The organism is Devriesea agamarum (assembly GCF_900070355.1).
In the GTDB taxonomy this organism is placed as follows: domain Bacteria; phylum Actinomycetota; class Actinomycetes; order Actinomycetales; family Dermabacteraceae; genus Devriesea; species Devriesea agamarum.
Window position 1 is genome coordinate 865,072 of sequence record NZ_LN849456.1, and the last position, 115,343, is coordinate 980,414.

Sequence of the window (115,343 nt, forward strand, 5' to 3'; positions counted from 1 at the left end):
GAACCACCAAGCAGCTATTCCCGGCACGGGCGCCACCGCACTCATGTCCGAGGACGGTAAAGGCGTCGTTCGCACCGCGTCCGGTCAATTCCTCCGCCTACAGACACCACCGGCGGACCTCATCGCCACACTCACCAACCCCACCGACCACACCGCAACCGAGCCTGAGGCCGATGAGCCCACCCGCGCTCACGCCACCCGGCTACAACACGAAATCGCCGCCAGAGAAATTCGCGAGGCTGACAACCGCTGGCCACAGACCCGACGCAACGTGGCCATCACAGGAACCGGCGATATCCCCGAAAAGCTCGCCGCAGCGCTCCTAGACTGGGGAATCACCGCGCACTGCATTCCCACCGCGTCCGACCTCGATTTAACCGACACCCACTGGGACCTCGTCATCGGGTACGCCACCGGCCCCTCCGAACGCGAAGCATGGTCACGGCTTGACCAGTTACCGCGAAACGGCACCGCCTGGCTACGGGCATACCGCGAAGGTCACGTCTGCTACGTCGACCCCATCGCCATCACCGAGCACGACCCCACCAGCACCCAGGTCACCAAACGCAGGCTAGCTGCCAGCCCAGTCCCCGCCGAACTCGCCGCGTGGCAGCGCACCGCGCCCGACGAACCCAATCCGCTGCCGCTCACCGCGCACACCTGGCTACTCGGACATATCCTCACCGTAGCCCTCAGCTGGGCACAAAACGCCCCAGATTGTGAGCGCTACCGCTACACGCTGTGGAAACACGTGCCAGCCGCAGGCACCACCGATGAACATACGATCATTGCCTACCCGGCCCCGTTTCAGCCATCTCCACAGGGCGCCACGGGATGACACCGCAAACCGGTAACCCCCAGCCCCAACAGGTCCGCGCCAGCCGGGCTCACACCTGTCAGACGGACGATGGCGTCCATCTGCGTGGCCTTCTATGGCAATGCCCCACCGCGCGAGCCATTGCCATTATCCGCACCCCCTATAACGCCGTCGAGCACGCCTCTACCGCCCTCGCACTCAACAGCCGCGGCTTCCATTGCCTGGTCCAAGATGTTCGCGGGCGATACCAATCCGATGGCCACTGGCATCCTTACCACCACGAAGCCGCCGACGGACTCGCAACCCTGCAAGCCATAGCCGCGCAGTACCCACACTTACCAATTGTCCTCTTCGGATCCTCCTATGCCGCGCACACAGCCCTCGAAACGGCATACGCAGCGAGCGCATCACCACGCACGTCCCCACCCGCCGCGATCATGACACTTGTTCCAGCGCTCGGCTTGGCAGAAACCGCCTGGGATCAGCACGGCGCCCCAGAGATCAGGAACCGCATCGGCTGGTGGCACCAGCATGGACGGACTCGACAAGCTCAGATAGCTCTGTCACCAGCTGAGTTGTCACAGCGTGAAGCCGATGTCGCCGAGCTCGGCATGGTCGAGGCAGCCAGGTCATGGGGCTGGGACGACAACTGCATCGACGCCTGGGCACAGCTATGGACCGCCGACCATCTCGACCTCAACGCGCGATATGCGCACTTGCACATGCCTTTGCTCGTGCTCAGCGGAACCGAAGACTTCTTTGACCATCACGCTCGACGCCTGGCATCAGCCTGGGCCGGCCAGAGCCATTTCGCGACGGGTCCCTGGGGGCATCAGCTCGTGGCTGGCGTCCCTGATCCCGCAGTGCGCCACGCAATTCAAGCCGAAGGCGGACCGGGACATCTCATGGACCTGTGGCTCGCCGCCCATGGTTTCTCCAATAGCCCCACACCTTTATCCGAGATCATATCCACCTATCGGCAAACCCAATCCTGGTTCGATCTCTCCGATGCGACCTGGCATTTTGGTCCACTGACAACACCTCCACCACCGCTCCCGCGACTGCAGCTCGACGCCGTGCCTGGTCTGCATCATCCACCTAACCGTGTGGCAACCGAACCTGTTTCATATTCCCGTACACCCAGCAGCGAACTGGAAACCTTGCGATGACCTCAACTTCTCCTACCCACTGCGACACCACCAACGCGGGGTCGGCAACGCAGGCTCCACCACTACCTGAGCTTCCCGTCGATGCACTCGTCGATAAAGAATGCGGGATCATCCGAAGCGTCAGAGAAGTTCCCCACCCGCCCGGAGCACCCCGTGCGTATCTAGCTCTCACAGCAGCTGTTGCCGATGCGCGACAACTCGGCGAATGGCCAGCAGACCGAGTATCGCTGGGAACCTCATTTGCAGATCCAGCCCAAGCCCGCATTGCCGCTATCGCCGAAGGAGTCGAACGATACTGCGGAAACTGGCTACCTCCTGAGCTTCCCACCCATGACCTGCGCATTGGCACGCATCGGGAGCTGACAGCTGAGGGGTTAAACCCGATTAACCTTGACGACCTCCCGACCTTCGCCGACTGGCAGTATGCGCGTAATGCTTTTCCCTACACCCGGTTGACCGACACCACCCCGACTCTATGGACCGAGTGTTCAGATCTATCCGGCACCCCGGTATGGATGCCCGCCTCCCTGATATACCTCAACTGGCGACAGTCACGGTTTCGCCACCTGCCGCGCATCCACCACCTCAATTACGCGGGAATCGCCACCGGCCAAGGTGCAGACGATGCCCGTGACCGCGGGGTCCTCGAAATCATCGAACGTGACGCCCTCGAACTGTGGTGGCATCTCGACGGTCCTACAGCGGGCATCGATCCCGCCAGCGTGCCTGGGCTGAGCGAGGACCTTCGCGGCAGTAACCTCGAGGTTTCCCTCGTCTCCATGCCCTCTGAGTTCGCTCCCGCCATCGGAGCGTTGGTATACGACCCCGACCGTCAGCTATATGCGGCTGGATTTTCCGCCGCTTTGGATCCGGTGCGAGCCGCACGCAAAGCCGTCCTGGAGGCGGTCCACACCTGGGTCTACACCCAGGGATGCACCGATCACGACGGTTGGGTTTTTCGCGCCGTTGAGCAGGGGTTAATGGCTAAAGGGCTTTACCTCGACTATCGCGCCGACGCCCGCTATCTCGACGCCGCCGGACCACAGTGCGAACACGTGGTCGATCTCGGGGCCCATGTCCAGGTGTGGTTAGATCCCCGAGTCCATCACGAGGCTCGCCGCTTCACCGACCCTGCTCACGGCATCATCTCTGTTGCGGACATCCCTGCTACCACCATGGCTGAGGTCTACCACAAGCTGGCTGATGCTGGTCACCGCGTTATCACCCGGGACGTGACCACCGACGATATCCGGCGAACACCTTTGCGCGTGGTCCGCAGTTTTGTGACCGGTCTCATCCCTAATGCACCGGCTGCGTTCACTTACGCGGGAATGAGCCGGTTCCCCCGCGCAGCAAAAGAACGGGGATGGCGCACCTCGTGGAGCAACACGCCCGCTGATCTATCGCTGATCCCAGCACCCCACATGTAGGCCCTATGACGCAACCAGCCATATACGCGGGCCCCGCCTTAGCTTCTGATGCCGTTGTTCCTCAGCCACCGGCAATAGCGTCTTTGCCCCATATACTCGCTCATTCCCTGGGACCGCAAAAACCCGGGCCGCCTCGACCTCCCGGCCCTAAAGTAAACCCCTGGGACGCATCAGCGACCTGGCGGATGGCCGTCCTCCCATCGCAGATCAACTCCCTGCTCACCGGCCTGTGGGGCAGCCGCGGCTACCATTGCGGCGCTGATGGCCGACCCACACGGATTCGTCAACGCCCGATCCCCTCAGCTGGCGGAACCTACGCGGTGCAGACGCATCTTGCGATCGGATATCCCGGTGCATACGGCCTTGAACCTGGCCGATACGTCCTCGACCATGAACGTGATCTCCTCCTGCGCAGACGCGATAGTTCAAGACCTCTGCCGACCGGGGCATGGCTCATCTTTTCTGTTCAACCAGGACGCAGCTTTGGCCGATACCAGCATCGTTCTTGGCCTCTATGGATCGCCGATACCGCATATGCACTGGTTGCTACCCAATTCCTGCTCAACCAGCCCCTGCCGCCTCTCCTCGGACCCTCCGATCAGCTGCGCGAACTCTCCGCTGTAGCCCGTGGTTCCGATACCTCATGGTGGGTACAGCGCGGACTGGCACCGGAAATACCATTAGCTGCTGTGCGGTTACCGGGCAAGCTGCGAGTATGCCGCGACCGCAGCACTGCCCTAGCGCTTCGGCGTTCGCCGTCTCACGCGTCTTTTGCCTCCAACCTCGAGGGGGCGCGGAACAACCACGCCCGAGAACTAGCCGTGCGATCAGGGCAATCCTGGGTTGCCGGCGCAGACAGGGTCGAAGCCTGGAGCGTCCGTCTCAATTCGCCATCCCAATCCATTTTTCAGATGCTGTGGACCGCCCATCAAAGAGCTGCCCGCCTGACCTATGACAGCGCGCTCTCCGGTATTTGGCGGTGCCGACCAATCTCCGGTTTTCCCGCTACCTCAACATCGTGGATCGTCCATGCCCTTGCCATGCTCCGAGTAAGAGATACGGAGACCCTGTCATGATGATCGTGCGTGAGCTGTGGCGGGAGGCCATGCGATTTCCCGCAGCTCTTTCCGCCAGCGTCTTTTTTCTCCTGCTGGTATTCGGCACCTATATAGCGCAAGCCATCGGTACCGCGTGGGCCATGTCGGCGGTTATTGGCCGTCACACAGATCAGATCTGGGCCGCGTTATTGCTGATCGCGGGCGTGGCTCTGCTCCGATTAGTGCTATCGGTAGCACAGACAGCCTCGGCAAACCGCCTGGGTGGGCAGGTGAGACAAACCCTCCGGGTTCGTTCTCTCACCCGTACTTTGCGGGCACAGCGCCTTCACGATACGGCAGCTCGCGACGGCAGCCTCAGCGCGACGCTCGGAGACGGAATCGACGGCACCGACGCGTACGTTTCAAAATACATTCCCGTCATTACGCAGGTGTTCATTGCCTGCCCGGTGATTGTGGTTGTGCTGTTTATCTTGCAGCCGTGGGCTGGAGCCGCGGTCTGTCTTGGCGTGATCCTCTCCCTGCTTGGACCCCTGATATGGAAGCGGCTCATGTCGCGCCGGGGAATGGACCACTGGGACAGTTACGAAGCCCTCAGCGCCGACCTCTTGGAGTCGCTGCGCGGGATGGCGACGTTGCGCATCCTCGGCGATGTTCCTGGAACGCGACAGCGTTTACATTTTCGGTCAGAGGGGCTGCGGCGCGCCACAGAACGAGTGATGCGAGTGTCGCTGGCCGAGACCGGGATCACCGATTTCGCGGTGCAGGCAGGGGTTGTGGCGGCAGCCGGGGCAGCAATTTTTCATGCTGTCACTGGTCAGGCACCCGCTATGGAGGTGTATCTCATTTTGCTGCTGTCGTCTGAGGCATTCCGACCGATTCGGGAGTTGTCTCGGCACTGGCATGCCGGTTTTCTGGGGCTCACAGCGATTCCCGGTCTCCGACAACTCGGGGCTTTTTCTTCATCAAACGCCGCTGATGGGCTAAGTCACCCCGACTCAGGGCATGCCCTCGAGACAGGGCACGTTCCCAACACAGGTCATGCGCCCCGCCCACGTGATGTGCCCGGGCCAGGTGATGCAACCGGCACAGGTGCTGAGCCAGGGCCACATGAGGGGCCCGACACAGGCGACGGGCCCAGGACAGGCGATGGGCCCGGGACAGGCAAGGTATTACGCCTTACTGACCTGTGGTTCCAATATCCCGATGCTACGGAACCCGTTCTTCACGGCATAAATTTCACCGCGCGCAGAGGTGGACTCAGCGCGGTGGTAGGCCCATCCGGAGCCGGTAAATCCACTCTCTTTGATCTACTCCTCGGCTTCCTGGCCCCAGACTCTGGCACCATCACATTGGATGGGCACAGTCTTCGCCGGCCTGATATCGCCGTGGTTTCCCAGCGACCGGTGCTTTTCGCCGACACCATCCGAGCCAACCTGTGCTTGGGCACCGCTCGGTCTGACGTAGACCTCGCCGCTGCCTGTCGCGCAGCTGGTATCTGGCACGATATCGAGGCTCTGCCCGACGGGTTGGATACCGAAGTCACCGAAGCTGGTAGCAGCCTTTCTGGTGGGCAACGGCAGCGCCTCGCGCTAGCCCGGGCTTTGCTCGCGGACCGGCCCGTGCTCCTGGTTGATGAACCAACTAGCGCCCTAGATCCCGCTCGCGCGCACGACATTATTTCGACTTTGCATCAGGTTGCTGCCGAACGCATTGTCATCATGATTACTCACCGTCCAGAAAGCCTCGTCGGAATCTCACAGATCCTTTCCCTCAACGCCCAGCATCTCTCCCGGGAGCCGCGATGAAAAGCACCGATACCTCCCGTCCTTTCCGCGCCTTGCTCCCAGCGCTACGGCCCGAATGGCCGGGAATGATCAATAGCTACATCGTCGGCACCATCAGCGCGTTGAGTTTGGTCGCATTAACGGTGTTGTCGGCGTGGGGTGTCGGCCACGCGGTCATTGAGCGCACGCTTCCGCAGCTGTGGTGGTGGCTTACCCTGATCGGCCTGGTGATTGCACGAACTATTCTCACCTGGCGAGAAATGGATGTATCCCACTCGGTGGCTTACCGGGTCCTTGCCCGGCTGAGAATGACTCTTTTCGACTCGTACGCTCGCAGCATCCCCGGCAAGAACCGGACACACTCCGGACACTCCGCGAGCGTCGCCATGGATGACATTGAAAAGCTTGAGTTTTTTTACGCACATACCGTTGCGCAGATCGCCACGTCTATCACCGTATTCCTCGCATCGGCGATTACCGCGTTCACAATGCTTCCCGCTGCTGCTGGAGCCGTGGTCCTGGGAGGAGCAGCCATCGCCACCAGCGCCACCTTCTGGGCTCGCACCACCCGACGTTTAGGCGCCGATGAGCAGCACGAACGAGCCGACATAGCGGTGAGCATCGTTGACGCCCTAGGAGCTCTGCGTGAAGTCCTCACCTACGGACTAGCGCCCCAGATCACCGAGAGCATCCGCAAGCGCACGGTGCGTGTCACCAACATATTGCGCCGAAGAGAGATCCTCGCCCAGGTTGTAACCTCAGCGCGCGAATTAATCGTGGCGATAGTGGTCATCGGCGTAGTCGCTGCCAGCACACTCACCTCGCAGGAACTATCTCCTGCGCTACTTCCGCCACTGATCGCACTCGCGATCGCCGGAATTTCAGCGCTGACAGACGCGACCGCCACCGCTACCCAATTGCACCCCCTCACGGCGAGCGCCCAGCGGGTGAGCACAGAGATTCATCGCCCACCGGTGGTTCAGCCTGTCACCACCCAGCACAGCCTGCCAACCGGGCCCCTTGGACTGCGTTTTTGCGACGTGACCTTTGGCTATGAAAATCGTGAGGCGACATTGAGATCGTTCAACCTCGACGTCGCCCCTGGCAGCCAGGTCGGCCTGTCCGGACCATCAGGGTCGGGAAAAAGCACTCTGGTATCACTGGCATCGCGGCTTTGGGATCCAGATCAGGGTGAGGTCAAAATCTACGGAACCGACGGTTCTGCTCTTCCTCTGACGCATATCCCCGATGACCAGCTGCGCCAAGCCGTAGCTGTCGTCGACCAAGATGCAACACTGTTTCACGGCACTGTCCGCGAAAATCTTCTACGTGGCGCTCCTGAGCGCTCGGATCAGGAACTTCGTGACGTTCTCGACCAGGTTGGCGCCACCGGATGGATCACTCTCGATGATCACGTCGGCCAGCACGGGGTGCGGTTATCAGGAGGTCAACAAGCCCGGTTATGCCTCGCACGGGCACTGATCCGCTCACCGCGGATTCTATTGGTTGACGAAGTAACCGCGAACCTCGATCCTGTGACCGAACAGGCCATATCGCGCATCATCGCGGCTTATCAGGGCACGGTTTTGATGGTGTCGCACCGTGAAGACACCTTGGCACATATGGGCAGGCTCGTGGACCTTCACAATGTGGAAAAGCCGTCAACGAATTCTGGGAGCTGACGTCCGGGTGGGGCTGTCGGTGCACGAACAATGCGTGGCGCGAACAGTCTTTTGATGATGCCCAACCTTGGCACTAGATGGCTGGGAATTTGGCACTAGGTGGCTGGCAAGAAGGCCAGTTATGCCCTTTAGGACTACTGAAGCATGCACACCGCTATTTCCGATCACCGAATGAGTAAACTAAGGCAGCGCCGCTGTCGAGATCGTATTTTGCACACATCACGCGCCTCAGCATGCAACAAAAAGTCTCGTGCAATCTATTCCTGCAATAGATGTCGCTGGAATCTATGCCTGACGCTCAGGCAACCAGCTCAACCCCGAGTTCGATACCACAGGCCAAGGCCTCTCCCCCGCCGAAGCCATTTTTCCACACTCATCAATTAAACCGTGAAACTGTTGCGCCTCATCCAACGAGAAGTGACCGTCCTCGAATCGAACACCCAATATAGCGTCAGCAGCCTGGTAGCTTTTAAACCAGCAACCGTAGACTTGCCCCACCATACGACGCGCATACGCATCAGAGATAAACATAGGCCTGTCGAACACATAAAGCATCAAAACATCAGCCGTCTCGAAACCCACGCCCGGAAGTTTTAAGAGCTTTGCACGCAGCTCGATGTCATCGGTTTCACCTTGATCGAAATTCTGTACATACCACTGCGACAAGGCGCGGACCGCGCGGAACTTTGCATTATGAAAACCGCACGGCCAGATGCAGTTCAAAAGCACCTTGTCGTCTGCTTGCGATGCAGCTTCCGGGTCAAGCAATTCATAATCGCGAAACCTGGATATTGCACGTTCTACATTTTGCCAGCGCGTGTTCTGCACGAGGATCGCACCGAGCGCAATTTCAAACCGCGACTCACCAGGCCACCAGTCAACCCGACCGAGACCCTTTTGCAGAACGGTATACAGCTCTCGCAGGTCGATCGTCACGTTCATTCTATTTCCATCCCACACCACCGTTAGCACTCCTAGGCTATGCGACGATGAGCACCTGAGACAGCGGCATCGCTAGTGCCGTATCCCAAGCTCGCACCCTGATACCACCGCGACATGGATGACAGCACCGTACGGAACAGCGGGAGGGAGTCTCCAAGCCCGATGACCCGATCAATGCGGCATGTGCGGTTCGCAGGGAGTGGGCAGGTGAGAAGTGCACAGAGGAATTACGGGCGACCTCAGCCAGAAGCTCACCCAGGATGGCGAGCCGATGTTTTGTCGCTCACAGTACCCACTCTCGATTTCGCATTGAGCCGCGATCCATGTAAAGTCTTACCTGTTCGCGCCATTAGCTCAGTTGGTTAGAGCAGCTGACTCTTAATCAGCGGGTCCGGGGTTCGAGTCCCTGATGGCGCACCCGCGAAAGAGCCTCCACCGAATCCCGGTGGAGGCTCTTTGCGTTGCCGCCAAAGAGGCCCAAGCCGTTGAAGATGTCGTCGGTAGAGACATCGAAGTAGCGGGCGAGAGCGCCAACCTCGGATGCTTTCCACGGGGCAGTTCCGTTGAGTTTGTTGAAAACTGACGCCCTGTTGATGCCGAGGATCGGAGCTAACTCAGCGTTCCTCACCCCTCGCCCGGCAGCCAAAGCTCGAATCGATGCCGAGATAAGTTCATCATCAGTGGGGGTCGCGTGGTTGGCGTCGGCAGATTCGACCGTAGGGGGAGTATTTCTTCTCATGAAGCTGAATCTATATGAGAAGGTGTATGGAAATCCATATTGATCCACTGTAGTGCTTGTGCAGTCTAAAAAAAACGACTAACGTCGTTTTCATGAGCGATAAGGCGAGACTGGCAGACCTGCTCCTGCGTACATCCGGACATGGAGGCCTGTGGGAGTGGGCAATGGATGAACGTCGATGTGTTCAGCCTCCCAACTGGAATGAAGTGTCTGCGCGTCTGACCGTCGCTACCGACGGTCAGGTCGCAGTCTCCGGTGAGGTTCTGCGTAAGTGGCTTCTCGCTGCTGAAGCTCAACGGGCCAAGGAGGTGGCCTGATGAGTGCGGAGGCTCAGGAGCCTGTGCTGTCGCGGGAGCATGCGCAGGAGCTTGTGGATCAGATCCGGGAGTGGTCAACCACGGTCTTAGACGGTATGGCGATGGTGGACCAGCTGGTGATGACCGCCTATCAAGGGCGGGCGTGGCTGGCATTGGGGTATGAGTCCTGGGATGAGCTATGTTCGGTCGAGTTTGCTCAAGCGCGGATGTGGGCCACGATCGAGGAACGGCGTGACCGGGTCCAGGCGCTCACTCAGGCTGGCCTCTCCACCCGAGCCATCGGAGCCGTGCTGGGTATTGGTAAGGACACAGCGCATCGCGATGCTTTAGCAGGTGTCTCATCTGAGACACCTGCTAAAGATGCGATGGGCCCGGATGCTTTAGCAACTGTCTCATCTGAGACAGTTGCTAAAGGTCTAGAGGGTGCTGACGTTTTAGCAACTGATGCAAATGCATCAGTTGCTAAGCCTGTGACCAGTGGTGATGCTGGACGGGTGGCTGAGATCGTCGAGAAGTCCTCGTTGGGGAACGCGGTGGTGCAGGGCCTGGACGGGCGTGCGTACCCGGGTAAACGGGGTACGGCGGTCTCGAAAGTAGAGCGCCAGTTAGAGACGGTGCATCTACGTTCCCAGGGGCTGACTCAGCAGCAGATTGCTGAACAGTTGGGTGTTTCTCAACGCACGATCTCCTCGGATTTGGGAGAGATTGAAGCGATTATCGCCCCGGTTCCGGATTTGAGGGAGCGGGCTGCGCAGGGCAAGGCCACTGTCCAGGATCTTATTGAGCAGGCGGGGCTTGTGGTTGAGGAGATCCCCCCGGACCAGCTGGTCCGGGATGCCGAATACTCCTTGCGGGATCTTCAGTCGGTGATGTCGTATCTCGCGGAAGAGGTGATCTGGTCGGATGAGTTCGTGACCGTGAAAGGCGCGAAAGATGCTGTGTGTCAAGCAATTGGGCCGGGGCTTCTCGAATTGATTGCGGATCTGTTAGCGCTGTTGTATGAGCTGCCGCTGACGTCGTTGCCGGCAGAGATGATCCGGGATGTGCTCAAGCCGCATTGGACCGCGTTCGCGATGATGATCCAAAAATTTGGTGGTATGGACGCAGAGTTGACTGCTGCCGCTGCTGGGGATGTGTCATGACGAAAAGGGGGTCGGCCCCTGCGCTACACAGGGAGCCGACCCAAATGATCACTGCACATGTCAGGGGGTGCCGATCAGTCACCAGCCTACGAGAAAGCACCCCGACCTGTCTAGAGAATGAGCCACGACAGCAAGGAAGCGATAGTGGGATGGATAAAGACACGATAGACCGTCTGGTGGTGGATGCGGTGCAAGACCAGCGTCCTTTAGTGCTGAGCGTGTTGAAACACGCGGGGATGCTGGATTTGTATGACGATGCGATGAACACGATCGCTTGTGATCTGATCGCACATCTGGATTTGTGGGTGACCAGGGATGATGCATCCAGTATCCGCCGGTGGGCGTGCGGACGAGCCTATTTCGAGATCAAAAAGTTTGTGCGCAGTCAACGGGTCAGCGACGGGTTGGGGGTCCTCACCCGGGTGGAGTGGGAGGACGAGGTGATCGAGGCTCTGCCTGCGGTGGAACAGACACCGGACAGACCGCACCAATATCTGGGGGTGATGCATCGGGTGCGGGCGCTGATCATCGCTCAGCCGGGTGGGGTGGCCCGGTGGGAGGAGATTAGAAGTCTCGCGGAACAACCTGTGCGCGGACGTGAATTAAGAGAGGAACTTCGGACCTTGATGAGTGAGGTTTCGGGGCTTCCCCGGGAGTGTTTTAGCGCCGAGCATGAGGAAGCAAGGAGATCACGATGATGGAAATGGAGCTGGTGCTGGCTCATTCGCAGGCGACGGGGTTAACCCGGTTGGTGGCGTTGATCTTGGCCAACAGTTACGTGATTGATTGGGACTGTACTTCGACGACGTTGGAGTCGATTTGTCGTTGGGCTAATTGCAGCCCTGCGGAGGCTGACCGGGCGTTATATGAGTTGATCGCGTTGGGAGAGTGGCAGCAGGTCGGTGCGTGTTTGGATGGGAAGATTATGATGCGCCTGCTGGTGAGGTGCCCTGTCACGTGTGATCGTAGTGTGCAGCACCTGGTGGGTTAACTGGGGTGAGTATCCAAGCGGGTGCGAAAGTTCTCGCACACTCGCAGGCTAAAGGAACGGCTCGCCTGGTGGCTGTCGCGTTAGCTAATCACTACAACACCGATGAACGCTTGTCCTGGCCGGGGGCGTTTTGGATTGCTGAAGAAGCATCGTGTTCGTTGACCTCAGTCAGTCGCGGGTTAAAAGAACTCGTCACGCTCGGTGAGTGGTCACCAGCCATTGGTCCGGGTGGGTGTCGGGCGTGGGTGATGCATCTGGAGTGTCCGGGGGATTGTGATGGCACGAAGATGCACATCACCCCGGATAAAGCACGGCGTTTTGAAGAGTACCGGTCGTGGCAGCGGGATAAACAGCGGGCGCGTCGGGGTAAGGCTCCTAGTGGTCAGAAGGTTCTTAGCTTAAGGATGCAGACCGCTACTAGCGAGTCTGAGGTCTCGCCACCTGTACCTGCGGCAGGTGGAGCATCTGCCTCTAAGCCGGCGGCCACCGCGGCCACAACACCGAACCCCCAGGTTGCATCTTCTGAGCCCACCAGACGAATAAAACCGGTGACGCCGGTGGCATCCCATGCTCGCACGGACCGACATCCTGGTGGTGAACAGAGTGCCCCTGGGCCCGTAGATGGACCGGGTCTATCGGCGGAGCCGGGTCGGGCACCTCGTGTGCGTCGATGTCCGCGCCGGGTTGGCCGGACACGGCCAAGGATTCGCAGACGATCTGCGCGGGGCAGAATGCACCCGGTTCAGAAGGTTCTACGTCTAGAACCTTCTATGTACCCGTCATCTGGTGCGTTTGTACCCGTCAATTTGACAACAGAACCAATAAGAAACCCGAAGGGTTTCTATCCCTCCTTCGGAGGTCTAGAAACCCCAACCAACCAACACCACCGGCTAGAACCTTCTCGTACCCCTCGGGGTGGAAGGGACATAGAAGATTCTGGTGGGGCGCATAGCGCTCTGGTGGTGGATGCGAGACAGGTTCGGGGAGTTGTGCGTGCGCTACGCGCCGCACTGCCCTCGTCGGTTTCGGCTGCGTTGGCCTCTGGTCCGCTAGAACGCGAAGTGTCCCAGACGATTGCTCGGGGGATTGGGGTAGAAGATCTGAGGGTGTGGGTGGGGGCGCGGTCGTGGATAGGTGCGGGGCCAGGTGCGGTGATCACGTGGCTTCGCCGGCTAGAACCAGAAATACTACCGGTGCCTGCTCATGCTGATCGGTGTGAGCGGCACCCAGATCAGCGGGCGGACTCGTGCTGGATGTGTCGTCGTGACCAGCGAGAGCAGGAACGACAACAGGCACAGCAGCGGCGTGAAGCTGGGGCCAGGGTCCCTAGGCGGGCTGCGGGTGAATCGGTACGTGAATGGTGCGCACGAATACAGAGAGCATGTGGTGATGATAATGGATAAGAAAACCCGAACTGAGCAGGTCAAAGCCAGGATCAGAGAGTTTGTTCGAGAAATGCGGGTGCCGTCCGCAGTGCAGATCTGTGCTTTGACGATGGCATCAATCCCAGGACGTAATCACAGCATCAATTTGGTGACCGTGCTGTCTAGGGGTGGCCAGTGTATAGAGGTGGAATTTAGGTGGCAGCCACTGTATGACGGTAAGTACACCCCGATCTCGCAAGTCATTGAGGCTGAGAAGGATCTGTTCACGAGGCTGCGGGCAAAACTTTTCTTAAGCGTAGAGGATGCACAGGCGCTGACCACGTGGATTGTGATGTGTGTGCAAGTGGGTGAGCTGGTGGATGCAATGGACCCTGAAGGTGGGGTTGAGGTATTTGCCCGAGAACTTAACCACCGATTTGCAGTTGCCCAGGGCCGCTAACGTAGGCCAAGGCAACAATACCTCTCATACTTTTATGGCTTCTAGCTGACCCGAACTAGTGTTCACAGACCTTCGCGAGCTCGATGAACGTCACATTGACGGCGCTATTGCACATTTAAGTTAATAGCTTCTCCACATTGGGAATACCCCAATATGTATCACTACTGATATCGCTGTGCATGTTCGGCGCCGATATTTTCCACGACATCAGCAGCGAAAGACGACCTTACAAAACTCCTTCCTCTCCCCTGTTCGACAAACCGAGGCAAAAACCCATGACTACCTCTGCATGCGAGACCGCCAAACACTCTTAGACTCAAACCTCGATCTGCTCACCCGAGCTAGTCCGAAGACCGCTCGGACACAGAACCCCAGGGTGACGCTCGCTGCCATCCATAAGGTCACTCAGCACCTAAGCCTCGTACAGTCCTCGACGCGGGAAAGAATCCCAGCGGAAACCGAACACGCACACACAGACTCACTCACAGCCCCCATCACTCCACCTCACCATACGAAAACCACAAAACCAGGAAACCTCAAAACCATAAAACCACACAACCTAAAAACCATCAGAGTGCAGTCGTAGGCCGTTCTCCAAGCTCGTGGACGTGAACGAGTATGAGCATTCAGATCTACACCCGCCCTCACTGTGGCCCGTGCCTATTCACCAAACGTCGTTTTGATAACTCAGGTCTTGCCTATACCGAACATGACCTGGCAACCATCCCACCGGATCAGATTGATAAACTACGCGCCGCTGGGCACCGTCAAGCCCCGGTAGTGATCACCGAGACCGAGCAGTGGTCTGGCCTGAACATCGCGAAAATTGAGGCCACCATCAAGAGCCATACCAGCCAAACCAACGCACACTCTGCTCCGCCTATCCCTAAGCCTGCCGCCCCAGCGCCAAACCCCACCCCCTCTTTAACCCCGTAACCATCCGTTTAGAGCAGGCATACTCACAATATTGTCGAAAAGGGGTGGGCACGTAGGTGCCGTACCCGACTAGCGCCTCCCGCACCAAACAGATCCCCTCCTTAACCAGCGTGGGCACGGGCTTGTGGTCCCGTTCTATACAGGATCCATGACAGAACGTTCACCTTGTCCATCGGGAGAGTTTTCTACGGGATCACACGAGCGATACCCACAAACTGCGGGCCAGATAACCGCGCGGGACTAACCCGGGTTCGCCCCGCGGACTCGGACGCTTCCAGCATCTTGCCGCCACCAAGATAAATCCCGACGTGGGAGACCACCCCGCGCTGAAGCCGATTCCCCCACGCCTCAAAAATCAGATCACCCGGGCGAATATCTGCCACTTGAACCTGGTTACTGCGCAACCTAGCCCACTGAGCACGCGCAGAGCGCGGCAACGTGACACCGACCTTGGCATAAGAGAATGAGGTCAGCCCCGAGCAGTCCTGAGCCCCGCTGGTAGGGCCCGATGGTCCCCCTGCCCCAAGCAGATATCGCACCCCGATCGTGGACTGCCCAGCCTGGATCGCACCGGCAACAGTCCCGGAGACACCGCTGAGATCCACCCCACTACCAGGTTTCGTACCAGCACACACGGCCGACCCGGGCTGCGTGGGATCCACCTGAACATTCACCCCCGACAGGGCGCTCATGATCGCTCGAGCTTTCGCCTCGTGTTTGGCATAGGCCTCCGGGTAGGCCGAACGTTGGACCCGTTGCGCGGCCACCGTCAACGGCATCCTCTCCCACCCGGGGATATCACTCAGCCCAGGAATATGGTGCCCAGTTGCGATACCGGACCCGTTTTTCTCTAAGACCCCTTTGTAAAACGTTTTCGCAGCCCACGACACATTATTAACCTCCGCTAGGGTCCCATAGGCCCCCGAGACACCAGGCGTGATCACTCGCTGTTGAAATGGACCCGCATCATGATCAGCATTAGGCACCCGCGAACTCGCGCTATCACCCAAAGTAGATTCTTGCATCGCGGTCATCACCGCGATCAACTGCCCCCGAAAAGGGACCCCCAGATCACGACCCACCCGCATGATCACAGCAGCCCGCCCCATCGCGTCACGAGAATACGGTGTAATCGGATCAACACCCTGAACATCCGCACTTAACGCCTCACCGCCCTCTGGTCCACAGGCCGCTGCATCGGCAGAGCCTTGAGTACTGGTCACCAGCCCCACCATCAAGATGGCCACCACCAACACGATCGAAATGAGGATCATCGCTTTACCCAGCATCTTCCCCAGACCAAAGCTCATCGCATACTCTCCTGCGGTGGCGTGATCGCCGAGGTGAGCCACGGATCACTCGGCTGATCACGCACGAGCGTGACCTCATACACCCCCGCATCGGTGTGCACATCAAGATCGGCCGTGACCGCACTGACCGAGACCACACGCGCTTGGTGGACTTGAGAGGCGGGAATCTTCGAGGGCAGGGTGTAACGCCACACCTGCTGCGCCGGGGGCGTCAGATGCGGGGCTAAGCCTTCCCACCATTGCGCATCCGTGGACGGGTGCGCTGTAAATGCCTGCATAGTAGCCATCGCAGCCGCGATCGCCTCCGCCTGGTCTTTCGCCGATGCAGCTGGCGGACCAAGATCGGTAGGCCCGTCCAAGGTCGGGGTGGCCCACGGTGCCATCGGAGTCTTTGGTGTAGAAGACGCGGCCACCGAAGCGGTCTGTGGCGGAGCTACAGAGGACACCTGAGGCGGTGGGGACGGGTCCGGGCGAGAACATCCCGTCATCGTGCACGCAGCCAGCAGCGCTAGACCCCCAAATACTCTCAATCCTCGCGCCATCACAATCTCCCCTTACTCGTTGTGCTCGTGCACCCTCTCACGCCCCACGCCCTGACCCATCACCACAAATTTCTAGAACCACCCGGCACTTCCTGGCGCCCACCACCGTGGATGGTTACAACCACAAAACCTAAAAACCACAAAACCACGAACGGTTTTGTGGTTAAAACCCAAGGAGAACACCATGACATCACCCCTCTCACCAGACCCGGCTCCCGGGGTGAGGATCACCGTGGCCAGCAGTAAAGGCGGCACCGGGAAAACCACCACCGCAGTGATGCTGGCCTGTTCGTTTCAAGCTGGCGGATACCGAGTACAGGTTCTGGATGCGGACCCGCAAGGTGATGCCACCGAGTGGGCTGATGATGCGGCCGATAACGGGGATCCCTTGCCCTTTGACGTGGTGCCGGTAAATCTTCGAGCGCTGCGCAGGCCACTCCCTGCCACCGTGGATTTCCAGATCGTTGATACTGGTCCGCACTCTCCTGACGTGGCGCAGGTGGCCATTGACACCGCAACGTATGTCGTGATTCCCACGACCGCCTCGCCCCTTGATCTGCGCCGTATGTGGCGCAGCTTGGATACCACCGCACACCGGCGCACACGGGTGCTGCTGACCCGGGCTGAGCCGCGGACCACGGCCTACCGTCATACTGTGGCCGCGCTCATTGATGAAGGCGCCCCGCATTTTGAGACACCGATCCTGGCGCGCACCGCGATCAAAGCCGAAACCGTTCGCTGTCCCACCTATTTCTTTGGCTATGACGCCATCGCAGCCCAGATCATGCTGGATTTAGCCGAGATCTACGAGGACGAAAACTTCATGGAACCGATGCTGGCCCAGCAGACCTCCCTGATCGGACAGTGAGCATGACTAACCCCTACGCACGCAAACCAAAGCGTCCCCGCCCGACCCCGGTCGCCCAGACCTTTCGCCGCCCCGAGAATCTAGAGTCTCCGCCGCGGAAAAACACCAGTGTGTGGCTGGACGTCGAGCTTCACCGCCACGCCAAAATGCTCGCGGTCCAGCGCGGGATCAGCATCAGCGACCTGGTCAATGAGGGGCTGCGCCTAGCCCTTGCCACATACGAGAACACGACGATCTAGCCGACAGGACGAGACAATGACGATCTATGCCGATGTCACCTTGCACGCTGATGGAAGCGGGGAACTGACCATTGCTGGGAAGCCGATGCCGCTGCTTGAGAAGGATCTGATTGCGGCACGTACCGCAGCGATCAGCTACCTTAGCCAGGCCGCGATGATGCGCGGTGAAGCAATCCACGCGATGGCCCGAGATGACCAAGGCCAGTGGCCCCTGGTGATCTACCCCGATGGCACGGTCCACGACTCCACGACACCTCCCCTAGGCCCCTACCAGCCGGCATCACCTAAACCATCCTTGGCCACCGCGCCGCCCGATGAGCCGGTCCCCGTGCTCGCAACGTCCACACCAACACCCCCTGAGATACCAGCCGGCCTGGTCGCGGCTGAGCCTGCGCGTCCGCGCACCCGTATGGAGATGCGCGCCCAGGCGCGGGAAACCTTTTTGATGAACGAGCCGGTTGAAGAACCAGCCACGCAAGGGTGGCGCGGGACCCTGACCCGGCTAGGGATCCGTACCGCACCTTCCCAGGAGGAGCGGGCCGAGCGCGCCGATGTCCAAGCGGTCTCCCAGCATTGGCCTGGCCCGCGCACTATCGCCGTGGTCAACGGCAAAGGCGGCGCGGGGAAAACCCCAACCACGGTTTTTCTCTCGGCGATCTTCGCCCGCTATGGTGGCGCCGGGGTTTTAGCGTGGGATCATAATCAAACTCGCGGCACGTTAGGGTGGAGAACGGAAAAAGGCCCCCATGACGCGACCGTGCTGGATCTTCTTCCCGAAGCCGAACGTTTATTGGGCACCGGAGCTCAATCTGCGGACCTTGCCCACTACGTCCATCATCAAACCCGGGATCGTTTTGATGTGTTGCGTTCCCAGCCCCTGGCCTTAGCCCATGAGCAACGAATTTCCCCATCTGATGTGGACCGTATTCACGCAGTGGCGGCCAAGTTTTACCGCGTGATCATTATGGACTCAGGAAATGATGAAAGTGACCCGATGTGGCAACGCATGATTGAGCACGCTGATCAAATTGTCGTTGCCACCACGACCCGGGCTGATCATGCTGAAGCCGGCGCGCTTCTTTTAGATGCTCTTCACGACCGTGGAGGGCACGCAGCCCAGCTGGCTGAGAATGCGATCGCGATCATTTCTCAGGCTGATCCGCGCGCCACCACCCAAGATATTCAACGCATCGTCCACGGCTATCAAAGCGTGACCCGCGATGTGATTACCATTCCCCATGACCCGTCCATTGTTGATGGGGTTTTACATCACGCGGCGCTGCAAAACGCGACCCAACGTGCATGGTTGCATGCCGCGGCTGCGGTCGCCCGGGGACTCTAACCCACACACTATAAGAGGGGGAGACAGATATTCTGTCTCCCCCTTAATGATTTACCACAAGGGTATTTGTCGCCGATCAGCATCAGAGATCCCTTCCGCGAGAACAGCAGTAAGATCGCGTCCCTCCCTTACTGCTTGACGGATCGCTATTGCCCGCCCGTGTGCGCCGCGCACATCCCGTAGCGGGGAGCCGATCGTATCGCGCCGGTGCACCCAGTCCATCGCGTTCTCGCGCGGGCTGCTGGCTACCAAATGGTCAGGGTTTTGACAGATCGGGTTATCACACCGGTGCGCAATCATCGCGGGCGGTATCTGGTCATGGGTTAGAGCCCACGCATACCTGTGAGCGATCACCACCCATCCCTGCCCTACCCAGAACCGGCCGTGGCCACGCCCGGAGATCGCCCCGGTCCACACCACACACCCCGACCCCAGATCCGGCACACACCGCGCCCAAAACCGCCGCCGGATCCGCGGATTGCGCACCGCCCCATGCCAGTTCCGAACACCATCATCGACATACTCCACACACCTCCACCCACACCACACCATCAAGACCCCACCACCTACTACCCAGCACCTAACACCACCACCCCAATCACCTTAGAAATTAGAAGAAAAACCGCTCACGGACCTCTGGCACCAATGCGTCGTACCTACGACAGAAGCTCACTGATTTTCCTGGCGTCTGGACGTGGTTAAGTGTGACTCCTAGACAATGCGCCACGTGTTTTGCCCCGCTTCCCAAGGGCCGGGTGCGGTATTGCTCGACCCGTTGTGCCCGCACGATGCAGCAACGACGACGTCGGGCGAAAGCCCGCGGGCGACACCTCGCCGAAACCGAAGTGCCTCGACTGCCTGCGGCGCGAGCTGACCTCGTGCGGGACCTCACGCGCGCGCATCGTCGTGCCCTGCAGGTGGCGGTACACCGCGATGAGATAAGCACGATGCGTGATGGGGTGATCGCGCGGCTGCGTGAGGATCTTGATCATGCGGTCAGGGCCCGCGAGCAGGCCGAGCGTGAGCTTGCTCGGGTGCGCTCTGACGCACGGATGCTGGCTGTTTTCCTGGCGGAAGTGGTGCGGGCGATGGGCTCCACACAGCATCTGCCCCCGCCGGTCGTAGAGCGGATCAGCCTTTACCAGGATGGCCTGCAATGAGTATGAATATCACGAAGATCAGCTCGACAGAATATTTACAGCGCACGGTCACAACGGGTGATATAGACCGAGGTACCACGGTGGGCGAAGGAAAACTCACCGCATATTACACGGCCTCTGGTAACCCTCCCGGACAATGGGTAGGAAGTGGCGCTAGATATGCGAATCTAAACGGGGATATTAGTGCTTCAGCAGCCGTCGCGCTTTACCAGAAGTTTGTTCACCCTGTCACCGGGGAGGTGTTAGGAAAACGTCCGGGTAGACAGGCTGAGAATCAGTTGGCTGAGTCCACGAAACAAACGAGTACAGATGTTTCCGGATTTGATTTAACGTTTACTGTCCCCAAGAGCGTGAGTGTGTTGTGGGCGTTATCTTCGCCAGATATTCAAGCACGGATAGCGGATTGTCATGATCGAGCTGTTAGTCAAGCTATTGAGTATCTTGAACGGCGCGTCGTACAATCTCGCGCAGGGCATGGCGGGGTAGCGTCAGTTCCCGTTCACGGAGTGATTGCGGGAAGGTGGCGTCATTGGGATAACCGTGAGGGGGAGCCTCATTTGCATTCCCATGTGGTGGTTTCTAATCGTGTGCAACGTACCCACGATGATAAATGGGTGACGTTAGACTCGCGGGCTTTATATAAGGGGGCAGTGGCGGCCTCCGAACACCATTTAAATCTTTTGTTAGATGAGTTGCATCGCGAGCTGGGGTTAACGTTTACGGTGCGTGATGGTGAGGGCAAAGCGATCATTCCCGATGTTGAGGGGTTGGATCCACGGCTGACGGAATTGTTTTCGCAGCGGGCCCGCAAGAAAATGCAGCTGTATGACACCTATCGGGCGCAGGCTATTGCCCAGGGGATGCGGATGACCCCGAGACTGGAGGCGAAACTGCGCCAGGACGCCTGGCGAGATTCGCGACAACCAAAGGAAAAAACAGTCACCCCACTCTCGATCAAATGCGCCACATGGCGGGAAGCTGCTAAGGAGGCGGGGATCAGCGCGGATGAGGCAATCGGCCAGGTTCTGCACCCAGAGGTGGCACCGGCGCCCACACTCAATGTCTCCAGCCCCCAAGACCCGGTCCTGATGAGGTATCTCGGGGCCCTGGTTCTAGATGGTAAACCCGTTAGTGACCCTCAAGATCTCCTGGAGCAGGTTGGCGCCCAGATCGCACGCCAGGCGGGTTTATCGAAAACGACCTGGTCTAGGGCTAACCTGCGTGCGGATGTTGAACGACTGCTGCGTGGGGTGCATGCCACCACGCACCAGGTGCGTGATCGCATCATCGAAACTGTGGTGGATGCGGCGATTGGGCATTGTGTGACGCTGCGCGGCCGCCAGTACGCCCTGACCCCGCCACTGGCCGCTGATACCCGGTTGATGATCCGTGAAGCCACAATCTTTGATGAGGATTCTCGGCATATCTTTACTCATCGTGTGGTGTTGGATGCAGAGCAAGCGCTTCTGGATGCAGCCCAGCATCCTGGGCCAGGCAGCAGCCATACCGATGCTCACCGCGTCCTGGACCGGATTGATCGTGACCAGGTCCGTCAGAGCGGGCATGGCCTGGCTAAAGATCAACGCGCCGCGGCCGACGGGGTACTCACGGATCAAAGGGGGATCTCGGTGATTATCGGACCGGCTGGATCGGGAAAAACCACCACCATGTCGGCTCTGGCCACGGGATGGGATCAACTGCATGGTCATGGCCAGGTGATGGGGCTGTGCACCTCAGCCCAAGCCGCCTCGGTGCTGGCCCGAGAGATTAACGCTGAGGCCCTCACGGTCGCGAAATGGCTGTATGAGACCACTGGGGAGGGCTACCAGCGTCGCCAGGATGAGGCCATACAGGCACGCATGACACTCGCGGATGAGAACCGCCGCGGCGAGCATCCGGGTGCACGCAGAATACTCGCCCGCACCCACAGCGCCGCTGCCCGCTGGCGGATGCGCCCTGGCCAGCTCGTAATCATTGATGAAGCCTCGATGGTCTCCACACACGATCTGGCTGCGCTGTCTCGCCAAGCTACTGAGGTTGGAGCGAAGGTGGTGATGGTGGGGGATCCCCACCAACTCGATGCGATCCACACCGGAGGCGGACTTGATCTGCTGGCCAAGACCGAAACCACTGCGTGCTATCAGCTGACCAACCTGTTTCGATTTCGTTACTCGTGGGAAAAGAATGCCTCCCTGTGCCTGCGCACAGCACAGTCGTTGGATGATGCCAAAGCGGTCGTGGGTATCTACGAGGCTCATGATCGCCTACGCACGGGCGAGGATGAGGCCATGCTGGAGGCCGCGTTTCGTGCAGCCCGCGAGGATCAGACCGCTGGACGCTCCTGTGCCCTCATTGCCTCTACCAACGCACTGGTTAGCGATCTTAATGAGCGATTCATGCATGAACGGCGCGTTGCCGGTGAGGTCGATGCGCGTATGACGGTTCCTATCCGCGGCGATTTAAATGCCGGGATCGGAGACTGGGTGATCGCGCGTCAGATCGACCGGAAGCTGCGTGATACCACCGGCGAGTACATCCGAAACGGATCCCGTCTCACGGTGGCAAAGATTCATCCGGATGGGTCAGCAACGTGTCGGCGGGAAGACAACGATGCGCTCATCCGCCTTCCCGCCACCTGGATGGCCAAGCACATTGAGCTTGGCTACGCAGTGACCGCGCACCGCGCCCAAGGCATCACTGTTGATCACGGGTATTTCGTGATGCCGACCGATTCCACGATCCCCCATGAGCTGGTCTATGTGGCCTTAACCCGCGGGCGAGAAACCAATATCGCCTTTATTGGCGAGGACTCCGAAGCCCGTGACGAGAACCAACCGCAGTCCTCTCAGGGCAGTGTGATCGCCGCTGTTGATCACCCTCTGGGTGCGGATCGTTTGGCCAGCGCGATCGCGATCACCGCGGCCCCGGTTGCTGCCACGTTAGCCCGTGAGCGTCTTGCCGAGGAGGATCACAGTCTAAAAACCCTCATTGCCCGGTATGAATATGTAGCCTCGTGCACCAGTAGTAGGGATCTCGAACAGCTTCTTGGGCACCGTCGATGTGAAGCCCTGACCCAATCTTCGGCCTGGACATCTTTGCGGGCTGCGTGGCGTACCGCGATGATTCTTGACCCCCATTCCGCCACCGATTCTTTGGTACGGCCCGTGACTGCTGAGGTTAAGGATGAGGCTGCGCTGCTTGCCTCTCGTCTGCGGAAGGTTGCGGCGCCGTATGACCTGATGGATCATCCCGCGTTTCTTCTTGGCCAGACCCCGCGTCTAAGCGCAGAGGTGGATCCTGCGGTCATGGATCTAGCCTCCCAGGTGGAAAACCACATCCACATGCGGCACAAAGAACTCAAACAGCGTGCAGCTCACACTCACCAGCCCTGGGCCAACCAGGTACCACCTGGCCGGTTACGAGACCTGGTGATGATCTACCGCGATATGTTCGACGTCCACGATGACACCCTGCCCCTAGGCCCTAGCCCTGACCCACGCGATACCCGTCGTCAAACCGTCTATAACCAGCTAGAGCGGGCATTGGTACAAGCCTGCCCGCCTCCACCCACGCCAGCACGACCAGCAGTAGATCTGGGGCGTAGGCCAGGAATGTGAGCACCTACCCCATCCGAGACAGGTCCACGTGATCGTCTGTATGGGAGGCGTCCGCGTGGGTGTCGCAAAACTATAAAGTCACGTGGTTTGTGTTTAGAACTTCACCCGTTTGCATCTTGCCTCGGCGGTGGATAGAGGAGTCCAAATAAACCAGGCGCATCTGACACCAGCTTGCCGCACGGTCCATGGCTAGCCTGGCCGCTGTTCCCGCCAAGGAGAGAACTGATGTCCACGGATTTTGTCAGTAGTAGCGAGGCGTATCGCGCAGCGCGTGAGCGGGCTAGCGTGGCGATCACGATGGAAGCAGACATACTCCATATGGCGATCCTCAATGCGAAATATGCAGGACTGTCTATACGACAGACCGCCAGAGCGCTCTGTATTTCACAATTCACGGTCATCCGCCACCGGTGGGGATGCGGCGTTAAGAGTCCTGTCCCCTGGTGGGGTTCTGCACAAGCGTGGCAGGACGCCCATGACGCGATCTGGGCACGCGATCCCTGCGAACAGGCTGATGTGTTCATCCCCTACGAGTGGATAGACCAGGGACAATATCGGATCGTGCGTCAACGGCATCTCGGCGTGGCCTGCTTAGGGAAGCGGTCACAATGAGTTTCTATGACCTGGTGCTCTACCTCTGGATTATATCTTTATTTATGTTCGGCACTTTCTATACATATAGATATGTACTACGTCCACGTATGCCTAGAAGAAAAGCTGCACGTTTTTTATTTAAAATATATGTGGCGATAATAGGTTTCTGCTTTGCCATGGGAGTCCTTATTATCGCAAGTGTCTTCCTAGTTAACTCACTGCCTCCATGGCTGTGCGCTTGATTCTTAAAGTGGGATTCCTTCTTTTCCCACGAGTGCGCACGACCTATCGGCGGACAGGATTTGGCCCAGAAGAGGGCTGCGCCGAGCTAAGAGAAGTAGAAGGATCTTTCACCGGCATATCCGATCGATCCCACGGCGCATTCACTGCCATCACTTCGCCGTTCTCAGCCGCCGCATCGCTACCATCTGGTAAAGGCGAAGCACTAGAGGCATCAACCCACTCTCCCTCAGGTGTGCGCACCTGTGTCTGCTTAGCCTGACCCAGCTCATACTGTGTGGTGATCTCGGCGTTACCCTCAGGACTCATAAACGTCCACGCCCCATCGGGGTGGCCATCGCGATAATCCCCCGCGCTCGTCACCTGGCCGTGATGATCCATCCACACGGATGGGGCCGCTGGTTGTGGTTGTGGCGTGCCGGAGTGGTCAACCCAGATCGCTGCCCTCTGCTCGTCGGGGCCCTGTGCCTGAGCTAAAGAGAGTTCCCGACCCTGTGGCCCCATCTGCTGCCACGTATGAAAATCCTCCGTCAAAACGCCTGAACTCAGATCCTGCTGAAGCTGTGCTCCAACGCCGTCGCTGGGAGCCTCAATGATCGTGTGGCCATCAGGATCTTGCGTGACATCGACCAGGTCGCTCCGGCCATAGACCTGGTCGATAAACTCTCGGGCCTGGTGAAGATTCTCCCCATCAAACACTGTGGCCTCGTGGCGATGCAGCGTATGCACGACACCATCTGCGGCTACCACCCCCACCGCGCCAGCGGCCAGCATCCACCGGCCCCGCGCATCAACACCCCGGGCACCAGGATCAGAGACCAGCGCTTGGGTCTGGGCATCCCTCGGTGCGGCTGCACCGTCCTGGCGCATCGTCGCACACGCTCTGGCCACCGCGTCGCGGTCAGCGGCTACCCATGCCCGCTGCTGATCATTAAGCTCACGCTGAGCGGTCTGCGCCTCCTGGCGCATCACCATCTCTTCACCGTCGACAACCCAGCCCTGACGGCGCAAGGTCTCCCGGTCATCCGCATCCACTAACTGCACAGGCTTTCGTACTTCCACCAGCACCTGCCCATCCAGACCCGTCAGCACACTGCCTACACCATGTGCATGCTCTATCTGCCCCACCACCTGCTGCTGACCTCGCGACGGGTTCGGGCCCGGGTATGAGCCGGCGCGCATCGCCTCCGCTCGCATGTGAGCCCTGCGAGCGGCCATGCGTGCTGTCACCCGGCCAGCACGCATGACCAGCATCATCGCGATCAGTCCCGCCTCGACCCCGCTAGAGAGCAGCGGCTCACTGTAGGTCTCCTGATCCGCGGCCATCTCACATTCCCGCCGTCGGGCCCGCCGATCCCGGTTGCCGCACTGTCACATCAGACCAGTCTGCGGCCATTTTTTCTCTTGCTTGTAACGACTCTGACGGGGAGTTCTCTACTGCGGGGGACCTATTCAGCTGCACATCTACCATGTGTAGGTCCGGGGCTACCAGGTCGGCCTTGATCACCTGACGCGTTTGGATTGCCGGTTGCCCCGCCGCATCTGCCACCATGCGCGACTGCTCAGATAACTCCCCCGAGACCACCACCGGATCTCCCCCGTGCAGCGAGGCTACAGCATGACGGGCAAGCGCCCCGTAGCAGGCAACGTGGTAAAAATCTGTGCCCGCATCATGCCACTGCCCCTGCTCATTACGAGCCCGGCGCGTGACCGCCAGATCGAAATTCGCCCAGTCCATACCCTTGGCGGTTTGTCCCGTGGCGATTCCTTTCTTGGTGAGGTTTCCCTGAATACCCTCGGCCCGACGAATAATGCCCATGACGACTCTCCTTGGACGATGCACGGCACTTCCCCAATAAAGCACCTCTCCTATCCACCCCCAGCACCCGGGATCACTCATCCCGCGTTCTAACCACCTCACACCCAACGCTGTGGTTTTGCGGTTTTGCGGTTTCATGGTTTTGTGGTTTCACAGTGAACACCACGGTCTTTACAGTGGCGATCACGCATCTCACCAATCACACCTGCGTACGGCTGTCACACCATCGAGCTTCAGCCTTATACGTCTACTCAGGAGCCACGTTGGCTAGCCCTTTTATGCTCGTCCCTTGCGCTCTTGTTGAGTTTGTTCCTCCCGCGCCACCGCATCACGCGCCGCGATATACGCCAGGAAATCCCGTTCCCACCGTGGCATCACCTGCTCAGAGGAATGCCGACCTTTCCCCTGCACCCCCACAGCCCCACCCGCTACATTCACCGCATCATGATGTCGCGGTTTTATGGTGTCGCGGTTTTGTGGTTTTATGGTTTCCTGATCCTCCATGCGAAGCCAAGGATTAGACGTACTCACAATAATTCCTTTTGTTTAATCAGTAACGAAACATAATCCTCTGCAACCGGATGATGATCATATGCAAAGTATTGATAATGATCAGGTTTCGTTGCGTCACGGCGAGGCCACACGCGTTGATATAAGCCGCGATAGAAAAGTAGCCAATCAGTCGTTTCCTCGAATACTTGATAACGGGGTAAACTCCTCCAGTTTGGATCCTCATCCCATGCCATATATATAAATGAAAGACACCAGCAACACACCAGCCTCAGATCCTCATCACGCTCCCGCGCCCGCCACCTACCACCCCGACACGACACACCTGCATAGTGCCGGTGATATACCTCCACCGTCTCTGGCCAACGCCGCTGGCTACAACATGCACACCGCAACATACCGTCCACGCTCACACTGTCACGTAAAAATCGTTGACGCCTGCCGCGCCAGGCCGGTGAGGACAAATATGATTGCCGATCCTGGATCCCCATCTTGGCGCGTTCAGCCCGAGCAACATCTGCCCGACGCATCCGACCAGACATCGGTTTCTTAGGGGAAAGCGCGAGATACGCCTTATAGATGACGTCACCGTCGGGATGAATGTCTGCACACACATGACTTTGATGAATGTCAAACGCTGGCGAATCCGATGCATACAGTTTCACCTGCTGCTTTACCGTCTTCAGGCTGTCTTCGATCACCTGGCGCCGAGAACGACACCCGACCCGGCCCTGGCGCATCCAGTCCATATGGATCAACGTTAAACACCAGCGACACACCAGGATCAGATCCTCATCACGCTCTCGCGCCTGCCACCTACCACCCCGGCAGGACACGCGCTGATAGGACAGGTGCAGCACCACAACCGTCCCTGGCCACCGCTGCTCCTCACAGCATGCGCACCGCGCCCCACCATCAGGCATCACCCGACCCGAAAGAAATCGCTCCGTGCGGCCGCGCCACGCAGACGAGGATAAATACACCCTGCGATCCCCCACCCCTTTCGTCGCGATAGCCCCTGGATGTGCTCCACCTCGCCGAACCTGACTCATGAGGACTCTCCTTAGCCACGATCAGGTACCTCCCCGATAAAGCACCTTCATCTATCCACCGCGCCACCCGGGATCTCACTCCTCAGGTTCTAAACACCCCTACATCCCCGCGATGTCACGATTTCATGATTTTATGGTTTTGCGGTTTTATGGTTTTGTGGTTCATCCCAGTCGCTCAGGGACACAACATCCCGCCCCTGATCAGGTGTGCTCTCAAACAGGGGCCACCCACCCCGCCATATCTCCACATCAGCGAGTTTCACCTGTCTATGCACCGGTAGACGTGGCCCCGCAGGCTGCGCATGATCACGCGCTGTGCACGCGCCGTGACGATGCACCATGCGCATCCGCGCCAGCTCTAAATGCTCATGCCACAGCACCGGCCCCATCCCCGTATCCTCCGCACTCCACGCTGCGCGATAAGACCACATGAGCGCCACCACCTCAGCCCACACTTGAGGATGAAGCGCCCAGCACGGCAACAACTCGGTCGGGAGATACACCTGCCGCAGCCACTCCCCGTAATCCAACACCTCCGGGACAATCTGGCCGACCTGAACCCGGCTTGCCCGCCACAATGGCAGCACCGTACCTGAACCCGACGCACTCACCAATGCTTTCGCCTGATCAAGCACCTCCCCCACCCCCGGCTCCTGATCCTCGACCGAGACACCCGGAACCGGTTCTTTGACCCCCTCAACCACGGGTAAGGTCGCAAAACCCTCAGACTCTAGGACCTTACGAAACCCGCTCACATCAGGTAAGCCTCTGGCCGCTTCATCTAAATCCCAGGTCACAGCATTCCCCCGGTCACTTTCGTGGCCGCAACCAGCAAACTCCGGCGGATCGTGGAGATGCTGCGCTGTGTCGCCTCCCGACGATCAAGCAACGACCAGCCTGGATCTCGATCCCACATCGCATGCAGATACCGATGACACCAGGTACACAGCACTACCAGGTCCTCATCCCTCTCCATCGCCAACCACTGGCCATCGTGATACGACACCCCCGCATAGTCCTGATGGTGCAGGTGAACGTCCTGCGGGTCACACCGATCCTCACAACATTCACACCACAAAGAGCCTTCCGGCCCCATCCGCTCCGTTAAAAACCGTCGCCTGCGAGCACGCCACGCCGGTGAGGCTAAATACCCCTCCCGATACGCGTGCGCCGCCCCGGGACGTTTACGCCGCAGTGACATCATCCACCCCCTCCACCGGAACCACCTCACCCAACGGACCAGAACGACCCGCCCGGCCAGGGTGGGCTTGATGCCATGCTTTGGATTGCTGAACCAACGTCGCGATCGGGCGCTGAGTCCACGCCGTTAAATCAACAGCCATCGCCCGGGCACGACCAGCCACCAGCAACACCATGCCCTTCGGCAGGCGTCGCAGCTCATCCACCGTGATCCCAGGACGATAGGACTCATCATCACTAAAGGACTCATCCCGATTCCCCCAGGATGAGCGCACCTGACGCTCACGACGCTCCCCCACCAACGCCACACACTCCTCTAAATCCTTCTTAGATGAGCCCGAACCCAAAATCAGCTTGCGGGTACACGACTCCCAGATCTCTCCAGCCTCCTCAACACCCCATTTCGCCCGAAACTGAGACAACGACTGCCCCACCACCACCGTATCTACACCCTCACCCGACCCTGCCGAACAGACCGCCGGAAGATTCGGCCACGGATACACATTCGCGATCTCATCCAATACCAACGCCAACGGCGGATCTAAACGCCCCTCTGGTGAGCGCATCGCCAACGTGTGCGCAGCCTGCACAATGTCATCCAAAATCATCCCTAACAACACCCCTGCACCTGGCCCCGCCTTTTTCGAGACCGGTTTACCAATCAAATACAGGGTCCCTGAGGCTTTCAAAAACTCTTCCGCATCAAACTGCTCACAAGCCGGTGGATCAAAAAGCTCCCGCACGTCCGGCACATCCACCGGCGTCAAGGCCGAAGACACACCAAACCACACATTTTGACGTTTATCCACCGGAAGATTTATCGTCGCCTCTAACAAATCCTCCCACCCAAACGATGACCTGGTACGTAAAATCTCCACCGCTTGAACCGCCCGATCAGGGTTTTTCGTCCATAAATACAACGTCGATAACGAGACCCCACCCACCGCAGCCGCATGCAACAACGCCTGCAGAATCTCAATCGCCTTGGTCGCAAACTCCATATTGTTAGCCGAGTCCCCACCCCCAAGTCCCGTGCCCATCACCAACGCTGTCGCCCGATCCTTAGCCACCGTTCCGTCCTCGCACCCATGAATAGGGGACCAGCGCATCGTCGAAGCCCGCCCCAACACGCACTCCGGATCAAACACATACACCGGCCCCGTCTTCGCCCGGGCCAAAATCGTGGCCTCCATATTGTCTCCACGCGTTGACGTCGTCACCACCGGCCCCGGCGCCTCCGCAATCAACGACGTTAAAATCCCAAACCCCTTACCCGAGCGAGGCGGACCGATCAACAACACCGGATCCTCCATCGACATCCACACCTTGACCCCATGCGAGGTCCCCAAAAACCACGCCGACTGCTGAGGCAACGCAGATCGCACCATCTTCGTGGACGGACGCACCCGACGGCCTTTGTCCACCGTGACCGCCTCCCCCTGAGTCGCCTTGACCTCACCGGATCCGGCAATCACCTCGGTCCGCTTTAACAACGTCCTACGCAACGCCGCCGGACTTAACTGAAACCGCTCAACTCGCACCAGCACCATCACCACCACCACGATCACCAGCATGAACCCGATCACCACCGTAGAAAGCGGCCAGGCCGGTGATGGCACACACCCCGGCACCGACCCCAATACCCGCTTTAATGGCACCCCCATCAGGTACGAAAGAGGCCCCAGCAAATAAGTGGGCGCGTCCCCACCGCGAGTTGGCCACGCTCCACATGCGATCGCCACCCCCACCTGACCACACACCATCACCCCACTCATCAGGAGAATCCCTCCCCCAACCAACACCAGCACCAGGCGTTGCGACCCAGTAAATGTTCCCTTACCCATCACGACGTCCTTTGTTCTATAAAGAGGCCTTACCCGGCCCGGTTTTCGTTGGTTTCAATGACTTCCCACTCCGCGCGAGTAATACGCGTGGTGATCACCATCGACCGACTCCCGATCTTCCACAACGCTTGCCCAGGCACAAGCTCTTGAATCGCTGCACACTCTGATGCAGTCAGATCAAGGGACTCCCGCAGCAGCGGAAGATCATCATTGACCGGCCGGTGGATGATTTTGATCTGGGCCTTAGCCAAAAGGCCACGAGCCTGATTACGCTCGGGGGAATCAGGCAGCCCCACCATCTCTAAATCCTTGATCGAATGCATGATCAACACGGGGGCGGTTCCATCTTCACCCGCTAAACGTTGACGTTCATCCCGGTTGGCCACCGTACGCGCTGAACGCAGCGCAGCCCATCCCTCCTCATCCACCAACATCCAAAACTGGCCCTGTTGAGCCCGCACAATCTGATCCAGCCAGGTCGAGGTAATCATCGAGGTTGCAGCCACCACCGCCGGATCCCGGCCCCGCAACGCCGAGGTATCAAAGACCACCATCCGCGAGTTCTCATCCAGCCTCACCGTAGACGGACCGTTAAACATGCTCCCGTAATGCCCCGTGAGCAGCCGCAACAACGGATACCGCAGACGCGTCATCGCCGCCCGCAACTCAGAATCGGTAGCTTTTGGTAACTCACGATCCAAATAATCAAGCACATGCGGTAACACCGGAACCCGCTGCGAGGAGGAATACCGCACCGCCTCATCAATCACAAACCAGTGAATGTCCTCTAACCCACCTGTATTTGTCAGCGCAGCCATCACCGACTGGGTCATCTCCACCCGACGCGCAAACGCCAACGAATCCCATTCGACCGTCGACATACCGGTAGGGCGTGCCCCCGCATCCATGCAATTCACCACATGGGCTTCCCCCGGTCCAATCCGAAGACACTGCGCACCCGGGACCACCTGCGCCGCTTTCGTCCACTCACTTTTCGGATCCGAGGACACCCCCACCCGCCGACCCAAGTCATACAGACCCAGCGCCCACTTCTTGATCGTGGCGGATTTCCCCTGACCCACGTGCCCAAACACGACCGTCGAGTTTCCACTCACCCAGCCCTGGTTAAAACACTCCCACGGATCCAGATACGCTCGACCCCCACCCTCCACATCACCGATAAACGCGCCCCGCGCACCCGTTCCAGTGGGTGCCACAAACGGAATCGCATGCCCCAACCGTTTCGTAGACACCCTGATCGCTGGCACCCCCACCCGCCCACTGCGCCCCATCCCAAGACTTCGGCGAGGCCCAGGAAGTGTCTCTAAATGAGCTTGTAACTCCACCTCCGGCGCAAATACCTCACTCGGCTGCTCACGACGCCGCTGACGAGCCTGACGCCGCTTCTCCCCAGGCAAACGCACCTCAACCTGCATCCGGTTCATCGCCCAAGCCCCCACCCCAACGGCAACGCAGCCGCACAAAACGCCGCCCACTGCTGACGCTCTAACAACATGATGTCCAAATGCCCCACCAGGCCCCGTAACTTCTCCGAGTTCGATCGACACTCCGCCTCACTGGCCCCCGAGACCACGATGTACCCCACCAGCCGCACATCCGCATACCCCTCCGCCAACTCAAGCTCACGATCATGCACATCCTGATCCGACAAGTCATCTGCGACCCGGCGCGGTCGCCCGAAAAACTCCTTCACCCGATCCCGCGACGTTGACGACATCCGAGCATCATCAATCTGACGCAACGCCTTCGCCGCCGAAACTGTGTGCCACACCTGGCAGACACAGTGCGGAAACGGCGCCGTAATCACCTTGTACAAAAACCCAGCCGCCACCTTCGTTCGCGGCCACTCCTGAATCCAAAACACCTGGTGATAACCCCCGCCCGTCCACACAATGTCCTCACGTTCTTCCACCAACACTGGGGTAGCCCCCGAAAACTCGCGCGCATCCCGCTCCCCCGAAGCGTGCTGAGCCGCGATCATGCTCATCGCCTCCAGATCAGTAGCCTCCCGCAATACATCCGCCACCTCTGTCGGGGTCAACCAATGCCCCAACATCACCCCCAAGCTGCCAAGACCATCCTGGATACGACGCACCTCCTCCCCCAGTGCATAACTCATCCCCCGTATACCGCCACCATGCTGAGCAATCACCCGCTGCGCTTTCGAGGCATCCAGCGTGATCGCCACCAACGCATCCGAGCGCAACGCCCCACTGACCGCCCCCACACTGGCCAGAGGCTCCCCCTTAGCCGTCACAAACTCACCCCGCATCGTGGCCGCATGCACACCCTCAGCCCACGCCGAGCCTGTCACACCTCGCTCCTCCTGCGTGCGAGACCGATACCGATCCGCCGCCCCCACCTCATCCACCAGCGACCTGGCAATAATCTGGATCCGGCTCAGCGCAGGGTGATGCTGAATAGAGCGTGCAAACACCCCGTACGCGCGAGCTCGATCAGCTTTATCGCTCTCAGAGGCCAAAGCCCACCCGGCCATTTCACACCGCACTACCGCCGTTGCACACTGAGACTTCGCATCCCACAAAATCGCGCCATCGCCCCACGCCGATGCAAATACGCTCATCCGGGCCCCCACTGCCCCAGGCCATTGAATCTGCCCCACCTGGACAGGAGCCTCCGGCTTCACCGTCCATTCACGATGCCCAGCCACAGACCGCCCCAGCCACCGGCTACGCACCAGCAAATAATCCACCAGTGGACGCTGACGAAAACGCACCAACGCCAGACACCACAACGGCACCGATACACACAGCAGCACCAAAATCACGACGGGAAAACCCCACACCACCGCGCCGATAACAAACACGACAGCCCCAAGGCACACCGTCACGAACTGGGGAACATCCATCCCCCACATAAACCCGGCACGCTCGACCCGAGGAAACACCACCATCGATGCCTGTGAACTCTCATCCATCAGATAAACCTCTCCTTACATTCTGCTGGCAGCAGTCGACGCCACACGGGTCCCTGCCTGCGCCGTCTTATTCACCGGTGTCGCTGCGTGCGACCCCATCGCCCCCGCAATTGCGCCCCCAGCAAAACCCACTAGGCGTAACGAGACCACTGGGGCAAGCGAAGCCAACGCCAACCCCACCGTGGCCATCAACCATTGCCCCACCGACGTTGACGAGCCCAGCAACTGCACACACAAAATCAAAATCCCCGCAGCAAGTGGTTTCGCTAAAATCAAAGCAATCACCGTTTGAGCCCAGGTACGCAACCACGAACGCAGCACCGCCGTAGGCATCGCCATAAACGCCAACGGAGCAAAACCCACCAACACCAGCAGCGCAAAGTTTCTAAACATCATCGAAAACGCCAACACCAACCCAGCCGCAAAGGTAAGAAACGCGAAAACAAACAACACCAGGCCCTTACTCGCCCACCCATCCACCGGGTTTATATGCGTGCCCTCCACCCCCTGAAAAACCGGGTCCATAATCCGCGTCATCACACTGGGACCCTTCCCTTTCACATCGTTTAACATCACCACGACCAGGGAATCCATCGCAGCCGTAGACCTGATCGTGAACCAGATCGCGGTCATCGTGGTCGGCCAGGCCAACAGCGCGAAAATCAACGTCTGCAAAATGTCTTTCGGCCGCCGTTGAATCATCGCGATCATGATCTGTATCGCCGCTAACCCGATCACCACGATCAGCAAAAACAGGCCCCACCGGTTACTCATCGAGACCGCAACCGACCATGTACCAGTCCCCATCTGCGAGACCGGTCCCACAAATGCAGATCGGATCAACACCTCGGCAAACGCCCCCAGATCGCCCGCCCAGCTCGTGAAATAACAGTCGATATCGCCCGGCATACAGATCATGAGTGATCACTTCCCTCCCGGAAGAAACACCTGGTTTAAAAAAGTTTCAGACCCGACGCCCACGCCACGAGACCACTTGCAGAACCCACGACCGCCGCCCCGAGTAACGTCCACCCCAAAATCGTGGTCGAAACATTCGCCACCTTCTGCGAGTTCGATAACTTTGCGACCGCTAACATCACGCCTGAAATGGCGAATGTAGCCACACTAGCGATAATCAAAATAAACAAAAGACCACCGACACTTTGCTGAAAGATCTTGGTGAACGGCCAAAACCCAGAATCAATTTTTACACCTGGGTCAACAGCCAAAAGAATCTCGAACATCACGGCGGCCTTTCACAATCGATACGTGTCACCCCATCCACGTCTCAACCGCCCTACAACCATCCCAGCTTCTGAAACCCCACGACCCCATCGCCGTGGACAAGACAACCATCCGCATCACTCGAACCAACTGACCAGCGGCGATTCCACGCAGCATCAATCCTGACCGGCTCGTCTACGACATCTGAGACGGCCAGTCACCCATCCATATCCCGCGCCGCAGTGACCCCTCACAACGATTTTTTCGATGATCTGAGCCGACCTGTGAGCATCATCGGCAACCACAGCCACCCGACAGCAAAGCATGTGCGAGAGCGCCCAGTCAGATAGGCGAACATCGATCGAATCGCACTACAAACTCGTCCCCGCGAAGGACATCGCCGTAGCCGGTCTCCAAGGACATGACCTGCCTGTCAACCAAACGAGACATAGGAGCAATAGCCCTAGAAAATGCTCATCCACGCGACAGATCGACTGAGAAGAAGTAACCAACGCCGAATAAGACCAACCTCAGTGGAGCACGGTCGAAACCACAGGTTGAACAGCCACCTCGAATGTAGAGTGCACGTCCTCCAAGTCTGCTGGCTGTCTGGCTAGTCTCGGCAGGCTCCTGTCCGGATATCCCGTGCATGACACGTGGACGGACTGGTTTTCTCCGGTGCTGGTGGCATTTCCGTAGGAGGCTTCGGCTTCGCTGACTTCTTCGCACCGGGATCATCCAGGCACAAGCCGCTGCGTGAGTTGTAGTTTTTACAGCCCGTGGCCGGTTGTACCGTCGGTAACGGTTTTAACTTCGCTTTCCATGCGTTCGGGTCCCCTAGATCTACCTTCGCAGGTTCAGGAACCACCAGGCCAGGCGGTGTTGCTAACGTTGACGCCCACGCTACCCCTCCCGTGATAGAGCCCAGTACCACCGCGCCCGAAGCAACCCCCACCAGGGTGCCAGTCGTGACCCGAGCCGCCCATGATGCCGGCCTAACTTTCCCCCAGACCACGATCACTGCGCACACTGCGATCGCCGCGACCGCGATCACTAGGCCAATAAACAGTAAGCCGCCTGAAGCGTCACGGAAAAACCCGAACCCATTCGACCAGGTCGTATCGATACCAAAATGAATCGTTGAATTGTCTGCCGGGATCATCAGGGGCCTCCACCGTGGGGTTCTCTGCCCGTCCACGTCGAGGCTCGCCCATAACGAGCGAAGGTTCTACACGTCCTTGAGCAGCGTCAATAGGGTGACTAAGACCACATTCTACCCCTTTAATGCGAACTGGTGGGTCCAACTGCTACACACGATGCAGGCCGTTTCGCACTGTTTTATATCGGCGAAAATCTACACATATCGGCGCCCATAATGAACAGCCATCTGATGCCACCCGGTATCCAGCCGATCTCACCCCAGCAGCCCAACACCCGGCATACCACAACGTCACAGCTAGGCCTATTAGACCCGAAATGCCTCAGATACCTTGGATTTGAATCGCGCACAGCAATGCATGTCTCACCCACGCTCACCTGGGCCTGCCCGATCCGCCGACACCGTTTTCGCAGTTGTGATGGGTTGTGAGGTCTCGCGGCGGTGAATGGGCCGCTCCCAGGTCATGGGAGCGGCCTAGTTTTCGCAATGTGTTAGGGACTGAGAGAGATCCGCGCGATCACCTCTGCTGCACTGTGGGTATCTAAGGCAATATATCCCGCGGTGGTCTCGGGCTTTGCATGGCCCATGAGCTGCTGGACCAATAACAGGTCGTGACAGGTTTGATAGGTGACGGTCGCAAACCGGTGGCGCAATGAATGACAGGTCCACGGTGAGGGGAGGGCTTCGGAGACGAGTTCACCCACGCGGATAGCACCGATGGGGCCGGGTAGGGTCGGGCTGGGGAAGAGCCATCCGGTGATGTGGGCGTCGTGGATGTGGTCTTGGAGGGCATGGTAGAGCCTGTCGCTAATGGGGATGACTCGGTCGCGTCGGCCTTTGCCGGTGATGTGGAGGTTACGGGAGGTGGCATCAAGGTTTCGTATGTGGATGCGAGCGATTTCGGCGCGTCGTAACCCAGCTTCTGCGGCTAGGAGGAGCATGAGCCGGGTGCGAGGCGGGGAGGATAGGACGGCCTGGAGAATGATGTCATCTGGGGCGGGGTGGGGGATGTGTCGCGGTGGTGGAGCGGGTAGGAGTGTGCGGGTTGGATCGGTGGGAATGTGTCCGTTGGTGTGGGCCCAGTGGAAGAACTGGCGTATGGAGGCGCGGTAGCTGCGTCGCGTACTGGGTGCCCATGGATAGCTGGCGAGAAACGCGGCGATATCACTGGCGGTGACGTCGTGGGGGCGCTCGGTGTTGAGGTCGTTGATGAGGCGACTGAGGTGGTAGCGGCGAAGGCGTACGGTTTCGGGGCTGCGGTCTGCGGCGATCAGCCAGGTTGTCCAGGTGTCGAGAAGGCCGCGCCAGTGCGGTGTATATGTGAACATCCTTTTGATTTACCGTAAAAACTCTGTGAGAGCGATTTATGGGGATGGATCATGGTTAACGAGACTCGTAGTGCTTGGTTTGGTAAGGAGGTGCACCGTAGGCTCTAGGTGTGAGGGAGGTGCGATGGTTAAGATTTTGAGCGTGGGTGAGTTGTTAGAGCAGTCGTATGCTGCCTCCCTGCGTGAGCAGCAGAGAGGGCCTGTCGGAAGCGTCAGGCACACGGCCGCTATGAACGCGGTGGAGTGTCAGCGGATTATCGAGCAGCGTAAACCAGATACAGACTGTTGGCGGTTTGGAATACTCCAGACGCTTGATGACTACACATCGGCCCAGCGCCGAGGCGTCGATGCCCGTGCGGTCTTTGGTGAGGCACCAGGTCCTACGGGGAGCCGACGGGTTGATGTGGCTTTTGCTGCGTTAGCGGATTATGTGGCTGAGCGGGATGGATGGGAAGCCCCAGGTTGGGCACGTAGGCCGGGCATGGTTTTGGATGGTCAGGATGCGTGGTTCCCGGATGTTCCGGCCATGTTTAGGGGGCAAGCAGTGATGGAGAGTCCTCGTGCGTTTCGTGAACGAGGAATTTTTATTACTGGACGGTCGCTGTGGCGCGCATGAACAGGACGGGTGGATCGCTAGGCGCTGGAGAGCTTCGTGAGTTGTTGACTGCACTGTCAGAGCGCCTTGCTGAGCGCGGTGTCCAGGCGCAGTTGTTTGTTGTTGGTGGTGCTGCGATGGCTTTGGCCTACGACAACACTCGGTTAACTCGTGATGTGGATGCTCTGTTTGTGCCCACGCCTGAAGTTCGTGAGGTGGCGGCTGATCTTGGCGTAGAGCGCGGGCTGGATGAGGATTGGCTAAACGATGCGGCTAAGGGGTTCATGCCTGGCAGTGACAGCGCGCCAAAGACAGTTTTCAGGTCAGACTCGCTGGTGATTCAGGTTCCCTCACCGGAGTACCTGCTTGCGATGAAACTGTATGCGTCCCGGGGTGACCGAGACATTGACGATGCTGCTCGATTATTTAACTTAGCTGGGTACACCGAGGCGGATGAAGCGGTGGCACTGCTTGGGCGAATGTATCCGTCTTCCATGCTCCTTCCCCGGCATCGGTACATCACTGAGGAAGTGGCTAGTCGGGCTGCTCAGATTCGACCTGCAGCGCAGGCTTCGACTCCTCGTGCTGATCTTGATGTGGTATCGCCGGTTTCTCCACCGTCGCCTTCAACGGATGGCCCGAGAATGTAATGGCTGCGGGCCGGTATCCGTGTGCGGGCTGAGAAGTCGATGACGATGATGTTGTTATCCGTGTTTCCGGCTTTTAACCAGCGGGTCCGGGGTTCGAGTCCCTGATGGCGCACCCGCGAAAGAGCCTCCACCGAATCCCGGTGGGGGCTCTTTGCGTTGCCGCCGAAGAGGCCCAAGCCGTTGAAGATGTCGTCGGTAGAGACATCGAAGTAGCGCTCGATCGCGTCGACCAGGGTCTTAGACGGTATGGCTGTGGTGGGCCAGCTGGTCATGACCGGCTATCAGGGATAGCCATGGCTGGCGTTGGGGTATGAGCGGTGGGGTGAGTTGTGTTTGGTCGAATTCGCTCAAGCGCGAGTGTGGGCCACGATCGAGGTGCGACGCGATCGGGTTCAGGTACTCACTCATGCTGGTGTATACACCCGCGATATCGGCGCTGTCTTCGATGTCACTCAGTCCACGGTTTTTCGTGAGCGTGCATCTTTAGCAGTTGCTATGGCCTGTGACCAGTAATGATGCTGATCAGTTGGCTAAGATCATCGAAAAAACTTCCCTGGATACTGCGGCCGAGAAACAGGACCACCGGGTTCAGCACACACTTGCCACCCGCCTGGTCAACGAGTTAGTTGAAGCTGCTGATGAGAAAGCGCTGGCGAAGGCCACCGCCCGCTACGGGCGCGTGGATTTGTTGATCATTGACGAGCTCGGGTACATGGAATTCGACCGTCGCGGTGTCGGGCCCCTCTTCCAAGTCCTGACGGAACGGGACAAGTCCTGACTGAACGAGAAGAGAAAACAGTATCGCGATCGCGTCAGACCAATCATTCTCAGGCTGGACAGACACGTTCACCGATCCAAGACTATGTGCCGCGATCATCGACCGACTCAACCACCACGGCACGATCATTGAAACGGTCACACATTTATGCCCACTCGGCCATAGCAAAATGGTTCGATAGATTCCAAACCCTTACTTTTCCTGACCAAACCGCAGTAAGACAAGATCCACTGTCTCAGCCACGATAGCTTCAGGTATAGCGGCAACTCCGCGAAGGAACGCAGTGCTCAGTATCGGGCCAGTGAGTACCTCACACACCCATTCCACGTCGACGTCAGCCGTAATCTCACCTCGCTGTATGCCTCGTTCGACAGCGGAGGCAACGCTGAGTCGACGTGGCTTCACAAAGCCGTGCACCCACGAATCCAGTGCGGCTGGATCGGAACGGATATCGACCAAGACTCCAGGCAGGGCTTCTTGGAAAGCGCGATCGGTGTAAAGGCGAACCTGCGATTGCTGAAGTGCAAGTAAATCTTCTCTTACCCCTCCCGTGTCAGGAACAGGATCTATCCCGTATTTGTCGATTAGCGCGTTGACAACAAGTGCGACTTTGCTGTTTGCGCGACGATAGACGGTAGGCCGGGTCACTTTAGCTTGAGTAGCCACTCGGTGAAAAGTTAGCCCCGCGTAACCACTCTTAGCCAGAAGAGCGAGCACAGCGTCATTAATCGATGCGTCAGTCGCCGGCTTTCGGGGCCGGCCTACACGCGCGTTCTGCTGCTTCTGTGTTTCGCCCACCATGCTCACTGTTCGTTCTGGTAACCACGCGCTAAACCGAGGCTGTCTTCATGCATTTCATATCGTTGAATCAAGCCCTCTTCGACCGTGAACACGATGACGAAGACGCCTGAATAGGATCCTTTCGTGCGCGGAAAGGTGTAGGAAAATTCCCCACGGACGAAAACTAAGTTGCCGTGCCCAACGACAGGTCCCAGGTTCAGTTCTTCGGCGATGGATTCCGCTTCGAGTTGAGCATAGAAGCTACGAATTTCTTGACGCCCCCTATGCGTGCCGGCCCAAGGGAGTAGATCTGCATCTCCGGGAATGAGCCAGACTGCGTCATCACTGATCAAGGAAAGTGCCTTATCTACGTCACCAGTGTTGAGGTGGTCAAAAAATGACGTAACAACGGCGCGGGCTGAGCGTGCTACTGGAAGGCCGCCACCTGCCTCGGTGATTGATTCGCGAACTACTTCAAGAGCTCGAAGAGCGGCGGGAAATCCAGCAAAGGTAGCTACTTGTGTAGCTACTTCGGCGAGTTCTTCCGGCGACGCGCCCGCTCTAAGCGCTGCATCAGCATGCACGGCGAGATATTCTCTCTCGCTACCTAAAGCCGCGAGCATTGCGACAGCCAAGAGCTCGCGGGTGCGGGAGTCGAGATCAGGGCGGCCCAGCACGCCACCTAAAGCGTTGTTAACCAGTAGTTGAGCCAAGTTCGGGCTGGTTGAAGCCACAGTTTGAACCAGCTGTTGAGAACCAAGTCTCTCGATCTGTTCCTGGCCTTGAGTGGAGTAGACGGGTTCGGGCGAGGCGGCTCTAGACATACCAATTACGTTACATGTCGTAAACTAATTGGTCAAGGATAGTCACGCAGGGCCACGTCAAAGCCCCCAGCGCGGGCCACGTCTAGTGACATAGCTATAGGGTCCGTACCACCCGGCTCGGTAGCTGGCGACACGGAAAAACACCAGTGTGTGCCTGGATGTCTAGCTTCACCGCCACGCCGCCCCAAAAGCCGTGCCCCTGTGAACACTACGGCCCCACAGACATCCCACCTGTTCCGAGATCGGACACCCCAGCAGCCCTGTCTGCAATCTTCTCAGCTATGCGGCCTACAACGTCGTCGAGAAAACATAGTCTCGGATGGCATCCACATTGCCGACTTCGATGGTGGAATTTTTCTGAGTCGCTCAACTAGATGCGGGACGAGGTGGGAATTCTTATCCCCGGATCGTAAACGTTAAATCGACGAACGATGAGCAACCAGGTCCCTGCTTATTCCAGCTCAATGCGCCAGTTTCTCTCCTTTCAGGTTGCCATGTTCATAAATTGTCGTCGCCGCCACTAGAGAACTCGTACGCTTTGGGCCATGAGCGGTAATTCTGCTTCTTCTTGCAGTTCTCGTTGAAGAGCTACGGAGACAGATTCGCCTCGCTCTAGATGTCCACCCGGGGCGAACCACCAGTCACGACGGCGATGTCGTACCAACAGTAGTCGACCATGAGAATCGTGGATCATCCCTCGGGCAAGAACTTCGGGTGCTCCATCATTTATCGTGGAGTTGAAACCGTTTGCTGAGCTACTTACGTTCATTTGATCCCCTTGAACATCTTTATCTGAAATTCATTTCATACCGATCAAAAGCATATCGGGCTACCTGTCGGCGTTTCCCAAAAGGGAGTGCCTCCAGGAAGTCGTGGACGTCGCCGCCGGCTATCGAGCGAGGCTTTGTCGCGGCGAGCAGGCCAAGTTCTGCGCTTATGCGCTTGTCCTCGGGTTGTTGCACCTCGACCTCACGGGGATAGGTGCCGCTGAATCCACGGCCGTCCATCTTCTTGATCTCGCTGATCAGAGCCGGCACCTTGGAGGCAGTGAACCGGTCCCTCGGCGCACACGGTCGCACGAGAGGCATTGAGCTCGAGGGTGGCGGTCATTGGGGATCTCCTCTTCATCGGCGATCACCCCTACATCACAGAGCCGAACCCCAGTTTATGACAGCACCCTCCAACTTTTTCTTATCCCCGCATCACCCTAAAACGCGTGCCTCTGGCCTGGATGTATGTCAGGAGAAAAACTGCGTTGTTCTCGCGCCCCAGGGGGTAACATCCAGGGCCACAGCTCCTCGCACGCTGTCAGTTCGCGACCAACAACCGGGTCCTGCACATGCTGTTCTCCCGGCTCGACGACCCCAGGCCCGTCGGCTGCTGCTGCAAGCGATGCGGCCGACACTGTGCTCTGTGCCCCTCAAGCACTTCCACGCACATATGCTGCCGATGAGCACTGCGGATGCGTTCTGTACCGTCGTCGACGTGTTCTACGACGCTCATCACGACGTTCTCAACCGTCCCCACATCCATGCTCGGACTCAGCGAGTTGCCGTTCGGATTGTCAGCCATGTCAGTGACAAGCTCAAGCGTCCCTCTCCACTCGTCTTCCAGCGCAGCACCGATTCTTGGGACAACCTAGACGTGCTTGGGAGCGCAATGCATTCCAAACAGTCCCATGCGCCCGAAATGAAGACCACTCACCAAAGCCAGCTCAACCTCTAGGAAGGTCTCGCCTAGGCCTATGACCCGGAAGTGATCACATTCAAGGAAGACCGACTCCTCATCTCGGCGTATTTACCGGACACGGTCCTGAAGGAGATCAGGAACCACGGTCCCGTGACAGTCCACCAGCGCGCCCATGACACAGCCAAGACCTGCCGCAGCCCCTGCGACGACTGTGCGGAGGCGCAACCCAGGGGGCGCAGCAGAGCTTGGCACAGATGCCGAGACAAATTCGTCAGCGATGAGTTTTGTCTAATTGGTGCAGTAGATTCGACCGAAGACGCGGCGTTTCTTTTCATAAAACATGAATCCACTTAGCCGGAGAACATAAATCTATATTTATCTCATAAACCAATTATTTAGTTGAGAATTATTTATTAATACTGCTTTCCTAAGTGTTAAGGCGAGAGTGGCAAACCTGCTCCTGCGAACGTCTGGACGTGGAGGTTTATGGGGTGGGCAATGGACAAACGACGGATATGTTCAGCCTCCCGAACTTGAATGAAATGTGTGCGTGTCTGACCACCGCTACTGACGGCGAACTCGCCGTCTCCGGCGAAGTGCTACGTAAGTGGGTGTTGGCAGGCGTGGCTGGCGTTAGGTATGAGGCATGGGATGAGCTGTGTGTAGTCGAGTTCGCTCGAGCGCGGATGTTGGACACTCATTGCACGGCTTCTCGGAGTTTTTCGAGTCGTGAAACGACTGGCTCGATGCACTTATTGGGCAGAGAGAAGGGGATCCGCAGGTGGCGGTGGAAGGCTCCGGTGGGACTGAACCGGGGTCCTGCAGTGAGTGCGAGCCCGAATTCCTGAGCCCGGGTGGCCATACCGGCTGCTACGGGTTCTTGGAGCTGGAGCCAAAGCGATAAGCCGCCGGCTGGGCGCTCCAGGGTGCAGATATCGAGGGTCGAGGTGATGAGTGCGCGGCGCATGCGGTCGCATCGCTGGGTGCGCTGCCGGGATGCCTGGACGTCGAGCGCATGTCCTGCGTCGAGCAGGTCGGCGACGGCGAGTTGGTCAAGGACCGAGTTGCCCAGATCGGAGGCGGATCAGCGCTAGGCGGGCCGGATGATGATCTTCTCGGAAGCCCGCAGCCATCCGATCCGCAGACCGCCCCATAAATTCTTCGATACCGACCCGATGGTGATGGCCTTGGGATGGGAGCAGCCCATGGGCGGGGCATCTGGCAAGCAGGCGCCGCCGAGAACGAGCGCCACCATGGACTCATCCACGACCAGCAGGTTGCGGGATTGAAGAGTCGGGCGGAGGTCTGCCGGCACACTGATACCCGTAGGGTTGTGGAAGTCAGCGATGAGATAGCTCAAGTCTGCGTGATGCAGTGCGGACTGCCATATGTCGAGGTCTGCCCTACTGCGCACCGGGAGCAGCGCGGTGATGCGAGCGCCGATGTGGCTAAACAGTTCCAGCGCGTTGGGATACGTGGGGTGCTCCAGAGCAACTGTAGGGCGGGGCGCCAAGGGCGACGCTGAAGTTAAGTCGATCACGTCACCCTCAACGGAAGCGGTAACGGGCAGGGCGCGGGAGAACGGTCAGGGAGTGGGTCCAGCCAATGCGTTCGGCGATGACGGTAGCCGGTCGGTGTTCACGATCGCGATCACGCATCTCACCGACGACACCTGCGTGTGACTGCCGCACCACTAAGTCTCAGCCTTATGCATCTACCCAGCCGTCGTGCTGGCTAGCCCGTTTATGCTCGCCCCTCGCGCTCTTGCTGGGCTCGTTATCTACCCAGCACCAACTCGCGCACGATCTAACACTTGGCATTCATTCCGTCATCTGACATAGCTAGATTTTCGAGAAAGAGCGTCCCATGCTGGCGGTGGCGATTCAGCGAGTCAACTCGCTTTGATCGCTTAGAGTGATGGAGGAATAAGATGTGGTGTCCATTCCCGAGACGTCAGGAGGCACAGTGAGGATCGCCGTCACGGGAGCGACCGGGGTCTTAGGTCAGGAAGCTGTGGCTGCTCTGGTTGCTGCAGGCCATACGGTCACTGGGATCACCCGTCGAGAACGAGGGGTTCCAGTCATTGAAGGACGCGGTGCGCAGGGGGTTGTCGCTGACGTCTTCGACGTTGAAAACCTCGCCCGTGCTTTACGCGGCCATGAGGTCATCATCAACACACTCGCCAAAATTCCGGTCGGCATGACGGCAATGAGGCCGCTGGCATGGCGAGAGGATGATCGTCTTCATCTGGAGGCATCGGTAGCGATTGCGGACGCTGCCAAACGGGCTGGTGCTCGCAAGCTCATTCAAGAGTCCTCGATCTTCATGTATCCCGATAATGGGAAAGACTGGATCGGAGAGGACATGCCTCTGGCGGTCCGGAACTCGGCGTTTCGTCCGCGTGTTCGCGAGATGCGGGCGGCCGTGGATTTTGCCAGCGAAGGGCGCAGCGCGGTTATCCTCCGGCTGGGTCAGTTGTATGGGCGGGATCCCTTGACGACCCACACGTTGCGCAAAGTTCGTGAGCGTCACCCTGTTTTGCTGGGGCGGTCGGAGGGCTACATCACCCTTTTGCATCACCTGGATGCCGGTCGCGCGTTTGTGTCGGCTCTGAGGGCACATAGCGGCTTCTACAACGTCGGCGGCGAACCGATCACGCGTGGACGCTGGGCGAAGGATTTAGGGCGTGAGGCTGGGATTGACGGACCGGCGAGGTTCTTTCCAGATATCACGCAGGCTGTGGTTGGCCCCCGATTGGATGTTCAGCGGCGTTCACTGCGTATTTCATCGGTGCGGTTCTTGCAGGAGACGGGGTGGCGCCCTCAGATCGGACCGTCAACGCCCGGCTGGTCTCGTATGTGACGAGTTTGGGGTTTTAGTGTTACTCGTGTCCGGTGCCGTTGCTTAGGCACGTCGCCAAGGGCTCAGATGATATGCGTCGAGCCCCGACGATCTTTTCCGGCAACGCTCCAGTTCACCTATGCTTCTTGACCTATTCGCTAACCTTCCGACGCCCTTCCCATAGGTGCTCTATTCAGATGCTTATAAGCGGGCACACCGGAAACTCTCTAGTTACGCTTATAGGGTGCAGGCCATGAACTACTTCTATTAAGCATCGCTTGCATAGAGTGCCCCGCTCCTCCCAGGCGCCCTCGCAGTATGTCCTGTGCACAGCAGCACGAGCGGTCACTCAAGATCGCCGACATACCTATTCGCCTCACTTTTTACGCAGGAGACTTCACCATGCCGCAATCACCATCGCCACGCCCAGTACTCGGAGAAAAAATCGCATTGAGCGAGGAACACGCGGCCACGGTACGCGCCACGCTCCCCCTGGTTGGCGCAAAGATCCACGATATTGCGCCCTGTTTTTACGGCAAGATGTTCACGGCACACCCGGAACTGCTGCGCAATCTTTTTAACAGGGGCAATCAAGCGGGAGGAATGCAACCGGTTGCCCTCGCCGCGTCGGTAGCCGCCTTCGCCACGATACTGGTGGACCCCAGCTCTCCCGATCCTGATGCTATGTTGCGACGCATAGTCGCCAAACATGTCTCCTTGGGTATCCGCGAGGACCAGTACCAGATTGTGCATGACAATCTTTTCGCCGCCATCGTGGAGATCTTGGGAGATGCGGTCACGCCACCGGTTGCAGAGGCTTGGGACGAGGTTTATTGGTTGATGGCTCGCACCCTCATCAACGCGGAATCCTCAACCTACACTGAGCTCAACGTCGCACCCGGTGATGTTTTCCGCACCGCTGTCATCGCTCAGCGACACGATATAAGTGACGATGTTGTCGCGTTCGACCTGGTTGGTGAACCAGCGCGCGAGCTTCCCACTTTCGCACCGGGTCAATACACCTCGGTCGGTGTCCATCTACCCGATGGGGCTCGGCAGCTGCGACAGTACAGCCTGTGCTCAGCTCCGACAGACACAGCGTGGCGTATCTACGTCAAGCGTGTGCATGATGGCGGACGTCCGGATGGCGAGGTATCGAATTTCCTGCATAAAAATTTTCAGGTCGGGGACCTACTAGAGGTCACCCTTCCAGTCGGAGCCATCGACGTTCCCGCAGACGAATACAACCCGGTGGTGTTAATTTCAGCGGGGATCGGGTGCACCCCCATGCTCGGGCTTCTGCGCGCATTTGCTGACGGTTCGCTCGCACACCGACCCGTCTACGTCGCGCATGTATCCAAGGCGGGGGTCGGCAATGCGCTTCAGGATGAATTAGCGCAAGCAGCAGCCCAGCTACCGCAGTGCGAGACTCGTTTTTGGGTCACCGGCGATGCCCAGCAGGGTCGTGAGGGCACCATTGCAGGTCGCATGACCTTTGACGATGTTCCACGTCCGAAACAGGCCGACTTCTACGTGTGTGGACCCGAAGGTTTTTCCGAAGATGTTCACAGCACCCTGGTTGGGCATGGGATCGACGAATCCAGGATTCACATCGAATTGTTCACCCCAAACATGCACCTGCTGCCGGCCTGAGGCGTCACGGCCAGAAATCCACCCAGCTAGCGACGGATCCTAGGTGGGCACCTGCCCATTCGACCCACATGTTATATATGCGCGCGGGGGCGACCGAAAATGGTCGCACCCCGCACGCTTGTCATGCATAAAGTGGCGTCTAGCCGTGAGGGTCAGTCATGACCGACCGAATCGAGGCCGGGAGGATCAGCGGGCCTCGTAGGATAGGCAATCTGCGTCATGGCCACCCGCACCCACACGGATGCTGTCGGCGGCGCATGCGAGATCTTCGTTGTGCGTGCAGGAGGTGCGCTGGCAGGCTCCCACCTGGGAGACGACCTTGTTGAGGCCGCCCTTCACATTGAGCGGAATAAAGGTTGCGCAGTGGGCGTCCTGCCCTACGGTCACGGCGAATGCGTGGCAACCATCGTGGTTGTAGGAGCATCCGGATACGGTGCATTCGGAGACGCGCGGCATGTCGATGACAGTCATGATGTCCCTCTCTCGACTAGGTTCGATAGCTTTTGAGACACGCTTGTCACGAAGCATTGATCTCACTGTTGAGAGTAAACCTCTTTCCCACGATTCTCTAGCAAGGAATCCCTGACGAAAATAGGCAACACAGTTTGTTTATTAATCCCAGCGCTCCAAAGATAAACTGTTTCCACAATTAGCAACACGGTCGTGCCAATAAAACTATAGTTGCAGGGACATCCGCCCTCAGGGGCCACATTGGCGTCAACCCAAGCTGGGCATAACCAGACTGACAGTAGGACTTTGCACCCCGACGATCTAGGGCAAGGGCAACGACAGTGGAGCTCACAGCGCCGGCGAACCTCCACAAGACCGCCCTACACCGCAGATCTGCGCTACAGCAGAAGGCGGGAGCCTTGCCTATGTGCCCATATCATCCCGGATGCAGCACAGCATAATTCCGATGATGCCCCGCACCTTCCGGAGAGGCCGCTTGCCTCATCCGCTACAGATACAGGCCAGTCCCGTCAGAACTGTCACCCTCAGTGTGTACAGCGTGAAGGTCCCTCTCACGCAGCAGCACATAGTCGTGGCCTTGGATTTCCACCTCGGCCCGATCAGCTGGATCAAAGAGAACCCGATCAGACACCTTTACCTGCCGAACACTTACCCCAGCTGCGACCACTTTGGCCCACGACAATCGTTTCCCCATCGAGGCGGTTGCAGGAATCAAAATTCCCGCGGATGAACGGCGCTCCCCCGGTTCATTTTCGAGATCAACCAGGATCCGGTCATGCAGCATGCGGACAGGAAGATGAGGCGCGCTGACAGCGCCTTCTGAAAGAGTGCTCACTTCTCTCGCATTCGCTTGTTTTTCAACGCCACTGTGCCAGCAATCAAAACCACACCGCCGATAACGCCACCTGCCACCGCAGCAACCCGCGAAGCAGATGCCTTCCCGTCATCGGCGACGAAAAAACCCTTGACGCTCGCCACCGCTTCGTTTTTCCACCGAACGGCAGCGTTCTTCGGGTTCAGACGATCAAGCAGTTCATCGATATCGCGCGCGAGGTTGTCCTGCCGACGTGTCGCCTCACGATCCATCTCTTCCAGGCTCGCGCCCTTATCCTTGGCCACTGATTCGCCTCCTGGCTGGGGTCTACGGACAGGTTCGATCTTACCGCGCCGCAGCACAGGGTATGATGGTCTGGCTCGCGCGAGTGGCGGAATTGGTAGACGCGCCAGATTTAGGTTCTGGTGTCCGTAGGACGTAAGGGTTCAAGTCCCTTCTCGCGCACCAGACATCCATCAGCGAGCTGGATCATCTATCCAGCTCACACCCTTAGGTGTTTCACGACCCCCATGCTCGTATTCACCCGTCGATGCATGCAACGCCCGTTCCGCCCAAACACTGAGCTTTCATGGCCGACATAGCAGCGGAGGCTGAACCGGGACACTGTCTCCCTTGAACACATGCATCCTTAACGGACTGCGCTCAGGACGCCCGTCCCCTAAGACCCCTTATCGACCAGATCTCGCCCCAGTGAACCCATCCAATCCAAAATAAAACCCTTTTGCCACTCATTAGGTGATATAAGATCAGGTCAACATCATAATTGCAGGCAAATGTTTTGAATTACCTATAGTGAAATCTATTTAACAATTCAACCTTTACTGTCAAGCAAACATCAACATCAAGTCCGATCGTCTGGAGTAAACGGCACATATCTTATGTTGCCCTCTGAAATAACCCTTTTGTTCTCATGGCTATAACTTTCCGGCACAAAGGTAGTAGATCCTGTTTTGCCAGAGAGACGTGAGAATTCTGCATTCAGCGCATCTAACACATATTTTCCTCAAGATATTTCGCGCGATATCGCACAGCCAGCCTTATCCGTTGGACACAATAGACATTCATGCTATTGTCCAGTCACATCTAGTTTCTGCATGCCGTCATGGCGCCCAAACTTCCATCTAGTGCCCCGAGGAAAGCTATGAACGATAAAATATCCCGCCGGTCAATCGCCAAAGGGGTCGCATGGTCAGTCCCGACGGCAATCGCCATCTCGACAGCGCCCGCACATGCGGCATCAAATGTCCCAATTACCGTAGACATGGCTACGACCGTGAGCTGGAATATGCGGTTTACCACCCGCGAGATCGATGACCAGCTGAAACTTCGGGTATGGACCTCGAAAACGCCAACCGATCCCACCCCAATGGGAAGCTTGTGCTTCACGAACACGAAGCCAACGACAAAGCTCACAAACATTAAAGTCGTGTACTGGATTCCGGTCGACAATGTCATTTTTAGACGAATCAACGCAAGTACCACAGCTTGGACAATGCTCAGCGAGGACTACGCTCTTAAGCCTCAGTACCTCGATGGCATCAAATTTACGGCCTACACGACACGTTTCCAGGGCACAATAACCGCCCGCACTGGCACTACCTGTTTCCCACCATTCGCCTATGAGTCAGTCCAGGACGTCACCTCAAAGCCTCCATATGCGGCATTCGAACTCTACGCCACGATCGACGGCCAAAATGGACACTGGGGCCCGGTGGAGTTCGCGATCCCCTGATTCTAAGCACAGCGCCCATCACCCTGCACCTAGCAATGTAGCGCCGAGGACATCCTCGACATCTCAAAGCGGCGACAATAGCGGCGAGATATCGAGGATGTTTCTATATTCAACTTCCGTATCCCTACATTTTATCATCGTGAGATAGACCGCTACGATTGTCGATTACCGCGGTGCCAAACGCTGCTATTTTAGTGCGGTGCTTTCATTTTTCCGCTGGCTTCTCCCCCCGTCGCTTCCCACATCGCAGCTCTTCCGGTATCAATTAATTACTAAATTACTTACGCTTATCCTGCTGGGCGGAGGCAGTGTCGGCGCCTACGCTCTAGCCAGTCACGAGGGAGCGATTACGAATGCGACTCTCCTCAAATTCCTTACTACTCCACAAGGAATACTCTTCACTCTTGGACTACTTACCGTCGTAGTCATTGCAGCGATTGCTGAGCTGGGCGGCTTCCTAGTGATCTCTGCACGCTCACTGCACGACCAACCTGAAAGTACGTACCGCGCACTTCTCTCCTATGGCATCCACCAAGTCCCACGCCTGCTTGGCCCCGGTTCACTCGTTGTCGCACTGTACCTGGCGATACTGGTCCCCCTAACGCAAGTCGGGGCCACTCTCAGCATTTTTGAGAATATTAAAATACCGAACTTTATTACTGCGGTCATTAAAGACAATCCCGCATATTTGGCGGGGTACATAGTAGTTTTAATTGTGTGCGCGACAGCTAGTTTCGCCCTCATATTCACATTTCCTTTTATTATCTTAGGTAATATGCCCGTTGGGCAGGCCATTCTTGCAAGTTTACGTCTGGTCAAAACATCGTGGACGACCATCCTCAGCGCCGTCATACTACGCATGCTCGCGCTCGGATCGATTATTACCCTCACCGTCTTCGTATGGTTTGGAGCTGTTTTCACCCTCATTGAGATTCTTCCCGATGAAGCAGCCTGGGCCCGCATTCTGATCGTTGCCCTATGGCTCGTTCAGCAAACTGTCGTTGTCCTCGCCGTCATGCTCATCGCACCGTGGACGATATATCTCGTAACCCATGCCTACTATCGGGCACTCAGCACCGATCACCGCTACGAACAGTACGTCTCAGCTGTACCGCACCTAACCCCTAAAAAACATCGGTCTTTCTTAGATCAACTTCTTGCCCATCGATATTTGACGGCAGGGATCCTCCTTATCGGCCTCATCGCCCCATCGGTCCCGCTTGGCCTCGCCTTCGACTCAGTGTTCACACCTCCTCGCGACATTAAGGTGGTTGGACATCGCGCCGGAGGTTTCGCAGCTCCCGAAAACTCTCTAGCGGGGCTTCGCTACGCGATCGATCACCGGGTTCCCTACGTCGAGATCGATATTCAGCGCACCGCCGACCACCATTATGTGCTCAACCACGACGCAACCTTTTCTCGGGTTGCCCACGACGCTCGCACCCCACAGAGCATGACTCTCAAACAGATCAAGCAGTTAGACATCTCATCTGCCCGCGATGGATCTGAACGAGTTCCCACACTCGAGGAATTCTTATCTGCTGCCCGCGGGAAAACTAAAGTCATGATTGAGCTCAAAGGGGCCACCGCCGATCAGCAGATGGCCCAGGATGCGATTCAAATCGCGGAGCGCATGGAGATGTTGGATCAGGTCGTGATTATCTCCCTTGACTACAAGCTCATCCAGTACGTTGAGGCAATCCGACCCGACGTCGACACCGGGTTCCTGTACTTCCTGGCCATTGGAGATGCGGCTGCTTTAACCGGCGATTTCATAATCCTCGAAGAAGGGGATGCCACAGATCTGCGGCTGCTCCAACTTCAGATCGCAGGTAAACGACCAATCGTCTGGACCGTCAACACTGTGGCTTCACAGCAAAAGTTCGCGAGGAAAAATGTGTTTGGCCTGATCACAGACAATATCCAGTCACTTAATACGGTGCTCAACGAGCAGCTGGCCGAAGGCACAAAAGACAGAATGCGCCGACTCTTCGTGGAGGATCTTTGGCGATGAAAACCTACGGCCTTCTGCGCACCGTCTAGGTCGAGACCTAGGGCTCTACATCGCCCGGTTCAACGCGCCGGCAATCACGCCTTTATCACACCCGCTGAGACCCGATGAGATCCCCGTGCCGACGCTACACCTTTAGACTGCTGCTATGACCCTATTTGGCCTGGTCCGGCACGGACAAACGGACTACAACGCGAACAACCTGTTTCAGGGATCGTCAGATATTCCCTTGAACACAGCGGGAATCGCTCAGGCCCACCGAGCGCTGGAACAGGTGCCCGATCTGTCGTGGGACATCGTGGTGTCCTCACCACTCTCCCGGGCTGAACAAACCGCCCGAATTATCGCCGACGACCACAGCATTCCGTTTACCGGAACGGATCCGAGGTTGCGCGAAATTGACTGGGGACTGGCTGAAGGTCAACCCGTCAGCACCATGCTGGCGACCTACCCCAACCGGAATTTCCCGGGAGTGGAGGACTCACAGGCCGTTGCTGACCGTGGATTTGAGGCGTTATCTGAACTCGCCAGTCGTTTCCCTGATAGCAAGGTGCTGGTGGTTGCACATGGAACGCTAATCCGATTCCTGATCTCCGGAATTATCGGGCATGGCTTACCATCGCTACCTAACTGCGCACTGTCGCAGATCGCCGTCAACGATCGCACCTGGAGCGTCACCATGATCGCAGGCACGCCATGGAACCACACCGTGTGTATTCCCGCCGAGGCCGATTCCGTGCGCTTCACAATCTTGCCGTCCTTTATTCACCCAGCCAACTCCATGCCATCGCCGCCAGTAACCAGTGACTAGTAGCCAGTAACCGTACACACTGACGCGGTAGTCTGCCCCCAGTCAGATGACTTGTCATCTCTAGCCCGTGAATCCTGACGAGGAGTTCTGCCATGAGCCGCACTGCAATCGACGCCCAGGGATCGTGGTTCGAGCCTGAGGAGATTGACCACCTGCGCACGCTTTTGCCCATGCTCTACGTGGATATCGTGCCCGTGCGCACTGATACCGACGGGACTCTAACCGAGGTCGGGTTGCTCCTGAGAGCCTCTGGCGATGGCCGAATTGTGCGATCCATCGTGTCAGGTCGTGTACTTGTCCACGAATCGCTGCGCGAAGCGATTGATCGCCACATCGAAAAAGATCTCGGACCCATGGCGCTGCCCTCACTGCCAGTGTCCCCGATGCCCTTCACGATCGCTGAGTACTTCCCCACCCCAGGTCGCTCTCCATTTACTGATACGCGTCAGCATGCGGTGTCACTGGCCTACATCGTGCCAATCGCCGGGGACTGCGGTCCGCAAGAAGATGCCCTGGAAATCGCGTGGTTCCGGGTGCCTGATCTGCTGGCCTCCGACGTCCTATTGGAAATGGAAGGTGGACACGACGTCATCGTACAGCGGGCTCTCTCGCACGCAGGCGTGGCCTAGGTCAGCTCGCTGGCTCAGATCCCCTACACAGGGCCCTGCATTACGACGCCGAGACCCAGCAAACAATACCGGCGAATAAGGCAACAACACCCCGCCCCCAACACCGACGAGTTAAAGCCCGGGTCCTTCCCGCAGAGCAGACACCACGATGCCGACAAGCGCCCGCAGCGCTCGTCCGCGATGAGAAATCTGGTCTTTCTCCTGCGGCGTGAGCTCCGCGCAGGTACGACCCTCCGCGCTGGGATCCTCCGGAACAAACAAGGGATCATAACCGAACCCGCCTGCGCCACGAGGAGCCGAGAGCAAAGTGCCGCGCATTTCCCCGATCTCCACGTGGGCGCGCCCATCGGGCCATGCCAAAGCCGCCGCGCACATAAAGCGGGCACCTCGATGCTCCGGCGCTATATCTGCCAGTTGGGCAAGCAAGAGCGCATTATTCGCAGTATCGTCACCATGCCTGCCTGCCCACCGAGCAGAAAGAATACCGGGGGCTGCGCCGAGCACATCCACGATTAAACCGGAGTCATCAGCCACGGCCAACAATCCGCTGTGGTGCGCGGCAGCGCGAGCTTTTAAGACCGCGTTATCAGCGAACGTTAACCCATCCTCGACAACATCCGGCAGGGCTAAGTCGGCTGATGACACCACCAGGCCTCTGGCCTCATCACCTAAGTGTTCGGCTAAGACACGTTCCAGTTCACGCAATTTTTTAGCGTTGTGGGTGGCTAGAACGATACGGGGGGAACGAGGCCCAGTGCATCCTCGGCGTGAACCGAGCTGACTGGTGTGTGCGTCATTCATAGAGCAGTCGCCAAGGCATCTCGCTGAATATCGGCTAGCCTCCGGCATCCGCTGACCGCTAGATCAAGCAGCTGGTCTAGCTCAGCCTTAGAAAAAGGCGCGCCTTCCGCAGTTCCCTGCACCTCAACAAAACCGCCTGAACCGGTGACCACCACATTCATGTCTGTGCCAGCGGCGACATCCTCACGGTACTCGAGGTCAAGAACACACCGGCCATCCACAACTCCCACGCTGACGGCACTCACCGAATCCGTCAGGACCTCGCGGGCAGCGGGAACGGAGCTGTGGCGTTTACCCCAGGAAATAGCGTCCGCCAACGCCACATAAGCCCCGGTAATCGCCGCGGTGCGCGTGCCACCGTCGGCCTGAAGCACATCGCAATCCAATTGGATAGTGTTCTCACCCAACGCTTTAAGATCGACGACCGCTCGCAGAGAGCGGCCAATCAGACGCGAGATCTCGTGAGTGCGTCCGCCGATTTTCCCGCGCACCGACTCGCGATCGCCGCGAGTGTTGGTTGCGCGCGGAAGCATCGCGTATTCGGCTGTCACCCACCCGGTACCGCTCCCCTTTTTCCAGCGCGGCACGCCCTCGGTGAAGGACGCGGCGCACAGCACCCGCGTGCGCCCAAATTCCACGAGCACACTGCCTTCAGCGTGATCGAGCCATCCGCGGGTAATGCGCACCTGACGCAGATCGCCGGCCATGCGTCCATCAATCCGCGGAGCAGAACTGGCAGTGGTAGTCATGAAGTATTCCTCCGTGGTGGCAGACAGCTAAGAGTCAGGATGTAATTCAGCGCCTGAGACTGCCAACTCTAATGGCCCGTCATAGACAGCTGCAGCTTCGCGCCGCGTCAACTCCGGATCGGTCCACGCAGGGATGTGGGTAAGCACAAGGCGTTTGGCTCCTGCGGCCTGGGCTGCCTGGCCCGCGCGCCGTCCGGTCAGATGCACGTTGGAAATGGCATCATCGCGCCCTTCTAGGTATCCGGCTTCGCACAGGAAGAGATCGACATCCCTGGCGAGATCCACTAATGCAGGACACGAGTCGGTGTCGCCCGAATAGGCAACGCATGCGAAACCGTCACCCGGCTGATCCGTCTCGACCCGGAATCCGTAGGCCTCCACCGGATGATTCACACGGCGTACCGTCAGCCTGAACGGACCAATGTGTAGCTGCTGGCCTTCGGCAAGAGGGTTAAACGCAAACGGGGCGCTACGAGCACCAACCGGGCAATCACTGTCGTTCCCGGTCACCGCTAAGAAACGCTGTCGCAGGTCAGAGGGGGCATACACCGGCAGCTGAGGCATCACACGGCCCGGATAATAGGCCCGGAACACTTCCAGCCCCGCTAAGTCCAGGAAATGATCGGGGTGAAGATGCGAAATCACGACCGCATCCAGTGCGCCCGGATCCAGCACCCGTTGCAACGTGCCTAAGGCACCGTTGCCGATGTCGAACAACACGTTCCATTTCTTGCCAGCCGCGTCGCGGTGATGGAAAAGATAGCTGGAAGCCGGGGAGTGCGGGCCCGCATAACTGCCCGCGCAGCCAATAATGGTGACTCTCATCCGGGCCTGCCTTGCGATGCACAGTCACCGTCAATCGCTGCCGCAATCGTCGTATCAGCCTGCGGATCAATCACGGGAAAGGTGGCGGTCATCGTGACCTCCGGCCCCAGAAAACGACGTGAAAGATGGGCGAACATCGTCGGATCATCACTTTCGCGGTCGCTCGCGGTTTCGGTGAAGACGTGCCGGGCAGGCCCAGCAGCCGGATCCCGCTCCATATTGAGCTGGCGCAGAACGCGGTAAACATCGAGAGCTGTTTCCTCCGAGGAAGACACGAGCGTCACATCGGGCCCCATCACATAGGAAATCGGGCCTTTAAGCATCGGATAATGCGTGCATCCGAGTACCAGCGTGTCCACACCCGCAGCATGCATCGGCGCCAAGTACTCCCGCGCCACCTCCACGACCTCGTCTCCGCTGGTTTCACCGCGCTCGACGAACTCGACAAATCGCGGACAGGCCACAGAGGTGATGGTCAGATCCGGAGCCGCAGCAAACGCATCCTCATAGGCGCGAGAAGCAATGGTTGCCCTGGTACCGATGACGCCAATGCGCTTATTGCGGGTGGTGACCACCGCGCGCCGAGCCGCGGGCAAAATCACTTCGATCACCGGCACGCTGTAGCGCTCCCGGGCATCGCGTAACACTGCCGCCGTCGCCGTGTTGCAGGCGATCACCAGCATTTTGACCCCGCGGTCCACCAACGCATCCATAACCGACAGAGCCAAGGTGCGGACCTGCGCGATGGGACGAGGTCCGTACGGGGTGTGGGCGGTGTCGCCGATATAGACCAACTCCTCATGCGGAAGCTGGTCCAAGATTGCGCGCGCGACGGTCAGACCGCCGACACCGGAATCGAAGATTCCAATCGGGGCGTTGTTCATTGTTTACAGGCTAGAAGTAAAGGAGGACTTAGCGTCACCTCGGCGCGCCTTTGAAACGGACATCACATGCTCGGCCTGCCGCCACGGATATCCGGTCGCGGCTACCGTGCAGCTCCTCCGCGGTCATCACCTGTGCTGGACGAAGGATCCTGCTCAGGCTCGGACGGCATAGTGCCAAGCAGCACCGAGACCAACGATTCCTGGAGCCACGATAGGAACTCATAGACGCTGGCCAAATAGTCAATCCCTACCTCAGGATCCTCCTGTGAGGCCGGGGGCTCAATCTGGTTAACCCGCAAGAGCTGCAAGGCTTCAAAATCGGCGTCACTGCGCAGACCTATTCGATCTGCGATCACAAGCCGCATATCAGTCAGGGCCCGAACCCACAGCTGTGCCGTCCGCTGACCCAACACAATTTCTCCTGCCCCCGGCCCGGAGGCGTCGATAATCTGCGATACGGCAGCTAGCGCCTTGAGCTTCTCATCGGCCAGATGGCTCTGAGAAAGCCGACGAAACTCCTCACTGATCGCGCTATCTCCCGCACCCGCGTCGGGGAAAAGACGTTTTGTTGCGGAGTCGTGCGGCATCCGAGGTCCGATACTCGCAAACTCGGCTTCCAGCCGGGCGAGAGGATCTTCCGACGACGCGGCCTCTCGTACGGGCGCAGGAAGGTCATCCTCACCGAGGCCAAGATCAGACCTCACCAGTTCAGCGACCTCTTGAGCGACCTGAGCCGTCACTGATTTTTCTTCGCTTTCAAGACGGCACACGAACGTATTGACGGCGGTGAAGACAAATGCATGAGCCATGGTCAGTCCTGCCCCGCGAGTTCAAGAGTGGCGTGCAAACCATAAGAGTGCATGGCAAACACGTCCGCTTCGGCTTGTTCTCGGGAACCGCGCGCCACCACTGCGCGCCCCTTTTCATGGACCTCACGCATGAGACGCTCTGCTTTAGCCAAGGGGTAGCCGAAATGCCGACGAAAAACGTAGACGACGTACGACATCAAATTGATCGGGTCGTTCCACACCACCGTGACCCATTCCCGTTCCTGGAGTGACGTCGCGCCGGGCGCGGTGCAACCGCGAGATTCCGGACTAGACGTCATGATGGTCATCTCCTCTTCAACGGTCGTATTCCTATCGTAGACACCCCGGTCATATCCTAGGCTGTTCCCGTGACTACCTCACTGTTCACCGACCATTACGAACTCACGATGGTTCAGGCCGCCCGCCGCGCGGGAACCGATCAACGGCGTTGCGTGTTTGAAGTCTTCACCCGGCGTCTGCCTGAGGGGCGTCGCTACGGCGTTCTCGCTGGTACTGGCCGTTTTTTGGAAGCGCTGAAAGAATTTCGTTTCAACGATGCTGAACTGAAGTTTTTACGTGACCGAGGGATTGTAGATTCCCCCACGCTCCAGGCACTCGAGTCCTACCGGTTCGGTGGACATATCTACGGCTACGAAGAAGGCGAACTATTTTTCCCTCATTCTCCCGTTCTGCGAGTGGAAGGCACTTTCGCTGACGCGGTGGTGTTGGAGACTCTCTTGCTGTCCATGCTGAATTACGACAGCTCCGTGGCATCGGTCGGCTCCAGAATGACCTGGGCCGCGGGAGAACGACCCTGTATCGAAATGGGATCGCGCCGGGTTCACGAAGAAGCTGGGGTTGCGGCCGCCCGCGCAGCAGCCATTGCTGGATTCTCCTCCACCTCAAACCTAGAGGCGGGACGACGTTACGGGATTCCAACCGGGGGCACCGCCGCCCACGCCTTCACGTTGCTTTTTGATTCTGAGGCCGACGCGTTCACCGCTCAAGTCGAATCGCTCGGGCGGAGCACCACGCTCCTCGTGGACACTTACGATGTCATGGCCGCTGTGCGCAAAGCCGTGGAGATCGCAGGACCTCAGCTCGGTGCTGTCCGACTCGACTCCGGTAACCTACAGCGCACTGCGCAGGAAGTCCGCGACCTCTTGGATTCATTAGGCGCCCACGCGACCCGGATCGTCGCAACCAGCGACCTCGACGAATTTAAGATCGTTCAGTTTGGATCGGCCCCCATTGATGTCTTTGGGATCGGCACCAATCTGGTCACAGGCGGAGGATATCCGGCCGCCGGGTTCGTTTATAAGCTCGTCGAGCATGAGGCTCCTGACGGCACCATGATCCCGGTGGCAAAAAAGAGCGCGGAGAAAACCGGAACCGGTGGACGCAAGCTCGCTGTACGAGTGCAGCACTCAGCTGGGGATAGTCACCGCGCTGTCTGCGAAGCCGTCATCGCCGGTAAACAACATTTGTTGGACGACTACGCGCGGCGCCTGACGGGACGTGCCTTGCAGGTTCCACTGGTGCTCGACGGCGAGATGACCTCGTCTGCCACGCCCGCAGAACGTGTTCAGCAAGCTCGGCAGCGTCATGCTGAATCCCTCGCTGAACTCAATCTCGATGGCAGTCTCGGCACCATAGGTAGCACCATGGACAGCGTTGGGTCGATGTCAACCGCCACCGGGCAGTCCGACACCCGAACCCAGGCGGATCGGGACTCTAAGGCGCCGCTGTATCAGCGGGCGGGACGCGAAGCTATGGAGCATGCGCTCAACGCGGGACCAGCCATCCCCACGGTGATGCTCGATCACGAACGCCTCACCTTTCAGGAATGCTGAGCACCGTTTTTAGCGGCGTCCCACAAACCATCCACGCACCACACCGATCCGCTCTTTGATCTGCTGTGCGCTGGCCTGCGGCACCGCGGGGCCTCCGCACCGGCTGCGCAGAGTGTTGTGTACCTGCCCGTGCGGAACACCTGATTTTTTTGCCCAGGCCGACACCAAGGTCGAGAGTTCTTTGCGTAGCGCCATGAGCTGCCGATGATCGACCACCTGAGAGTCTTCAGCGGTATCGCCCTGAGCAGACCGGGAACCACGGCCTTTACGCGCAACCTGACGCGCCTGGTGTTCACGCAGAAGCGTCGACACCTGGTCGGGATCCAGCAAACCCGGGATACCGAGGAAGTCTTGCTCATCTTCGCTCCCGACGATCCCCCCGGTTCCGTACTCACCGCCGTCAAACAGCACCCGGTCAAAGGATGCCTCCGACTGCAGCGCCTCGAACTCGAATCCAAGTTGTTGACCTGAAGCTTTTTCCTCGCGGTTTGCCTCAGCGAGGGCCTGCTCGTCCAGACCCGTTTCCGCATCACCTTGGTCCTCGCGTTTATCCAACACATGGTCGCGTTCGGCTTCCATCTGGCCGGCGAGTGCCATCAGAATCGGGACGCTGGGAAGAAAAACGCTGGCGGTTTCCCCGCGTCGGCGTGAGCGCACGAATCGCCCCACAGCCTGTGCAAAGAACATGGGGGTTGAGGTTGATGTCGCGTAAACACCGACGGCGAGCCGAGGAACATCCACCCCCTCGGAGACCATCCGCACGGCTACCATCCACCGCTTGCCGTTTTGTGCAAACTCTTCGATCTTTCGGCCCGCCCCAGCATCATCAGACAGCACCACCGTGGCGGTTTCTCCGGTGAGTTCGAGCAGCTGACGCGCATAGGCACGAGCGGACGCCTGATCGGTTGCGATCACCAAACCACCCGCGTCCGGCACTCCTCGCCGCACCTCGGTCAGTCGTTGATCTGCCGCACGCAAAACGGCCGGTATCCACTCACCTTTGGGATCCAGAGCGGTTCGCCAGGCCTGAGCCGTAATGTCTTTGGTCTCTACACCACCGAGCTGCGCGCTGATTTCTTCACCCTGACGATTGCGCCAATGCATTCGCCCCGAGTAACTCAGAAAGATGACCGGTCGCACCACGTGGTCGCGCAAAGCGTCGCTGTAGCCGTAGGTGTAATCGGCTCGAGAGCGCAAAAACCCGTCGCCGTCTTCCTCATACACAACAAAAGGGATCTGAGCCGAGTCCGAACGAAATGGTGTACCGGTCAGCGCTAGCCGTCTGGTCGCCGGATCAAACGCTTCGCGCACCCCATCCCCCCAGGTCAACGCATCACCCGCGTGGTGGATTTCGTCGAGGATGACCAGGGTGCGTTCTGCTTCCGTGCGTGCCCGATGCAAACGTGGATTCATCCCGACCTGGGCGTAGGTGACCGCAACACCTTGGTATCCCGCGCCGTGCATACCTTGCGCATTAGTGAAGTTAGGGTCGAGCGATATACCGACTCGAGCCGCGGAGTCCGCCCACTGGGATTTCAGGTGTTCAGTCGGAGCCACGACGGTGACCCGACGGACCAGGCCCTCGCCCAGCAACATCGCGGCAATCTGCAGAGCAAAAGTGGTTTTGCCCGCACCCGGGGTCGCGACGGCGAGGAATTCTCGCGGCGCGCTCTCCCGGTACTTTGCGAGCGCTTCAGCCTGCCAGGCACGCAGTTTCGGGGCAGTGCCCCATGGGGCCCTTCCGGGAAAGGCCGGAGGAAGATTTTGAGCTGCTGCCGGCGATGGGTGCGCGGGTGCAGGAACGGATCCCGATGATGCGGGCTGACGCTGGGGGCGAGAAGAACTGAGATTCACGGCGTCATCCAGGGTACAGCGCCGGGTAAGCGGCTTCGCTCAGGTGAGAGTGTGCCAAATATGACGTGGGCTCGGCACGTCACAACATGCCGAGCCCAAACGGTCAGGATCGATACGACCGCAAGGCCGCTTTAGCGTCCGCCGCCAAACAAACCGCGCCAGCCGCGTCCGCTTGAGCCACCAGATGCACCCTCGTCGCCTCCATCTGCGGGATCGCGTAGACCGTCATAGATCTCTTTGCACTCGGGACACACTGGGTATTTCTGCGGGTCACGGCCGGGCACCCACACCTTCCCGCACAGCGCGATCACCGGAGTCCCCCCGAGGGCAGACTTCATGATCTTGTCTTTGCGCACGTAGTGGGCGAAACGATCGTGGTCGCCGGGTTCAGCAGACTGCTCTTGTGCTTTGCGGTCCAAGACCGCCGTCGCACCAGGGCCTGCAGGCTCACGATACGGGTCCGTACGATTCGGGTCCGAAATCTCACTCATATCGTTCCTCCTGCTCAAAATGAGGTCGACACGATCATGCCATGCCATGGCGATGGGGTTACAACCAGATTCCACTGGTCTTGAGCGCGGGTATTGCTCCCGTGATGGTATCCACGGTGCCTGCCTTTTCCCGAGCGACATGTTCAACCGCCGCCGCAACGGTTTTGGTGACGCCTTCGTTGAACACGCTCGGCACGATATAGGTGGGGTTCAGCTCCTCATCCGTGACCACCGCTGCAAGCGCCGATGCGGCTGCCAATAGCATCGCATCATCGACGTCTTTAGCGTGGGCATCGAGCAGCCCCCGAAACACACCCGGGAAGGCGAGCACATTATTAATTTGGTTGGCGAAATCGCTGCGCCCGGTCGCCACCACTTTGGCATGCTTCGCTGCTTCAGCGGGATCAATTTCGGGGCTCGGATTAGCCATCGCGAACACGATGGCGTCTTTGGCCATCGTCGCGACATCATCGGCAGTCATAATGTTCCCCGCCGACACCCCAATAAACACGTCAGCGTCTTTGAGTGCGTCATGAAGAGTTCCAGAAATTCCTCGCGGGTTTGTCACCTCAGCGATCCACGGGAGCCGACCCGACAGACCCGGACGGTCGATGTGCACAATGCCGTCGATATCGGTGACGACCACGTCCTTGGCTCCTGCGGCGCGCAGAAGACGCAAGATAGCGGTGCCTGCGGCCCCCGCTCCTGAAAGCACAATGCGCACCTCACCGAGTTTCTTACCGACCACTCGCAGTGCATTTTTCAGTGCTGCCACCACAACGATGGCAGTGCCGTGCTGATCGTCGTGGAAGACGGGAATATCGAGTTCAGCGCGCAGCCGATCCTCAATTTCAAAGCATCGCGGAGCCGAAATATCTTCTAAATTAATTCCAGCAAACACGGGCGCGATCGCCTTGACATGGGCGACGATGTCATCAACCTCATGGGCATCCAAGCAAATCGGGAACGCGTCGATCCCAGCGAATCGTTTGAACAGCGCGGCTTTACCTTCCATCACCGGCATCGCGGCCAAAGGGCCAAGGTCTCCCAGTCCGAGAATTGCTGAGCCATCAGTCACTACCGCAACCGTGTTGCGTTTGATCGTCAGCCGGCGGGCATCCTCGGGATTTTCAGCGATGGCTTCGACCACCCGCGCCACCCCGGGTGTGTAAACCATCGATAGATCGTCACGATGCCGGATCGGAACTTTAGACTCCACGGTCAACTTGCCCCCGAGGTGGGCGAGGAAGGTCCGGTCCGACACCCGGCCAACATCAATCCCGTCGAGTTGGCGCAGCGCGTTCACAACCTCGGCGGCGTGGTCGTTGCCGGAGGTTAAACAGGTGATGTCAGCGCGCAACCGCTCCGGGCCCGACGCAGACACGTCCAGCGCGGTCACCGTGCCACCGTGCTTCTCAATGCAACTGGTGATGTCACTGACCGCGGCGGTATGAGCCGCAAATTCAAGTCGGATGGTAATTGAATAACTCACAGAAGGTGCCGGTGCCATGAAGCTATCCTGGCACAGTTACAGTGATAGCGGGCTGGGTATGAATCCGCCCGATCACGCTTTTGAAACTCGCGGGTATTCTCTTTAAAGTGCCGCGATGGCCTTGCGAATACGTTGATCGGAGACAGTGAACTTGGTGCCGAGTGTCTGGGCGAACAGGGAGACTCGAAACTCTTCAAGCATCCACGGTATGGCAAGTGCATCCGGTTCCTGCCTGCGCAGCGGGGACATCTTGCCGCGGGCATCGAGCCATAGTCTGGTCACGTCCTCTAACTGCCATGCCAGCTGGGCATCCCGCTTCGGGTTCTCCTGCATTTTGTCCAGCCGTACACAGGATGCGCGCAGATAGCGGTCAAGATCAGGCAGGTGATCAACCCCGGTCGCACTAATGAACCCGTCCTGCACCAGCGACGCGGCGTGGTCGCGAATCTGAGTGAGTTGAGTGAGCACCGACAGCGAAGTCACCCGTTTGAGTTCACGTTGCAGGCGGTGATGAGCCGCCAGTGCACTCGCAGCGTCTTTGACTGCCTGTGCGGCGATCTGACGATGCGATGCCGCCACCGCTGTCTCGAGCTCCTCAAACGAATCTCGGTCCCACACCAGGTCCTGCCCCACGAGGTGGCACGTCGCCGCCCGCGATGCATCCGCCAGCAGGTGTGTGGTCGAAGCATAGGGCCCGCTAGCCACGGCTAACTTCGTGGGGTTTGGCAGCGATGCGAGCACATCAGCCAAGCTCGTCCCCACATGTCGATCAACCAGCGCAATGAGTCCCTCGCGATGAGCTAGTTTCTGTTCATCGGCTGTGGGAAGCACCGCGAGGTCTATGCGAGGGGTCCCGTCAGATCGGCGTCCCCGGACTGTAAGCGCCGGATACCCGGTGACTTTTAAACCGTCCGATCTGCGGTCGTAGGTGGCGGGAATCCTATCCAGCGGGAAATCTTCGATATCGTTCCGAGCGAAGGAGTCCGCATACTGCTCCAAACTCACTTTCACTCGCTTCTTCAAACGCTGCTGCAATTCCGCCAGATCATCGCCTCTTCCAATTTCACGCCCTTTTGCATCTACCACGCGAAAATGCATTCGTAAATGGGCAGGCAATGTCCCAGGATTAAACTCTGGACCGTATAGCGGGAGATCATCTGGCACTCCAGGCAAGGCCACCAGCTCATCGGCTACCGCTTCACAAAAGGTTTCCCCGTCCTGCGGTCCGTCGTCTAGGAGAGCAGCTGCCACCGCTTTGGCTCGCTCAGGTGCCGGCACCAGATGCCGCCGGATTGGTTTAGGCAGTGTCCGGATCAGTTCGGTAATTAGTTCCTGACGCATTCCCGGAACCAGCCAGTCAAAGCCCTGTGGTTTCAGCCTGTTCAGCACGGCGAGTGGCACCGTCGCCGTCACCCCGTCATGAGGCGACGGTTTGGTATGGGTGCCGGGGTTGTAGGAATAGGTGAGCGGGATCGTGATGTCACCCTGTGTCCAGGTGCTCGGAAAATCTTGCTCGATGCGCCGCGCAGCCTCCTCGGCCTCATCTCCGAGCAGAACGTCTTCGGTAAGGGTGAGCAGGTCGGGCTGATTGCGGCGGGTTTTCTTCCACCAGGAATCAAAATGCCGTCCCGAGACGACACTCTGCGGAATCCGCGCATCGTAAAAATCGAACAGAGCAGCATCGTCGGCAATCAGCCCACGACGTCGAGTTTTATGTTCGAGCTCTTCCATGCGCTCCAAAAGCCGAGCGTTATCGCGCACAAAATGATGGCGAGTATTCCACTCACCGTCGATCAAAGCATGCCTGATAAAGAGATCCCGCGAGACCTCCGGGTCAATCGCACCGTAGGAGACCACCCGATCGGCAACAATCGGCACGCCGAACAGCGTGACCTTTTCATGGGCCATTGCCGACGCCCGAGAGCTCGACCAATGCGGCTGACTGTAACTGCGTTTCACCACGTGGGAGCCGGCTCGCTCAATCCATGCAGGATCAATCCGTGCGACCGACCGAGCCCATAGCCGGGACGTCTCCACCAGCTCCGCCGCCATCACATAATCAGGACGTTTTTTCGCCAGCGCAGATCCGGGCCAGATTGCGAATTTGGCCCCTCGCGCTCCGTGATACTCCCGGTAACGCTCCTCATACAGCCCAACGTGGCTAAGCAATCCAGACAGAAGCGCCTGGTGAATCGCATCCGGCCCTGCCGGGTGTTCATTGGCGCGTAACCCAGCGTCAGCTGCCATCTCTTTAAGCTGGGCGTGCAGATCCCACCACTCCCGGATCCGCAAGTAGTGCAGATACTCTTCACGCAGTTCGCGCTTGAGCGCCGAATTCGACAGTATCCGTCGCCGTTCCCGCACGTGGTTCCACAAATTCAGGTAGGCGAGAAAATCGCTGGCCTCATCTGAGAACCGGGCATGCAGCTGTTTAGCGCGCTCCGGCGCATCCAGCGGACGTTCACGCGGATCCTGAATCGCAAGGCCCGCCACGATAATGAGCACTTCACGCAAGCATCCAAGTCGTTCAGCCTCAATCAGCATGCGCGCCATGCGCACGTCCAGCGGGAATCTCGCTAACAACTGGCCACTGTCGGTCAGACGCCGACCACCAGGGGCGACGCGGTCATCCACGATGGCCCCGAGCTCATGCAAAACCCGCAGACCGTCGGCCACCGCCCGCTTATCCGGGGACTCAACAAACGGGAACCGGTCGATATCCCCGAGACCGAGCGCCGTCATCTGCAAAACAACGGATGCTAGTGAGGTGCGCAGAATTTCTGGTTCGGTAAACTCCGGCCGGGAATTGAAGTCTTCTTCGGAATAGAGTCGAATCGCGATACCCGCCTCGGTACGACCGCATCGCCCTGACCGTTGATTGGCGCTGGCTTGCGAAATCGGTTCAATGGGTAACCGTTGCACCTTGGTGCGTTGGGAGTACCGAGAAATGCGCGCGAGCCCAGAATCAATCACGTAGGTGATGCCCGGCACGGTTAACGACGTCTCAGCCACGTTGGTCGCCAGCACAATGCGCCGATTGACGGCACCCGGTTTAGGGCTAAAGATTTTCTCTTGGTCTGCGGCGGATAACCGCCCGAACAGAGGCAGAATCTCAACCGCCGAAGCGCGTTGCCTACCTTGCAGATGATCACCTAGGGCATCGGCAATTTCCCGAATCTCGCGCTCCCCCGGTAAAAACACGAGGATATCGCCGGGCCCCTCGGCTGCGAGTTCATCAACGGCATCGCACACGGCCTGCGTTTCGTCTCGCTCAACCGACAACACATCCTCAACCGCGGGATCAGAGGTCTCCAGCTGGTCCAGTTGAGCATCAACAACCAGCGGTCGGTAGCGCACCTCGACCGGATAGGTTCGACCCGACACTTCGATAATTGGGGCGGGTATCGCCGTCCCGTCTGCCCCTGGCACAGCGAAATGGCGAGAAAACCGCTCCGGATCAATGGTGGCAGAGGTGACGATGACCTTGAGGTCGGGCCGTTTAGGCAGGATCCGGCGCAGATATCCGAGGATCACGTCGATGTTTAAGCTTCGTTCGTGGGCCTCATCGATGATCAGCGTGTCATACCGGCGCAACAGTCGATCATGCGCAATCTCCGCTAGCAGGATTCCATCTGTCATCAGCTTTAGCCGCGCGCCCTTAGCCACCTGCCGGGTAAACCTCACTTGGTATCCGACGTTGGCGTCACCGAGCTTTTCACCGAGCTCTGCGGAAATACGCTGAGCGACCGACCGTGCAGCGATCCGACGCGGCTGAGTGTGTCCGATGAGTTTTCCGTGCGACCCTCGCCCGAGTTCAAGGCACATCTTGGGCAGCTGGGTGGTTTTTCCTGATCCGGTTTCACCCGCGATCACCACCACCTGGTGGTCGCGGATCGCCTGCATGATGTCCTCGCGGCGAGCAGAGACGGGCAGGTGATCGGGATAGGTGATGCGCAAAGGGGCGGAGATCGGATCCATGGCGGGCGTCAGTCTACCGGGCACATGCCATGGCGTCGCCTATTTTTACGCCCCGCTCATCAGCTGGAGTTCATGAGCCTAGGTTCATCGGTCTGGGCGTAGAAAAACACCTGGCCCCCACCAGATGTGTTGGCGTGGATTGCATGCCTACCCTCACCAAACATTCACCCTCACCCGGCGGGCGATGTTAACGTGACCGAGACGGGGCAACCGCCCTCCCATCACTCTGCGTGCACGAAGGAAGCCGATGAAGGCGCTGTTGAAGTCCTCCCCTGCCCCTGGTCTGGAACTCGTGGATATCCCAGAACCTAAGGTCGGACCGGGCGACGTGAAAATCCGTGTGCTGCGGGCAGGTATCTGCGGCACTGATCTGCATATTCTCGCTTGGGACACCTCTGCCCAAAGCATGTGCGACACGGTGCCGTTCACACCGGGCCACGAGTTTTACGGTGAAGTGGTCGAGATCGGCGCCGACGTGACGGATGTTCGGCTCGGGGATCGGGTCTCCGGCGAAGGACACGTAGTGTGCGGATACTGCCGAAACTGCCGTGCAGGCCGCCGCCAGATGTGCATCCGCACTCGCAGCGTAGGGGTGCAACGCGACGGAGCCTTCGCCGAATACGTCACCATTCCCCAGCACAATGTGTGGGTTCACGAACATGACGGAAAAACTGAGGTGATTCCCCCTGAACTCGGCGCCGTTTTCGATCCACTCGGTAATGCAGTCCACACCGCCTTGAAGTTCCCCTTGATCGGGGAAGATGTGCTGGTGACCGGTGCGGGCCCGATCGGTCAAATGGCTGCGGCCGTAGCCCGCCATGCCGGCGCTCGATATATCGCAATCACTGACGTCAGCGCCCACCGCCTGGAGATGGCCAAAAACATGGGTGTGGACCTCACGGTCGACGTGTCGCAAAGCAGTATCCGCGATGCCCAGAGGCGCCTTGGTCTTAAAGAGGGTTTCGACATCGGCTTAGAAATATCGGGGCAGCCCAGTGCCATCGCCGAAATGATAGAGAACATGAACCACGGTGGGAAGATCGCCCTGCTGGGCCTACCTTCTAAGGATTTCACCCTCAATTTCGGGGTGGTGATCACCCATATGCTCACGCTCCAAGGCATTTACGGGCGTGAGATGTATGAAACCTGGAATGCCGTGGCGGCCATGATGATGACAAGCGCTCACTTACGCGGCCAGATCCTCGCGACAATCTCCGATGTCCTTCCAGCCTCACAATGGGCTCGCGGTTATGAAATCGCCCGCTCGGGCAGCGGTGGAAAAGTCGTCCTCGACTGGGAGAATATTTGAGTAAAGGTGCGGGCCTGCACCACCCCGGCAGATCAACGCACCCCATACTGTGTCACCGTCCGACTGGGGCCGTCACGTGACAACGGCCTGACCATATCCTCACGGGAGAAAAGCTATGTACACCGATCTGAAGTCTCAGTTACACGCTGAGCTCGACGATATCCGCGAGGCGGGAACCTATAAAGCCGAGCGCACTTTAACCACGCCCCAGTCAGCGCACGTCCTGGCGGCGATGCCGGGACGTTCAGCACAGAAGGTCCTCAATTTCTGCGCAAATAACTACCTCGGCCTCGCGGACCATCCCGATCTCATTGCCGCAGCAAAGTCATCGCTGGACAGCCACGGATTCGGAATGGCGAGCGTGCGATTCATCTGCGGTACGCAGGATACCCACGTCGAATTGGAACGTCGCGTGAGTGAATTCCTGGGCACCGACGACACTATTTTGTTTTCCTCGTGTTTCGACGCCAATGGGGGTGTGTTTGAATCACTCTTTGGGCCGGAGGACGCGATTGTCTCCGATGAGCTCAACCATGCCTCCTTGATTGATGGCATCCGCCTATCGAAAGCAGCCCGGTTCCGTTACCGCAACGCCGACATGGACGAACTTCGCGCTCAGTTGGAGACGGTGCGCACCTTGCGCGAAGGGCGCGGGGCGCGGCGAACTGTGATCGTGACCGACGGTGTGTTTTCCATGGATGGTTATCTGGCTCCGCTGCCTGAGATCTGTGATCTCGCGGATGAGTTCGGCGCGCTAGTTCTGGTCGATGATTCGCATGCGGTCGGTTTTATGGGGGCAACCGGGGCGGGTACGCCGGAGCATTTTGGAGTGAGTGACCGGGTCGATCTCTACACCGGCACCTTCGGTAAGGCTCTCGGCGGTGCCAGCGGAGGTTATGTCTCCGGCCACGCTGAAATCATCGAGTTGTTGCGTCAACGGGCGCGCCCGTACCTGTTTTCCAACTCGTTGGCTCCTGCCATTGTGGCTGCGACCCTCACGGCTTTAGATCTGGTCGCGCACAGCGGTGATCTACGGACGCGCCTGTTCGATAACGCCTCCTTGTTCCGGCGCCGGATGAGCGAGGAAGGATTCGATCTGCTGCCCGGTGAGCACGCGATTGTTCCGGTGATGTTCGGTGATGCCGCTCTGGCTGGGCGCATCGCAGATTCCCTGCTCTCCCACGGCGTCTATGTCACAGCGTTCTCGTACCCGGTCGTCCCGCAGGGTAAGGCGCGTATCCGTGTGCAGTTGTCCGCCGCGCACACCCCGCAGGATATTGAGGCCTGCGTAGCCGCCTTTGTGTCGGCGCGCGACGAGGTGATGGCGGCGGACAACTGCTGAACCGGTAATGGCACTTAGGCGTTGCCAGTGACCGTGCGCAAATGCTCTTGTTTCGCCTCGCCGGCAATATTGGCATCCTCGGCGACTTGGTCAAGGTCAGCGCCTGACGCGGCTGCCACGACAGCCCCGATCAATCCTTCGACCAGCGGCGCCGGAGATAACTGCACCTTGGCAGCGATATCCGGGTCGATAAACTCTAAGGCCGTTTCTGCGGCAAGAACCGCGCTGCCTAGATCCATCAGCACCAGCACACCCTGCGCATCTGCCACGGCTTGAATAGCATCGGCGATGGCCGCAGCGTCGGTGCCTAGCTCCCACTGTTGTGCGTTATCGCCTCCGCCGCAGTCTGTTGCGCTCTTGGGACCAGGTTGGGGGTCGCACTCTCGAGCGTCTGCGTTGTCATGAGTATCAGCGGTTTCGTGAGCATCGGCAGTCTCTCGTGATGTGCTGTGCCGACGGATTCCAGCGGCAATGCGGATCGGAAGGTCAGCGCTGCCGGGAATCATTTGGCTTGCGAGATCGACAGCAGCGCGTGCCAAAGGGTACGAGTGAGAAACGATCACAATACCGGTCATTGGCCATCCTCCGGGTCAGAACCGTTCGGCGATGTTGTATCGGCCCCGGCATCGGTAGCGGGGGCCAGGGTTTCTGCTGCCGTTGACCATAAAATCGCGGTCGATGCGCTACCGGGATCAATGTGCCCTACTGAACGTTCCCCGAGGTAAGAAGCACGTCCCTTGGTTGCGGCGAGATTGCGGGTGGCATCGCGCCCACTGGCCGCGGCTTCGGCTCCACTTTCCAACGCACCGGCTAGGTCATCGGGAGCGACAGTAAGTTGCTGCTCCATCGCATCGAGTGCGGGCAGCCAAGCATCTAACATGGTTTTCTCTCCTGCTTGGGCCTTACCCCGCTGGCAGATTCCCTCCACGCCGGCGCGCAGAGCCGCACCCCAGGCGCGAGCATCCAGGCTCTCAGCGCTTCCGGCACTGGTTCCGGCGCGTAGAAAAAACGTTCCGTACAGCGGGCCCGACGCCCCACCGATGGTGGAGACCAGCGTCATTCCGACTTTCTTGAGAAGCTCCCCCGGTGTGCTCAATTCATGCTGGTCGAGCAGGGATCGTACGGCGGTAAAACCTCGGGCCATATTCGCGCCATGATCTGCGTCGCCGATCGCAGCGTCTAATTCGGTGAGGTAACTGGCCTGAGCGTCAATGTCATCGGCTGCCCGCCGCAGCCATGCCTCCACCTCGTGAAGCCCTACGGTGTGCTTAGTTGTGTCGGTCATCGCCGAACCTTCCTCATGCATGTTCTGATAGCACTGTTTTCCGACACCCCGGTCAGTTCTTTGACAGGAGTGTGGTTCGTTATCGTCCCCAGCGCATTCCTGGGGTCTCAACCGGGGCATCCCATAGGCGAATGAGCTCATCGCTGACGGGAAGCACCGTGAGGGAGCACCCCGCCATATCGAGACTCGTGATGTAGTTACCCACCAAGCTGCGCTCGACGTGGATTCCCCGTTTGCTCAGTAGCGCATCGATTTCGCCGGACATTAGGTACAGCTCTAACAGCGGGGTGCCACCCATTCCGTTGACCATCATGATGACCCGGTCGGCATCCGGCATTTCTGCAAGGACCGGTTCTATCAGCTGTTCGGCAATGTCGTGGGCAGGGGCAAGAGGTACCCGATGCCGCCCTGGTTCACCATGGATACCAATACCAATTTCAATCTCGTCCTCGGGAAGGTCGAAGGACGGTTTTCCGTGCGCGGGAACCGTGCAGGAGGTGAGCGCCAGCCCGAGAGAACGACCTGTGTCGATAACTTTCTGCGCAATGGCTGCAACCTCGTCGAGGCTTTGGCCTTCCTCAGCCGCGGCGCCAGCGATCTTTTCGACGAGAACCGTGAGGCCCACTCCCCGGCGCCCGGCGGTATATAGGGAATCCTCAACAGCGACATCATCGTTGACCACGACGGATGCGACCCGGACTCCGTGCTCAGCCTCGACGATTTCCGCGGCCATCTCAAAATTCATGACGTCGCCGGTGTAGTTCTTCACGATATGCAAAACTCCAGCACCCGCATCGACTGCATGCGTCGCAGCAATAATCTGGTCCGGGACTGGGGACGTGAAAACTTCTCCTGCACAGGCGGCATCTAGCATCCCGTATCCGACGAAGCCGCCGTGTAACGGCTCATGCCCAGAACCCCCACCCGAGACCAGCGCCACTTTGCCCCGTTGCTTAGGTGTGGCCCTGAGAACTACGCGATGCTCGTGGTCAACGCGCAGATGATGAGGGTGGGCCGCCGCCATACCCCGGAGGGCATCCGCAACGACAGTGTCAGCGGTATTGATGAGCTTTTTCATAATCGAACTCTAGCGCCCTGCTGTGACCCGCAGCTTCACTCTGCACAATGGTGCACGGTGCCATCGACCGGGTGGCTAGGCGGCAAGTTCGAGGTCGGAGCACACCTTAGAAACTGCCTTCCGTTCATCTGCGTTCAGCCGGTCGAGCCTGGTCGCAACCGTTGCTGGCATCACCCACAGCTCATCAGCGAGTTCTTGCAGGTCACGGGTCCAGCGTAGCGCCCAGACGAGGTCATCGAGTGAGATCAGCCTGCGAGCTGTTTCCTCCTCGACGCTGCGCTCCTCTGCTGCGCTGCATGGGTTTCGATGCCCGCGCTCTAAGTGAATCGTTTCATGACAGATAGCCACGCGGCGCTCTGCCTGAACCAGTCGTGAGCGCAGTCTAATCAGAGCGATGCCGTCCGTTTCAGCGAGACGGCCAGCAGGAAGCTCGCCATATTCGACGCGCACATGGGGCCAGTGATCACGAAGATGACGCCAGGGATGATGAAGTTCGCGCGGAGACATATCGCCATCCTAGGGATGAGCCATGACATACGAACTCATCGTGGGGCGCGTTCATTCCTCGGGTTCTCCTCCATGCTCACCGCTTTGTGGCTCTTCGCCATGCTCGCCGTACTGCGGTTCTTCTCCCAGCTCTTCAGATAGGGCATCGAGGTAGTCACGGATCGAGGTTCCAGACATCGCCGCACGATCCTGTTCATCTGCCGCAGCACCAATGGTGGGAGCAGGAGGGACTGGGCGAACGGTGCCCGGTTTCACCAATGGCACGACGCCGTTTCCATTGTGTGCACCGGCAGCACGCGCTCTATCGAGCCGACGTGCGATCTCAGCAAGCAATGCCATGTCCGATGCTTGCGAGAGGTGTGTTTCTTCGGTTACCCGATGTAGTTCCTGCTCCTGGGGTCGTAGCCTCGGTTCGTGACCGTCACGCAACCGGGCGAGATCACCGCGCTCCCAGCCGAGTTCCTTTTCAATCTTGGCTCGGTTGACCTCGAGTGGCCAGCGTTCGCCTCGCTCCAGAGACCGGAGAGTTTTATCGGTCACGCCCGCACGGTCAGCAAGAGCGTTCATGCTGAGCCTGAGATCTACGCGGCGCGCGGTTACTTTACGTCCAACTCTCTTGAGGGCATCATCAGTCATGACACCACCACACCAGAAACGCGGAGAAACAGCAAGGGGTTCTTTATAAATCGGCTCGGGCGTTTTACATGGGGAAGTACTGAAAACTCGGTTTACAAAATGGTAAACCCACAGCAAGTTACGTTTCCTCTGGTACACCAAACTACAGAATGATTCTTGATGTTACTTGACATCTTTCCCCTAGTTTCCCTATCGTTTTGTCATGAATATGCTGACTCGCAACCCAATGGACAGCGAACGAGTGGGCGCCACACTCCGCGGGTTCCGAGAGCTACGAGGCTACACAACAGGGCAGTTTGCTCAGACCCTAGGGATATCCAGATCCCATCTCGCCAACATCGAAGCCGGCCGTAAACGCCTCACCAATGTGCTCTTAGCGCGGGCCGCGAACGCGCTCGACATCCCCCAAATTGCCATCATGCGATCCGAGGAGGCCCCAGCAGCTGACATCCCAGCGAGCTCCGTTAAGCAGGGCTCTGCCCCGCCCTAGACCCCTTGATCACGAGAACGGATCGATGCCGAGCGGGGCAGCTCTGGTCAGCCCGCGAACTCGCGGGCTGACCAGAGAAAACAGCGAAACTAAGGTTGAGGTTCAGCTGTTATACCCGTAGGACAGGCCGTAGTAATTGAGGGCATCGTTAATCGGCTGGAAGTACGACCAGCCACTCACATACCCGCCGTTAAACCGGCAGCCCTGCCCCTGCGGAGAACCTGAGGTCATACCTACCGCATAACCATTGGAGGTGTAGGCACCGCCCGAGTCCCCCTCGGACACACAGATATCCGCAACACCGAGCCCGCTCACCTGAGCAACCACATTGCCTCGTTTATCCGTGTAGGTGACTGAGGTGTTGTAACCACGGATCGGACCACAGGTGATACCGGTGGTCGCACCCGACTTGCAGGTGTCCGTTCCAATCGGCGCTTTCCACGTGCCCTGGGAAGCGTTCGACGGCAGCTCCCCGCTGACACCCCACTTATTCACATCTGTGCTGACCCGCGTACCCTCCGCCAACACGATGTATCCCAGATCCCGGTCAGGCTGGCCATCGTAAGAATGGAACGCGGTTTGGCCAGCACGCGAGACTAGCGAACCATTAGAGGTGTAGATGCCGTTACCGGTATTCACACAGTGGCCTGCCCACACCATGACAGGGGTGCCATCTTGTGCGGTGGCAGGGAAGCCCGCCGAGCAGTAACCACCATCGCCGAACAGCATCTTGTCGCCGCCATGAACAGTCGCGGCGGCTTGTACCTGTTCGCCACGAACAACCGTGACAGCATCGCCATAAGATTGCGCGGCTTCAAGCAGAACCGGATCAGCCTTGTCGCTAAACACCGTCACGACGACCTTGTCCTGCGTAACATCTGGCATCACAGACGACACACCCGTACGGTCAGACTTCACCGCCGCCAGCTCGCCGACAATCTGGTCAAGCTTTTTCTCACCATACTTTGGAGCCCGAACCACAAGGCCGGCTTCCCTAGCTGCCTCCGCGGCAGAGGAACCTTCGCTCGCCTGCACCACGAGGTTGTTATCGACGCCGAAGAAGGCCCCGTCGTAACGGTATCCTTCCTGATGCAGTTTTGCGTACGCATTGTTCTGGCGAGCCTGCTGCACTACATGTTCTTTTTGGTCTGACACTGAACGCCCGGAGCTCTTCGCCATCACACCAATTTCTTCATCGGTGAAGTGCGATGAAATCGTTTTGGCGTCGGCGCTCGAAACGCTTCCGATACTCGACGGCTGGGGCTTGGTATCGCCTGGCGAGGCCAGAGCCGGGCTAGCGGTCATCATTATCGCTGCGGCACCAGCGGCGACAGCGAAACTCTTAGTGATCTTCATGGAGGTCTTCTTTCAGGAGAGAAACAAACGACCCGATACACCACCGGGACCGTCTACTCGGGAGGAAGAGTCGAAGCGACGGAGCCTCGACGTCCACGTAGACGACCCGAACGTAACAAGACGAGGATTACGGGCGGAACCTCAGTTGGTACCGTTTGCCCCACACTTTGGTACACATCAGACCTTTCCCCTTCGCGCCGTGTTCCTGCACCTATCGTCTATCGGCTCGCCCCCCATTTATTGGCCCGCACCGAGCGTGAGGAACTCTCCCCCTTGCCTCGCACGCGGCGTACCGATCGGACGAGGGCGCCTTGTCGAGCAGACAGTGAGCTAGGAGTTCTCGGAGGTCGGCCCGTCCCTGCCAGTGCGCACCCGTCCCCAGCGCCGGTCATACTCATGTTCACGAGCCCCAAGCATCCACAGGCCGACAGACAGGATCTCCCCTATTGGAAATTTTCAGATCGCAGCTCTCCCACACCTATAATTTTCGACCCAGGCAAAGACTACTCACACAACCGTTACCAAGCAGGTTATCCACCCATAGGATCAGCTATAGCAAAGTCTTAAACAATGAGACCCAAATAAAATAAGCAAATAGCTTCCACAAGAACCTCGAGGTTAACGATATAATTCAATCGCACCTAAGCGGATACGCACACTTTTTTTGTCGATAGCAATACGGTCATGATAGCGAAGGCACAGGGGTGAGAAAATCGCACCTAAAATACTAAACCATGGAACCGGGTAGTCGACGTTTCGCCCAAACGGATCTAACGCAGGGTGTTCAGCGAGAATACGGTGGAAATAATCGAGTCGCCTATCCACTTCGGATAGCCATTCGGCAGCAAGCTGAGTGTGCGGCCGAAATGCGTGCGCCGCTTGATAAAGAATCCGTTCATGATGAATATTCTGGTCGATACCGAGCCGACCCCCAAGGGCGGGCGTCACGTTGCCCCCATTCTCCGGCAATCCTACCGCCCATACTGAGGGGTTGGAATTGAGGCGGTCGACCCATACCGAAGCTCGCCCCTGGAACGGCTTAATATCAAGGTAGACCCCGCCGTGATGATACATAAAATACGCTCGGAGATAATCTGCGCGGTGCACTAAAGACAGGTGTTCATAGGCCGGATGCAATGGATACCCGTCAACAATCCACTCGTCGAGATTTTTCGGCGTCACCACAACAACATCAAGATCAGGATTCTCATCACGGACAATTTTTACCGAGTTTAAGCGGTTCGGGGTCATCTCATTATCGCCAGTCCACATTAAGAAAATCTTTCGCGGCGCGACGCAGCCTTCATCGGAAGAATAATGCGCCGGAAGACGCAAATGATCGATCGGAAACGTGCTCGAGGTGGGCATAGCAAACGCACCCTGGCCCCATGAGGTGTCTGCATAACGCTCCGGACGATATCGATATCCGAAGGTTCGGGAGTACCCTTGCTGGACCTTGAACGTGGCCACGCGGCGCTTAGTGCGTGCACGCTTACGGGCAACGAATCCAAGATGCTTGACCTCGCGGGCGATACTCAACAAATCCATGACCCCATCATCTCAGACCTTGAGGCACATAGATGCCACTGTGCTTGCGATGGAGGGTAAAACGCTAATCGAGGTTGAACTGCGGCAAATACTCAGCTACAGCTGGACCTGCATCCCACACAGCAGTGAGACCAACAGCTGGACCCCAATCCCCATCTTCGTCCCCATCCTCAGCATCGTCTAGCTAAGGTGGGCGATACGGACGGTGACATAGATAAAGCCAGCCTCGACATAGATAAAGCCAGCCTCGCCCCGACTTTTCATCGACTCCACAGAACAGGTCGCCGACACGTCACCGTGTACGCAGCAAACCTTACTGAGCAAACCACGCCACCGTTACAGCTCCGCACACGATAGCAAGAGAAACCCATATTGACATGAACATAAACGCGATAAAGCAAAGAATTAAAAAGCTAGGGTCCCGGCACACAGCCAAGTTTTAACACAATGTCCGCGAACACCCTAACCCTTACATCTATTGTTCACGATCAAGCCCACAGCTTCAGTTCGCCAGCATTTACTTCGGAGCCTGTTTTATTTCACCTTACAGTTCATATCTTCAAAAGGCGCAGCAGAGAATATATCTCACATATCAGCCTTCAGAGTGTGCACCGCCGCAAACCACGTCGCAGTGATCGAAGTGGCAGATGAGGACGAAGTGCAAGGCTTGGCGCCCGCGGGCACAGCTGGCCAGCGGTAAGCTACCGACTTTCTGGTACCCCTGGCCTATACCTGGACCCTACCTACTCCGAGGCAGAACAACCTATGATTCAACTAGTCGGGCCAATTCACGTATGGTCGGCCCCATGCCAAGAAAAGGAGCCTCCCGTGCATGAACTCTACCTATCGACCCGACGTATCGTCGCACTATTTTTGATCGCTGGCCTCTTGCTATTTGTAGCGTTCAGCTTCATGCGGGAATCAGGGCTGCCCGCACTGGTGAGCTGTGGAGCTGCTCTCACCGCCATCCTTCCTCTTGGCTTTGCCGCGACGGCATCGACACCCCGATTTAACCTCGATACGGTGGCTTTCGTTCTCGCGATGCTCGCCGTCGCGGTATGTGCGGGCGGATCTGTTCACAGCGCATTTGATCTGACATATGCCCCAGCGCTCGTCGCCTCGCTGATCTATGCGACGATGGCGGTCATACTCCGAGTCGAAGCGTCGCCGACTAAGAACACCAAGACCTTGCACTCTTAGTTATCCGTCTAATACTTGGCGCAGTAGAAAATCAAGAACACGACGCAAAGCTTCTGGCAAAAAACTTATATAGAAATTTGCATCATCTTTTAAGCTAGTGCATCAGCTTTTAGGTACCACATCATTTGTTGAACTACCGGCATCCTTGACGGACGTCCTCAGCAACAGCTATACCCTGAAATTCATGGTCCTGTGTTTAAACTAGGAGAACCCGTTAAAGAACGTTATTGATCGGCAAAGACAGCGATATAGATAAGCAATAACAATCCCGCAAAACACGAGTCACTTTTATCCAAGAAATTCCCCGCGCCGACCCGATTTTAGATATCACAACCCGCCACTTACCTTGCCCGCATCACAGCAGAGGCTTCACGACTGAAATATATCCCTGGAGGCGCTTGCCATTGCTAGACATGCATACCTACCGATAACCGATCCGGGAGTGAGTGGTAAGCGGACCGACAGAAGGTTAGTGGCAGACAATTTCGGCACCTTCATGCCCAGCAGCCCTGCTTACATCAACTCCTGCGCCTGGCATATCCAGTCCTGCGTCTCAAAGACATCGATTTCACAGTCAACGGACCTGGTAAATACCGTGAACATCTAGCCTGCGTGCTGACCGACTGCTCGATGCTACTCGTGTGGCGTCCCCCGAGCTCGCGCACCAACGCCCCCCGTTTAGACCTTTAACGCACCGGACTCCACGCGTCTATCGAGCTGGAGGACTCTACGCGCTAAAAGCGCCGCCATACCAGCTGCGATACCTCCACACATCAACCCAATCCAGCCGCTACCGATCGATGCGAGTGCTCCACCCGCTGCGGCACCAACCGCCGATCCCAGAGCAGCAACTACTCTGACGGTGCTAAAGGTTTGAGCGAGGACATCGCCTGGAACAACTACCTGACGTAGCGTCCCATTAGCAACGTTAAAGATCACCGCGACCACCATGACAAGTGCTTCTAAGCAGATCAATACCCCAAATGCGGACGCGCCTTGTGCGGCTACCCATCCCATGACCGTAAACAAGAGGCCGGCTGCCGCCGTGGATAGGTGCAGGCTCCGCACTATGCCGAGCCGGTTGGTCATAGAACCCGCAACAATGCCACCGAGAATACCGCCAACAGCCGCGGACGAGGTGAACACCGCAAATAGTCCGCTGGATAGACCCCAAACTTTGAGGATCAAGATCGGCATAATCGTTGCGGCCATGCCTTCCACCACATTAAATGTAGCCGACAAGGCGGTTGCTGACGCCACCAAACGGTCTGTTAGCACCACCCGAAATCCGTGCGCGAGCTGCGTCCGGTAGCTAGATTTCTGAGCCGGACCAGCACCTTCACACTGTCGCGGGTCATCATGGTTCACCGCACGCAGAGTAAGAAACGACAGGAGGTAGGCCATGGCAATGACAAGCAAAACCATTCCCGGTGCTACAGCGGTCGCAAGAGAGGCCGCAATCACCGGCATCACCACGCCACCAGTTGAGATCAGGGTCGATAACCGCGCGTTATCACGGGTAAGCACATCAGAGCGACCCGCAATATCGGGAAGAACCGCGTAAAAGGCATTGTGGAAAAGGCCTGCCAAGGAGCTCATCAAGAGCAGTGCAGATAATGCCCACAGAACATTAATCCATTGAAACAGCAGAGCAGCGGCCACAGTGACCGTGAGCAGTGCCCGTGCAAGGTCGAGCCAGGATAAAACTGCAATGAGTTGGCGGCCTGCAAAAAACGGCGCTAAAAATAGCGGAACAACCGCTAAGACGGCATACTCAGCAGAGTTCGCCAGCCCAAACAAGTCTTCGCTCACGTGCAAGACCTGAAGGAAGACCAGCGCCCAAAGAAAAGCCCACGCTTGGTCGCACACAATGGAAAGCGACTGCCCCGCCCAGAAAACTGAACGACGCGACATTCTTAAGGATGAAAACATCAACCTCATGCGAGCCACCGTTCCGTCTCTCTTGGTCGACCAATCATGACCCGTATATTGGCAGCCTCTTCAATGCCTGTACGGCGGTGATCACCCTCAATGATGGACGATCCGGTCAGGTTAGGCTCGCTCATGGTCGGTGTAGCTGCGTTAGATACCATCGCGGTGGGAGTCATGTACATTCGGTTCGCTATCCTCAGACCAGAGACCGACAAAACACTATTCCTGCAATCACCCAGAAATTGATATACAGTCCACCATATCGGACACGTTGGTCTTTGTGAACAAGAGGCAGCATCGGGCTCTTGCACATTCCGTCAACAGGTCAAGAGTCAACACCGGAGAGGTCATGTCGGTGGGACAGCCTACTACCCATCCATATCCCCACTATGAACGATGCCCTTCACGATGCCGTGTGCGAGCGGAATGAATATCGCGAAGGCCGCTAGAGCAGGCACGAAGATCGCGACCCATGGAATCACTATGGCGAACGCACAGGTCACCACACCCAATGCGACAAACACCCATCTTAATCTGCGCATACTGATGCGAAACCCGTCACGGTAGCCGTCGACGAACCCATACATCCGTTTAGGGAGGAATGCTCGCTGTTCGTCGGTCAGCGGCGCAAACTTTCCCATCGAGTTACCGAGAATGATTAACAACAGACCGAGGCAGAATGCAAGCACGCTCAGTCCCGCGGTGATTTCTAGGTGAGTCGCAAGGGACAGTATCAGCACATGCACCCCAAACAATGTGACCGAAACCGCTGTCAGAGCCAATGACGAGGACCATTCGTTAACCTGGTCCGTTTTCCACAACGGCAGCTTTACCGCCCGAGCTACACGGCGACGGATCGGCTGGGCCACGAAAATAGTCACCGTCACCAGCACGAGCAGGAGGGGCATGAAAAGCGCGAATACCCACCCAGGATAAGTAAGCGTTGAACCATTGCGCTGGGTGGTTTCGACTCCGCCAGCTAACGAGGGCCACATCCAAATACTGACTGTGACCATGGCTAGAGTCGTGACGAGAGCTAGTACCCCACCCCGCCAAGGCCGGAGTTTCGTTCGATCCTCTGCTACCTGCTCCAATGTGCTCATCATGGTTCTCCTCTTTCTCGTTCTGCGGTGCCAAGGTTCAGCAGGTCCAGGAACGAAGTCAGTGTGTCCTCAACAACGGTGGTGTTAACCCGGTAGCGGATGCTCACTCCCCGGCGTTCCCCGGAGATCAAGTCGGCACTTTTTAGCGCGTTCAGATGTCCCGAGAGAGTGGGAGCGGGGATGTTCAGCCGCCGAGCAATCTCCCCGGCCAGGAGTGAATCGTTCTCGCGCAGCACGCGCAAGATGTCTCGTCGCGTCGGATGCGCCAGTGCATGAAAAACACCGTTGCTAGTCATCACTCGTTCCTTATTTTGGCAATTATCAAAATTGCATGAATCTGGGCGCCAGAGCGGAGCATTACCAGCAATCATCGCCATCTCCCGTGATTGGACGGCAGGGAACGGTGATCTGACTCGTCACCATGGTTGAATGCAGCGGACGAGTGATCGAACCATTTAAATCCGGCGAAGAGGTCAAACCGCTTTCGGCATCGTCGGGAGGCATTCCATTCGCACGGTAGGCGGCACACGAACCATCGCATACGGCATACGGCAAAATAACGACGGCATCACCCTCGCCGTCAACGACATGCCTTCGCGGCAACTGCTGTCAGGCCTCATGCTCGCGACAATCGAAGTCCTATGGCATCGGGCATCGTCGTCATCGGGCATAGACCGAGGCAACAATGCGCCATCCAACGTGAACTACTCGTCAACCACGCCCTGGTTCAAGATTTCAAAGGCATCGGTCAACAGATCATTGAGCGCCGATGCAGATTTGGTATCGCTCTATGCCTCCCACGCGCGACGCATGGCTGGGGGCGACGCCGAATGCGAGGTAATCTTTCGCCTCCAAAAGATCTACTGCATGACTGCCACCACACGCACCTGGCCGTGGTTGAGGTTCCGTGACTAAGCGGCAGCATCGCCGCAGGTCCAATCAGATGGCGTCAGCGTGAAGGTTAAGCTCTAAAAACATAAGACCACGCGAGAGAAAGAAATGAAGGCGGCTGGCGTTAACATTCTAGCCAGCCGACCTTCTAAGCATCTGACGCGAAAGGTTAGATTCGGATTGGCAGCTTTGACATAGGCGGCAACCCACATCATAGATCCTTGGGGTAACCGCCAAAAGACCTACACCGGTTCCATGGTCAGCACAGTTGAATGCATCTTGGCAGAAAATGCGCCAACACATTGGCCACCACGGTCTGACGCTCGGTCAGGTATACAGCTTCTAGCCAAGCAAGGGCCCTACTTATATGCTTTGAGCCCCATCATTTCTTAACGAAACGCCAGCTATTTAAACGCAAGCGACTCCGAAAACTTGGTTAGCTAACCTTAGCTCCCCGCTTGATGCACCGGGTGCACATCCAGACGCGCTCAGCATTTGAGCCGCTGTTGAGCGTAACCTTCTGCAAATTGGGCAGAAAACGACGCTTGGAACGACCGAGAACGCGTCGGTTCTGGGCGTTCTTACCGAGACGGCTCACTGAATTACCGAATCCGGGACTGCGGTCACACTTGCAGCATACCTTTGACATGTCTTTCCTTTCGCGAATGCTCGGCAAGCCTAGGTAGGGTCGGAAACCCTGTCAAGGCCAGCAGCGTGATGGCTCTGAACCCGATTTACAAGGATACACCGTAGCGGGCACCCTGCCCTCCCTACCCCCAGAAGCATGGCCAATGTCACCGTCGAAACGAAACTGCCCTGCCAGAAGATCGGGCCGCTTCGAGTCTGGACCCATGCAGGGATAGTAGGCAGGGGTAACGCGAGGATGTTCAGGAGACAAGCTGCGACAAGGCAACGATCTAGCCCGCCGAGACCGAGCCTCACAATGAAAGAACCTTGCCCCGCATCAAGCGGTGCAAGGTTCAAACATTTCAACTCTACGTGGAGCTAAGGGGAATCGAACCCCTGACCTCTTCATTGCGAACGAAGCGCTCTACCAACTGAGCTATAGCCCCGTGCCGTCAGGCAACTCGACCACTGTAGCACCGCGATGATGCTGCTCACGAACCCGTTTGAAATGGCGATGCTCACATTTCGCCACCCTGTCGGACTGGTCCGCTCGCCGACGATCCCATCCGCCAGGACCCGGTCATCGACCAAGGATCGCTCGCTTACCGAGCAGGATTCACCCGGTGATCTAGTGACTGCATAATGCGTTCGATGCTGTCGATGCGGTTTTGTGCCGCGTAGGCAACGTAGGCCGACCGCAAATGCGGCGGTCGTGACCGGGAACGGCTATCGCCCGACAGGGTGTCGGAGGCCTCCTGTCCGATGCGATCTGGGCCGTTCTCCCGTGCACAGATCACGCCTCCTGCGGCCTCAACGATGAGGAATCCGGCGGCGATATCCCAGGGGGAAATCCGGGTGATAAACGTGGCATCGGCCCAGCCTGCGGCGACATAGCAGAGTTCAAGCGCGGCCGTTCCAAGTGAACGCACACAGGAAACGGTGCGACGAAGGTCCGCGAACTGTTCCAGCGAAGTCGAGGTATCGACGTGAAGGTCGTGGACACTGGGAAACGAACTCAGCACCAGCGCATCTTGTGTGGCTCGCGCGCTGTGTGGCCCTAGGCGCTGACCGTTGAGGAAAGCGCCGTCGCGCGTGGCCGTAAACACCTGGTTCAAGATCGGCGCATCGACCACTCCCGCGACCAGGCGATCCCCCACTGCAACGCTGATCGAGATGCAAAACAGTGGGAGTCCCGCCGCGAAATTGCTGGTGCCATCAATCGGGTCCACGTAGAACGTTACGAGGTCAGATCCGTTGTCTGTGAGCGAGGTTGACAAGTTCGATGACTGTTCCGGGAATGATGTCCTTTCCCCGCCTTCTTCCCCAACGATCCGGCATTCCGGGATCGCGGTGCGCAGGGACTCGACAATGAGGTCCTCGGTGTGCCGGTCGTGGACTGTCACAATGTCGTGCGGGTCACGTTTGTATTCGCGTCCCATATTGTCCCGGTCGAGGTCGCGCAAATAGTCCGCTGCTTTGCGCGCGGCATCAACAGCAACGGTGAGTAACAGTGCATCCGGTGGGTTGATGGGGCTGTGGCCTCCGGTCATGAACGCCCTTCTTTCTTGGGTCCGGGATCTGGTTCGGAGCCGAGCGCGTGTATCGACCCACTTATCCTTGCACGTCTCGGTGCACTGATGTCAGACCCACACCTTGGATCTGTCCCAGCTAGGCAGGGAAACTCGGCATTATGCATAGGGCCTCTGGGCCCACACCAAATCTGACGCGTTGCCCTGGGACTAGGCCTAAGGCCGCTGCTTGCGCGGCGGAGATTTCTGACGCGAGACCATCCGCATGCACGACCACCATGTGTCCCCGGGATTCGATACGATCAATGCAAACCTCTCGCACACACGCGTGTTCGTCGCGCTGAGTCTCCGTCCCATTTTCCCTGTCCGCATCGGCGATGATGTCGACTTTCCACGGGGCGAGCGCTAGCTGCACGGGCCGGGGCTCATGATCGGCGTCGTTCTCAGCGGTCCAATTATTCTCCGCACCCCCATCACCACACGCATGCCAGATACTCGGCATAGGCAGCGGCGTTCCGGTGGCGTCGTACACCTCACCCGCGCGTAGCTGGGCGTCAATCACGGTGAAACCGGCAAGCAAGGCTCCGAACCTGCTCGCCGGTTGTGCAAGGACTTTGAATGTTGCCCGCATATCGGTGAGATGACCCTCTTCCAACACCGCCACCTGATCTGCAAGAACAATGGCGTCGGCGACGTCATGGGTGACGACGATAGCTGTCTGGTTCTGTAACACGTCGGCAAGCACGTCTCTGATCACTGGGGCGGCATCCACGTCGAGTGCTGCCATGGGTTCGTCGAGCAAAATCAGATCGGGCTGGGCGGCTAATGCGCGGGCAATAGCGGCCCGTTGAGCTTGTCCGCCTGACACTTCATGGGGGCGGCGGGAGGCGAGATTCCCTATCCCCACGGACTCTAAAAGGTCTCGAGCCTTCGCACGTGCCGCTCCCCTGCCAAGCCCTGCGCAGCGAGGAGCAAATGCAACGTTGGCTTCCAAGCTGAGGTGCGGAAGTAAAAGCGGATCCTGTCCGAGCAACGCGATGCGCCGTTTGTGTATTGCCACCCCGTCCAGTCGGCGTCCACCGAGGGTGATCCGGCTTAGGGAGCTGTTCAGCGTACCTGCGATCACGGCGAGGACGGTGGATTTACCGGCGCCATTGGGTCCGACCAAGGCGAGCGTGTGTCCGGGATGTACGGTGAGGTCGCATAGCAGTCCGCGCGAGGGCACCTCTAGGTGTGCGGTGAGTTCATGTTGGCCGGTCATGCCGCGCCTTTCTGCCCCCTAATCGGATGCGAGGCCGTGGAGCTTGAATCCGCCGCTCTGGTCGACCCCCACTCGACGTCCAGCCGCGTCCGCGTCGGCCGTAGGCCACCAGCACCACCAATATGGCGACGACGACGAGCAGAAGTGACAGCGCAGCTGCCGCGTTCGGGTCAGTTTCGCGCACCCGATAGATTTCCAGTGGCAGCGTACGGGTCACATTTGGCAGAGATCCCGCAAAGGTCAGGGTGGCGCCGAATTCCCCGAGGGACCGGGCGAAGGCGAGGACCGTTCCGGATAGTACCGCGGGGGCGATCAAGGGGAGAGTGACGTGGGTGAGCACTCTCCAAGGTCCGGCTCCGAGGCTCGCCGCAACCCGCTCGTGATCGATTGTGCGCGCGGCGAGCGCCCCTTCGAGGCTCAGCACCATAAATGGTAGGGATACGAATGTCTGAGCACAGATGACGGCCAGGGTGCTGAATGCCAGATCGATGCCGAACAGGTTCAAGATGGGTGCGGCCAGCCCTTGCCTGCCGTAGGTCATCAGCAGCGCGAGGCCCCCCACAACCGGGGGAAGGACCAACGGCAGCAGCACTAACGCCCGCAACAATTGGATACCGCGCCGGTGTGAGCGGGCAAGAACCAGTGCGAGCGGCAACCCGAGTATTAAACAGCAGCAGGCAGCAGCTGCAGCCGTGATCACGCTCAGGTGCAGCGCTTGAAGGGAGTCTGGTGAAGTCAGCAGATTCCAGACCTCATCTAAGGGCACCCGGGAGATCACCCCTAGGAGAGGGACGATCACCACTAGCGCGCCACACACCGCGAGCACTAGCACGACGGACGGCAGGCGAACCGCTGCGGCGGTATCGCTATCAGGTGTCGGCGCAGCCACGTCGACTGGGTATTCCACCGGGACCTCAGCCGGTTGTGGCGTGAGGTCCCGGTGGCTACAGGGTTGTCCGCTGTGGTCGCGGTGTGAAAGGCGCCGGGTCACGGCCGTGCAAAACCTGCGTTCTGCAGCACCTTTTGTCCTTCAGGTGAGGTCACCAAGGCGATGAAGTCCTTGGCAAGTTTTTGGTGCTTAGCTGACGTCGTCACAGCAATGGGGTAGGTAGTGGCGAATTGTTTAGCTTCCGCAATAGCAACACCCTCTGCTTTGCCCTTGGAGCGACGAATATCGGTGGCGTAAACCAAACCGGCGTCAGCTTGTCCGCTGGTGACCTTACCCAGAACATCCGTCACCGAGTTCTCTTCGCTCTTGGGGTGCAGGGTGATCTTTGTGGCGTCCAGAATGGATTGCGCGACGTTACCGCAGGGGACGGGCACCGCGCAGCGTACTACGGCGAGGTTCGGCGAGGTCAGGTCGTTGAGTCCTGATACACGATGGGGATTTCCGGGGGCGACGGCAATTTCCATGACGTTGCTGGCAAACGGAGTGGGTTTACCCGTGATCAGCTTTTGACCGACGGCTTTGTTCATGTTCTTTTCGTCAGCTGTTGCAAGCACATCCGCCGGGGCCCCGCCCGCAATCTGGCTAACCAGATCAGATGATCCGGCAGTCGACAAGCTCACGGTGACGCCGGGATGCTGCTTCTGGAAGTCGTCGGCAAGCTGGCGGAAGGTGGGTTCGAGGGATGCCGCGGCGAACACGGTCAAGGTTTGTGGTTCGGCTGAGGATGGGTTCTGTGCGCTCGTCCCGTTCGTTCCGCATGCTGCGGTCAGGACGGTCAGGGCCATCGCTGCGCAGATCGCTGCGCCGCGCCGTATACGCGCCGACTTAGATACTTGCCGAATCATCAGCGCCCCACCTCCACGTGAACGGTGGTGGCCTTAACCACTGCGGTGGCGACAACGCCCGGGGTAAGCCCCAGCTCCTTAACGGCCTCGGTAGACATGAGCGATACGACGCGGTGGGGTCCGCATTGCAGTTCAACCTGTGACATCACAGCGTCGCTGAGGACTTCGGTCACGATGCCCACGAAACGGTTTCGGGCCGAACGCCCCACATCCGCGGGATCTGCGGGAAGGATCGAGTGCCTGCGCGCAAGCTGCGCGAGAGAAAGCCCGTCCACAACTTGCCGGCCTGATTCGTCGTGGCCACCGCTCAGCTGTCTCTGATCAATCCAGCGGCGGACGGTATCGTCACTCACCCCGAGGTAGCGCGCCGCATCGCTAATCCGTATCTGCGTCATAAACGGATTCTATAGCCCGCATACGCGGACTTCTAAAGCGTGCTGAGAGCCTTACTTGCCAGCTATGTCAGCCGAATACACCACCCGTTAAGCCACCCCGATAGAAGGCTCAACACCCTGGTGCACGACTCGGATGCGTGAGAGCACCAGAGGTGATGGGCTTAGGCGCGTCGGCGCGCAAGCACCCCGTCCAGGTCAAGCGCTGCGGCCACGGAAGACACCTGCGGATCCGCTGACGTCAGGGCACGGGAATCGCCAGCGTTCGCAGACCCGGCACTGTTCCGCGCGCCGCGCAAAGGCGCTGCCTCATCGGCTGCTTCCTGCTCTTCAACGTCCTCGCATTCCCACGGAAGAGACGCCCTCAACGTGCGCCGCTCCTGAAGACGAGCATGAACATCGTGGGCTTGAATGGCTCGCAAGTAGTCCTGATGCCGAGCCTCAAGGTCGTCAACCTCCCCCTGCAGCAGATAGCGCGGGGCAGGGGTTGGAATAGGAGTCCACTCGTCGTCGGGCAGAACTGACCTCGGAGTGCGAACCACGTCGAGATCGTCCAGATCCTGATCGAGATCCTCCGATTCAATCTCTGCTTTCGTCTCGGGCACAGCTTCGGACAGTACGGGAACACCTGCGTCATGACCAGTGGAGGCCATCGCCGCAACGCGGGCCTGAAGACCGGAACGGGACGGAGGGAACAGACGACGCGTAGCGTGGGACACTCGGGCACCCCGTTCACGAGTGCGCTGAGCACTAGATGCCTGTTCAGCAACCGCAACCCGACGCAATTGCACCACGTAAATGGCGGTCACCACGAACGACAGTACGGGAGTCCACCATGACACCACGCCAGTCAGCGCGAGGATCAGGCTGAGAATAACCAAGGCGCATAGGCCGAGCAGGACCACACCGCGTATTTTCCGCAATCGCGCTTTGGAAGAAGCAGGTCGAGTACGACTCTCAGTCGCCGCCTTCTCGGCAGCCCGGTCGGTGTCTTTGCGGGCGGCCCGTCTCCTCATTGCCGTAAAACGCGGACGCGTCACCGGCCCTTTTATGGATACACCCCTGCCCTCAGAGATCGCAGCGCCCGCATCACTCTGATGGCTGTTCGTCGACGTTATTTCTGCTGGCGCCACAGCTAGCTCCGAGACTTCACCTGCAGCCACGGTCCGCTCCACACCGGTGGTGACACCGAGTAGACGTGGCCTAGAAGTCGGATCACCCGGCCGGGCACGGAGTACCGGATCAGTCATAGCCATCCTCGTCTCATGGTGAGGGATGCTTTGCCGCGGGGCATGGATTCTGTCGGTGAGATCCCGTGGTGCGGTCATCGCTCGCTCACGGCTGCGACGATGCGACTGGCCCATCACATCTCGGCGTACCGCAATATGGGGAATGGCATACACCACCCACATCACGACGAGGACGACCACCAGGACCGCCCCCATGTTAAAACCGCCGGAGGAGAAGCTCACCCTTTCACCGTACTGACCCGCGACGAAATTACAGATTCCCTGTGGGGTGTGTCATTGAAAAGGTTTCGTAAAAGTCGATTCGGTCAGGGCGAAACAGCGGCAATCACCCTTGCGTCTGCCTCATCGACGGCCCTGCCGACCCTGCCCTGGACGCCGTTCTCGCTCTGCTAATCGCGCACGTAGACCGTGCGGAACCTCTTCCGCACACAGCGCGAAACTCCGATGATCCCGCCATGCACCGTCGATATGTAAATAGGCTTTTCGTAGGCCTTCGTCTCGCAGACCAAGCTTCTCAACCACGCGCAAACTCGGCGCATTTTCCGGTCGGACATTGATCTCGATTCGGTGCAGCCCCTGTTCGCGGAAACAATAATCGGTGAGCAGTGCTACCGCGACTGGTGTAATGCCGCGGCCAGCGACAGCACGGTCGATCCAGTAGCCGATTGGCATCGAGGAGAGTGCTCCGCGCACGATATGCCCCCCGGTGACCTGACCAACGAAGTGCCCCGCGTATTCAATCGCGAACGGAAACAGCAGACCGTGCTTAGCTTGATGTGCCAGAGATTTGCGGTATTCGGTGAAATTTGGCGGGGCGAAACTTCCGAGCGGGCCAGTCGGCTCCCACGGCTGTAGCCATTGCGCATTCCTTGTCCTGACCTCGCGCCAGGCATTTTCGTCGCGTCGCCGCAAAGGACGCAGCAGGATCTGTTCCTCACGCAATTCAACCGGCCAATGGTGGGAGACCATGTCGGGAATCCTAACGCTGCGGGAAACAGAGCACGGGAATTCGAGACGTCGGCGAGGCTGGCCGTGGCACGATGGGAAAATGCTGAGCGCCACCAATAACCCTATGGATAAAGCTGCGTGGAGGCGATTGATTCGTGCGCGCCGTCGCGCCGCTCTCGCTCAGCAGATCGCAGCCGCTACACAATCCGAGGATCACCCTGAGTCAGTCACGATGCTGACAACCCACTCATCCCGTAACCTGTCGTCGCCATCTGAATCATCCTCAGCAGCATGCCTGGCGAGACATTTAGAAGAGGGCTTAGCAAAAGCGCTGCCGGGGCGCATGGATGCACCTGAATCACTCACTCTGGCCGCATTTAGCCCCACCCCCACAGAACCGGATCTTCTGCCGGCGTTACGCGAGCTGTCGAATCGGGGGTGCACGCTGATTATGCCGGTGTTCGCGGGAAAGGATCTGGACTGGGTTCTCTGGGATGGGCATCGCCCGCTGCACGATAGCCCTGCCGCTGCCTTTGGACGCGAACCTGATGGCCCCCGTCTGGGTGTGGATGCACTGGTCCGAGTTGATGCGGTCATCGCTCCCGCCGTTGCGGTCGATCGATCCGGTACCCGGCTTGGACACGGGAAGGGGTATTACGACCGCGCATTGCGCCATCGTCGGCACCAGATCCCGATCCTGGTTGTCGTCCACCCAGACGAGGTGTTACCCGCTGGAACCTTGCCCCGGCAGCCACACGATATTTCAGTTGATTTTGCCGTTACTTCTGACGGCGTCTACGACCTCGAACCCCAGTGCGGCGCACGGTAGGCGCAGGAGCCGTCCGAGAGTCTGGCATAGGCGTCGCAGCATGGTCATGGTCCGAATGGTTAGGATCCGGGTGATCAGGGCCTGAGGGATCGGCGGAGGCCAACGTCTTTGCTTTTGTGTCCGGCAATGAGTGGTCAACTGGCGATATTGATGCCAGCAGCGCGCCAATGCCAGTAGTCAACGGGATTGCCAAAATCAAACCGATGGACGCGACCAAAGTTCGGAATATTTCCTCTGCGATTTCACCGGCTCCGAGGGTCTCGAAGAGACTCCTGTCGATGGTGGATGCGATCAGCAAAATCGGCATCGCCGTACCGATATAGGCAAAGGCCAGTGTGTAGACCGTGGAGGCGATGTGGTCCCGGCCAATCCTCATCGCGGCAGCGAACACCTTTCGACGCGGCGCTGAGGGCATCGCCGCCCGCAGTTCCCATACCGCTGAGGCCTGTGTAATCGTGACATCGTTGAGAGCGCCAAGCCCTGAGAGGACCACACCGGTCACCAAAATCCCCTGCAAGCCCAAGGTTGGGTCCATGCCGTAAAGAAGCGGCGGAGCCTCGCCCTGCGCGCCGGTCATACCCGCCGGCCCGGCCGTCAGTGCCGCGAGAAGAACTGTCGCACCCAGACCTCCGAATGTGCCAAGCAGAGCCGTTGTGGTTCTGATCGAGATTCCGTGGGCCATATATACCGCGGGGAACATCATGGCCACGCTGCCGACCAGACCGACGGCTAAGGGCGGCCTTCCGGAGAGAATCGCGGGCAACACGAACCAGATCACGATTGCTACCCCGGCGGCGAGTCCCACGATTGCGAACAGCCCCCGGCGCCTTGCAACTAGTCCCACCGCCAGCAGATATAGGGCTGCAAGCACGATCAGTGGAATGGACCGATCGTGGTCGTAATAAAACAACACGGACTGTTCATGGGTGGCGCTTTTACCGGTCTCCGGATCGATGCGGTCCGGTAGCGCAATGGCGCGTAAGCGATCGCCGGGCGCCAAACCGCTTCCGGCTACTTCCGGTGGCACCTGCACCGTCACTGTTTGGCCCTGTTCAACACCGGCAACGGCCACCGCTTTAACGTTGACCGGTTGACGCGGATGCGCCGGTCCGGGAACCTCGGTCACTTGAACACTGACGAAATGGGCCCCGGGCGTCAGGAGCGGCGTGCGCAGTTCGTGGCGTGCCGCCGTCGGCCACAGGAATACCATGCCCACCACGGTGGCGATCAGGATAGGAACCGTAATCAGCGCGAGCACTATCCGTACGCGTCGCACTTGGGTGCGCGGTAGCTCGATGGGTCCGTGCGCGTGGGAATGCGACACAGGATCTCCTTTCTGGGTGAGCGTGAGGCAGCCCTCAATACGCAAACGGCAGCCCCTCCGATAGACTGGCACTCTGTGTCCCAGAGTGCCAGTCTCAATGCGCAGCGGTCAGCTCATGATCGCACTGGCCTGGGATCAGCCCCCTCATCTGATTGGAGACTCCGTGCCCACGTACGTGTACGCCTGCAAGGATTGCGGCCACCAGTTCGAGAAGTACCAGAGCTTTCAGGACGAGGCACTCTCAGAGTGCCCAACCTGTGAGGGGCAATTGCGCAAGGTCTTTAACAGCGTCGGGATTGTGTTCAAAGGATCTGGTTTTTATTCCACCGATTCCGGAGCTCGTAGCAAGACCACCGCGACTTCCGGCGATAAGGACAAGGCCGCCGGGAGCTCAGCCTCGTCGTCTGACCGGAAGAGTGGGGACTCCTCAACATCGAGCTCTTCTGGCGCAGATTCACACGGTTCTTCTGCGCCAGCGTCATCCTCCGGCACCTCGAAAGCGGCGGCCAGTAACGCCGCCTAGCTTTCGGGCGATACGCGGGCGTTTCCCTCGCAGCACCGTCACGTTCCGAAATGTGGGATGAGTGTCGTAATAAACGAGCCGCTCACATCGCACATAAGCATCCGGCAAAGCCTCCAGCGTCAACCCCGGTCAGCAGCTGCCTTACGGCAGGGCGCTTGAATATTTCGTTGATGTCAGAGGTGCCCACTGTCGTCTTGACCGTGGGCACCACAGTGCGGGCCAGGCATACTTATCCACTGCCCCCACACGATCCTAAAGCGGCATCATTTCTCACATAGCGTGTCCGGATGGACCAGGTACGACATCCACCGCTATCCCACCCAAATTCGTCCCAGCTGAGGGCACCAGCCTCACACACATTGCGTCCGCGAGCATCCGGGAACGACCGCCAGCGAATCCTCCTCTCATGGCGCCGTGGACTTAGACGCCGACGCCGTCTCATTGCCGCACTACTCTGCGCTATTGCCCTCACCGCTTCAATACATGTCCTCGCGCCGCCACCAGTAGCCACCGCCACTGTTCTACGTGCCCAACGCGACCTCTCCCCCGGCCATCGGCTCACCGCCAACGATTTCGAGACCAGCACAGTTCCGGCCTCCATGGTTCCCCGCACCGCACTTCGCTCTTCTAGTCAGGCTGAGGGCCACATCATCAGCGCACCGATTCCCGCCGGTGGCGACATCACCAAAGGCCATTTGAGTACTGCAGACGGGATCGCCACCCACCTAGCAGACGGGAAACGGGCGCTATCCATACCCGTGGGAGATCGAATTGCGCTCCGGGCACTCAGCGTAGGACACCGCATCATTTTGATTGCATCCGCATCACCCGGCAGTACCCCGTCGGAAATCCCCGCCACGGTCCTCGCACTTCCGGACGAAAAGACCTCCAATATGATGGGTACCTTACCTGAGACCACCCGAACTTCCGGAGTTTTAGTCTCGGTACGCTCACAAGATTCGCAACTTATTGCGCGCGCTATTCGCGAAGGTTGGATTACAGTCACACTTATCGGCTAGATTGCTGTTTCCACGACCTTCGGGTCCACTTCCCTTTCCCCTAGCACCAAGGAGATCTGCCGTGAAAGGCTTTAAGAACTTCATTATGCGTGGCAACGTCATCGACCTCGCTGTTGCCGTTGTCATTGGCGGTGCCTTCACTGCGCTCGTTACAGCCTTTGTAAAGAATCTGATCGAACCCGTGGTGAATATTTTCGGCGGCACCAATCCGCAGGGCCTAGAGTTCCAGATCATCTCCGGTAACGCTGGAACTACCGTGAAACTAGGCGCCATCATCGGCGCAGTGCTGACCTTCCTCATTACTGCGGCGGTCGTCTATTTCGTATTCGTACTTCCCATGCAAAAAGCCCGCGAACTCGCGAACAAGCGACTGGGTATTGCCGAGGAAGAAGATCCCGTTGCGGACGATATCGCCCTGCTGACTGAAATTCGCGACCTGCTTCAGGCTCAGCAGACTGTGCGTCCGGCTCCGTCAGGCACTCACCGTGCCGATGTACCGGGGTCTGTCAACCCGGCGGATAAAACTTCTCAGTCCTAAAATATGCAGGTCTCCCGCGCCTAATCGCGAGAGACCTGCTTGACAGACCTCCGTGACACCACGCCGGTGGTCACAGATTAGACGACGGCATCCCGGCTAGGTGGAAACAAAGCAGGATCCCCGTAAGAACGACGGAATCCGCGGGGACGGTACAGTGCACAGGTGCGATCTACCGTCCTTTCTGAGGAGTCGAAACTACCGGGCGAGGCGATAGCCGCTGTCCTGGCGTGGTACCGAGACCATGCGCGCGATCTGCCATGGCGTGAACCATCGGCAACTCCATGGTCCATTCTGGTTTCGGAGATCATGCTCCAGCAGACCCCAGTCGTGCGGGTACTTCCCCGATGGCTGGAATGGATACGACGCTGGCCTTGCCCGTGCTCCCTCGCGTCGGCACCACTTGCCGACGTTCTCACCGCCTGGGATCGCCTAGGCTACCCGCGCAGAGCCCTACGTCTTCATGAATGCGCACAGCGGATATGCAACGACTACGCCGGCATCGTGCCATCATCCGAGGATGACCTGCGTTCCCTTCCGGGCATCGGCGACTACACCGCAGCAGCCGTAGCAGCTTTTGCATTTCGGCAACGCAGCGTCGTGATCGATACCAATGTCCGCAGAGTACTGGTCCGCTCCATCCTCGGCACGCCCTTACCAGCGCCATCACTCACGGCCAAGGAACGTCGCATAGCCGCCGTAAACGTCCCCGACGATGCCGAAACGGCGGCATCGTGGAATGCCGCGGTGATGGAGCTCGGTGCCCTAGTGTGCACGGCCCGATCAGCCCGCTGCGAGCTATGCCCAATCTCAAGCTACTGTTCCTACGTCGCTGCGGGCCGACCCGATCCTGCACCCGATCAGCGTGGACGCCGTCAGCCTTTCGAGGGAACCGATCGACAAATGCGCGGCAAAATCATGGCTTTGCTGAGAACCTCGCAGGCGGTAGAGCGCCAGCTGATCGACAGACTCGACCCCACAGATCCGACGCGGGTTCAACGATGCCTGGGCTCGCTAATCGAGGATGGTCTAGCGCAACGTCACGACGACGATAGGTTCTCCCTGCCCTAGCCGCATCAGGGCCGCGGTACCGCCGAGGACAGACATAGCTAAGCCGACAACATCTAGACCAGAACAGCAGCAGCGTCAGCAGCAGAAAACGGCACCAGGCACTTAGCCCACTGTGAGGTAGTCACAGCCCACGGCGTCCGAGCATCGGCCACAGAGGCGAGGTCCGTGCCGGAGTAACGGCTACAGATGCAAGATCATTCTGGTGTTGCCCAGCGTATTCGGCTTTACCCGCGCGAGATCTAGGAATTGGGCAACGCCGGTGTCCAGGGACCGAACCAATTCCAGGAAAACCTGGGGGTCGACGGTGTCCTCTCCCATGGGCTCGAAACCGTGCCGAATAAAGAAGTCCACCTCAAAGGTAAGACAGAAAACGCGGCGCAGCTCCAGCTCACGGGCCCTATCTATGAGTCTGGTTAGCAGCGCATGCCCCACTCCGCGGGAACGGCAGTCTGCATCGGTTGCCAACGTGCGTACTTCGGCGAGATCTTCCCACATGACGTGCAGGGCGCCGCACCCGATAATGTCACCGGATGTATTTTCCGCGACGAAAAACTCTTGAATGTCTTCGTAATAAGTGACGAGGTCCTTAGCGAGCAGAATCCTCTGCTCAACCAAGGGCTGAACTAGGCGGTTAATCGCTGCGACATCGCGGGGCTTGGCCGGGCGAATGGCTAGGTCACCGTCGGCAGCGCCCCCGGCGAGTTGGGATCGTGCTGAGGTGGAATTATCGGGGGACGTAGTCATGCCGCTCACGTGCCCATTGTGGAGTCTTCACAGCCGCGAGAGTCAGATAGTCCGCGTTCTGGCACGAGTTTTGAAGCACGTTGACTACCCGACACATGACCGTCTGAGGCTTCTTCGGGTTCATCCCTGCCATCGTGGGATGTACCAGTCCCACGGCGTATAGGCCGCTTGTCACTGCGCCCAGGTCCCGCCGTGCCACGTTCACGGCTATGACCGAGATTGGTGCCATGCCCGGGCCCGCGTTCCTGGTTCGCGCCGGCGTCACGTCCGGGCCGATCTTCGCGGTGCGGGGATGCCCCTGGCTCTATCAGCTGGTCTGCGCGGGCGTCGAGAATCCGATGCACTAGGTGCACCACCCGTTCGAGAATAACTGAGACCACCACCGCCAGCACCAACGCAACCGCGATCCCCAGCAGATGATGGTTTGCGAACCACTGCCCCGCTAATGCACCGATGCCACAGGAATACAGAGCCCACACGGCGCAGGACAATAGGGTGCGGTGAAAAAACTTGCGGTGCGGGTAGCGCAGGGCCCCGGCGACAAAATTAACGGCGGTACGCCCCATCGGAATGTAGCGCGCGGTCATGAGGAAAAGCAGGGCTCGCCGTTCCAAACCGCGTTCCGCAGCTTCAACGGCCCGCAAACCGCGACCAGAACGCAAAAACCTAAAGCGCTGCCAGCCTACGCGCCGCCCAATCATATAGGCGATATTGTCGCCTGCGACGGCACCGATCCACCCACAGATTATGACCAGCCAGATCATGGGTGCACCCTGGGATGCCCAAAGCGAGCCCAGGCCGACCAGAACCGACTCGCTGGGGACGGTTGGGAAAAAACCGTCCACCAGCGAGAAGATCAGAACCACCGGATACGTCCAGGGCGATCCCGATAAATGCAGGATGAGGTCCTGTAACCATGCGGCAATGCCCACGGTTAGATCGTTCCCAGCGCTCGGTTATTCGCCCAGAGGCGTCGTTTCGGGATTGGCGGCTGAGGCCGTTTCAGGCCGATCGACGTCGGGGTGTCGAACTTCTTCTGCGCGGGCTTCAGTCATGGTCTGAACATTGACGGGTCCATCAACGGTTTCCAACGCACCGTCGTCTCCACGCCGGCGGAAGAAGAACTCACCCAGCAGACCTTCGCCTTCGGCATCAACCACGATCACATCGCCTGCACGCACCTGACCGAACAGAATTTTCTCGCTGAGGACATCCTCAATGTCGCGCTGAATCGTGCGGCGTAGCGGACGCGCGCCTAGAACCGGGTCATAACCCTTTTCAGCGAGCAGATGTTTAGCCGACTCGGTCAGCTCAATGTGCATTCCCTTCTCGGCGAGACGAGTGTCGAGCTTCGCGATCATGAGATCCACGATTTCGACAATTTCCTTCTCGCTGAGCTGCGGGAACACCACGATGTCGTCGACGCGGTTGAGGAATTCGGGCCGGAAGTGCTGCTTGAGCTCTTCGTTAACTTTGGCCTTCATCCGCTCGTAGTTCGTGGATAGGTCGCCGCCAGCCTGGAAGCCCACCTGCACACCCTTGGCGATATCGCGGGTGCCGAGGTTAGTGGTCATGATGATGACGGTGTTCTTGAAGTCAACGTTGCGCCCTTGGGAGTCGGTCAAACGGCCGTCTTCCAGAATTTGCAGGAGTGAATTGAAGATATCCACGTGTGCCTTTTCAACCTCGTCGAAAAGGACCACCGAGAACGGCTTACGGCGGACTTTCTCCGTGAGCTGTCCGCCCTCGTCGTATCCCACGTATCCGGGAGGCGATCCGAACAGACGCGACGCGGTGTGCTTCTCACCAAACTCGGACATGTCGAGCTGAATGAGCGCGTCCTCATCTCCGAACAGGAATTCCGCCAGAGCCTTGGCCAGCTCAGTCTTACCAACACCGGTGGGACCAGCGAAGATAAAGGATCCGCCCGGACGTTTGGGATCCTTCAGCCCAGCTCGGGTGCGGCGAATCGCCTGCGACAGCGCTTTAATCGCTTCGTTTTGCCCAACAACCCGCTTGTGCAGTTCGTCTTCCATGTGCAGCAGACGTGAGGATTCTTCCTCTGTGAGCTTTACAATCGGAATACCAGTGGCCGCAGCTAGCACCTCAGCAATGACTTCTTCCGAGACGGTGGTGACAACATCCGAGTCACCTTCGCGCCAGGCCTTTTCCTTCTGATCGCGTTCGACCACGAGCTTTTGCTCGGTATCACGTAAAGCGGCTGCCTTTTCAAAGTCCTGGCCGTCAATCGCAGATTCTTTTTCCTTGCGAACCTGAGCGATCTTCTGGTCAAACTCTTTGAGCTCTGGCGGCGCAGTGAGGCGGCGAATGCGTAGACGTGCTCCAGCCTCGTCAATTAAGTCAATAGCCTTGTCCGGAAGGAACCGGTCATTGACATAGCGGTCGGCCAGATTAGCGGCAGCGACCAGCGCGTCGTCAGTAATGGTGACCTTATGGTGGGCCTCGTAGCGGTCGCGCAGACCTTTGAGAATCTCAATGGTGTGAGCAATGCTCGGTTCATCCACCTGAATCGGCTGGAAGCGACGCTCCAGGGCCGCGTCTTTTTCAATGTGCTTGCGGTATTCCTCGAGCGTGGTGGCACCGATGGTTTGCAATTCACCACGGGCGAGCATGGGCTTCAAAATGGAGGCCGCATCAATCGCACCCTCAGCTGCCCCTGCACCGACCAGCGTATGGATTTCGTCGATAAACAGGATAATGTCGCCGCGCGTGCGAATTTCCTTCAGTACCTTCTTCAGGCGTTCCTCGAAGTCACCGCGGTAGCGCGAACCGGCCACCAGCGAACCGAGATCGAGGGTATACAGCTGTTTGTCTTTAAGAGTTTCCGGAACATCGCCGCGCACAATCGATTGCGCGAGCCCTTCAACCACTGCGGATTTACCGACACCGGGTTCCCCGATCAGCACGGGGTTGTTCTTGGTGCGGCGGCTGAGAACCTGCATCACTCGCTCAGCCTCTTTTTCTCGCCCGATCACCGGATCGAGTTTGCCGTCACGGGCCGCCTGGGTCAGATTGCGCCCGAATTGATCGAGCACAAGTGATCCCGACGGCTGACCTTCGGCAGGGCCCCCCGCCGTCACCGGTTCCTTGCCCTGATATCCGGACAGCCGCTCGATAACCTCCTGGCGGACAGCTTGCGGGTCAGCCTTCAAACGGACCAACACCTTGACCGCAACGCCTTCGCCTTCCCGCAGCAGGCCCAACAGAATGTGCTCGGTGCCGATGTAGTTGTGGCCCAGCTGCAGCGCCTCACGCAGGGAAAGTTCAAGCACCTTCTTTGCACGCGGGGTGAACGGAATGTGCTGGCCGCTGGGTGCCTGATTGCCTTCCCCGATAATGTCGCGCACTTGCTCGCGGACACCTTCAAGGGTGACACCCAGCGCTTCGAGCGCTTTAGCTCCTACGCCCTCAGCTTCGTGGATGAGGCCGAGCAGAATATGCTCAGTGCCGATGTAGTTGTGGTTGAGCTGGCGCGCCTCGTCTTGCGCGAGCACTACCACGCGACGGGCGCGATCGGTGAAGCGTTCAAACATTTCTCTCCCCGTGTCGGTGAAGCTTTTCGACGAGCCTACGTCCTCGCCGCTCAAATCCCCCTATGTGTTCGCGGTGGGCGTGACCATTCGTCGCGTAATCCTCAAGTACCCAGCGTCTCCTCACCATGAGCCGTAGGATGCTTATGTATACATATGGCGCCCATTTTGATCATCGAACCTTTCGTCTGATCATGCGGTGCCCACAACGTCCATCGCTACGGCACCCCATCTGCGGCGAGAAAAATGCCTCTCACCTGGCCGGCGCCTCGTGACCCCTTCCGTCCCGCCCGCGGCTACTCTCAGGAGGATTCATGGCTGTCACCGATCAGGCCATCGCGGCGATTAAGCAAATGATCGTCGACGGAACACTCAAAGCCGGCGATCGACTCCCGCCAGAAAAAGAACTCTCTGAAACTCTCGGGCTGTCGCGGAATTCTCTGCGGGAAGCTGTGAAGGCGCTCGAGCTGATTAACGTGCTGGATGTGCGTCAAGGCGACGGAACCTACGTCACGTCGCTATCGCTGAGCCTTTTGCTCGAGGCAATGTCGTTCGTTTTGGATTTGCATAGCGAAACTTCGGCAATGGAGCTTCTGGCCGTGCGCCGCATCTTAGAACCCGAGGCAGTGGCGTTGGCGGCAGCCCGGATTTCGCGTGCAGACCTAACGCGGCTGGAACACCTGGTGGATTCTCTGGTACCAGAATCAGATATTGAACTACTTGTTGACACAGACCTCTCATTCCATCGGATCATCAATGAAGCCTGCGGGAACCCGTATCTGTCATCACTGCTTGACGGCCTCGCGAATTCAACAGTGAGAGCGCGGCTGTGGAACAGGCTCAAACAAAGTAATGCCGTGGAAAAAGCGCTGGACGAACACCGCGCAATTTTAGATGCTTTGCACGCCCGACGCGCTGACCTTGCGCGCACCTGGGCATGCCTGCACATCTCAGGTATTGAACTGTGGCTGACGCAAGCAGCGAGGCCGCCACATCTGTAGTCGGATGCGACGGCCCCACCGCTTTATATAAATTCTCGTGAGCGTACAGTACCTAGGTTCAGCTCAATACCTAGCCGCCGTGTTCATGGTCACCGGGTTTATGCCGAGGCATCACTGACCTGCACCAGCAAACGTCGAGGTGTCGATGACGAACCGGAAGCGAACATCGCCCTCAACCACTCGGTCATAGGCCGCGTCGACGTCATCAACACCGATCTTTTCGATGCGTGCTCCCAAACCGTGCTCAGCACAGAAGTCCAGCATTTCCTGGGTTTCAGCGATACCACCGATGTTGGAGCCCGACAGGACTTTGCCACCGCCAATTAACGCTCCGAAGTGGAGTGGCTGGGCATCCGGCGGCAATCCGACGACAGTCATGACGCCATGCGGCTTCAACAGCCCGAGGTAGGCATCGAGCGGGATGTCCGCACTAATTGTGTTGAGGATCAGATCGAATTCGCCGCGATGCTTATCAAAGAAGCCTTCTTCGGTGGTCGCGAGCATACGGCTCGCTCCCAGTTCCTTAGCTTCTTTTTCTTTGCGCAGGGTGCGGGAGAGCACCGTGACGTCGGCGCCTTTAGCGTTAGCGATCTGGACACCCATATGCCCCAGACCGCCCAGGCCCAGCACCGCCACCTTCTGCCCCTCGCGCACGTTCCAGCGAGCTAAAGGCGCATAGGTGGTAATTCCCGCACAGAGCAGTGGGGCAGCGACATCAAAATCCAGAGCATCGGGGATGCTGCACACGAAGCGCTCGTTGACCACGACCTTTTCCGAGTAACCACCCTGAGTGATGCTTCCGTCGACATCAGGCGAGTTGTAGGTTCCCACGTTTCCGCGCAGACAATCCTGCTCCTGGCCATTTTGGCATTGTTCGCACTCTCCGCAGGAATTCACCATGCAGCCCACGCCGACCCGATCACCGACCTTATATGCGGTGACACTTTCCCCGACGGCCTCGACCACGCCTGCAATTTCATGTCCGACAGTGAGCGGGAAGTGAGCCTGCCCCCACTCGTTGCGGATGGTGTGGATATCGCTATGACAGATTCCTGCCGCTTTGATCGCGATCACCACGTCGTCGGGGCGAGGGTCTCGCCGCTCGATTTCGACAACGCGGAACGGCTGGTCCGGTCCGGTTTTTTGCAGTGCCTTAACAGTGAAGGGCATGACATCTCCCGGGTTGACTTGATGGGGTTCTTCTACACTACCCACGCTCTCATGCGTATCGCCGCATGTTTTCCCTCTGGGCTGAATCGTCCGCCACAGCCACACTGCCCTGACGCTTTGGTTATGACGGTCTGCATGCACACCTGCATCGAGGACATCTCTACCTAGGCCGGCGACCGTCCAATCGCCGCCACATAATCAGGACAGCAGCTCAATTTGTTTTATCGATCCGGCGAACGTGATGGACCCCGGTGCGAGGCAGACGCCTCAACGATTCCGACGATGTCCTGCCCCACCCGGGAAGTATTCACGCGGGTGGGTGAACGGTGGACCGCCCTGGTCATCCTGGCTCTTACGGACGGACCGCTTCGCTTCAATGCCTTGCGTCAAGCTGTGGATGGGGTGACCCAGAAGATGCTCACGCAAACACTGCGGTCGATGGAACGCGATGGTTTCGTTACCCGCACGGTGACCCCCACCGTGCCAGTGTCAGTGGAGTACGAACTCGTCCCTTTGGGGCATCGCCTGGCAACTCCAATCACTGAGCTGCACACCTGGGCTTACCAACACATCAGCGATATTCCGACGGCGCGTATCAGCTACGACCGATCGGCAGACCGTAGCTGACGCACCAACCTCATCTGCGTAGTCCCCGGCCATTTCTCGCCAGCCGACTAAAAACGACCAATAACCATCTGCTACCGCTCTCAGAAGTCTACGGAGACGCCGAGGCCCTGCTCGCGCGCAGCTTTGACCACCTGGGAGGCACAGACAATATCCAGTACGGCAGAACCCACACTGTCGAAAACGGTGATGTGTTCAGAGTGTGAGCGCCCGGGCTGCACACCCCGCGCGATGAGCCCAAGATCGATGCAATCTTCGGCGCGAATCGTACCGCGCTCAATCGGGCCGATTAGATCGCCCGCTTCCGCCAGCGCGTCCTGGGTATCCACGGCGATGCGTTCGGCTCGTGCCATGAGGCGTTCGGGGAGTTCAGCCATCTCCGGAGTGTAGGAACCAATGCCATTGACGTGGCATCCCGGAGCGACCCGGTCGCCGTCGAACACTGCGTCGCGCGAAATCGTGACCGCGGTAATCACGTCGGCACCATCAATCGCTTCATCCGCAGTCCGGGCAGCTTTGATACAACAACCCGAATCCTTAAAACGCTTCTGCTGAGCGTCAGCAAAAGCCCGGGCGCGTTCCACATTGAGGTCGCAGACACGAACTTCGGTCAGCTCCCGCACTGTCAACATCGCTTCAAGCTGGGAGGCCGCCTGTCCACCGGTTCCGATAAGCGCACCGATGCGGGCATCCTTGCGGGCGAGCAGTTCGGTAGCCGCGCCTTGCACCGCGCCGGTTCTTACTTTGGTCAGCGCGGTGCCGTCGATCAACGCCTCCATGAGACCGGTGCGACCGTTCATCATGATGACTTGGGCAGGTACGACGGGAAGATCTCGCTGAGAATTATCAGGGAAAACTCCCACGATCTTGATCCCCAGTCCCTCGATATCTGGAACGCTCGCGGGCATGAATAGGGCCTGACCTGGGACCTCGGGGATGTCGATATTGGTGCGCAGCGGGACCCGGGCTTTACCTTCGGAATGAAGCTTCAGCGCGTGCAGGCAGCAGTCGATCGCTGACCGCATCGGTAAAAGAGTTTCAACTGATTGAGAATCAATGAGCAGCATGAGGGGCCACCTTTTCGAGTGTCGAGTCGTCTTCGTTCACGAAACCTTCGGAGGGGTTGCGTGCTGCACGCCACGCCATGAACATCGTGATTGCAGAGTACAGCAGCACGGCGACCACCACCCATTTGATTCCAACGGTTGGAAGGCTCGTCACCAGGAAGACGGCGACCAGAACGCCGATGACCCCGAAGATAGCGGAGATCAACGTAATTTTTCGGGCGTATGAATTCAGGCGGATAAACTCGGATGACCCGATTGGAACCGAGACGGCGCAGGCTCCCATCATGATGGGGAATGCCGCCACTGGGTTCATACCCAAGGCATATATGGTGGCCATGGTCAGGGCATAGGAACCAATCCCCACATTATTGAGCGCACCGTAGACAAACATCAAAATGGCGGCAATTACGAGTTTCCCAGCTGGAAGCTCGGTGATAACACCCTGTGACGGAATAATGTTGAGCAGGCTAGCCACAATCAGAAGCGACGCGATCACAAGACCAGTTGCTATCAGCATACGAATGGTATTGATCGGTAGTTTCACAACAAAACGAGGGCCGATGTAGGCGCCGACAGTCTGGGCCACGATGAGGGTCAAAAGCGTCGCCATGCCCACGTCGACCGTCGTGATATAGGCGATCGCCATGGCGAAAACCGGGATGACACACTGGGCGTTCAGGGTGCCGGGGAGTCGGCGATCGTCAACCCATTTGAGTTTTCGATAAAGAACAGTGGAAATCGCAAAGTCAGAAATTCCAAAGGTGGAGAGAAAGTAGATGATCGTAGACGACAAGCATTGCGCTACCGTGTTCCCGGGCTCGGTTTTCAGGTCGCGGCGGTGAACCCAGAGGTTGCGAATAAACATCGCAGCAAAGAAGGCGTTAGCGGCAACAATAAGGAGGATGAGCAGGATCTTCATGAGGGGTCTTCATCTCTAGTTGGGGACACACCCATTCCATCCAACACAGAGACATAAAACTAGGACCTATGTCCTCTTTTCGCCCCATAGCCTCACCTTGACATATGGCACTGGGCACACCCGGACTAGTAGTCCCGGCAGGCCCAGCGCCGGCAAAGCAAAAACTGGTATTGATTTATTGCCCGTCAGATTGAACCAGGAATTCCTGAAGGCTGCTTTCTAACTCCCTCAGCATTATCCCGAGTGCACCGTACAGGCCGTCTGGATCATGCTCGCCAAGGCCTCGGATGATCTCCGGAAGGAAGGCCGATACGTGATCTCGGTAAAACGCCCTGAGGTCACCCATCACAAGATCCAGTTGAGCATTATCGCCTGCCGCACTAGTTTGCGCCGCACGATCCCACAACAAACCCATGAAATGTAGTTCGAGCCCGATATGGTCGTCCGGCTCGGTGAGCAGGCGCGGAGCCTGCACACCCCACCGGTCATAAAAGGCACGCACCTCAGCCGTTGATGGCTCGAAGAGTAGGTGCTCCCGGCTGGTGTACACCGACTCATATGGGGTCACCAAAACATGCCCTGGACCGGTAAATAATAGGTCGTAGGTGGCGGCCAAGGTGTCCAATGCGTGTTCGTCCCCGGCATCGGGGAGTTTAGCAAGAAGCTGCTCGGCACCCTTTTGCGACGCAAGTGGCCACTCAGCCAGGAGATGCTGACGGAGCTCCGTAACTAACTGGCTATCCAGCGGGGCTAGCAGTAACCGTGCCAGCAGAAGGCAGCCGCCCCCAAGGGCATCACATGCGGACGGGGTGATATCTGGGCCGGAATTTGGTGACACCTGCCAAGGCGTTAGCACCGATTCACATCCCCAATCTCGCATATGCGGAGTAGAACAGTTCTCGCCCGATGACTTCACCGGCAAAAACACAGATGAATGCGACAATAACAAACTGCAGCATCCATCCCCATGCGGTTCCCTTCGCTTGGCCTCGGGTAGAGCGCAGGCGATAAAGCGCATATCCGAGCAGAGCAATTCCGATCAGAGATAGCCCGATCCGCAAAAGTACCCACAGTCCGGCGTATTCCGTCATCACCGCCAGTGAGGTTTGTGCCGCCCGTGAGGACTCAGCGTTCAGCGAGGCCAACTGAGCCACCGTAATCAGCACGATAAACGCGAGCATCACCATGGCGGCGATTAACAACCAGGTGAGGGTTGAAATCACCATTCCGGTCAGTTCATCGCCCATCTCATCGTCTTTGGAGCGGCGAACCCGAAGGCGGACTATAAGCGCTGTCGCCACAGCCATGCAGCCGAGCAAACCGGTGGTGGCAAAGAACGATGCCGGAGTTTCCCAAGTGTTCCACGCGGGAACGGTAGGCAGCAGATAGAGCGAAGCCATAGCGGCGACCAGCACAATTCCAAGAATCGCCGTAATCGCCGCAAGGACCTGACGAACAAATGGGGTGAGCCACCTAAAGTACTGGCACAGGGCATAGACACCACCGACGACGGCGAACAAAACCCCGGCCAATATCTCTCTGGACATCCCTGAAGACGTCAAGTGATTCATGGCGTTCATTGCATTCATGGGGTTACCCAGGTGCAAGAAGGATCCGGCAAACCCGAGGATCAGCGTGACGCCCACCGCGTACACCGCAATATCGCTGATGCGTTCGATGGCGGCCACGGGCCAGCGGGTACGTCCAACCACATTGACCACGCCCAGCGCCAAGAAGGCACCGACACTCATTTGCCCCAATATTGTGAAGATCAGAAGGGGAATTTCCGTCAGATGCATAGCAGCCTCACCCTCGATGTTCGTTCGCGATGTGGCCCGTGCCCCGACCGGACGGCTGTGCGTCCGGGTGGGGATGAACCACGAGATTCGGATGGGTAATCGATGGCGACGGCAACGGTTCAACCCCCGCTTCACGCCCATATTTACGGCGCAAATCCTCAGCTTCTCCATAGTCGAGCGCGCGGCTCGGGCACGCGGCCACACAGGCAGGGGTTTTGCCCGCGGCGATATAGTCCGCGCAGAAGTTGCATTTGCTCATGACCCCGGCTTCGGGGTTGAACTGCGGAGCCGAGTACGGGCACGCCATCTCGCAGTAGCGGCATCCAATGCACACATTGGGGTCAACCGACACGATGCCGTCTTCCCCTTTATGCATGGCGGTAGTTGGGCACACTTTCACACAGATCGGATCATCGCAATGGTTGCACGAGATCGACGTGTACACGGTGGTGACGTCCTGGTTGAAGGTGGCGTCGGCTCTCTGGGTGGTGCTTCCGGCGGTGTATTCGCGTACCCGGCGCCAATTCACCCCTTCAGGTAGATCATGTTTATCCTTGCACGCCATCTGGCACGCACTGCACCCCGTGCAGGCAGCCTGATTGACGAAAAAGGCGAGCTGTCGGTATCCCATATGTTTCCTTTCACCCCGCCTGCTTTAGGCTTTGTCGACCTGAACAAGATTGGTGTGCTGAGCATTAGATTTTGAGGCTGCAGTCGGACGCTGGGATGTCAGCGTGTTAGTGCAACCTCCGATATCCACGCCGTCCTTATCCGGGGTGAACCACGCGCCTTGCGGAACGGACACCACACCGGGTGCGATTCGCGGGGTCACGAATGCCTCGATGCGAATGCGGCCACGATCATTGAAGACCTCCACCGTGTCCCCCGGCTTTATCTCGCGTTCCTTAGCGTCCAGAGGATTGATCCACATGGACTGCGGATGCATTTCCTTGAGCCAGGCCACGTTTCCGTAGCTGGAGTGGGTGCGGCCTTTGAAATGGTGGCCAATCATCTGCAGGGGGTATTTTTCCTGCAAAGGATCACCCGGCATCTCCCAGGTGCGAATGAACTCGGGGATGGGAGTGAGCTCATCCCCCGGCGGGAGGATCCAGGTCTGCGCCATCTCCTGCACCACGGAGGAGTAGATTTCGATCTTCCCGCTCGGAGTGGGCAGCGGGTTCGCTACCGGGTCCTCTCGGAAATTCTTGAGGGGAATCACCGAATCCAGTTTCTTTCGGAAGATCCCCTGCTTTTTCAAGGTGTCGTAGTCAGGCAGATCAGGAATGGTCTCCCGGGATAGTTCCACCAGGTGTTGCAGCCATTCCTCTTGGGTGCGGCCCTCAGTGAAATTGTCTTTTACGCCGAACCGTTCAGCGAGACTGGTCATCATCTCGTAGATGGTGCGGCAATCGAACAGAGGAGTAATTGCTTGGGAGGCCAGGATCGTGTACCCCATGTTGCCAGCCGACCCCTGTTTCACGAGGTCAGACTGTTCAGCGTTGGACACATCCGGGAGAAGGATATCCGCGTAGCGCGCAGAGGCCGTCATCTGGTTATCAATGACGACGATCATTTCCGCTTTGCTCTCATCTTGCAGCAGCTTGTGCGTTCGATTCACGTCGGCATGCTGGTTGATCAGGGCATTTGATCCGTAGTTCCAGATGAACTTCAGATCGGAGGAGATCTTGTCCGCGCCTTTAATGCCGTCGGTCAGCGCCGTCATCTCGTGTCCACGCCGAATAGCTTCGGTCCACATGAAGAACGGCAGTGTCGCTTTCACCGGGTTCTCTCCCACGGGCATGGGAACCATCCCGAGGTTCGCCGAGCCCTCACGACATCCGGTGCCGCCACCGCTGATGCCGATCTGTCCGATCATTGCGGCGAGCGTCATAATGGCGCGCGAGGTGTTCTCCCCCGCGGCCTGACGCTGCGGCCCCCACCCTTGGTTGATGGAACACGGCTTCGCCTGCGCGATCTCACGCGCCAACTGTTCAATTCGCTGAGCGGAAATGCCGGTGATCGGAGCCGCCCATTGTGGAGTCTTGGCGATCTTGTCTCGGCCCTGTCCCATAACGTAGCTGCGGTACGAACTTCCGGCGGGCGCCCCGGCTGGGAGATGCTGCTCATCAAATCCGACGGTGTAGGTGTCGAGGAATTTTTGGTCGATGAGGTTCTCTGAAATCAGCACGTGGGCTAGTGCGGCGACTAGAGCAGCGTCAGTTCCGGGGCGAATCGGAATCCACTCATCGGCGAGGTTCATCGCGGTTTCGGAGTACCGAGGATCGATCACGATCACTCGGTGCCCGCTGCGGCGTTTGACCTCTTGGGTCACAAACACCTCGCCGCCGCCGCTCATCCGCGTTTCGTGCGGATTGTTACCGAACATCACCACGAGCTTCGCGTTCGCGGTGTCGTCATTGGAGTTGGAATCCATCCACTGGCCGTACTGGTAGTTCATACCCTCGGTAATGCAGCCAGTCGAGTAGTCCCCATACTGGTCAAGGCTTCCGCCGATGAGATTCATGAACCGCGCGATGATGCTCTTGCCGGGAGGCCACGATGCGGTGACGGTACCGCCAAGAACACCGGTACCGTAGTTTATGAAAACAGATTCGTTGCCATATTGCTTAATGATGCGCCGAAGTTCTCGCGCGATGTGGTCGTATGCTTCATCCCACGTAATCCGACGGAACTTTCCTTCACCGCGTTTACCCACCCGTTTCATCGGGTACTTAAGACGGTCAGGGTTATAAATGCGTTGCCGAATAGAGCGGCCTCGCACGCAGGCACGCACCTGCTGAGTGCCGAGTTCGTTATTGCCAGTCGGATCGGGTTCGATCCTCACGATCTGGCCGTTGTCCACCCGCATGAGCAGCGGGCATCGAGATCCGCAGTTCACGTTGCAGCTGGACCAGATCAGTTTCCCGAAGTCGGCCTTAGCTACGGGCTGGTCCTGACCGTGCCGCGGCAACAGGCCGCATGAGCTAAGACCTAGCGCCCCGGCAGCGCTTCCTCCGGCAATCCCCGACCAGAAAAGAAAGGACCTTCGAGAGGCCTTTGTTGCGGTATGGGCAACCTCATCCGGCGCATTAGTCCGGAGGTCGGGCAATGGTGAACGCTCAGGCACGGCACTCTCCTATTGGGCAAAGGGATAACGCCTCAACAGTGTCATGAGCTTGGGAACCGCATTAAGGACTTTCGTCCGTCAACTAACGTATTTTCAGTATGACTCGTCCCTCATTTGAGTTTGGCATAGTTCAGCTGCGGCTGACCTGTTTCCGCGGCAACAAAAATCAACGCCAAACGGTCCAATGCTCGATACGGCTGAGGGGCCCCTCCGCAGGTTCCTCGATTTTGAATGCGATGCGCCAGTTCGCCGATCTGGGACACCGAATCCGCTCGAGCTTCTCGGGCTGCATCGGCATTGTATTCGCGCCAGGCATCCGCTTCCGCATCGATTGATTCGGCCAGTGCCTGGATATCTCTTGCCAACGCCTGATCGGGCCTTGCTGCTGCCGCAATGCGCTCCCACCCCGGATTGTGCGTGCGTCCTGCCGTCAGCATCCACCGTCCGAGAACGTACAGGTCCACTGAATATCCGGCTTCTTCGCCCCAGCGCCATTCCAGGGCATCACGAAGCTCATCTCCAGCGTCACTCAGAATCCACGCGCGAAAATCCTCATCACATTCACCGATAATTTTCGCTACCGCTCGCCAGCCGCGAGCGCGCCGCTGAGCGATATCTGCCAGTCGCAGGAGGCCGGCTTCCCAATCGTCACGGCGGCCGGCGGGATGCACGCTGGGACGCGATGCCTGATCCATGGGTTCCATTTTGTCACCGCGTGATCCCAGCCCTATATGCCACCCGCATAGCCCACAGCCCGACGCGCAAGACGAGGCACGCCAGCAACAATCTGTCTGCTTCTACAGCCGTAGCCGACCGGTTTAATCCTCCGGGGTCTCGGTTGGCGCCCGATAGTCGTCGGGCAAATCCGGAGTTGGAGCACACCGGGCATCGTGGACGAGAACACTGGACAGCGTCGGCGGTTCCTGGTCCGCATACGCGTCCCCGATTATCTCGATCAGTAATTCATCGACGGCAACGGGTTCGGCGAGACGGTGGATGCGCCGCACCCCGATCGTGTGACCGCTAGCAATTTCGCGTCCGTCCGAGGTGATCACGCGGTGTTCAAGCACCGCCTGCCCGCGGCGAAGATCCTCCCGCAGTTCGACATGGTCACACACCGTGCCCTGGGGAAGATGCGCGCGCCACCTGTAGGGATGGGCGTTGCCATCATCGTGAAGGGCTCGCTGCGGCTCAGCTTGGATTTGGTCGCTGTGCTTGGGGGCGATACTCGCCTGCACCGGGCTGCCGAACCGGGCGTCCAGTGCCGCGCGCCATTCCCTCAGGCGAGTGAGGTCCGCGGAATCTATCCGGCCGCGACGGTCCGGAGGAATGTTGAGAAGCAGATTTGCTCCCAGCCCTAGCGAACGGTCGTGAATCGCGAGCAGGTGCTGGAGGCTCTTCGGCTCATCATCGGGATGCCAGAACCATCCGCGACGTACCGACACATCGCATTCCGGCGGTATATATGCCTGTTCGCCGAGCATCACCACATCGTCGTCATAGTTATTGAGATCGGTGCGATCGGTGACGTAGGTGCAGGGGTCAGAGGCCAGGCCGTCCTCGTTACCGACCCAGCGGATTGTCGCGGGCCCCATGTTGAAGATCATCGCCTGCGGCTGGGTCTGCTCGATCAACTCGCCGATTCGATTCCAGTCATAGGAGCGTCCCGCAGATCCCGCCCCGTCGAACCAGATCTCGGTCAGCTCGCCGTAGTTGGTGCACAGCTCGCGCAGCTGACGCAGGTAGAACTCGTCGTACTCCGTCGGGTTCTCATAGCAGGGGGCGTTGCGGTCCCAGGGAGAAAGGTAGATGCCAAAACCCAGGCCGTAGCGGCGGCATGCGCGTTCGAGCTCACCGACCAGATCTCCCCGCCCGCCGCGCCAGGGTGAGGACGCGACCGAGTAGTTAGTGGTCTCCGTAGGCCATAGGCAAAACCCGTCATGGTGTTTAGCCGTTAGGACGACGTAGCCGGCGCCTAGCTCTGCTGCAACCCGAGCCCACTCGTCAGCGTCTAAGTCGGTCGGGTTGAAGGTGTCTGCTGGTAGGGTGCCGTCACTCCATTCCTGACCGTGAAAAGTATTGATTCCGAAGTGGAAAAACACTCCGTATCCGGTCTGCTGCCAGGCGAGCTGTGAAGGGGTTGGGCGGGGTCGCACATCCGATGGGCCAGTACTCATGACTCCATCGTGTCAGACATCGGATGAGTTGTGCACCGGATCATCGGGACTCGCCGAGGCACCGTGTCCGCTAGCTCACAGCACACGTATAACGACTACCCGAGATCTTCCGAACACTCTGTCAGCTAAAGGCGATTAGAATTACCGGGTAGACATCGGAAGGAGCCGAACGGATGAGCGATCACCGCGTAGAGGTCATTAAGGCCGACGCCGTACTGATCGGTGGGGGCATCGCCAGCGCAACACTCGCCTCACTCCTGTCGATCCTCGAACCCACCTGGCACCTTGAAGTCTGCGAACGCCTGGACGGAGTTGGGCTGGAAAGCTCCGCAGGCTGGAACAACGCCGGCACCGGCCATTCAGCTCTGTGCGAGCTGAACTACACCCCCCAAGACATCGACGGCAGCGTCGACCCCGCCAAAGCCATCTCCATCAACGAACAGTTCCAGATATCGCGCCAGTTCTGGGCATACCTCGTCGAAAACGACCTGATCGCAAGCCCGGAAGAATTCATCCGCCCGGTACCGCATATGAGTTTCGTCCACGGCGCCGACAACATCGAATATCTGCGGCGCCGCCACGAAGCACTAGTTCGCAGCCCCCTATTCGAGGGCATGGAGTTCACCACCGACCACGCCCGCATTGAGCAATGGGCACCGCTGATTACCGCGGGCCGTCCGGTCACTGAAAACGTTGCGGCCACCTTCGCACCCCAGGGAACAGACGTCGATTTCGGAGCCCTCACCCGCGCACTGTTCAACCACGCCGCCACCGTGAACACCACCGTGTCAACCGGTGCGGAAGTCATCTCCATACGCAGACTGGGCCGCGACTGGGGCGTCATGGTCAGGGCCACCGACTCCGGCGCCGTGCGCATCCTACGCGCCCCCTTCGTCTTCGTCGGCGCTGGCGGCGCTGCTCTTCCCCTCCTCCAGCACGCCGGCATCGCTGAAATCCGCGGCTTTGGCGGCTTCCCCATTTCCGGGCAATGGCTGCGCTGCACCAACCCCGACATCATCCAACGTCACCATGCCAAGGTGTACGGAAAAGCCTCTGTCGGCGCACCCCCCATGAGCGTTCCCCACCTCGACACCCGGGTAATCGACGGCGAGCGCGCCCTCATGTTCGGCCCCTACGCCGGATTCTCACCAAAGTTCCTCAAAACCGGATCCATGACCGACCTCATCCGGTCGGTCCGCCCCGGAAACATCCTGCCGAACTTAGCCGTTGCGCGCGACAATCTCGACCTCGTCCGCTACCTCGTAGGAGAACTCACCAACTCCATGCGCGACCGTATGGACGCGCTGCGCACCTACATGCCCAGCGCCCGCGCCGAGGACTGGGAACTTGTGATCGCAGGCCAGCGGGTCCAAGTAATCGCGCCCGACAAAACCCGCAAGGGAGTGCTCCAATTCGGAACCCAGCTCATCACCGCAGGTGACCGCTCAATCGGTGGCATGCTGGGCGCTTCACCTGGCGCCTCAACCTCGACCACCATCATGCTGAACCTATTAAAGACCGTCTTCCCCGAGCGGATAGACGCCTGGAGACCCGGTATCACCCGGCTCGTTCCCTCCTACGGGACGACGTTGTCCTCGGATGCTGCAGCCGCCCGGCGCAGCCTTAGTCGCACTGCGGAGGCACTCGGACTGATCTCGGATTAAAGAGCTAGGTTGCGCCATCACACATATGCGGCGCACCATCACGACCTGCGGTTGCCCTAGATATTTCGAGCACCGCATTCATCGGGGGAGGCACATTTGCCACCCCTCACCCGATGACAACAAAACCCCGTCACATCGACGGACAATACGAAAATGCCCAGTCGGGCAACGCGCACGACGTCTTCGTGCCCGATGAGCCCTCGTGAAGGAGACTCATGAAGATCTCGCTCATGGCGACGTGCCTGGCGGATGTCATGGCGCCGGATGTCGCCCGTTCCACCGTTATATTGCTTGAACGTCTCGGTCACGAAGTTGTCTTCGACCCGGCACAGACATGCTGCGGTCAGATGCATACCAACACCGGTTATTACCACGAGGCTGCGCCTGTGGTGCGGCAATTCGTCGACGTTTTTGAACGTCATCTGGACTCAGTCGACGCCATTGTGATGCCGTCGGGCTCCTGCACGGGATGCGTGCGCGACCAACACCCGATCGTCGCACGACACGAAAACGATCCAGAGCTAGAACGCCGTGCCGCAGCTGTCTCGGCAAAAACCTACGAACTCTCAGAACTTCTGATTGACGTACTCAAAGTGACCGACGTCGGCGCATACTTCCCACACAAGGTGACCTATCATCCGACCTGCCACTCCATGCGCGTGCTCAAAGTCGGCCCACGCCCGCTGCGTTTGCTGCGAGCCGTCGAGGGAATCGAAATCGTTAACCTCCCCGAATCCGACACCTGCTGCGGCTTCGGCGGAACCTTCTCCGTGAAAAACCATGACACCTCCGACGCCATGGTCACCGATAAAGCCAAAAACGTCGTCAAATCCGGCGCCGAATTCGTCACCGCGGGTGATGCATCCTGCCTGATGAACATTGGGGGAAAGCTGTCCCGGCGCGGTGACCGCCCTCGCCCGATCCATCTCGCGCAGATCCTGGCGTCCACCAAGGAAGCGCCCTTTGAACCGTCCGCCACCATTCTTGGGAGGGCATCGTGACCGCCGTCGATCTGCCAATGCCGAAGGTTCGCCCTCAGCATGCCAGCCCGGGAACCTCCCGCCTCTGGGGAACCGAATCCTTCCCGGCCGCCGCGCACCACGAACTACGCAATGAAACCCTGCGCAAAAATCTGCGTCATGCCACCACCACCATTCGCGCCAAACGCGCCGCCGTGGTGCGTGAAATGCGGGACTGGCAGCAGTTACGCGCCGCCGGAAGCGGCATCAAATGGCAGGTGACCGACAACCTTCCGGCGATGCTCGAACAGCTAGAAGCTTCTGTCACTGCCGCGGGCGGAACTGTGCACTGGGCACGTGACGCGGACGAAGCTGGCGAGATCGTCACCCGACTGGCGCTGGAGCGCGGGGCCCGCGAGGTCTTGAAGATTAAGTCCATGGCGACGCAGGAAATCAGCCTGAATGAAACTCTTGAAAATGCGGGCATCCACGCGGTTGAATCCGACCTCGCGGAGTTGATCGTGCAGCTGGCAGGCGACACCCCCAGCCACATTCTGGTTCCCGCCATTCACCGCAACCGGACCGAAATCCGGGAAATTTTCCTGCGCGCGATGCCTGGCCTGTCACCCGACATCACCGATGACCCCGCCGAACTAGCCGGGGCTGCCCGACGATTCCTGCGGGAGAAGTTCCTCGACCTCGAAAACGGGGTAGCGATCTCTGGTGCGAACTTCGCCATCGCTGAAACCGGCACCATCGCCATCGTGGAGTCCGAAGGCAATGGCCGCATGTGCCTCACCCTTCCCAAAACCTTGATCAGCGTCATGGGTATTGAGAAGATCCTGCCCAGGTTCCAGGACTTCGAGGTGTTCTTACAGCTCCTTCCCCG

109 protein-coding genes, 3 tRNA genes and 1 pseudogene (2 of these 113 only partly in view) are annotated in these 115,343 nt (G+C 58.6%); 46 read left to right on the plus strand and 67 right to left on the minus strand.

What is annotated here, in order from left to right:
• The 6 genes from BN1724_RS03805 to BN1724_RS03830 all read left to right on the plus strand — a co-directional run.
• Nucleotides 1–838, plus strand: partial view of a hypothetical protein gene (locus tag BN1724_RS03805; RefSeq protein ID WP_058234296.1) — the 3' portion only. The gene continues 11 nt to the left of window position 1, outside the view; 838 of the gene's 849 nt are visible here — the last part of the coding sequence; its start codon lies off the left edge, out of view; the stop codon is at nt 836–838.
• Nucleotides 835–1,986: a CocE/NonD family hydrolase gene (locus BN1724_RS03810; RefSeq protein ID WP_084252731.1), complete on the plus strand. Its 1,152-nt coding sequence runs from the start codon at nt 835–837 to the stop codon at nt 1,984–1,986. Before BN1724_RS03805 ends, BN1724_RS03810 begins: the two co-directional genes overlap by 4 nt.
• Nucleotides 1,983–3,416: a YcaO-like family protein gene (locus BN1724_RS03815; RefSeq protein ID WP_084252732.1), complete on the plus strand. Its 1,434-nt coding sequence runs from the start codon at nt 1,983–1,985 to the stop codon at nt 3,414–3,416. Before BN1724_RS03810 ends, BN1724_RS03815 begins: the two co-directional genes overlap by 4 nt.
• A 185-nt stretch (nt 3,417–3,601) precedes the next feature.
• Entirely contained in the window at nt 3,602–4,492 is an 891-nt protein-coding gene (locus BN1724_RS03820) for a nitroreductase family protein (protein ID WP_058234297.1), read from the plus strand.
• Nucleotides 4,489–6,279 (plus strand): ABC transporter ATP-binding protein/permease, encoded by a 1,791-nt coding sequence (locus tag BN1724_RS03825; RefSeq protein WP_058234298.1) that lies wholly within the window; start codon nt 4,489–4,491, stop codon nt 6,277–6,279. The genes BN1724_RS03820 and BN1724_RS03825 overlap by 4 nt, the downstream gene beginning before the upstream one ends.
• Complete coding sequence (locus BN1724_RS03830) at nt 6,276–7,940, plus strand: amino acid ABC transporter ATP-binding/permease protein (RefSeq protein WP_058234299.1); 1,665 nt, start codon at nt 6,276–6,278, stop codon at nt 7,938–7,940. The genes BN1724_RS03825 and BN1724_RS03830 overlap by 4 nt, the downstream gene beginning before the upstream one ends.
• Nucleotides 7,941–8,225: 285 nt before the next feature.
• On the opposite strand, the gene BN1724_RS03835 is transcribed toward BN1724_RS03830, so the two are convergent.
• Entirely contained in the window at nt 8,226–8,876 is a 651-nt protein-coding gene (locus BN1724_RS03835; protein WP_172797071.1) for an endonuclease III domain-containing protein, read from the minus strand.
• A 349-nt stretch (nt 8,877–9,225) separates the two neighbouring features.
• On the opposite strand from BN1724_RS03835, the gene BN1724_RS03840 reads away from it, so the two are divergent.
• A tRNA-Lys gene (locus BN1724_RS03840) sits at nt 9,226–9,299 on the plus strand.
• On the opposite strand, the gene BN1724_RS12505 is transcribed toward BN1724_RS03840, so the two are convergent.
• A complete protein-coding gene (locus BN1724_RS12505) occupies nt 9,265–9,621 on the minus strand; it encodes a helix-turn-helix domain-containing protein (RefSeq protein ID WP_084252733.1) in 357 nt (118 codons plus the stop codon). The two genes, BN1724_RS03840 and BN1724_RS12505, sit on opposite strands and share 35 nt — an antisense overlap.
• 92 nt (nt 9,622–9,713) lie before the next feature.
• On the opposite strand from BN1724_RS12505, the gene BN1724_RS12840 reads away from it, so the two are divergent.
• From BN1724_RS12840 to BN1724_RS03855, 4 genes are all read left to right on the plus strand, one after another.
• A complete protein-coding gene (locus BN1724_RS12840) occupies nt 9,714–9,938 on the plus strand; it encodes a hypothetical protein (RefSeq protein WP_157085737.1) in 225 nt (74 codons plus the stop codon).
• Nucleotides 9,938–11,080: a helix-turn-helix domain-containing protein gene (locus BN1724_RS03845; protein ID WP_058234301.1), complete on the plus strand. Its 1,143-nt coding sequence runs from the start codon at nt 9,938–9,940 to the stop codon at nt 11,078–11,080. Before BN1724_RS12840 ends, BN1724_RS03845 begins: the two co-directional genes overlap by 1 nt.
• Before the next feature lie 149 nt (nt 11,081–11,229).
• Nucleotides 11,230–11,778, plus strand: coding sequence for a hypothetical protein (locus tag BN1724_RS03850; RefSeq protein WP_058234302.1), 549 nt, complete (start codon nt 11,230–11,232; stop codon nt 11,776–11,778).
• Nucleotides 11,775–12,071 carry a hypothetical protein gene (locus tag BN1724_RS03855; RefSeq protein WP_058234303.1) on the plus strand — a complete coding sequence of 99 codons (297 nt, stop codon included), beginning with the start codon at nt 11,775–11,777 and terminating at the stop codon, nt 12,069–12,071. Before BN1724_RS03850 ends, BN1724_RS03855 begins: the two co-directional genes overlap by 4 nt.
• Before the next feature lie 382 nt (nt 12,072–12,453).
• Here the strand turns inward: BN1724_RS03855 and BN1724_RS03860 are convergent, their stop codons facing one another.
• Nucleotides 12,454–12,648 carry a hypothetical protein gene (locus tag BN1724_RS03860; protein ID WP_058234304.1) on the minus strand — a complete coding sequence of 65 codons (195 nt, stop codon included), beginning with the start codon at nt 12,646–12,648 and terminating at the stop codon, nt 12,454–12,456.
• Nucleotides 12,649–13,460: 812 nt separating this feature from the next.
• Here BN1724_RS03860 and BN1724_RS03865 point away from each other — a divergent pair.
• Both BN1724_RS03865 and BN1724_RS03870 read left to right on the plus strand, forming a co-directional pair.
• Entirely contained in the window at nt 13,461–13,895 is a 435-nt protein-coding gene (locus tag BN1724_RS03865) for a hypothetical protein (protein ID WP_157085738.1), read from the plus strand.
• Nucleotides 13,896–14,513: 618 nt separating this feature from the next.
• Entirely contained in the window at nt 14,514–14,831 is a 318-nt protein-coding gene (locus BN1724_RS03870; protein WP_058234306.1) for a glutaredoxin family protein, read from the plus strand.
• Between the two features lie 185 nt (nt 14,832–15,016).
• Here BN1724_RS03870 and BN1724_RS03875 read toward each other — a convergent pair whose 3' ends face one another.
• Together BN1724_RS03875 and BN1724_RS03880 are read right to left on the minus strand one after the other, a co-directional pair.
• Entirely contained in the window at nt 15,017–16,141 is a 1,125-nt protein-coding gene (locus tag BN1724_RS03875) for a C40 family peptidase (RefSeq protein ID WP_058234307.1), read from the minus strand.
• Nucleotides 16,138–16,554, minus strand: coding sequence for a hypothetical protein (locus BN1724_RS03880; RefSeq protein ID WP_157085739.1), 417 nt, complete (start codon nt 16,552–16,554; stop codon nt 16,138–16,140). Before BN1724_RS03880 ends, BN1724_RS03875 begins: the two co-directional genes overlap by 4 nt.
• Nucleotides 16,555–16,867: 313 nt before the next feature.
• Between BN1724_RS03880 and BN1724_RS03885 the strand changes: the two genes are divergently transcribed.
• The 3 genes from BN1724_RS03885 to BN1724_RS03895 are packed head-to-tail and all read left to right on the plus strand — an operon-like array spanning nt 16,868 to nt 19,132.
• Entirely contained in the window at nt 16,868–17,551 is a 684-nt protein-coding gene (locus BN1724_RS03885) for a ParA family protein (RefSeq protein WP_058234309.1), read from the plus strand.
• A 2-nt stretch (nt 17,552–17,553) separates the two neighbouring features.
• Entirely contained in the window at nt 17,554–17,790 is a 237-nt protein-coding gene (locus BN1724_RS03890) for a hypothetical protein (protein WP_058234310.1), read from the plus strand.
• Nucleotides 17,791–17,806: 16 nt separating this feature from the next.
• Nucleotides 17,807–19,132, plus strand: coding sequence for a MinD/ParA family ATP-binding protein (locus tag BN1724_RS03895; RefSeq protein ID WP_058234311.1), 1,326 nt, complete (start codon nt 17,807–17,809; stop codon nt 19,130–19,132).
• A 51-nt stretch (nt 19,133–19,183) separates the two neighbouring features.
• On the opposite strand, the gene BN1724_RS13555 is transcribed toward BN1724_RS03895, so the two are convergent.
• Complete coding sequence (locus BN1724_RS13555) at nt 19,184–19,684, minus strand: HNH endonuclease (protein WP_407919315.1); 501 nt, start codon at nt 19,682–19,684, stop codon at nt 19,184–19,186.
• Between the two features lie 236 nt (nt 19,685–19,920).
• On the opposite strand from BN1724_RS13555, the gene BN1724_RS03905 reads away from it, so the two are divergent.
• The 3 genes from BN1724_RS03905 to BN1724_RS13260 all read left to right on the plus strand — a co-directional run bounded on the left by BN1724_RS03905 (nt 19,921) and on the right by BN1724_RS13260 (nt 24,521).
• Nucleotides 19,921–20,292 (plus strand): hypothetical protein, encoded by a 372-nt coding sequence (locus BN1724_RS03905; RefSeq protein ID WP_058234313.1) that lies wholly within the window; start codon nt 19,921–19,923, stop codon nt 20,290–20,292.
• A gap of 2 nt (nt 20,293–20,294) precedes the next feature.
• Complete coding sequence (gene mobF, locus BN1724_RS03910; protein WP_231928267.1) at nt 20,295–23,909, plus strand: MobF family relaxase; 3,615 nt, start codon at nt 20,295–20,297, stop codon at nt 23,907–23,909.
• Nucleotides 23,910–24,134: 225 nt separating this feature from the next.
• On the plus strand, nt 24,135–24,521 hold the full coding sequence (locus BN1724_RS13260; RefSeq protein WP_231928145.1) for a hypothetical protein: 387 nt from the start codon (nt 24,135–24,137) through the stop codon (nt 24,519–24,521).
• Between the two features lie 267 nt (nt 24,522–24,788).
• Here BN1724_RS13260 and BN1724_RS03920 read toward each other — a convergent pair whose 3' ends face one another.
• The 11 genes from BN1724_RS03920 to BN1724_RS03980 all read right to left on the minus strand — a co-directional run bounded on the left by BN1724_RS03920 (nt 24,789) and on the right by BN1724_RS03980 (nt 37,838).
• A complete protein-coding gene (locus tag BN1724_RS03920; RefSeq protein ID WP_058234315.1) occupies nt 24,789–26,069 on the minus strand; it encodes a hypothetical protein in 1,281 nt (426 codons plus the stop codon).
• Between the two features lies 1 nt (nt 26,070).
• A complete protein-coding gene (locus BN1724_RS03925; protein WP_058234316.1) occupies nt 26,071–26,562 on the minus strand; it encodes a single-stranded DNA-binding protein in 492 nt (163 codons plus the stop codon).
• A gap of 527 nt (nt 26,563–27,089) precedes the next feature.
• Entirely contained in the window at nt 27,090–27,935 is an 846-nt protein-coding gene (locus BN1724_RS12845) for a hypothetical protein (RefSeq protein ID WP_157085741.1), read from the minus strand.
• A 320-nt stretch (nt 27,936–28,255) separates the two neighbouring features.
• A complete protein-coding gene (locus BN1724_RS03940; protein ID WP_058234319.1) occupies nt 28,256–28,921 on the minus strand; it encodes a hypothetical protein in 666 nt (221 codons plus the stop codon).
• Nucleotides 28,918–29,130: a hypothetical protein gene (locus tag BN1724_RS13050; protein WP_058234320.1), complete on the minus strand. Its 213-nt coding sequence runs from the start codon at nt 29,128–29,130 to the stop codon at nt 28,918–28,920. The genes BN1724_RS03940 and BN1724_RS13050 overlap by 4 nt, the downstream gene beginning before the upstream one ends.
• 178 nt (nt 29,131–29,308) lie before the next feature.
• Nucleotides 29,309–31,168, minus strand: coding sequence for a type IV secretory system conjugative DNA transfer family protein (locus BN1724_RS03950; RefSeq protein ID WP_058234321.1), 1,860 nt, complete (start codon nt 31,166–31,168; stop codon nt 29,309–29,311).
• A 29-nt stretch (nt 31,169–31,197) separates the two neighbouring features.
• Nucleotides 31,198–32,613: a TraC family protein gene (locus BN1724_RS03955; protein WP_157085743.1), complete on the minus strand. Its 1,416-nt coding sequence runs from the start codon at nt 32,611–32,613 to the stop codon at nt 31,198–31,200.
• Nucleotides 32,610–34,127, minus strand: coding sequence for an SCO6880 family protein (locus BN1724_RS03960; RefSeq protein ID WP_058234323.1), 1,518 nt, complete (start codon nt 34,125–34,127; stop codon nt 32,610–32,612). The genes BN1724_RS03955 and BN1724_RS03960 overlap by 4 nt, the downstream gene beginning before the upstream one ends.
• 15 nt (nt 34,128–34,142) lie before the next feature.
• Nucleotides 34,143–35,045 (minus strand): hypothetical protein, encoded by a 903-nt coding sequence (locus BN1724_RS03965; protein ID WP_157085744.1) that lies wholly within the window; start codon nt 35,043–35,045, stop codon nt 34,143–34,145.
• Nucleotides 35,046–35,080: 35 nt separating this feature from the next.
• Nucleotides 35,081–35,371 (minus strand): hypothetical protein, encoded by a 291-nt coding sequence (locus BN1724_RS03970; protein ID WP_157085745.1) that lies wholly within the window; start codon nt 35,369–35,371, stop codon nt 35,081–35,083.
• A gap of 1,630 nt (nt 35,372–37,001) precedes the next feature.
• Entirely contained in the window at nt 37,002–37,838 is an 837-nt protein-coding gene (locus BN1724_RS03980) for a tyrosine-type recombinase/integrase (RefSeq protein WP_058234327.1), read from the minus strand.
• 124 nt (nt 37,839–37,962) lie between these two features.
• Between BN1724_RS03980 and BN1724_RS03985 the strand changes: the two genes are divergently transcribed.
• From BN1724_RS03985 to BN1724_RS04000, 3 genes and pseudogenes are all read left to right on the plus strand, one after another.
• Nucleotides 37,963–38,454, plus strand: coding sequence for a hypothetical protein (locus BN1724_RS03985; RefSeq protein WP_058234328.1), 492 nt, complete (start codon nt 37,963–37,965; stop codon nt 38,452–38,454).
• Nucleotides 38,451–39,083, plus strand: coding sequence for a DUF6036 family nucleotidyltransferase (locus BN1724_RS03990; protein ID WP_197671754.1), 633 nt, complete (start codon nt 38,451–38,453; stop codon nt 39,081–39,083). Before BN1724_RS03985 ends, BN1724_RS03990 begins: the two co-directional genes overlap by 4 nt.
• Nucleotides 39,084–39,636: 553 nt before the next feature.
• Nucleotides 39,637–40,042, plus strand: a pseudogene (locus tag BN1724_RS04000) (ATP-binding protein); the annotation flags it as partial.
• A gap of 11 nt (nt 40,043–40,053) precedes the next feature.
• Here the strand turns inward: BN1724_RS04000 and BN1724_RS04005 are convergent.
• The 4 genes from BN1724_RS04005 to BN1724_RS12855 all read right to left on the minus strand — a co-directional run bounded on the left by BN1724_RS04005 (nt 40,054) and on the right by BN1724_RS12855 (nt 42,575).
• Nucleotides 40,054–40,662, minus strand: coding sequence for a TetR/AcrR family transcriptional regulator (locus BN1724_RS04005; protein ID WP_058234330.1), 609 nt, complete (start codon nt 40,660–40,662; stop codon nt 40,054–40,056).
• Nucleotides 40,663–40,664: 2 nt separating this feature from the next.
• Nucleotides 40,665–41,465, minus strand: coding sequence for a carboxymuconolactone decarboxylase family protein (locus BN1724_RS04010; protein ID WP_084252737.1), 801 nt, complete (start codon nt 41,463–41,465; stop codon nt 40,665–40,667).
• A gap of 520 nt (nt 41,466–41,985) precedes the next feature.
• On the minus strand, nt 41,986–42,234 hold the full coding sequence (locus BN1724_RS13560; RefSeq protein ID WP_084252738.1) for an NUDIX hydrolase: 249 nt from the start codon (nt 42,232–42,234) through the stop codon (nt 41,986–41,988).
• Nucleotides 42,235–42,434: 200 nt separating this feature from the next.
• Complete coding sequence (locus BN1724_RS12855; RefSeq protein WP_157085746.1) at nt 42,435–42,575, minus strand: hypothetical protein; 141 nt, start codon at nt 42,573–42,575, stop codon at nt 42,435–42,437.
• Between the two features lie 339 nt (nt 42,576–42,914).
• Here BN1724_RS12855 and BN1724_RS04020 point away from each other — a divergent pair, with 339 nt between their 5' ends.
• The gene (locus tag BN1724_RS04020) at nt 42,915–43,190 is read left to right on the plus strand and encodes a hypothetical protein (protein ID WP_157085747.1); all 276 of its coding nucleotides are present in this window, start codon (nt 42,915–42,917) and stop codon (nt 43,188–43,190) included.
• Nucleotides 43,191–44,244: 1,054 nt separating this feature from the next.
• Here the strand turns inward: BN1724_RS04020 and BN1724_RS04035 are convergent.
• Entirely contained in the window at nt 44,245–44,694 is a 450-nt protein-coding gene (locus BN1724_RS04035; protein ID WP_058234336.1) for an aminotransferase class I/II-fold pyridoxal phosphate-dependent enzyme, read from the minus strand.
• Nucleotides 44,695–45,119: 425 nt separating this feature from the next.
• Between BN1724_RS04035 and BN1724_RS04040 the strand changes: the two genes are divergently transcribed.
• Nucleotides 45,120–46,016: an NAD-dependent epimerase/dehydratase family protein gene (locus BN1724_RS04040; RefSeq protein WP_058235744.1), complete on the plus strand. Its 897-nt coding sequence runs from the start codon at nt 45,120–45,122 to the stop codon at nt 46,014–46,016.
• A gap of 381 nt (nt 46,017–46,397) precedes the next feature.
• Nucleotides 46,398–47,648, plus strand: coding sequence for a globin domain-containing protein (locus tag BN1724_RS04045; protein WP_058234337.1), 1,251 nt, complete (start codon nt 46,398–46,400; stop codon nt 47,646–47,648).
• A 186-nt stretch (nt 47,649–47,834) separates the two neighbouring features.
• On the opposite strand, the gene BN1724_RS12515 is transcribed toward BN1724_RS04045, so the two are convergent.
• The 3 genes from BN1724_RS12515 to BN1724_RS04060 form a co-directional block, all read right to left on the minus strand.
• Nucleotides 47,835–48,119: a DUF1540 domain-containing protein gene (locus BN1724_RS12515; RefSeq protein ID WP_084252739.1), complete on the minus strand. Its 285-nt coding sequence runs from the start codon at nt 48,117–48,119 to the stop codon at nt 47,835–47,837.
• Between the two features lie 487 nt (nt 48,120–48,606).
• Entirely contained in the window at nt 48,607–48,903 is a 297-nt protein-coding gene (locus tag BN1724_RS04055; protein ID WP_058235745.1) for a GroES family chaperonin, read from the minus strand.
• 47 nt (nt 48,904–48,950) lie between these two features.
• Nucleotides 48,951–49,238 (minus strand): DUF3618 domain-containing protein, encoded by a 288-nt coding sequence (locus BN1724_RS04060; protein WP_058234339.1) that lies wholly within the window; start codon nt 49,236–49,238, stop codon nt 48,951–48,953.
• A 77-nt stretch (nt 49,239–49,315) separates the two neighbouring features.
• Here BN1724_RS04060 and BN1724_RS04065 point away from each other — a divergent pair.
• The 5 genes from BN1724_RS04065 (at nt 49,316) to BN1724_RS04085 (ending at nt 54,137) form a co-directional block, all read left to right on the plus strand.
• Nucleotides 49,316–49,401, plus strand: a tRNA-Leu gene (locus tag BN1724_RS04065).
• Between the two features lie 814 nt (nt 49,402–50,215).
• Nucleotides 50,216–50,686: a hypothetical protein gene (locus tag BN1724_RS04070; protein ID WP_157085749.1), complete on the plus strand. Its 471-nt coding sequence runs from the start codon at nt 50,216–50,218 to the stop codon at nt 50,684–50,686.
• 199 nt (nt 50,687–50,885) lie between these two features.
• Nucleotides 50,886–52,700 (plus strand): glycerophosphoryl diester phosphodiesterase membrane domain-containing protein, encoded by a 1,815-nt coding sequence (locus tag BN1724_RS04075; RefSeq protein WP_084252740.1) that lies wholly within the window; start codon nt 50,886–50,888, stop codon nt 52,698–52,700.
• Nucleotides 52,701–52,845: 145 nt separating this feature from the next.
• Nucleotides 52,846–53,508: a histidine phosphatase family protein gene (locus BN1724_RS04080; RefSeq protein ID WP_058234342.1), complete on the plus strand. Its 663-nt coding sequence runs from the start codon at nt 52,846–52,848 to the stop codon at nt 53,506–53,508.
• A 92-nt stretch (nt 53,509–53,600) separates the two neighbouring features.
• On the plus strand, nt 53,601–54,137 hold the full coding sequence (locus BN1724_RS04085; RefSeq protein WP_058234343.1) for a DUF4916 domain-containing protein: 537 nt from the start codon (nt 53,601–53,603) through the stop codon (nt 54,135–54,137).
• 111 nt (nt 54,138–54,248) lie between these two features.
• On the opposite strand, the gene rdgB is transcribed toward BN1724_RS04085, so the two are convergent.
• From rdgB to clpS, 6 genes are all read right to left on the minus strand, one after another.
• Nucleotides 54,249–54,938 carry an RdgB/HAM1 family non-canonical purine NTP pyrophosphatase gene (rdgB, locus tag BN1724_RS04090; protein ID WP_084252741.1) on the minus strand — a complete coding sequence of 230 codons (690 nt, stop codon included), beginning with the start codon at nt 54,936–54,938 and terminating at the stop codon, nt 54,249–54,251.
• Entirely contained in the window at nt 54,935–55,687 is a 753-nt protein-coding gene (gene rph, locus BN1724_RS04095; RefSeq protein WP_058234344.1) for a ribonuclease PH, read from the minus strand. Before rph ends, rdgB begins: the two co-directional genes overlap by 4 nt.
• A 27-nt stretch (nt 55,688–55,714) precedes the next feature.
• Complete coding sequence (locus BN1724_RS04100; protein ID WP_058234345.1) at nt 55,715–56,512, minus strand: MBL fold metallo-hydrolase; 798 nt, start codon at nt 56,510–56,512, stop codon at nt 55,715–55,717.
• Entirely contained in the window at nt 56,509–57,396 is an 888-nt protein-coding gene (gene murI, locus BN1724_RS04105; RefSeq protein WP_084252742.1) for a glutamate racemase, read from the minus strand. Before murI ends, BN1724_RS04100 begins: the two co-directional genes overlap by 4 nt.
• Before the next feature lie 101 nt (nt 57,397–57,497).
• The gene (locus BN1724_RS04110; RefSeq protein ID WP_084252743.1) at nt 57,498–58,205 is read right to left on the minus strand and encodes a DUF2017 family protein; all 708 of its coding nucleotides are present in this window, start codon (nt 58,203–58,205) and stop codon (nt 57,498–57,500) included.
• Between the two features lie 2 nt (nt 58,206–58,207).
• The gene (gene clpS, locus BN1724_RS04115) at nt 58,208–58,504 is read right to left on the minus strand and encodes an ATP-dependent Clp protease adapter ClpS (protein ID WP_407919296.1); all 297 of its coding nucleotides are present in this window, start codon (nt 58,502–58,504) and stop codon (nt 58,208–58,210) included.
• Between the two features lie 69 nt (nt 58,505–58,573).
• Here clpS and BN1724_RS04120 point away from each other — a divergent pair, with 69 nt between their 5' ends.
• Nucleotides 58,574–60,058, plus strand: coding sequence for a nicotinate phosphoribosyltransferase (locus BN1724_RS04120; protein WP_157085750.1), 1,485 nt, complete (start codon nt 58,574–58,576; stop codon nt 60,056–60,058).
• Between the two features lie 9 nt (nt 60,059–60,067).
• Here the strand turns inward: BN1724_RS04120 and BN1724_RS04125 are convergent, their stop codons facing one another.
• The 4 genes from BN1724_RS04125 to hrpA all read right to left on the minus strand — a co-directional run bounded on the left by BN1724_RS04125 (nt 60,068) and on the right by hrpA (nt 67,873).
• A complete protein-coding gene (locus tag BN1724_RS04125; RefSeq protein WP_058234347.1) occupies nt 60,068–61,912 on the minus strand; it encodes a DEAD/DEAH box helicase in 1,845 nt (614 codons plus the stop codon).
• Between the two features lie 131 nt (nt 61,913–62,043).
• Nucleotides 62,044–62,403, minus strand: coding sequence for a DUF3039 domain-containing protein (locus BN1724_RS04130; RefSeq protein ID WP_058234348.1), 360 nt, complete (start codon nt 62,401–62,403; stop codon nt 62,044–62,046).
• A 58-nt stretch (nt 62,404–62,461) separates the two neighbouring features.
• On the minus strand, nt 62,462–63,913 hold the full coding sequence (locus tag BN1724_RS04135) for an NAD-dependent malic enzyme (RefSeq protein WP_058234349.1): 1,452 nt from the start codon (nt 63,911–63,913) through the stop codon (nt 62,462–62,464).
• Between the two features lie 84 nt (nt 63,914–63,997).
• Complete coding sequence (gene hrpA, locus BN1724_RS04140; RefSeq protein WP_058234350.1) at nt 63,998–67,873, minus strand: ATP-dependent RNA helicase HrpA; 3,876 nt, start codon at nt 67,871–67,873, stop codon at nt 63,998–64,000.
• A gap of 247 nt (nt 67,874–68,120) precedes the next feature.
• Here hrpA and tdh point away from each other — a divergent pair, with 247 nt between their 5' ends.
• On the plus strand, nt 68,121–69,182 hold the full coding sequence (gene tdh / locus BN1724_RS04145; RefSeq protein WP_058234351.1) for an L-threonine 3-dehydrogenase: 1,062 nt from the start codon (nt 68,121–68,123) through the stop codon (nt 69,180–69,182).
• Nucleotides 69,183–69,297: 115 nt separating this feature from the next.
• Nucleotides 69,298–70,524 (plus strand): glycine C-acetyltransferase, encoded by a 1,227-nt coding sequence (locus tag BN1724_RS04150; protein ID WP_058234352.1) that lies wholly within the window; start codon nt 69,298–69,300, stop codon nt 70,522–70,524.
• Between the two features lie 14 nt (nt 70,525–70,538).
• Here BN1724_RS04150 and BN1724_RS04155 read toward each other — a convergent pair whose 3' ends face one another.
• The 5 genes from BN1724_RS04155 to BN1724_RS04175 form a co-directional block, all read right to left on the minus strand.
• Nucleotides 70,539–71,099, minus strand: coding sequence for a PTS-dependent dihydroxyacetone kinase phosphotransferase subunit DhaM (locus BN1724_RS04155; RefSeq protein ID WP_058234353.1), 561 nt, complete (start codon nt 71,097–71,099; stop codon nt 70,539–70,541).
• Entirely contained in the window at nt 71,096–71,809 is a 714-nt protein-coding gene (gene dhaL / locus BN1724_RS04160) for a dihydroxyacetone kinase subunit DhaL (RefSeq protein ID WP_084252744.1), read from the minus strand. The genes BN1724_RS04155 and dhaL overlap by 4 nt, the downstream gene beginning before the upstream one ends.
• Before the next feature lie 79 nt (nt 71,810–71,888).
• Entirely contained in the window at nt 71,889–72,887 is a 999-nt protein-coding gene (dhaK, locus tag BN1724_RS04165; protein ID WP_058234354.1) for a dihydroxyacetone kinase subunit DhaK, read from the minus strand.
• Nucleotides 72,888–72,962: 75 nt separating this feature from the next.
• Nucleotides 72,963–73,394 carry a hypothetical protein gene (locus BN1724_RS04170; protein WP_058234355.1) on the minus strand — a complete coding sequence of 144 codons (432 nt, stop codon included), beginning with the start codon at nt 73,392–73,394 and terminating at the stop codon, nt 72,963–72,965.
• Between the two features lie 51 nt (nt 73,395–73,445).
• On the minus strand, nt 73,446–74,030 hold the full coding sequence (locus BN1724_RS04175; protein WP_058234356.1) for a helix-turn-helix domain-containing protein: 585 nt from the start codon (nt 74,028–74,030) through the stop codon (nt 73,446–73,448).
• Nucleotides 74,031–74,232: 202 nt separating this feature from the next.
• Between BN1724_RS04175 and BN1724_RS04180 the strand changes: the two genes are divergently transcribed.
• Complete coding sequence (locus BN1724_RS04180) at nt 74,233–74,520, plus strand: helix-turn-helix domain-containing protein (RefSeq protein WP_084252745.1); 288 nt, start codon at nt 74,233–74,235, stop codon at nt 74,518–74,520.
• Nucleotides 74,521–74,622: 102 nt separating this feature from the next.
• Here BN1724_RS04180 and BN1724_RS04185 read toward each other — a convergent pair whose 3' ends face one another.
• Both BN1724_RS04185 and BN1724_RS04190 read right to left on the minus strand, forming a co-directional pair.
• Nucleotides 74,623–75,876, minus strand: coding sequence for a S1 family peptidase (locus BN1724_RS04185; RefSeq protein ID WP_058234358.1), 1,254 nt, complete (start codon nt 75,874–75,876; stop codon nt 74,623–74,625).
• A 618-nt stretch (nt 75,877–76,494) separates the two neighbouring features.
• Nucleotides 76,495–77,424, minus strand: a complete 930-nt coding sequence (locus BN1724_RS04190; RefSeq protein WP_058234359.1) for a glycosyltransferase — start codon at nt 77,422–77,424, stop codon at nt 76,495–76,497.
• Here BN1724_RS04190 and BN1724_RS04195 point away from each other — a divergent pair.
• Nucleotides 77,423–77,608 carry a hypothetical protein gene (locus BN1724_RS04195; protein WP_058234360.1) on the plus strand — a complete coding sequence of 62 codons (186 nt, stop codon included), beginning with the start codon at nt 77,423–77,425 and terminating at the stop codon, nt 77,606–77,608. The two genes, BN1724_RS04190 and BN1724_RS04195, sit on opposite strands and share 2 nt — an antisense overlap.
• Nucleotides 77,609–78,252: 644 nt before the next feature.
• Complete coding sequence (locus BN1724_RS04200; protein ID WP_231928147.1) at nt 78,253–78,624, plus strand: hypothetical protein; 372 nt, start codon at nt 78,253–78,255, stop codon at nt 78,622–78,624.
• A gap of 678 nt (nt 78,625–79,302) precedes the next feature.
• On the opposite strand, the gene BN1724_RS04205 is transcribed toward BN1724_RS04200, so the two are convergent.
• From BN1724_RS04205 to BN1724_RS04260, 12 genes are all read right to left on the minus strand, one after another.
• Complete coding sequence (locus BN1724_RS04205) at nt 79,303–80,565, minus strand: MFS transporter (RefSeq protein WP_157085752.1); 1,263 nt, start codon at nt 80,563–80,565, stop codon at nt 79,303–79,305.
• 359 nt (nt 80,566–80,924) lie between these two features.
• The gene (locus BN1724_RS04210; RefSeq protein ID WP_157085753.1) at nt 80,925–81,662 is read right to left on the minus strand and encodes a hypothetical protein; all 738 of its coding nucleotides are present in this window, start codon (nt 81,660–81,662) and stop codon (nt 80,925–80,927) included.
• A complete protein-coding gene (locus BN1724_RS04215; RefSeq protein WP_058234363.1) occupies nt 81,659–81,955 on the minus strand; it encodes a metalloregulator ArsR/SmtB family transcription factor in 297 nt (98 codons plus the stop codon). The genes BN1724_RS04210 and BN1724_RS04215 overlap by 4 nt, the downstream gene beginning before the upstream one ends.
• Nucleotides 81,956–82,986: 1,031 nt before the next feature.
• Nucleotides 82,987–83,199 carry a large ribosomal subunit protein bL28 gene (locus tag BN1724_RS13485; RefSeq protein WP_084252746.1) on the minus strand — a complete coding sequence of 71 codons (213 nt, stop codon included), beginning with the start codon at nt 83,197–83,199 and terminating at the stop codon, nt 82,987–82,989.
• Nucleotides 83,200–83,550: 351 nt separating this feature from the next.
• Nucleotides 83,551–83,623 (minus strand) — tRNA-Ala (locus BN1724_RS04225).
• A 156-nt stretch (nt 83,624–83,779) separates the two neighbouring features.
• Nucleotides 83,780–84,727 (minus strand): inositol monophosphatase family protein, encoded by a 948-nt coding sequence (locus tag BN1724_RS04230; RefSeq protein ID WP_058234365.1) that lies wholly within the window; start codon nt 84,725–84,727, stop codon nt 83,780–83,782.
• 118 nt (nt 84,728–84,845) lie between these two features.
• Nucleotides 84,846–85,967: an ATP-binding cassette domain-containing protein gene (locus tag BN1724_RS04235; protein WP_058234366.1), complete on the minus strand. Its 1,122-nt coding sequence runs from the start codon at nt 85,965–85,967 to the stop codon at nt 84,846–84,848.
• On the minus strand, nt 85,951–86,856 hold the full coding sequence (locus BN1724_RS04240; RefSeq protein WP_084253095.1) for an ABC transporter permease: 906 nt from the start codon (nt 86,854–86,856) through the stop codon (nt 85,951–85,953). Before BN1724_RS04240 ends, BN1724_RS04235 begins: the two co-directional genes overlap by 17 nt.
• Nucleotides 86,857–86,954: 98 nt before the next feature.
• Nucleotides 86,955–87,761, minus strand: coding sequence for a molybdate ABC transporter substrate-binding protein (gene modA / locus BN1724_RS04245; protein WP_058234367.1), 807 nt, complete (start codon nt 87,759–87,761; stop codon nt 86,955–86,957).
• Nucleotides 87,761–88,156 carry a TOBE domain-containing protein gene (locus tag BN1724_RS04250; RefSeq protein WP_058234368.1) on the minus strand — a complete coding sequence of 132 codons (396 nt, stop codon included), beginning with the start codon at nt 88,154–88,156 and terminating at the stop codon, nt 87,761–87,763. The genes modA and BN1724_RS04250 overlap by 1 nt, the downstream gene beginning before the upstream one ends.
• Nucleotides 88,157–88,317: 161 nt before the next feature.
• Nucleotides 88,318–89,625, minus strand: a complete 1,308-nt coding sequence (locus tag BN1724_RS04255; RefSeq protein ID WP_058234369.1) for a hypothetical protein — start codon at nt 89,623–89,625, stop codon at nt 88,318–88,320.
• 120 nt (nt 89,626–89,745) lie between these two features.
• Nucleotides 89,746–90,372, minus strand: a complete 627-nt coding sequence (locus BN1724_RS04260) for a GNAT family N-acetyltransferase (RefSeq protein ID WP_058234370.1) — start codon at nt 90,370–90,372, stop codon at nt 89,746–89,748.
• Between BN1724_RS04260 and BN1724_RS04265 the strand changes: the two genes are divergently transcribed.
• Complete coding sequence (locus BN1724_RS04265) at nt 90,371–91,180, plus strand: 5-formyltetrahydrofolate cyclo-ligase (protein ID WP_157085754.1); 810 nt, start codon at nt 90,371–90,373, stop codon at nt 91,178–91,180. The two genes, BN1724_RS04260 and BN1724_RS04265, sit on opposite strands and share 2 nt — an antisense overlap.
• Here the strand turns inward: BN1724_RS04265 and BN1724_RS04270 are convergent.
• Nucleotides 91,131–92,504, minus strand: a complete 1,374-nt coding sequence (locus tag BN1724_RS04270) for a YibE/F family protein (RefSeq protein WP_058234372.1) — start codon at nt 92,502–92,504, stop codon at nt 91,131–91,133. The two genes, BN1724_RS04265 and BN1724_RS04270, sit on opposite strands and share 50 nt — an antisense overlap.
• 97 nt (nt 92,505–92,601) lie before the next feature.
• On the opposite strand from BN1724_RS04270, the gene BN1724_RS04275 reads away from it, so the two are divergent.
• The 4 genes from BN1724_RS04275 to BN1724_RS04290 all read left to right on the plus strand — a co-directional run bounded on the left by BN1724_RS04275 (nt 92,602) and on the right by BN1724_RS04290 (nt 95,652).
• Nucleotides 92,602–93,027, plus strand: a complete 426-nt coding sequence (locus tag BN1724_RS04275; protein WP_331709446.1) for an FmdB family zinc ribbon protein — start codon at nt 92,602–92,604, stop codon at nt 93,025–93,027.
• Between the two features lie 287 nt (nt 93,028–93,314).
• Nucleotides 93,315–94,046 carry an SAF domain-containing protein gene (locus BN1724_RS12860; RefSeq protein WP_157085755.1) on the plus strand — a complete coding sequence of 244 codons (732 nt, stop codon included), beginning with the start codon at nt 93,315–93,317 and terminating at the stop codon, nt 94,044–94,046.
• Nucleotides 94,047–94,107: 61 nt separating this feature from the next.
• A complete protein-coding gene (gene mscL / locus BN1724_RS04285) occupies nt 94,108–94,584 on the plus strand; it encodes a large conductance mechanosensitive channel protein MscL (protein WP_084252747.1) in 477 nt (158 codons plus the stop codon).
• 162 nt (nt 94,585–94,746) lie between these two features.
• Entirely contained in the window at nt 94,747–95,652 is a 906-nt protein-coding gene (locus BN1724_RS04290; protein WP_058234374.1) for an HhH-GPD family protein, read from the plus strand.
• A 180-nt stretch (nt 95,653–95,832) separates the two neighbouring features.
• Here BN1724_RS04290 and BN1724_RS04295 read toward each other — a convergent pair whose 3' ends face one another.
• The 3 genes from BN1724_RS04295 to BN1724_RS04305 are packed head-to-tail and all read right to left on the minus strand — an operon-like array spanning nt 95,833 to nt 99,950.
• On the minus strand, nt 95,833–96,396 hold the full coding sequence (locus tag BN1724_RS04295) for an amino-acid N-acetyltransferase (RefSeq protein WP_084252748.1): 564 nt from the start codon (nt 96,394–96,396) through the stop codon (nt 95,833–95,835).
• A gap of 5 nt (nt 96,397–96,401) precedes the next feature.
• Nucleotides 96,402–97,328 (minus strand): DedA family protein, encoded by a 927-nt coding sequence (locus BN1724_RS12525; protein WP_084252749.1) that lies wholly within the window; start codon nt 97,326–97,328, stop codon nt 96,402–96,404.
• Between the two features lie 24 nt (nt 97,329–97,352).
• Nucleotides 97,353–99,950, minus strand: a complete 2,598-nt coding sequence (locus BN1724_RS04305; protein ID WP_058234375.1) for an ATP-dependent Clp protease ATP-binding subunit — start codon at nt 99,948–99,950, stop codon at nt 97,353–97,355.
• Nucleotides 99,951–100,261: 311 nt separating this feature from the next.
• Between BN1724_RS04305 and BN1724_RS04310 the strand changes: the two genes are divergently transcribed.
• A complete protein-coding gene (locus BN1724_RS04310; protein ID WP_058234376.1) occupies nt 100,262–100,948 on the plus strand; it encodes a FadR/GntR family transcriptional regulator in 687 nt (228 codons plus the stop codon).
• A gap of 111 nt (nt 100,949–101,059) precedes the next feature.
• Here BN1724_RS04310 and BN1724_RS04315 read toward each other — a convergent pair whose 3' ends face one another.
• Nucleotides 101,060–102,118 carry an NAD(P)-dependent alcohol dehydrogenase gene (locus BN1724_RS04315; RefSeq protein WP_058234377.1) on the minus strand — a complete coding sequence of 353 codons (1,059 nt, stop codon included), beginning with the start codon at nt 102,116–102,118 and terminating at the stop codon, nt 101,060–101,062.
• Nucleotides 102,119–102,400: 282 nt separating this feature from the next.
• Between BN1724_RS04315 and BN1724_RS04320 the strand changes: the two genes are divergently transcribed.
• Nucleotides 102,401–102,745 (plus strand): winged helix-turn-helix transcriptional regulator, encoded by a 345-nt coding sequence (locus tag BN1724_RS04320; protein ID WP_058235750.1) that lies wholly within the window; start codon nt 102,401–102,403, stop codon nt 102,743–102,745.
• 80 nt (nt 102,746–102,825) lie between these two features.
• Here BN1724_RS04320 and BN1724_RS04325 read toward each other — a convergent pair whose 3' ends face one another.
• The 8 genes from BN1724_RS04325 to BN1724_RS04360 all read right to left on the minus strand — a co-directional run bounded on the left by BN1724_RS04325 (nt 102,826) and on the right by BN1724_RS04360 (nt 111,831).
• Nucleotides 102,826–103,809 (minus strand): hypothetical protein, encoded by a 984-nt coding sequence (locus tag BN1724_RS04325; RefSeq protein ID WP_058234378.1) that lies wholly within the window; start codon nt 103,807–103,809, stop codon nt 102,826–102,828.
• Nucleotides 103,796–104,728, minus strand: a complete 933-nt coding sequence (locus tag BN1724_RS04330) for a TSUP family transporter (protein WP_157085756.1) — start codon at nt 104,726–104,728, stop codon at nt 103,796–103,798. The genes BN1724_RS04325 and BN1724_RS04330 overlap by 14 nt, the downstream gene beginning before the upstream one ends.
• 175 nt (nt 104,729–104,903) lie before the next feature.
• On the minus strand, nt 104,904–105,566 hold the full coding sequence (locus tag BN1724_RS04335) for a TorD/DmsD family molecular chaperone (RefSeq protein WP_172797073.1): 663 nt from the start codon (nt 105,564–105,566) through the stop codon (nt 104,904–104,906).
• A gap of 22 nt (nt 105,567–105,588) precedes the next feature.
• The gene (locus BN1724_RS04340; RefSeq protein ID WP_058234380.1) at nt 105,589–106,527 is read right to left on the minus strand and encodes a dimethyl sulfoxide reductase anchor subunit family protein; all 939 of its coding nucleotides are present in this window, start codon (nt 106,525–106,527) and stop codon (nt 105,589–105,591) included.
• A gap of 7 nt (nt 106,528–106,534) precedes the next feature.
• Entirely contained in the window at nt 106,535–107,158 is a 624-nt protein-coding gene (locus BN1724_RS04345) for a DMSO/selenate family reductase complex B subunit (protein WP_058234381.1), read from the minus strand.
• A 24-nt stretch (nt 107,159–107,182) separates the two neighbouring features.
• Nucleotides 107,183–109,654, minus strand: a complete 2,472-nt coding sequence (locus BN1724_RS04350) for a DMSO/selenate family reductase complex A subunit (protein ID WP_231928149.1) — start codon at nt 109,652–109,654, stop codon at nt 107,183–107,185.
• Nucleotides 109,655–109,764: 110 nt separating this feature from the next.
• Entirely contained in the window at nt 109,765–110,349 is a 585-nt protein-coding gene (locus tag BN1724_RS04355) for a hypothetical protein (protein ID WP_157085758.1), read from the minus strand.
• Between the two features lie 123 nt (nt 110,350–110,472).
• Complete coding sequence (locus BN1724_RS04360; protein WP_058234383.1) at nt 110,473–111,831, minus strand: alpha-L-fucosidase; 1,359 nt, start codon at nt 111,829–111,831, stop codon at nt 110,473–110,475.
• Between the two features lie 173 nt (nt 111,832–112,004).
• Here BN1724_RS04360 and BN1724_RS04365 point away from each other — a divergent pair, with 173 nt between their 5' ends.
• From BN1724_RS04365 to BN1724_RS04375, 3 genes are all read left to right on the plus strand, one after another.
• Nucleotides 112,005–113,495 carry a malate:quinone oxidoreductase gene (locus BN1724_RS04365; protein ID WP_058234384.1) on the plus strand — a complete coding sequence of 497 codons (1,491 nt, stop codon included), beginning with the start codon at nt 112,005–112,007 and terminating at the stop codon, nt 113,493–113,495.
• Nucleotides 113,496–113,710: 215 nt separating this feature from the next.
• On the plus strand, nt 113,711–114,496 hold the full coding sequence (locus BN1724_RS04370) for a (Fe-S)-binding protein (RefSeq protein WP_058234385.1): 786 nt from the start codon (nt 113,711–113,713) through the stop codon (nt 114,494–114,496).
• Nucleotides 114,493–115,343: the 5' portion of a LutB/LldF family L-lactate oxidation iron-sulfur protein gene (locus BN1724_RS04375; RefSeq protein WP_058234386.1), read on the plus strand. It continues 688 nt past the right edge of the window; 851 of the gene's 1,539 nt are visible here — the first part of the coding sequence; it begins with the start codon at nt 114,493–114,495; the stop codon falls past the right edge of the window. The genes BN1724_RS04370 and BN1724_RS04375 overlap by 4 nt, the downstream gene beginning before the upstream one ends.

What these genes read in the sequence shown, in the direction of transcription:
- BN1724_RS03810 (WP_084252731.1), top strand. Translation starts at nt 835, where the DNA reads ATGACACCGCAAACCGGTAACCCCCAGCCCCAACAGGTCCGCGCCAGC.
- BN1724_RS03815 (WP_084252732.1), top strand. Translation starts at nt 1,983, where the DNA reads ATGACCTCAACTTCTCCTACCCACTGCGACACCACCAACGCGGGGTCG.
- BN1724_RS03820 (WP_058234297.1), top strand. Translation starts at nt 3,602, where the DNA reads ATGGCCGTCCTCCCATCGCAGATCAACTCCCTGCTCACCGGCCTGTGG.
- BN1724_RS03825 (WP_058234298.1), top strand. Translation starts at nt 4,489, where the DNA reads ATGATGATCGTGCGTGAGCTGTGGCGGGAGGCCATGCGATTTCCCGCA.
- BN1724_RS03830 (WP_058234299.1), top strand. Translation starts at nt 6,276, where the DNA reads ATGAAAAGCACCGATACCTCCCGTCCTTTCCGCGCCTTGCTCCCAGCG.
- BN1724_RS12505 (WP_084252733.1), bottom strand. Translation starts at nt 9,621, where the DNA reads ATGAGAAGAAATACTCCCCCTACGGTCGAATCTGCCGACGCCAACCAC.
- BN1724_RS12840 (WP_157085737.1), top strand. Translation starts at nt 9,714, where the DNA reads ATGAGCGATAAGGCGAGACTGGCAGACCTGCTCCTGCGTACATCCGGA.
- BN1724_RS03845 (WP_058234301.1), top strand. Translation starts at nt 9,938, where the DNA reads ATGAGTGCGGAGGCTCAGGAGCCTGTGCTGTCGCGGGAGCATGCGCAG.
- BN1724_RS03850 (WP_058234302.1), top strand. Translation starts at nt 11,230, where the DNA reads ATGGATAAAGACACGATAGACCGTCTGGTGGTGGATGCGGTGCAAGAC.
- BN1724_RS03855 (WP_058234303.1), top strand. Translation starts at nt 11,775, where the DNA reads ATGATGGAAATGGAGCTGGTGCTGGCTCATTCGCAGGCGACGGGGTTA.
- BN1724_RS03865 (WP_157085738.1), top strand. Translation starts at nt 13,461, where the DNA reads ATGATAATGGATAAGAAAACCCGAACTGAGCAGGTCAAAGCCAGGATC.
- BN1724_RS03870 (WP_058234306.1), top strand. Translation starts at nt 14,514, where the DNA reads ATGAGCATTCAGATCTACACCCGCCCTCACTGTGGCCCGTGCCTATTC.
- BN1724_RS03875 (WP_058234307.1), bottom strand. Translation starts at nt 16,141, where the DNA reads ATGAGCTTTGGTCTGGGGAAGATGCTGGGTAAAGCGATGATCCTCATT.
- BN1724_RS03885 (WP_058234309.1), top strand. Translation starts at nt 16,868, where the DNA reads ATGACATCACCCCTCTCACCAGACCCGGCTCCCGGGGTGAGGATCACC.
- BN1724_RS03890 (WP_058234310.1), top strand. Translation starts at nt 17,554, where the DNA reads ATGACTAACCCCTACGCACGCAAACCAAAGCGTCCCCGCCCGACCCCG.
- BN1724_RS03895 (WP_058234311.1), top strand. Translation starts at nt 17,807, where the DNA reads ATGACGATCTATGCCGATGTCACCTTGCACGCTGATGGAAGCGGGGAA.
- BN1724_RS13555 (WP_407919315.1), bottom strand. Translation starts at nt 19,684, where the DNA reads ATGGTGTGGTGTGGGTGGAGGTGTGTGGAGTATGTCGATGATGGTGTT.
- BN1724_RS03905 (WP_058234313.1), top strand. Translation starts at nt 19,921, where the DNA reads ATGCAGCAACGACGACGTCGGGCGAAAGCCCGCGGGCGACACCTCGCC.
- mobF (WP_231928267.1), top strand. Translation starts at nt 20,295, where the DNA reads ATGAATATCACGAAGATCAGCTCGACAGAATATTTACAGCGCACGGTC.
- BN1724_RS13260 (WP_231928145.1), top strand. Translation starts at nt 24,135, where the DNA reads ATGTCCACGGATTTTGTCAGTAGTAGCGAGGCGTATCGCGCAGCGCGT.
- BN1724_RS03920 (WP_058234315.1), bottom strand. Translation starts at nt 26,069, where the DNA reads ATGGCCGCGGATCAGGAGACCTACAGTGAGCCGCTGCTCTCTAGCGGG.
- BN1724_RS03925 (WP_058234316.1), bottom strand. Translation starts at nt 26,562, where the DNA reads ATGGGCATTATTCGTCGGGCCGAGGGTATTCAGGGAAACCTCACCAAG.
- BN1724_RS03950 (WP_058234321.1), bottom strand. Translation starts at nt 31,168, where the DNA reads ATGGGTAAGGGAACATTTACTGGGTCGCAACGCCTGGTGCTGGTGTTG.
- BN1724_RS03955 (WP_157085743.1), bottom strand. Translation starts at nt 32,613, where the DNA reads ATGAACCGGATGCAGGTTGAGGTGCGTTTGCCTGGGGAGAAGCGGCGT.
- BN1724_RS03960 (WP_058234323.1), bottom strand. Translation starts at nt 34,127, where the DNA reads ATGGATGAGAGTTCACAGGCATCGATGGTGGTGTTTCCTCGGGTCGAG.
- BN1724_RS03965 (WP_157085744.1), bottom strand. Translation starts at nt 35,045, where the DNA reads ATGATCTGTATGCCGGGCGATATCGACTGTTATTTCACGAGCTGGGCG.
- BN1724_RS03970 (WP_157085745.1), bottom strand. Translation starts at nt 35,371, where the DNA reads ATGTTCGAGATTCTTTTGGCTGTTGACCCAGGTGTAAAAATTGATTCT.
- BN1724_RS03980 (WP_058234327.1), bottom strand. Translation starts at nt 37,838, where the DNA reads ATGTTCACATATACACCGCACTGGCGCGGCCTTCTCGACACCTGGACA.
- BN1724_RS03985 (WP_058234328.1), top strand. Translation starts at nt 37,963, where the DNA reads ATGGTTAAGATTTTGAGCGTGGGTGAGTTGTTAGAGCAGTCGTATGCT.
- BN1724_RS03990 (WP_197671754.1), top strand. Translation starts at nt 38,451, where the DNA reads ATGAACAGGACGGGTGGATCGCTAGGCGCTGGAGAGCTTCGTGAGTTG.
- BN1724_RS04005 (WP_058234330.1), bottom strand. Translation starts at nt 40,662, where the DNA reads ATGGTGGGCGAAACACAGAAGCAGCAGAACGCGCGTGTAGGCCGGCCC.
- BN1724_RS04010 (WP_084252737.1), bottom strand. Translation starts at nt 41,465, where the DNA reads ATGTCTAGAGCCGCCTCGCCCGAACCCGTCTACTCCACTCAAGGCCAG.
- BN1724_RS13560 (WP_084252738.1), bottom strand. Translation starts at nt 42,234, where the DNA reads ATGAACGTAAGTAGCTCAGCAAACGGTTTCAACTCCACGATAAATGAT.
- BN1724_RS12855 (WP_157085746.1), bottom strand. Translation starts at nt 42,575, where the DNA reads ATGACCGCCACCCTCGAGCTCAATGCCTCTCGTGCGACCGTGTGCGCC.
- BN1724_RS04020 (WP_157085747.1), top strand. Translation starts at nt 42,915, where the DNA reads ATGAGCACTGCGGATGCGTTCTGTACCGTCGTCGACGTGTTCTACGAC.
- BN1724_RS04045 (WP_058234337.1), top strand. Translation starts at nt 46,398, where the DNA reads ATGCCGCAATCACCATCGCCACGCCCAGTACTCGGAGAAAAAATCGCA.
- BN1724_RS12515 (WP_084252739.1), bottom strand. Translation starts at nt 48,119, where the DNA reads ATGACTGTCATCGACATGCCGCGCGTCTCCGAATGCACCGTATCCGGA.
- BN1724_RS04055 (WP_058235745.1), bottom strand. Translation starts at nt 48,903, where the DNA reads ATGCTGCATGACCGGATCCTGGTTGATCTCGAAAATGAACCGGGGGAG.
- BN1724_RS04070 (WP_157085749.1), top strand. Translation starts at nt 50,216, where the DNA reads ATGGCTACGACCGTGAGCTGGAATATGCGGTTTACCACCCGCGAGATC.
- BN1724_RS04080 (WP_058234342.1), top strand. Translation starts at nt 52,846, where the DNA reads ATGACCCTATTTGGCCTGGTCCGGCACGGACAAACGGACTACAACGCG.
- BN1724_RS04085 (WP_058234343.1), top strand. Translation starts at nt 53,601, where the DNA reads ATGAGCCGCACTGCAATCGACGCCCAGGGATCGTGGTTCGAGCCTGAG.
- rdgB (WP_084252741.1), bottom strand. Translation starts at nt 54,938, where the DNA reads ATGAATGACGCACACACCAGTCAGCTCGGTTCACGCCGAGGATGCACT.
- rph (WP_058234344.1), bottom strand. Translation starts at nt 55,687, where the DNA reads ATGACTACCACTGCCAGTTCTGCTCCGCGGATTGATGGACGCATGGCC.
- BN1724_RS04100 (WP_058234345.1), bottom strand. Translation starts at nt 56,512, where the DNA reads ATGAGAGTCACCATTATTGGCTGCGCGGGCAGTTATGCGGGCCCGCAC.
- murI (WP_084252742.1), bottom strand. Translation starts at nt 57,396, where the DNA reads ATGAACAACGCCCCGATTGGAATCTTCGATTCCGGTGTCGGCGGTCTG.
- BN1724_RS04110 (WP_084252743.1), bottom strand. Translation starts at nt 58,205, where the DNA reads ATGGCTCATGCATTTGTCTTCACCGCCGTCAATACGTTCGTGTGCCGT.
- clpS (WP_407919296.1), bottom strand. Translation starts at nt 58,504, where the DNA reads ATGACGTCTAGTCCGGAATCTCGCGGTTGCACCGCGCCCGGCGCGACG.
- BN1724_RS04130 (WP_058234348.1), bottom strand. Translation starts at nt 62,403, where the DNA reads ATGAGTGAGATTTCGGACCCGAATCGTACGGACCCGTATCGTGAGCCT.
- BN1724_RS04135 (WP_058234349.1), bottom strand. Translation starts at nt 63,913, where the DNA reads ATGGCACCGGCACCTTCTGTGAGTTATTCAATTACCATCCGACTTGAA.
- hrpA (WP_058234350.1), bottom strand. Translation starts at nt 67,873, where the DNA reads ATGGATCCGATCTCCGCCCCTTTGCGCATCACCTATCCCGATCACCTG.
- tdh (WP_058234351.1), top strand. Translation starts at nt 68,121, where the DNA reads ATGAAGGCGCTGTTGAAGTCCTCCCCTGCCCCTGGTCTGGAACTCGTG.
- BN1724_RS04150 (WP_058234352.1), top strand. Translation starts at nt 69,298, where the DNA reads ATGTACACCGATCTGAAGTCTCAGTTACACGCTGAGCTCGACGATATC.
- BN1724_RS04155 (WP_058234353.1), bottom strand. Translation starts at nt 71,099, where the DNA reads ATGACCGGTATTGTGATCGTTTCTCACTCGTACCCTTTGGCACGCGCT.
- dhaL (WP_084252744.1), bottom strand. Translation starts at nt 71,809, where the DNA reads ATGACCGACACAACTAAGCACACCGTAGGGCTTCACGAGGTGGAGGCA.
- dhaK (WP_058234354.1), bottom strand. Translation starts at nt 72,887, where the DNA reads ATGAAAAAGCTCATCAATACCGCTGACACTGTCGTTGCGGATGCCCTC.
- BN1724_RS04170 (WP_058234355.1), bottom strand. Translation starts at nt 73,394, where the DNA reads ATGTCTCCGCGCGAACTTCATCATCCCTGGCGTCATCTTCGTGATCAC.
- BN1724_RS04175 (WP_058234356.1), bottom strand. Translation starts at nt 74,030, where the DNA reads ATGACTGATGATGCCCTCAAGAGAGTTGGACGTAAAGTAACCGCGCGC.
- BN1724_RS04180 (WP_084252745.1), top strand. Translation starts at nt 74,233, where the DNA reads ATGAATATGCTGACTCGCAACCCAATGGACAGCGAACGAGTGGGCGCC.
- BN1724_RS04185 (WP_058234358.1), bottom strand. Translation starts at nt 75,876, where the DNA reads ATGAAGATCACTAAGAGTTTCGCTGTCGCCGCTGGTGCCGCAGCGATA.
- BN1724_RS04195 (WP_058234360.1), top strand. Translation starts at nt 77,423, where the DNA reads ATGACCCCATCATCTCAGACCTTGAGGCACATAGATGCCACTGTGCTT.
- BN1724_RS04190 (WP_058234359.1), bottom strand. Translation starts at nt 77,424, where the DNA reads ATGGATTTGTTGAGTATCGCCCGCGAGGTCAAGCATCTTGGATTCGTT.
- BN1724_RS04205 (WP_157085752.1), bottom strand. Translation starts at nt 80,565, where the DNA reads ATGAGGTTGATGTTTTCATCCTTAAGAATGTCGCGTCGTTCAGTTTTC.
- BN1724_RS04210 (WP_157085753.1), bottom strand. Translation starts at nt 81,662, where the DNA reads ATGATGAGCACATTGGAGCAGGTAGCAGAGGATCGAACGAAACTCCGG.
- BN1724_RS04215 (WP_058234363.1), bottom strand. Translation starts at nt 81,955, where the DNA reads ATGACTAGCAACGGTGTTTTTCATGCACTGGCGCATCCGACGCGACGA.
- BN1724_RS13485 (WP_084252746.1), bottom strand. Translation starts at nt 83,199, where the DNA reads ATGTCAAAGGTATGCTGCAAGTGTGACCGCAGTCCCGGATTCGGTAAT.
- BN1724_RS04230 (WP_058234365.1), bottom strand. Translation starts at nt 84,727, where the DNA reads ATGACCGGAGGCCACAGCCCCATCAACCCACCGGATGCACTGTTACTC.
- BN1724_RS04235 (WP_058234366.1), bottom strand. Translation starts at nt 85,967, where the DNA reads ATGACCGGCCAACATGAACTCACCGCACACCTAGAGGTGCCCTCGCGC.
- modA (WP_058234367.1), bottom strand. Translation starts at nt 87,761, where the DNA reads ATGATTCGGCAAGTATCTAAGTCGGCGCGTATACGGCGCGGCGCAGCG.
- BN1724_RS04250 (WP_058234368.1), bottom strand. Translation starts at nt 88,156, where the DNA reads ATGACGCAGATACGGATTAGCGATGCGGCGCGCTACCTCGGGGTGAGT.
- BN1724_RS04265 (WP_157085754.1), top strand. Translation starts at nt 90,371, where the DNA reads ATGTCGGGAATCCTAACGCTGCGGGAAACAGAGCACGGGAATTCGAGA.
- BN1724_RS04260 (WP_058234370.1), bottom strand. Translation starts at nt 90,372, where the DNA reads ATGGTCTCCCACCATTGGCCGGTTGAATTGCGTGAGGAACAGATCCTG.
- BN1724_RS04275 (WP_331709446.1), top strand. Translation starts at nt 92,602, where the DNA reads ATGCGCAGCGGTCAGCTCATGATCGCACTGGCCTGGGATCAGCCCCCT.
- BN1724_RS12860 (WP_157085755.1), top strand. Translation starts at nt 93,315, where the DNA reads ATGGACCAGGTACGACATCCACCGCTATCCCACCCAAATTCGTCCCAG.
- BN1724_RS04295 (WP_084252748.1), bottom strand. Translation starts at nt 96,396, where the DNA reads ATGACTACGTCCCCCGATAATTCCACCTCAGCACGATCCCAACTCGCC.
- BN1724_RS04305 (WP_058234375.1), bottom strand. Translation starts at nt 99,950, where the DNA reads ATGTTTGAACGCTTCACCGATCGCGCCCGTCGCGTGGTAGTGCTCGCG.
- BN1724_RS04310 (WP_058234376.1), top strand. Translation starts at nt 100,262, where the DNA reads ATGGCTGTCACCGATCAGGCCATCGCGGCGATTAAGCAAATGATCGTC.
- BN1724_RS04315 (WP_058234377.1), bottom strand. Translation starts at nt 102,118, where the DNA reads ATGCCCTTCACTGTTAAGGCACTGCAAAAAACCGGACCGGACCAGCCG.
- BN1724_RS04320 (WP_058235750.1), top strand. Translation starts at nt 102,401, where the DNA reads ATGTCCTGCCCCACCCGGGAAGTATTCACGCGGGTGGGTGAACGGTGG.
- BN1724_RS04325 (WP_058234378.1), bottom strand. Translation starts at nt 103,809, where the DNA reads ATGCTGCTCATTGATTCTCAATCAGTTGAAACTCTTTTACCGATGCGG.
- BN1724_RS04330 (WP_157085756.1), bottom strand. Translation starts at nt 104,728, where the DNA reads ATGAAGATCCTGCTCATCCTCCTTATTGTTGCCGCTAACGCCTTCTTT.
- BN1724_RS04340 (WP_058234380.1), bottom strand. Translation starts at nt 106,527, where the DNA reads ATGCATCTGACGGAAATTCCCCTTCTGATCTTCACAATATTGGGGCAA.
- BN1724_RS04345 (WP_058234381.1), bottom strand. Translation starts at nt 107,158, where the DNA reads ATGGGATACCGACAGCTCGCCTTTTTCGTCAATCAGGCTGCCTGCACG.
- BN1724_RS04355 (WP_157085758.1), bottom strand. Translation starts at nt 110,349, where the DNA reads ATGGATCAGGCATCGCGTCCCAGCGTGCATCCCGCCGGCCGCCGTGAC.
- BN1724_RS04360 (WP_058234383.1), bottom strand. Translation starts at nt 111,831, where the DNA reads ATGAGTACTGGCCCATCGGATGTGCGACCCCGCCCAACCCCTTCACAG.
- BN1724_RS04365 (WP_058234384.1), top strand. Translation starts at nt 112,005, where the DNA reads ATGAGCGATCACCGCGTAGAGGTCATTAAGGCCGACGCCGTACTGATC.
- BN1724_RS04370 (WP_058234385.1), top strand. Translation starts at nt 113,711, where the DNA reads ATGAAGATCTCGCTCATGGCGACGTGCCTGGCGGATGTCATGGCGCCG.